The 111,285-nt window shown below is 63.3% G+C and carries 112 protein-coding genes and 1 tRNA gene (2 of these 113 running past the window's edge); 52 read left to right on the forward strand and 61 right to left on the reverse strand.

From position 1 onward, the window contains the following. Positions 1-219, reverse strand: the start of a protein-coding gene (locus tag U9970_RS12835) for an anthranilate phosphoribosyltransferase family protein (protein WP_197152542.1). 900 nt of this gene lie to the left of the window's left edge; the window shows 219 of its 1,119 coding nt (coding positions 1-219); its start codon is at positions 217-219; its stop codon lies off the left edge, out of view. A 247-nt stretch (positions 220-466) separates the two neighbouring features. Between U9970_RS12835 and U9970_RS12840 the strand changes: the two genes are divergently transcribed. From U9970_RS12840 to U9970_RS12865, 6 genes are all read left to right on the forward strand, one after another. Next, the gene (locus U9970_RS12840; RefSeq protein WP_197152541.1) at positions 467-616 is read left to right on the forward strand and encodes a hypothetical protein; all 150 of its coding nucleotides are present in this window, start codon (positions 467-469) and stop codon (positions 614-616) included. Between the two features lie 50 nt (positions 617-666). After that, positions 667-873: a hypothetical protein gene (locus U9970_RS12845; protein WP_197152540.1), complete on the forward strand. Its 207-nt coding sequence runs from the start codon at positions 667-669 to the stop codon at positions 871-873. A 280-nt stretch (positions 874-1,153) separates the two neighbouring features. Continuing rightward, complete coding sequence (locus U9970_RS12850; protein WP_197152539.1) at positions 1,154-2,710, forward strand: ferredoxin--nitrite reductase; 1,557 nt, start codon at positions 1,154-1,156, stop codon at positions 2,708-2,710. A gap of 115 nt (positions 2,711-2,825) precedes the next feature. Then, a complete protein-coding gene (locus U9970_RS12855; protein WP_322764515.1) occupies positions 2,826-4,109 on the forward strand; it encodes a CbiX/SirB N-terminal domain-containing protein in 1,284 nt (427 codons plus the stop codon). After that, positions 4,106-4,894: a uroporphyrinogen-III C-methyltransferase gene (gene cobA / locus U9970_RS12860; protein ID WP_322764516.1), complete on the forward strand. Its 789-nt coding sequence runs from the start codon at positions 4,106-4,108 to the stop codon at positions 4,892-4,894. The genes U9970_RS12855 and cobA overlap by 4 nt, the downstream gene beginning before the upstream one ends. Positions 4,895-5,022: 128 nt before the next feature. Continuing rightward, positions 5,023-5,499, forward strand: a complete 477-nt coding sequence (locus tag U9970_RS12865; protein WP_254935613.1) for a redox protein — start codon at positions 5,023-5,025, stop codon at positions 5,497-5,499. A gap of 1 nt (position 5,500) precedes the next feature. Here U9970_RS12865 and U9970_RS12870 read toward each other — a convergent pair whose 3' ends face one another. From U9970_RS12870 to U9970_RS12880, 3 genes are read right to left on the reverse strand one after another with little or no spacing between them, the layout of a single operon-like run. Next, positions 5,501-6,382, reverse strand: a complete 882-nt coding sequence (locus tag U9970_RS12870; RefSeq protein WP_322764517.1) for a transglutaminase family protein — start codon at positions 6,380-6,382, stop codon at positions 5,501-5,503. Further along, positions 6,367-7,326 carry an alpha-E domain-containing protein gene (locus U9970_RS12875; protein WP_322764518.1) on the reverse strand — a complete coding sequence of 320 codons (960 nt, stop codon included), beginning with the start codon at positions 7,324-7,326 and terminating at the stop codon, positions 6,367-6,369. The genes U9970_RS12870 and U9970_RS12875 overlap by 16 nt, the downstream gene beginning before the upstream one ends. Beyond that, positions 7,320-8,759 carry a circularly permuted type 2 ATP-grasp protein gene (locus U9970_RS12880; protein ID WP_322764519.1) on the reverse strand — a complete coding sequence of 480 codons (1,440 nt, stop codon included), beginning with the start codon at positions 8,757-8,759 and terminating at the stop codon, positions 7,320-7,322. The genes U9970_RS12875 and U9970_RS12880 overlap by 7 nt, the downstream gene beginning before the upstream one ends. A 145-nt stretch (positions 8,760-8,904) precedes the next feature. On the opposite strand from U9970_RS12880, the gene U9970_RS12885 reads away from it, so the two are divergent. Further along, on the forward strand, positions 8,905-9,420 hold the full coding sequence (locus U9970_RS12885) for a PilZ domain-containing protein (RefSeq protein WP_322764520.1): 516 nt from the start codon (positions 8,905-8,907) through the stop codon (positions 9,418-9,420). On the opposite strand, the gene ureC is transcribed toward U9970_RS12885, so the two are convergent. From ureC to U9970_RS12905, 4 genes are read right to left on the reverse strand one after another with little or no spacing between them, the layout of a single operon-like run. Then, on the reverse strand, positions 9,417-11,141 hold the full coding sequence (gene ureC, locus U9970_RS12890; RefSeq protein WP_254997805.1) for an urease subunit alpha: 1,725 nt from the start codon (positions 11,139-11,141) through the stop codon (positions 9,417-9,419). The genes U9970_RS12885 and ureC overlap by 4 nt on opposite strands. An 11-nt stretch (positions 11,142-11,152) precedes the next feature. Then, positions 11,153-11,470 carry an urease subunit beta gene (locus U9970_RS12895; protein ID WP_254997803.1) on the reverse strand — a complete coding sequence of 106 codons (318 nt, stop codon included), beginning with the start codon at positions 11,468-11,470 and terminating at the stop codon, positions 11,153-11,155. A 12-nt stretch (positions 11,471-11,482) separates the two neighbouring features. Continuing rightward, the gene (locus U9970_RS12900; RefSeq protein ID WP_106502635.1) at positions 11,483-11,785 is read right to left on the reverse strand and encodes an urease subunit gamma; all 303 of its coding nucleotides are present in this window, start codon (positions 11,783-11,785) and stop codon (positions 11,483-11,485) included. A 37-nt stretch (positions 11,786-11,822) separates the two neighbouring features. Then, positions 11,823-12,749, reverse strand: a complete 927-nt coding sequence (locus U9970_RS12905; protein ID WP_407653046.1) for an urease accessory protein UreD — start codon at positions 12,747-12,749, stop codon at positions 11,823-11,825. Positions 12,750-12,785: 36 nt separating this feature from the next. On the opposite strand from U9970_RS12905, the gene ureE reads away from it, so the two are divergent. The 8 genes from ureE to urtE all read left to right on the forward strand — a co-directional run bounded on the left by ureE (position 12,786) and on the right by urtE (position 19,711). Continuing rightward, positions 12,786-13,277: an urease accessory protein UreE gene (gene ureE / locus U9970_RS12910; protein ID WP_322764521.1), complete on the forward strand. Its 492-nt coding sequence runs from the start codon at positions 12,786-12,788 to the stop codon at positions 13,275-13,277. Next, complete coding sequence (locus U9970_RS12915; protein ID WP_322764522.1) at positions 13,267-13,908, forward strand: urease accessory protein UreF; 642 nt, start codon at positions 13,267-13,269, stop codon at positions 13,906-13,908. Before ureE ends, U9970_RS12915 begins: the two co-directional genes overlap by 11 nt. A 9-nt stretch (positions 13,909-13,917) precedes the next feature. Continuing rightward, positions 13,918-14,517: an urease accessory protein UreG gene (ureG, locus tag U9970_RS12920; protein ID WP_322764523.1), complete on the forward strand. Its 600-nt coding sequence runs from the start codon at positions 13,918-13,920 to the stop codon at positions 14,515-14,517. A gap of 73 nt (positions 14,518-14,590) precedes the next feature. Beyond that, complete coding sequence (urtA, locus tag U9970_RS12925) at positions 14,591-15,877, forward strand: urea ABC transporter substrate-binding protein (RefSeq protein WP_322764524.1); 1,287 nt, start codon at positions 14,591-14,593, stop codon at positions 15,875-15,877. An 86-nt stretch (positions 15,878-15,963) separates the two neighbouring features. Then, positions 15,964-17,118: an ABC transporter permease subunit gene (locus tag U9970_RS12930; protein WP_322766141.1), complete on the forward strand. Its 1,155-nt coding sequence runs from the start codon at positions 15,964-15,966 to the stop codon at positions 17,116-17,118. Between the two features lie 6 nt (positions 17,119-17,124). Beyond that, positions 17,125-18,252, forward strand: coding sequence for an urea ABC transporter permease subunit UrtC (gene urtC / locus U9970_RS12935; RefSeq protein WP_407653120.1), 1,128 nt, complete (start codon positions 17,125-17,127; stop codon positions 18,250-18,252). Then, positions 18,249-19,001, forward strand: a complete 753-nt coding sequence (gene urtD / locus U9970_RS12940) for an urea ABC transporter ATP-binding protein UrtD (RefSeq protein ID WP_322764526.1) — start codon at positions 18,249-18,251, stop codon at positions 18,999-19,001. Before urtC ends, urtD begins: the two co-directional genes overlap by 4 nt. Beyond that, positions 19,001-19,711 carry an urea ABC transporter ATP-binding subunit UrtE gene (gene urtE, locus U9970_RS12945; RefSeq protein WP_322764527.1) on the forward strand — a complete coding sequence of 237 codons (711 nt, stop codon included), beginning with the start codon at positions 19,001-19,003 and terminating at the stop codon, positions 19,709-19,711. Before urtD ends, urtE begins: the two co-directional genes overlap by 1 nt. Here the strand turns inward: urtE and U9970_RS12950 are convergent. The 3 genes from U9970_RS12950 to queC are packed head-to-tail and all read right to left on the reverse strand — an operon-like array spanning position 19,674 to position 22,548. After that, positions 19,674-20,561: an aminotransferase class IV gene (locus U9970_RS12950; protein WP_322764528.1), complete on the reverse strand. Its 888-nt coding sequence runs from the start codon at positions 20,559-20,561 to the stop codon at positions 19,674-19,676. The genes urtE and U9970_RS12950 overlap by 38 nt on opposite strands. Then, positions 20,558-21,895 (reverse strand): anthranilate synthase component I family protein, encoded by a 1,338-nt coding sequence (locus U9970_RS12955; RefSeq protein WP_322764529.1) that lies wholly within the window; start codon positions 21,893-21,895, stop codon positions 20,558-20,560. The genes U9970_RS12950 and U9970_RS12955 overlap by 4 nt, the downstream gene beginning before the upstream one ends. Next, positions 21,892-22,548, reverse strand: a complete 657-nt coding sequence (gene queC, locus U9970_RS12960) for a 7-cyano-7-deazaguanine synthase QueC (protein WP_322766142.1) — start codon at positions 22,546-22,548, stop codon at positions 21,892-21,894. The genes U9970_RS12955 and queC overlap by 4 nt, the downstream gene beginning before the upstream one ends. Positions 22,549-22,645: 97 nt before the next feature. Here queC and U9970_RS12965 point away from each other — a divergent pair, with 97 nt between their 5' ends. Beyond that, on the forward strand, positions 22,646-23,194 hold the full coding sequence (locus U9970_RS12965) for an ecotin family protein (protein ID WP_322764530.1): 549 nt from the start codon (positions 22,646-22,648) through the stop codon (positions 23,192-23,194). Here the strand turns inward: U9970_RS12965 and U9970_RS12970 are convergent, their stop codons facing one another. Beyond that, entirely contained in the window at positions 23,195-23,842 is a 648-nt protein-coding gene (locus U9970_RS12970; protein ID WP_322764531.1) for a 7-carboxy-7-deazaguanine synthase QueE, read from the reverse strand. A gap of 299 nt (positions 23,843-24,141) precedes the next feature. Here U9970_RS12970 and U9970_RS12975 point away from each other — a divergent pair, with 299 nt between their 5' ends. The 3 genes from U9970_RS12975 to U9970_RS12985 are packed head-to-tail and all read left to right on the forward strand — an operon-like array spanning position 24,142 to position 28,951. Then, complete coding sequence (locus tag U9970_RS12975) at positions 24,142-24,873, forward strand: peptidylprolyl isomerase (protein ID WP_322764532.1); 732 nt, start codon at positions 24,142-24,144, stop codon at positions 24,871-24,873. Then, positions 24,873-27,809: a peptidase domain-containing ABC transporter gene (locus U9970_RS12980; protein WP_322764533.1), complete on the forward strand. Its 2,937-nt coding sequence runs from the start codon at positions 24,873-24,875 to the stop codon at positions 27,807-27,809. The genes U9970_RS12975 and U9970_RS12980 overlap by 1 nt, the downstream gene beginning before the upstream one ends. Further along, positions 27,809-28,951: an HlyD family secretion protein gene (locus tag U9970_RS12985; RefSeq protein WP_322764534.1), complete on the forward strand. Its 1,143-nt coding sequence runs from the start codon at positions 27,809-27,811 to the stop codon at positions 28,949-28,951. Before U9970_RS12980 ends, U9970_RS12985 begins: the two co-directional genes overlap by 1 nt. Here the strand turns inward: U9970_RS12985 and U9970_RS12990 are convergent, their stop codons facing one another. From U9970_RS12990 to gcvT, 5 genes are all read right to left on the reverse strand, one after another. Then, complete coding sequence (locus U9970_RS12990; protein ID WP_322764535.1) at positions 28,952-30,562, reverse strand: CTP synthase; 1,611 nt, start codon at positions 30,560-30,562, stop codon at positions 28,952-28,954. It lies immediately after the preceding gene. A 221-nt stretch (positions 30,563-30,783) separates the two neighbouring features. Beyond that, on the reverse strand, positions 30,784-31,260 hold the full coding sequence (locus U9970_RS12995) for a Dps family protein (RefSeq protein WP_322764536.1): 477 nt from the start codon (positions 31,258-31,260) through the stop codon (positions 30,784-30,786). Positions 31,261-31,305: 45 nt separating this feature from the next. Beyond that, positions 31,306-32,253: an RNA polymerase sigma factor, RpoD/SigA family gene (locus tag U9970_RS13000; RefSeq protein WP_322764537.1), complete on the reverse strand. Its 948-nt coding sequence runs from the start codon at positions 32,251-32,253 to the stop codon at positions 31,306-31,308. A 96-nt stretch (positions 32,254-32,349) separates the two neighbouring features. Beyond that, positions 32,350-34,176, reverse strand: a complete 1,827-nt coding sequence (gene aspS / locus U9970_RS13005) for an aspartate--tRNA ligase (protein WP_322764538.1) — start codon at positions 34,174-34,176, stop codon at positions 32,350-32,352. A gap of 46 nt (positions 34,177-34,222) precedes the next feature. After that, positions 34,223-35,335 (reverse strand): glycine cleavage system aminomethyltransferase GcvT, encoded by a 1,113-nt coding sequence (gene gcvT, locus U9970_RS13010; protein WP_322764539.1) that lies wholly within the window; start codon positions 35,333-35,335, stop codon positions 34,223-34,225. 113 nt (positions 35,336-35,448) lie between these two features. Here gcvT and U9970_RS13015 point away from each other — a divergent pair, with 113 nt between their 5' ends. Both U9970_RS13015 and U9970_RS13020 read left to right on the forward strand, forming a co-directional pair. Continuing rightward, complete coding sequence (locus U9970_RS13015; protein WP_322764540.1) at positions 35,449-35,691, forward strand: hypothetical protein; 243 nt, start codon at positions 35,449-35,451, stop codon at positions 35,689-35,691. A 121-nt stretch (positions 35,692-35,812) separates the two neighbouring features. After that, positions 35,813-36,211: a Crp/Fnr family transcriptional regulator gene (locus U9970_RS13020; protein ID WP_322764541.1), complete on the forward strand. Its 399-nt coding sequence runs from the start codon at positions 35,813-35,815 to the stop codon at positions 36,209-36,211. A gap of 13 nt (positions 36,212-36,224) precedes the next feature. Here U9970_RS13020 and speB read toward each other — a convergent pair whose 3' ends face one another. The 3 genes from speB to U9970_RS13035 all read right to left on the reverse strand — a co-directional run bounded on the left by speB (position 36,225) and on the right by U9970_RS13035 (position 38,752). After that, on the reverse strand, positions 36,225-37,109 hold the full coding sequence (gene speB / locus U9970_RS13025; protein ID WP_322764542.1) for an agmatinase: 885 nt from the start codon (positions 37,107-37,109) through the stop codon (positions 36,225-36,227). Beyond that, positions 37,106-37,963 carry a polyamine aminopropyltransferase gene (speE, locus tag U9970_RS13030; RefSeq protein WP_322764543.1) on the reverse strand — a complete coding sequence of 286 codons (858 nt, stop codon included), beginning with the start codon at positions 37,961-37,963 and terminating at the stop codon, positions 37,106-37,108. The genes speB and speE overlap by 4 nt, the downstream gene beginning before the upstream one ends. Before the next feature lie 66 nt (positions 37,964-38,029). Continuing rightward, positions 38,030-38,752 (reverse strand): Tll0287-like domain-containing protein, encoded by a 723-nt coding sequence (locus tag U9970_RS13035; protein WP_322764544.1) that lies wholly within the window; start codon positions 38,750-38,752, stop codon positions 38,030-38,032. Between the two features lie 196 nt (positions 38,753-38,948). On the opposite strand from U9970_RS13035, the gene U9970_RS13040 reads away from it, so the two are divergent. Both U9970_RS13040 and arfB read left to right on the forward strand, forming a co-directional pair. Next, the gene (locus U9970_RS13040) at positions 38,949-40,124 is read left to right on the forward strand and encodes a ligand-gated ion channel (protein ID WP_322764545.1); all 1,176 of its coding nucleotides are present in this window, start codon (positions 38,949-38,951) and stop codon (positions 40,122-40,124) included. Positions 40,125-40,242: 118 nt separating this feature from the next. Further along, on the forward strand, positions 40,243-40,647 hold the full coding sequence (gene arfB, locus U9970_RS13045; protein ID WP_322764546.1) for an alternative ribosome rescue aminoacyl-tRNA hydrolase ArfB: 405 nt from the start codon (positions 40,243-40,245) through the stop codon (positions 40,645-40,647). 68 nt (positions 40,648-40,715) lie between these two features. Here the strand turns inward: arfB and mazG are convergent, their stop codons facing one another. Genes mazG through U9970_RS13060 form a run of 3 tightly spaced genes read right to left on the reverse strand, consistent with a single transcriptional unit; the run spans position 40,716 to position 42,952 of the window. After that, positions 40,716-41,528, reverse strand: a complete 813-nt coding sequence (mazG, locus tag U9970_RS13050; RefSeq protein ID WP_322764547.1) for a nucleoside triphosphate pyrophosphohydrolase — start codon at positions 41,526-41,528, stop codon at positions 40,716-40,718. After that, the gene (locus U9970_RS13055) at positions 41,525-42,022 is read right to left on the reverse strand and encodes a DUF2227 family putative metal-binding protein (protein WP_322764548.1); all 498 of its coding nucleotides are present in this window, start codon (positions 42,020-42,022) and stop codon (positions 41,525-41,527) included. Before U9970_RS13055 ends, mazG begins: the two co-directional genes overlap by 4 nt. A 3-nt stretch (positions 42,023-42,025) precedes the next feature. Next, a complete protein-coding gene (locus U9970_RS13060; RefSeq protein ID WP_322764549.1) occupies positions 42,026-42,952 on the reverse strand; it encodes a lysophospholipid acyltransferase family protein in 927 nt (308 codons plus the stop codon). A gap of 21 nt (positions 42,953-42,973) precedes the next feature. Here U9970_RS13060 and U9970_RS13065 point away from each other — a divergent pair. Next, positions 42,974-43,045 (forward strand) — tRNA-Val (locus U9970_RS13065). A gap of 25 nt (positions 43,046-43,070) precedes the next feature. Here the strand turns inward: U9970_RS13065 and U9970_RS13070 are convergent. Beyond that, complete coding sequence (locus U9970_RS13070; protein ID WP_322766143.1) at positions 43,071-43,328, reverse strand: hypothetical protein; 258 nt, start codon at positions 43,326-43,328, stop codon at positions 43,071-43,073. A gap of 47 nt (positions 43,329-43,375) precedes the next feature. Here U9970_RS13070 and U9970_RS13075 point away from each other — a divergent pair, with 47 nt between their 5' ends. Then, entirely contained in the window at positions 43,376-43,825 is a 450-nt protein-coding gene (locus U9970_RS13075) for a protein phosphatase (protein WP_322764550.1), read from the forward strand. Further along, positions 43,825-44,451, forward strand: coding sequence for a 2OG-Fe(II) oxygenase (locus U9970_RS13080; RefSeq protein WP_322764551.1), 627 nt, complete (start codon positions 43,825-43,827; stop codon positions 44,449-44,451). Before U9970_RS13075 ends, U9970_RS13080 begins: the two co-directional genes overlap by 1 nt. Here U9970_RS13080 and U9970_RS13085 read toward each other — a convergent pair. Continuing rightward, a complete protein-coding gene (locus U9970_RS13085; protein WP_322764552.1) occupies positions 44,442-44,705 on the reverse strand; it encodes a Nif11 family protein in 264 nt (87 codons plus the stop codon). The two genes, U9970_RS13080 and U9970_RS13085, sit on opposite strands and share 10 nt — an antisense overlap. A 120-nt stretch (positions 44,706-44,825) precedes the next feature. Between U9970_RS13085 and U9970_RS13090 the strand changes: the two genes are divergently transcribed. Both U9970_RS13090 and U9970_RS13095 read left to right on the forward strand, forming a co-directional pair. Beyond that, the gene (locus U9970_RS13090; RefSeq protein WP_322764553.1) at positions 44,826-45,650 is read left to right on the forward strand and encodes a hypothetical protein; all 825 of its coding nucleotides are present in this window, start codon (positions 44,826-44,828) and stop codon (positions 45,648-45,650) included. A 117-nt stretch (positions 45,651-45,767) separates the two neighbouring features. Continuing rightward, a complete protein-coding gene (locus tag U9970_RS13095) occupies positions 45,768-48,554 on the forward strand; it encodes a valine--tRNA ligase (RefSeq protein WP_322764554.1) in 2,787 nt (928 codons plus the stop codon). Between the two features lie 7 nt (positions 48,555-48,561). On the opposite strand, the gene U9970_RS13100 is transcribed toward U9970_RS13095, so the two are convergent. The 3 genes from U9970_RS13100 to U9970_RS13110 are packed head-to-tail and all read right to left on the reverse strand — an operon-like array spanning position 48,562 to position 51,526. After that, positions 48,562-49,296 carry an ATP-binding cassette domain-containing protein gene (locus U9970_RS13100; RefSeq protein WP_322764555.1) on the reverse strand — a complete coding sequence of 245 codons (735 nt, stop codon included), beginning with the start codon at positions 49,294-49,296 and terminating at the stop codon, positions 48,562-48,564. After that, entirely contained in the window at positions 49,296-50,465 is a 1,170-nt protein-coding gene (gene devC / locus U9970_RS13105) for an ABC transporter permease DevC (protein WP_322764556.1), read from the reverse strand. The genes U9970_RS13100 and devC overlap by 1 nt, the downstream gene beginning before the upstream one ends. Continuing rightward, positions 50,462-51,526: an efflux RND transporter periplasmic adaptor subunit gene (locus U9970_RS13110; protein ID WP_322764557.1), complete on the reverse strand. Its 1,065-nt coding sequence runs from the start codon at positions 51,524-51,526 to the stop codon at positions 50,462-50,464. Before U9970_RS13110 ends, devC begins: the two co-directional genes overlap by 4 nt. 78 nt (positions 51,527-51,604) lie before the next feature. Between U9970_RS13110 and U9970_RS13115 the strand changes: the two genes are divergently transcribed. Next, the gene (locus U9970_RS13115; RefSeq protein ID WP_322764558.1) at positions 51,605-52,213 is read left to right on the forward strand and encodes a TVP38/TMEM64 family protein; all 609 of its coding nucleotides are present in this window, start codon (positions 51,605-51,607) and stop codon (positions 52,211-52,213) included. Between the two features lie 151 nt (positions 52,214-52,364). Further along, positions 52,365-55,691, forward strand: coding sequence for a choice-of-anchor I family protein (locus U9970_RS13120; RefSeq protein WP_322764559.1), 3,327 nt, complete (start codon positions 52,365-52,367; stop codon positions 55,689-55,691). Between the two features lie 58 nt (positions 55,692-55,749). Here U9970_RS13120 and U9970_RS13125 read toward each other — a convergent pair whose 3' ends face one another. Next, complete coding sequence (locus tag U9970_RS13125; RefSeq protein WP_322764560.1) at positions 55,750-55,905, reverse strand: hypothetical protein; 156 nt, start codon at positions 55,903-55,905, stop codon at positions 55,750-55,752. A 79-nt stretch (positions 55,906-55,984) separates the two neighbouring features. Between U9970_RS13125 and U9970_RS13130 the strand changes: the two genes are divergently transcribed. Further along, positions 55,985-56,362: a hypothetical protein gene (locus tag U9970_RS13130; RefSeq protein WP_322764561.1), complete on the forward strand. Its 378-nt coding sequence runs from the start codon at positions 55,985-55,987 to the stop codon at positions 56,360-56,362. 44 nt (positions 56,363-56,406) lie between these two features. Next, positions 56,407-57,150 (forward strand): tellurite resistance TerB family protein, encoded by a 744-nt coding sequence (locus tag U9970_RS13135; protein ID WP_322764562.1) that lies wholly within the window; start codon positions 56,407-56,409, stop codon positions 57,148-57,150. Here U9970_RS13135 and ligA read toward each other — a convergent pair. After that, a complete protein-coding gene (gene ligA / locus U9970_RS13140; protein WP_322764563.1) occupies positions 57,116-59,179 on the reverse strand; it encodes an NAD-dependent DNA ligase LigA in 2,064 nt (687 codons plus the stop codon). The two genes, U9970_RS13135 and ligA, sit on opposite strands and share 35 nt — an antisense overlap. A 10-nt stretch (positions 59,180-59,189) precedes the next feature. After that, a complete protein-coding gene (locus U9970_RS13145; protein ID WP_254935426.1) occupies positions 59,190-59,612 on the reverse strand; it encodes a hypothetical protein in 423 nt (140 codons plus the stop codon). A gap of 111 nt (positions 59,613-59,723) precedes the next feature. Between U9970_RS13145 and U9970_RS13150 the strand changes: the two genes are divergently transcribed. From U9970_RS13150 to U9970_RS13160, 3 genes are all read left to right on the forward strand, one after another. Then, positions 59,724-60,269 carry a SprT family zinc-dependent metalloprotease gene (locus U9970_RS13150; RefSeq protein WP_322766144.1) on the forward strand — a complete coding sequence of 182 codons (546 nt, stop codon included), beginning with the start codon at positions 59,724-59,726 and terminating at the stop codon, positions 60,267-60,269. A gap of 140 nt (positions 60,270-60,409) precedes the next feature. Further along, a complete protein-coding gene (locus U9970_RS13155; protein ID WP_322764564.1) occupies positions 60,410-60,892 on the forward strand; it encodes a hypothetical protein in 483 nt (160 codons plus the stop codon). Positions 60,893-60,941: 49 nt separating this feature from the next. Next, positions 60,942-61,463: a DUF1269 domain-containing protein gene (locus U9970_RS13160; protein WP_322764565.1), complete on the forward strand. Its 522-nt coding sequence runs from the start codon at positions 60,942-60,944 to the stop codon at positions 61,461-61,463. Here U9970_RS13160 and U9970_RS13165 read toward each other — a convergent pair. From U9970_RS13165 to U9970_RS13215, 11 genes are all read right to left on the reverse strand, one after another. Continuing rightward, on the reverse strand, positions 61,403-61,861 hold the full coding sequence (locus tag U9970_RS13165) for a hypothetical protein (RefSeq protein ID WP_322764566.1): 459 nt from the start codon (positions 61,859-61,861) through the stop codon (positions 61,403-61,405). The genes U9970_RS13160 and U9970_RS13165 overlap by 61 nt on opposite strands. A gap of 84 nt (positions 61,862-61,945) precedes the next feature. Further along, positions 61,946-62,551 carry a chorismate lyase gene (locus tag U9970_RS13170; protein ID WP_322764567.1) on the reverse strand — a complete coding sequence of 202 codons (606 nt, stop codon included), beginning with the start codon at positions 62,549-62,551 and terminating at the stop codon, positions 61,946-61,948. Positions 62,552-62,624: 73 nt separating this feature from the next. Then, positions 62,625-63,518, reverse strand: coding sequence for a sulfotransferase family protein (locus U9970_RS13175; protein ID WP_322764568.1), 894 nt, complete (start codon positions 63,516-63,518; stop codon positions 62,625-62,627). Beyond that, positions 63,481-64,290 carry a hypothetical protein gene (locus tag U9970_RS13180; protein ID WP_322764569.1) on the reverse strand — a complete coding sequence of 270 codons (810 nt, stop codon included), beginning with the start codon at positions 64,288-64,290 and terminating at the stop codon, positions 63,481-63,483. The genes U9970_RS13175 and U9970_RS13180 overlap by 38 nt, the downstream gene beginning before the upstream one ends. A 64-nt stretch (positions 64,291-64,354) precedes the next feature. After that, positions 64,355-65,062: a sulfotransferase family 2 domain-containing protein gene (locus U9970_RS13185; protein WP_322764570.1), complete on the reverse strand. Its 708-nt coding sequence runs from the start codon at positions 65,060-65,062 to the stop codon at positions 64,355-64,357. A gap of 30 nt (positions 65,063-65,092) precedes the next feature. Next, positions 65,093-66,034: a hypothetical protein gene (locus U9970_RS13190; RefSeq protein ID WP_322764571.1), complete on the reverse strand. Its 942-nt coding sequence runs from the start codon at positions 66,032-66,034 to the stop codon at positions 65,093-65,095. A 13-nt stretch (positions 66,035-66,047) separates the two neighbouring features. After that, the gene (gene mnmG, locus U9970_RS13195) at positions 66,048-67,994 is read right to left on the reverse strand and encodes a tRNA uridine-5-carboxymethylaminomethyl(34) synthesis enzyme MnmG (RefSeq protein ID WP_322764572.1); all 1,947 of its coding nucleotides are present in this window, start codon (positions 67,992-67,994) and stop codon (positions 66,048-66,050) included. 9 nt (positions 67,995-68,003) lie between these two features. Next, positions 68,004-69,503: an ArnT family glycosyltransferase gene (locus U9970_RS13200; protein WP_322764573.1), complete on the reverse strand. Its 1,500-nt coding sequence runs from the start codon at positions 69,501-69,503 to the stop codon at positions 68,004-68,006. Between the two features lie 60 nt (positions 69,504-69,563). Next, positions 69,564-70,958, reverse strand: a complete 1,395-nt coding sequence (gene dnaB / locus U9970_RS13205) for a replicative DNA helicase (protein WP_322764574.1) — start codon at positions 70,956-70,958, stop codon at positions 69,564-69,566. A 134-nt stretch (positions 70,959-71,092) separates the two neighbouring features. Further along, positions 71,093-71,551, reverse strand: a complete 459-nt coding sequence (gene rplI, locus U9970_RS13210; protein WP_322764575.1) for a 50S ribosomal protein L9 — start codon at positions 71,549-71,551, stop codon at positions 71,093-71,095. Positions 71,552-71,615: 64 nt separating this feature from the next. Further along, positions 71,616-72,587 carry an acyl-CoA desaturase gene (locus tag U9970_RS13215; RefSeq protein WP_322764576.1) on the reverse strand — a complete coding sequence of 324 codons (972 nt, stop codon included), beginning with the start codon at positions 72,585-72,587 and terminating at the stop codon, positions 71,616-71,618. Positions 72,588-72,642: 55 nt separating this feature from the next. Between U9970_RS13215 and U9970_RS13220 the strand changes: the two genes are divergently transcribed. Beyond that, positions 72,643-73,452 (forward strand): hypothetical protein, encoded by an 810-nt coding sequence (locus tag U9970_RS13220; RefSeq protein ID WP_254960706.1) that lies wholly within the window; start codon positions 72,643-72,645, stop codon positions 73,450-73,452. On the opposite strand, the gene U9970_RS13225 is transcribed toward U9970_RS13220, so the two are convergent. Together U9970_RS13225 and U9970_RS13230 are read right to left on the reverse strand one after the other, a co-directional pair. Beyond that, positions 73,437-74,408, reverse strand: a complete 972-nt coding sequence (locus tag U9970_RS13225; protein WP_322764577.1) for an acyl-CoA desaturase — start codon at positions 74,406-74,408, stop codon at positions 73,437-73,439. The genes U9970_RS13220 and U9970_RS13225 overlap by 16 nt on opposite strands. A 90-nt stretch (positions 74,409-74,498) precedes the next feature. Beyond that, positions 74,499-76,097 (reverse strand): bluetail domain-containing putative surface protein, encoded by a 1,599-nt coding sequence (locus U9970_RS13230; protein ID WP_322764578.1) that lies wholly within the window; start codon positions 76,095-76,097, stop codon positions 74,499-74,501. 174 nt (positions 76,098-76,271) lie between these two features. On the opposite strand from U9970_RS13230, the gene U9970_RS13235 reads away from it, so the two are divergent. The 4 genes from U9970_RS13235 to U9970_RS13250 all read left to right on the forward strand — a co-directional run bounded on the left by U9970_RS13235 (position 76,272) and on the right by U9970_RS13250 (position 81,196). Continuing rightward, positions 76,272-77,525, forward strand: coding sequence for a methionine gamma-lyase family protein (locus tag U9970_RS13235; RefSeq protein ID WP_322764579.1), 1,254 nt, complete (start codon positions 76,272-76,274; stop codon positions 77,523-77,525). A 66-nt stretch (positions 77,526-77,591) separates the two neighbouring features. Continuing rightward, positions 77,592-77,981: a glycine cleavage system protein GcvH gene (gene gcvH / locus U9970_RS13240; protein WP_322764580.1), complete on the forward strand. Its 390-nt coding sequence runs from the start codon at positions 77,592-77,594 to the stop codon at positions 77,979-77,981. Continuing rightward, positions 77,981-80,920 carry an aminomethyl-transferring glycine dehydrogenase gene (gene gcvP / locus U9970_RS13245; protein ID WP_322764581.1) on the forward strand — a complete coding sequence of 980 codons (2,940 nt, stop codon included), beginning with the start codon at positions 77,981-77,983 and terminating at the stop codon, positions 80,918-80,920. The genes gcvH and gcvP overlap by 1 nt, the downstream gene beginning before the upstream one ends. 81 nt (positions 80,921-81,001) lie before the next feature. Next, the gene (locus tag U9970_RS13250) at positions 81,002-81,196 is read left to right on the forward strand and encodes a hypothetical protein (protein WP_322764582.1); all 195 of its coding nucleotides are present in this window, start codon (positions 81,002-81,004) and stop codon (positions 81,194-81,196) included. Between the two features lie 26 nt (positions 81,197-81,222). On the opposite strand, the gene U9970_RS13255 is transcribed toward U9970_RS13250, so the two are convergent. The 3 genes from U9970_RS13255 to U9970_RS13265 all read right to left on the reverse strand — a co-directional run bounded on the left by U9970_RS13255 (position 81,223) and on the right by U9970_RS13265 (position 84,279). Further along, entirely contained in the window at positions 81,223-81,438 is a 216-nt protein-coding gene (locus U9970_RS13255; RefSeq protein WP_322764583.1) for a hypothetical protein, read from the reverse strand. Positions 81,439-81,663: 225 nt separating this feature from the next. After that, positions 81,664-82,377 (reverse strand): rubrerythrin family protein, encoded by a 714-nt coding sequence (locus tag U9970_RS13260; RefSeq protein ID WP_322764584.1) that lies wholly within the window; start codon positions 82,375-82,377, stop codon positions 81,664-81,666. A gap of 105 nt (positions 82,378-82,482) precedes the next feature. Continuing rightward, positions 82,483-84,279 carry a diflavin flavoprotein gene (locus U9970_RS13265; RefSeq protein WP_322764585.1) on the reverse strand — a complete coding sequence of 599 codons (1,797 nt, stop codon included), beginning with the start codon at positions 84,277-84,279 and terminating at the stop codon, positions 82,483-82,485. Between the two features lie 49 nt (positions 84,280-84,328). Here U9970_RS13265 and U9970_RS13270 point away from each other — a divergent pair, with 49 nt between their 5' ends. Further along, complete coding sequence (locus U9970_RS13270; protein ID WP_322764586.1) at positions 84,329-85,522, forward strand: branched-chain amino acid ABC transporter substrate-binding protein; 1,194 nt, start codon at positions 84,329-84,331, stop codon at positions 85,520-85,522. A 3-nt stretch (positions 85,523-85,525) separates the two neighbouring features. On the opposite strand, the gene U9970_RS13275 is transcribed toward U9970_RS13270, so the two are convergent. Beyond that, on the reverse strand, positions 85,526-87,301 hold the full coding sequence (locus U9970_RS13275; protein ID WP_322764587.1) for a diflavin flavoprotein: 1,776 nt from the start codon (positions 87,299-87,301) through the stop codon (positions 85,526-85,528). A gap of 284 nt (positions 87,302-87,585) precedes the next feature. Between U9970_RS13275 and U9970_RS13280 the strand changes: the two genes are divergently transcribed. The 4 genes from U9970_RS13280 (at position 87,586) to U9970_RS13295 (ending at position 93,151) form a co-directional block, all read left to right on the forward strand. After that, positions 87,586-88,512 carry a hypothetical protein gene (locus U9970_RS13280; protein ID WP_322764588.1) on the forward strand — a complete coding sequence of 309 codons (927 nt, stop codon included), beginning with the start codon at positions 87,586-87,588 and terminating at the stop codon, positions 88,510-88,512. A gap of 111 nt (positions 88,513-88,623) precedes the next feature. Next, on the forward strand, positions 88,624-90,126 hold the full coding sequence (locus U9970_RS13285; RefSeq protein ID WP_322764589.1) for a sensor histidine kinase: 1,503 nt from the start codon (positions 88,624-88,626) through the stop codon (positions 90,124-90,126). A 638-nt stretch (positions 90,127-90,764) separates the two neighbouring features. Next, positions 90,765-91,745, forward strand: coding sequence for an IS5 family transposase (locus tag U9970_RS13290; RefSeq protein WP_322764590.1), 981 nt, complete (start codon positions 90,765-90,767; stop codon positions 91,743-91,745). Positions 91,746-91,924: 179 nt separating this feature from the next. Continuing rightward, a complete protein-coding gene (locus tag U9970_RS13295) occupies positions 91,925-93,151 on the forward strand; it encodes an IS256 family transposase (RefSeq protein ID WP_322764591.1) in 1,227 nt (408 codons plus the stop codon). A 505-nt stretch (positions 93,152-93,656) separates the two neighbouring features. Here U9970_RS13295 and U9970_RS13300 read toward each other — a convergent pair. The 8 genes from U9970_RS13300 to U9970_RS13335 all read right to left on the reverse strand — a co-directional run bounded on the left by U9970_RS13300 (position 93,657) and on the right by U9970_RS13335 (position 100,380). Beyond that, a complete protein-coding gene (locus U9970_RS13300; protein ID WP_322766145.1) occupies positions 93,657-94,070 on the reverse strand; it encodes an Hsp20/alpha crystallin family protein in 414 nt (137 codons plus the stop codon). An 82-nt stretch (positions 94,071-94,152) separates the two neighbouring features. Further along, positions 94,153-94,626, reverse strand: coding sequence for a hypothetical protein (locus tag U9970_RS13305; protein ID WP_322764592.1), 474 nt, complete (start codon positions 94,624-94,626; stop codon positions 94,153-94,155). Then, complete coding sequence (locus tag U9970_RS13310; RefSeq protein WP_322764593.1) at positions 94,614-95,120, reverse strand: MEKHLA domain-containing protein; 507 nt, start codon at positions 95,118-95,120, stop codon at positions 94,614-94,616. The genes U9970_RS13305 and U9970_RS13310 overlap by 13 nt, the downstream gene beginning before the upstream one ends. After that, positions 95,110-96,015, reverse strand: a complete 906-nt coding sequence (locus U9970_RS13315) for an SWIM zinc finger family protein (protein WP_322764594.1) — start codon at positions 96,013-96,015, stop codon at positions 95,110-95,112. Before U9970_RS13315 ends, U9970_RS13310 begins: the two co-directional genes overlap by 11 nt. Continuing rightward, on the reverse strand, positions 96,012-96,338 hold the full coding sequence (locus U9970_RS13320; RefSeq protein ID WP_322764595.1) for a nucleotidyltransferase family protein: 327 nt from the start codon (positions 96,336-96,338) through the stop codon (positions 96,012-96,014). Before U9970_RS13320 ends, U9970_RS13315 begins: the two co-directional genes overlap by 4 nt. After that, entirely contained in the window at positions 96,335-96,772 is a 438-nt protein-coding gene (locus tag U9970_RS13325; RefSeq protein WP_322764596.1) for a nucleotidyltransferase substrate binding protein, read from the reverse strand. Before U9970_RS13325 ends, U9970_RS13320 begins: the two co-directional genes overlap by 4 nt. Before the next feature lie 3 nt (positions 96,773-96,775). Next, positions 96,776-99,895 (reverse strand): DEAD/DEAH box helicase, encoded by a 3,120-nt coding sequence (locus tag U9970_RS13330; RefSeq protein ID WP_322764597.1) that lies wholly within the window; start codon positions 99,893-99,895, stop codon positions 96,776-96,778. Between the two features lie 38 nt (positions 99,896-99,933). Then, positions 99,934-100,380, reverse strand: a complete 447-nt coding sequence (locus U9970_RS13335) for a hypothetical protein (protein ID WP_322764598.1) — start codon at positions 100,378-100,380, stop codon at positions 99,934-99,936. Positions 100,381-100,448: 68 nt separating this feature from the next. On the opposite strand from U9970_RS13335, the gene U9970_RS13340 reads away from it, so the two are divergent. From U9970_RS13340 to U9970_RS13360, 5 genes are all read left to right on the forward strand, one after another. Next, a complete protein-coding gene (locus tag U9970_RS13340; protein WP_322764599.1) occupies positions 100,449-101,510 on the forward strand; it encodes a hypothetical protein in 1,062 nt (353 codons plus the stop codon). A gap of 36 nt (positions 101,511-101,546) precedes the next feature. Next, entirely contained in the window at positions 101,547-104,198 is a 2,652-nt protein-coding gene (gene alaS / locus U9970_RS13345; RefSeq protein ID WP_322764600.1) for an alanine--tRNA ligase, read from the forward strand. Positions 104,199-104,240: 42 nt separating this feature from the next. Continuing rightward, positions 104,241-104,939, forward strand: a complete 699-nt coding sequence (locus U9970_RS13350) for an SIMPL domain-containing protein (RefSeq protein ID WP_322764601.1) — start codon at positions 104,241-104,243, stop codon at positions 104,937-104,939. Between the two features lie 46 nt (positions 104,940-104,985). Continuing rightward, on the forward strand, positions 104,986-105,378 hold the full coding sequence (locus U9970_RS13355) for a DUF3307 domain-containing protein (RefSeq protein WP_322764602.1): 393 nt from the start codon (positions 104,986-104,988) through the stop codon (positions 105,376-105,378). A 207-nt stretch (positions 105,379-105,585) separates the two neighbouring features. Then, positions 105,586-105,846: a GAF domain-containing protein gene (locus tag U9970_RS13360; protein ID WP_322764603.1), complete on the forward strand. Its 261-nt coding sequence runs from the start codon at positions 105,586-105,588 to the stop codon at positions 105,844-105,846. Here the strand turns inward: U9970_RS13360 and U9970_RS13365 are convergent. Next, complete coding sequence (locus tag U9970_RS13365) at positions 105,744-106,484, reverse strand: hypothetical protein (RefSeq protein WP_322764604.1); 741 nt, start codon at positions 106,482-106,484, stop codon at positions 105,744-105,746. The two genes, U9970_RS13360 and U9970_RS13365, sit on opposite strands and share 103 nt — an antisense overlap. A 107-nt stretch (positions 106,485-106,591) precedes the next feature. On the opposite strand from U9970_RS13365, the gene U9970_RS13370 reads away from it, so the two are divergent. After that, entirely contained in the window at positions 106,592-107,140 is a 549-nt protein-coding gene (locus U9970_RS13370) for an HD-GYP domain-containing protein (RefSeq protein ID WP_322764605.1), read from the forward strand. Positions 107,141-107,153: 13 nt separating this feature from the next. Here the strand turns inward: U9970_RS13370 and speA are convergent, their stop codons facing one another. Then, a complete protein-coding gene (gene speA, locus U9970_RS13375; RefSeq protein ID WP_322766146.1) occupies positions 107,154-109,103 on the reverse strand; it encodes a biosynthetic arginine decarboxylase in 1,950 nt (649 codons plus the stop codon). 95 nt (positions 109,104-109,198) lie between these two features. Between speA and ndk the strand changes: the two genes are divergently transcribed. Next, complete coding sequence (gene ndk / locus U9970_RS13380; protein ID WP_106502738.1) at positions 109,199-109,657, forward strand: nucleoside-diphosphate kinase; 459 nt, start codon at positions 109,199-109,201, stop codon at positions 109,655-109,657. Here the strand turns inward: ndk and thiO are convergent, their stop codons facing one another. The 3 genes in view from thiO to U9970_RS13395 are tightly spaced (each overlapping or abutting the next) and all read right to left on the reverse strand, a layout consistent with a single transcriptional unit that may run on beyond the window. Further along, positions 109,658-110,770: a glycine oxidase ThiO gene (thiO, locus tag U9970_RS13385; RefSeq protein ID WP_322764606.1), complete on the reverse strand. Its 1,113-nt coding sequence runs from the start codon at positions 110,768-110,770 to the stop codon at positions 109,658-109,660. Continuing rightward, positions 110,767-111,180 (reverse strand): type II toxin-antitoxin system VapC family toxin, encoded by a 414-nt coding sequence (locus U9970_RS13390; protein WP_322764607.1) that lies wholly within the window; start codon positions 111,178-111,180, stop codon positions 110,767-110,769. The genes thiO and U9970_RS13390 overlap by 4 nt, the downstream gene beginning before the upstream one ends. Further along, positions 111,177-111,285: the final stretch of a type II toxin-antitoxin system Phd/YefM family antitoxin gene (locus tag U9970_RS13395; protein WP_322764608.1), read on the reverse strand. The gene runs 146 nt beyond the window's last position; 109 of the gene's 255 nt are visible here — the last part of the coding sequence; the start codon falls outside the window, past its right edge; the stop codon is at positions 111,177-111,179. Before U9970_RS13395 ends, U9970_RS13390 begins: the two co-directional genes overlap by 4 nt.

The raw sequence follows: 111,285 nt of genomic DNA on the forward strand, positions 1-111,285 counted from the left end.
GCCGATCTGGGCCGGCGTGGCCTCTTCGTTCAGCATCAGTTCCATCGCATGGCCGGCCTCCTCCCGGCTCAGCCCCCGGCTGGTGTGCTCGCCACTGCCCACCTTCTGCAGATAGTGCTTGAAACGCTCCCGGCCAGACAGAAGCTCGGCAGCAGGGGCATGGCCGTTCAGTCCGGTCTCAGGCGAGGCGTTGGGCAGGGTGCCGGTAGGGAGCGCCATCTAGGGCTGAGGGGAGGGGGCAGCGTGGGCCGCACGAACTGCATGGTCGAGAACTCCATGCTGTCACCAGTGATCGTCCAGCGTGCGCCCCACCGAACAAAGGCCAGAACGGAAAAGAAGTATCAACCGACACGGAAGACATCCTGAAGATTGGCGCCGGAACCAGGCGGCTTCGGTTCGGTACCAACCGCTGCATCCCGATGGCCCCCTGGCTGGAGACAGTCGATCCTGAGACCTGGGTGCGCCGATGCGATTTGCTGCCTGCTGCGGGCTTCTGCTCGGATGCCTGCATGGTCTGGTGAGCCTTGAGCTGCGGCCCAACAGCGTCGTTGAGGCGCCTGGATCAGCTCTGGTGGGGGCCTGGAGCCCTGCCCCCCCAGCCGGCGCCCGCTTCTGAATCCCCTCATCCAGCTTCGATACTGGAGTTTGTTCTTCGGCAGCTCCGCCATGGCCACTCCGCTGCAGACCACCCGTAGCGCCAGCTCCCCCCTCGGCGTCGCCCTCGCCTTCGTCGGCATGTTTGTGGTGGGGTCCCTGGGAGTTCAACTGCTGGCCGGTCTGCTACGCGACGCGGCGCCTGCCGCTTCCGCCGGGCGAGCCGCCTCGGTGGTGGCCCATCCCGCCACCCTCTGGAGTGCCCTGGGGGAGCGCTGAAGCCAGCCAGGTCAGGGATAACAGATCCGTAACGACCACGACACCCGGTCCTGCCCCGCGCCTGCAAGATCAGTGAAGGTCTGTGATTGCAGATCCCAGCTCATCTCGAAGGGGAGCCGCAGCGCCATGGCGCTGCCCTCCCATTCCGGACAACGCATCCCTCATTGGCGTTCACCGGCTCCATCCCCTCCCGATCCCGGGGCTGAGCTTGGTGGTGCCATGGGGTCACGTTCACGGCCGCGTTGTCTGGGCGTGTACTAGCGCGCCGTGTACCTTTTCCATGAGCTCTTCCAGCACCCCCGCTGCGCCTGCCCCCAGCTCCGGCCTCACCAAGGTGGAGCAGGCCAAGGCCGATCTCTGCGGCCTCGATCTGCAACCCCAGCTGGCTGAGCTGGCCGCCGCGGGCTGGGACAGCCTCGACGAGGCCACCCTCACCATCCGGCTGAAGTGGATGGGCATCTTCTTTCGGCCCGTCGCCCCCGGCCGTTTCATGCTGCGGCTGCGACTCCCGAACGGCGTGGTCAGCGCTGAGCAACTGGTGCTGCTCGCCGAGGCGGTGGATCGTTGCGGCGAGCACGGCAGCGCCGACATCACCACCCGCCAGAACCTGCAGCTGCGGGGCCTGCTGTTCGAGGACATGGCGCCGCTGTTGGAGGCCATGGAGCGGGTGGGCCTAACCAGTCGCCAGTCGGGACACGACAACCCGCGCAACATCACCGGCAACCCCCTGGCCGGCATCGATCCCGAGGAGATCGTCGACACGCGTCCCCTCGTGCAGGCGATTCAGGCGCGGCTGTTCCAGCCGGATGGCCCCCGCAACCTGCCGCGCAAGTTCAACGTGGCCGTCGGCGGTGCTCCCGACAGCTTCCTGCTCCACAACGACCTCGCCTTCCTGCCCGCCCATCACGCCGGCGAGCTCGGCTTCACCGTGATGGTGGGCGGCTTCTTCTCAGCCCAGCGCAACGAACTCGCCATCCCGCTCGGCCTGTGGCTGCGGGCTGATCAGCTGCCTGATTTTGCCCTCACGGTGCTGTTGCACTTCGAGCAGAACGGCAATCGCAAGCTGCGCAACAAGAGCCGGCTGATGTATCTGATCGATGATCTGGGGCTTGAGACCTACAGGGACACGATCAAGGCGGCCTATGGGGCGTTGGCCGGCGGCGAGGCGATGGCCTCGCTCCAGCCCCACGACGGCACGCACCTGGTGACACGGGCCCCCCGGGATGGCCTCGGCTGGAATGCCCAGGCCCAGGAGGGGCTCGGCTGGATGGGCCTGCACGTGCCGATGGGCCGTCTCGATGCCGAAGGGATGCTGGCCCTGGCCGGTCTGGCCCGGCAGTACGGCAGCGGTGAACTGCGGCTCACCGAGGCCCAGAACGCCCTGATCGTCAACGTGCCGGAAGCCAGCCAGGAGGCGCTGTTGGCCGAGCCGCTGCTGCAGCGCTTCCGCCCCGATCCCGGCCACCTGCAGGCCGAGGCTGTGAGCTGCACCGGCAACGCCTACTGCAGTTTTGCCCTGATCCCCACCAAGAGCACGGCCCAGGAGCTGGTGGAGGAGCTGGAGCGGCGGGTGGAGCTGCCCCATGGGGTGCGCACCCACTGGACCGGTTGTCCCAACGCCTGCGGCCAGCCCTACATGGGTCAGATCGGCCTGATGGGAGCCAAGACCCGCAAGGACGGCGAGATGGTGGAAGCCGTGAAGATCTTCCTCGGCGGCTCCATGGACGCCGACCCGAGGCTGGCTGAGCTGCATGACAAGGGTGTGCCTCTCAGCGACCTACCGGACGTGATGGAGCAGCTGCTGGTGGACCGCTTCGGAGCTCGCCGCCGCGAATAGGCAGCCAGCTGATCAGGGTGGTGGTGGTAAGAACACCAGCGGGCTGGAATCCAGTGGTTACCTACCCAGCACACCTCGCGAGCTGATTGCCCTGGCCCCTGTTGAGCCCCAACTAATGCCGGCGGATCTGCCACCGATGGGCTGCGCGGATCGCTGGTCCTGGCTGCAAAGGTTGCGCCACCAGCCTGAGCTGGTTGCCGAAGACTGGCTGGCGGCGCTGGAGGCTGGAGTTCTGGGGGCAGACCAGGATCTTTTGGCCGTCCTGGCGGAGCGCCTGGATCCTCCGGCCCAGTTGCGAATGCTGCGCTGGTGGCGCCAGCAGGCCAAGCCCGATCCCGCCTTACCCGCCCAGGTGCTGCGCCACCTGGATGGGGCCAGTGCTGCCTGGTTGCTGGAGCAGCTGGCCGCTGGCCCGGCTGCCCTTGCTGCGGAGTTGCCCCCCGCTGTGGCGGCGGCCCTGCTTCCCTTGCTGGGTCACCAGCGCCAGCGTCAGGCCTGGCCGGTGCTGCAGGCCTGGTTGCAGGCGCCGATTGCCAGGCACCTGCGGCGCTCAGCGCTGGAGGGGGTGGCCCGGGGCCTGTCGGTGTGGCCCCGGGCCCAGCTGCGGGTTGTGCTCAGCGCCCTCGCCGCCGGCGACCTCGATCCCCAGCTGGCCGCCCCGGCGGTGGATCTGCTGGCCCGCCTGCCCGGAGCCCGCCGCGCCCTGGTGCCCCTGCGGCATTGTGAGCTCGATCCCCAGGTGGCCGAGCGCCTTGGTCGCCGCCTCGTGGCCACCCCCGTCCAACCCCTGCTACTGGTGGTGCATGGCCGCGCCGGCGGCCAGCTGCCTGCCGAGTTGGTGGCCCTGGCCGCCGAGCTGGAGTGCCGCCGTGGTGCGCCCGTGCGGCTGCAGGCCCTTTCGGCTGCGGCGCCGCCGGCGGCGAGCGAACTGCTGCAGCCGGGTCAGGTCCTCGGCTTGGTGCCGCTGCTGCTGCTGCCCGGCGGCCATGTGCGCCACGATTTGCCTGCGATTGTGCGCCATTGGTCGGCTTTTGCCCGCGTGCAGCACTGGCCCTTCCTGGGGGCCTGGCCCCGCTGGCAGGCCGCCCTCGCTAAAGAGCTGGCCGGATTGGCTACGCAGGATGCCCGGCCCTTACTGCTGCATCACCCCTTGGAGGGCCCCCTGGCAGCGCGGTATCTCACCAGCCTGGAGCGGCGCACCGGCGCCCACTGCGTCGCCACTCCATACAGTGCAGACCATCTCGCGCAGCTGAAGCTGACCCTTGCCGCTCCAGCTCTGGCCCTAGCCCTGGCCGCCAACCGGCTCACCGACCAGCTGGCCGAGCAGGTGGGTCCGCCGTTGCTGCAGCGGCCTGGGCTACGCCAGCTGTTGCTGGCTGAACTCGAGGGCCTGCCATGAGTGCCCCGGCCCAGCTCGGCACGGTTTATCTGGTGGGGGCGGGCCCCGGTGATCCGGAGCTGCTCACCCTCAAGGCCCACCGGCTGCTGCGCCAGTGCGACGCCCTCGTTTACGACTCCTTGGTGCCCCAGGCCCTGCTGAATCTGGTGCCCCAGGGTTGCGAGCTTCACTTTGTCGGTAAGCGCCGCGGTCACCATTCGGTGCCGCAGCCAAGCACCAACGCGGTGCTGGTGGAACTGGCCAGCCGCCATCGCCTGATCGTGCGTCTTAAGGGTGGTGATCCCTTTTTGTTTGGCCGCGGCGGCGAGGAGGCCGCCCACCTAGCCGCCAAGGGCGTGCCGGTGCAGGTGGTGCCTGGGGTAACCGCTGGCATCGCGGCTCCGGCCTATGCGGGTATTCCTGTAACCCACCGCCGAGCCGGCTCCAGCGTCACCTTCGTGACGGGCCACGAGGAAATCGATAAGGGCCGCCCAGGGGTGAACTGGCGCGGCCTGGCCCAGACCAGTGATGGCCTGGTGATCTACATGGGCTTGCACAACCTGCGCCGCATCGCTGAGGAGCTGATGGCGGGGGGCCTGGCGGCCGACACGCCGGCGGCGGTGATCCAGCAGGGCACGGTGCGCGGTCAGCGCCAGCTGGTGACCGTGCTCGGTGAGCTGGCCGACCGGGCTGAGGAGCAGAATTTCGCATCGCCCTCAATCGTGGTGCTGGGCGAAGTGGTGGCCCAGCGGGTGCCGGTCTGTGCCCCCGAGCCCGCTGATGTGGAGATGCCGATCCCCTTTTAAGTCAAATCAGCTACGCCAATGGGTAGTGGTTGCGACGGCTGGCCCCCCGGTGGTGAGTTTCATTGGGGCGTGATCTGGCAGCACCCGCTGCTCTTGCCCGAATGGCTGCCCTTCCCCGGCTAGCGCCGATGTTTGAGCTGATTCCCTACGAGAAGTTCCGCGATACCCCCGCCGTTCGTTTCTTTGATATCACCGTTGCCAGCTCCAATGCCCGCGATCTGGTGATCCATGCCGGCCCGGCGGTAAGCCCTCCGGATGAGGAGAAGACTGGTGCCTGGCAGTTTTATCTGCACCCCCACCAGGAAGATAATTTGTTGGCCCTGCACGGCGGCCGAACTTTTTACTTGGTTAATTTGGGCTGGAATTATCCATATCACATTGTTCGCCTAGAAACAGGTGGCGACATCCTGCGCATTCCTCCGGGAACTTTTCACCGCTCCGTTTCTGATCACGATGGTTCGGTGGTGCTTAATCAGGCTGTGCGCGAAGAGGGCGCCAGCGTGGTGCGGGAGTTTCGGGTTTACAACAGCCGCCTTATTCCCCGCTTATTTGCTACAACCTTTAAGACCGCTCCCCTGCCTAAGTTGCACGGGGTTAGTTGGTAGCCTAAACGGACTGCATAGTTGTGGCCGGCTCTTGGATGTCTGCCTCAATGCTCCATTCCATCAAGCTTTCAACGCCATTCGGCCCTGAAAAGCTGCCGGTGATGGCGGCGGTCAGCTCCGGCTTGGATGAGGTGGCCAGGGTGATGTAGCGATCGTCGATCACGCCTATGCCGCTCGGATCAAAGCCCCGCCAGCCAGCACCGGGTAGATACACCTCGGCCCAGGCGTGCAGGTCGTAGCTCTCCGGCTTTGGTTCGAGTAGGTGGTAGCCGCTCACGAAGCGGGCCGGTAAACCCACGCAGCGGCAGGCCTCCACCATCAGCATGGCCAGGTCTCGGCAGGACCCCACCCTTTCCTTGAGGGTGCGGCCGGCGGGCCAGGCCGGACCCACGTGTCGCTGGGTGTACTTGACCCGGTCTTGAATGATCTCCACCAGCTGTTGCAGAAACATCAGCGCCCGTTGGTCGCTGCCCATCAGGGCTTCCTGGGCCATGTCCACCGCGGCTGGATCGTGCTGGCCATTGGGCAGCCAGCCCTCCAGGCTGCCGGCCAGGTCCCCATTCAGGTGGCCCACCGGGTAGGGCAGCATCGGCTCGCTGCCCTCGAGGCAAACCTGCAGCAGTGGTGCCGGTTCCGTTTCCACCAGGCTGCTGGCCCGCACGATGAACGTATCCGCGGGCCCATTGAAGCGGGCCCGGATGATTTCATCGCCGCTGGCGGCCACCAGGGGGTATTGGCGTCCGGGCTGGGGGCTGATCGTCAGCTGGAAATCCAGCAGGCGCTGGAACCCCTGCCCCCTGGGTTTGAGGCAGAAGCGATGGGGGCCAAGCAGCACGGGTGCGCTGTAGCTGTAGGTGAAGGTGTGGTTTACGCGGGCACGCATGCGGAGTCGGCGATGAAGTAGCGCTGCTCGACCAAATCATGGAGCCGGTTGAGATCGCTTTGCAGATAGTCGATCGACTCGTGCAATCCCCCGGCGATCAGCTCGTCGATGCTGGTGTAGCTCCAGCGGGCCAGGGTGAGCCCGCTGAGGCATTCGAGCTCATCGGGGGCACCAGGCACGGCCTGGCCCCGCACGATGCGCAGGGTTTCGTCGATGCGCCCTAGGCAATAGCGCACCGACCGGGGAAAGATCGGATCCAGTAGGAGAAAGGCGGCCACGGCTTTCGGTTCGATCGCCTGCTGCTGGGACTGGCGGAACATCTGATAGGCCCCGGCGCTGCGCAGCAGCGAGATCCACTGCAGTTCATCCAGCACACCGCCCACCTCATCCGGGGAGGGCAACAGCAGAAAGTATTTGACATCGAGGATGCGGGTGGTCTTTTCAGCCCGCTCCAGCACCCGCCCCAGGCGACTGAATTGCCAGGAGAGGTCGCGGCTCAAGGTGGCGTCCGTGATGCCATAGAAAAGTTGGCAGGAGCGGCGGATGTCGCGAAGTTGCTCTTGGGGCGGCTGATCCCAAAAGCCCTTGTTGTCGAACAGCGTCCAATAGATGTCGTTGAGCTGCTCCCACATCTCTGTGGTGATTACATCGCGGATTTGGCGTGCGTTTTCGCGGGCGATGGCGATGCAGTTCACCACGCTGTTGGGATTGGCTTCGGCGCGCACCAGAAACTCCACCACCTGCTCCGGGCGTCCTTCCGGATAAAGACGGTCGAACAGCTCCCGATCGCCACTGGCATCAACCAGGGGCAGCCAGGGTTCGGCGCTGCCGGGCGGGCAGTCGAGGGCCATGGCTTCGCTCACCTCCACAAACCGGGAGATGTTTTCGGCCCGCTCCACATAGCGGTTGATCCAATAAAGGGAGTCGGCGACGCGGCTCAGCATGGTTGTTCACTCACGATCCAGGTGTCCTTGCAGCCGCCACCTTGGGAAGAGTTGACCACCAGGGAGCCGCGGCGCAGGGCCACCCGGGTGAGGCCGCCCGGGCTTACCCAGGCCCCCTTGCCGCGCAGCACATAGGGCCGTAGATCCACGTGGCAGGGGAACAGTTCGCCCTCGCTCAGCGAGGGCACGGTGGAGAGCTCGAGGGTGGGCTGGGCTACGTAGTTGCGGGGATCGGCTTGGATCTTGACGGCAAACTCGGCGATCTCCTCGCTACTGGCGTGGGGGCCGATGAGCATGCCGTAGCCACCGGCCTCGGCCACCGCTTTCACCACCAGCTCACTGAGGTGGGCCAGCACGTAGGCCCGGTCGTCCTCCCTGGCGCAGAGGTAGGTGGGCACGTTTTCGATGATCGGATCTTCGCCGAGGTAGTAGCGGATCATCTCCGGCAGGTAGGCGTAGATCAGCTTGTCGTCGGCTACGCCGGTGCCTGGGGCGTTGGCGATTGCCACCCGGCCGGCCCGGTAAGCGGCCATCAGGCCCCGCACCCCCAGCATCGAATCGCTGCGGAATACGGCCGGGTCGAGGAAGTCGTCGTCGATGCGCCGGTAGATCACATCCACCGGTTCGGGTCCGGCCGTGCTGCGCATCCACACCCGGTCGTCTTGGCAGATCAGGTCGCGGCCCTCCACCAGCTGGATGCCCATCTGCTGGGCCAGGTAGCTGTGCTCGAAGTAGGCGCTGTTGAACACCCCGGGGGTGAGCAGGACCACCTTGGGGGTGTCGGTCCAGGGGGCCAGCTCCCGCAGGGTTTGCAGCAGGTGGGAGGGGTAATCGTCGATCGGTTGCACGGTGCGGCCGGCAAACAGGCTCGGGAACATCCGCTTCATCACCCGGCGGTTTTCCAGGAAGTAGGCCACGCCGGAGGGACAGCGCAGGTTGTCTTCCAGCACCCGCCAGGTGCCCTGGCCGTCGCGCACTAGATCCAGGCCGGAGATGTGGCACCAGCGGCCCAGGGGCGGCTGGAAGCCCTGCAGTTGGGGCCGCCAGCCCTGGGAGCTCTCCACGTCTTCCCGGGGGATCATCCCGTCGTTCAGGATTTTTTGGGCCCCATAGACATCGGCCAGAAACAGGTCGATCGCCTCTAGCCGCTGGAACAGGCCGGCCTCGAGGCGTTGCCAGTCCGCGCTACCGATCAGCCGCGGCAGGGGGTCGAAGGGCAGGATGCGCTCACCCCCCTGGCTGCCCGTGCCATTGAGGCGAAAGGTGGCCCCAAGCCGCCGCAGCAACACCCCAGCGGCCGCGTGATTGCGGTTCAGTTCATCGAGGCCCAGCTGGCCCAGGGAGGAGAGCAGGGGCTGCAGGGTGCTGCGGGGCTGATCCGGCGCACTGAAGTATTCGTCGTAGCCCCGATTTGGTCTGTATTTCGTAAACATGCCGCGCCACCTGCCATGGCTGGATCATGTCCACCTGCTGGGGTTGGCGCCGGTGTGGGTTGATACGGAAGGCCAGCTCCGTCCATGGCTGCTTTCTTTCTTGGGCATTAGGGTGAAGGGACGGCAGCTCTCTGGGGCTTTTGTTATGCCCAGCCATCTCCCAAATCCTGCTGGCGATGCCTCCAGAGGGCCTGGTGTCTCCTGGGCAGAACCCTTCGGTAAAGGTCCAGGGGGCAATGAGGCACAAACAATCCTTACTGGGGATGAATACCCAGAAATTCTGGGTCCCGACGACGGTCAGCGCTGCTTTGAAAGGTTCCTGGCGCTTCCCTGTCCTCCTTTGCTGATTCAGCTGCCCAGCCCAGGCTGTGAAGCTCGCACCCAGTGGTTTTATGCCGACATCCTCGACATCAGTCTCGGTGGCTTGTGCCTGTTTATCACCGGAAACCATGATTTACAGGTAGGTCAAGCATTGCTGGTTGATTTCCATGTGCATCGGACCGCCGACTTGCATCAGGTGGCGGGTTTTCTGCGTTGGTTTGTTCGCTCCAGCACCTTTACCACCATGGGGATGGGCTTCAGCGAACCCCTGGCCCAGCTTCCCCAGCTGCTGCCGGAGCAGCGCAATAGCCCGCGTGACCCCAAAACGGTGGCTGATTAGAGCAAGAAGTAGCGCTGGGCCATTGGCAGCACATCGGCTGGTTCGCAGCTGAGCAGCACCCCATCGGCGAACACCTCATAGGTCTGGGGGTCAACCTCAACATTGGGCAGGGCCGTGTTGTTTTTCATTGAGGCCTTGCCGATGTCGCCGCGGGTGTTGGTCACGGGCACGCAGGGGCGTTTCAGGCCCAGCTGGCGGGGTAGGTCGGCATCGAGGGCTGCCTGGCTCATGAAAGTGAGGCAGCTGGGGGCCAGGGCGGCCCCAAAAGCGGCAAACATCGGCCGGCCGTGCACCGGTCCGGGGGTGGGAATCGAGGCGTTGGCATCGCCCATCTGGGCCCACACGATTGAGCCGCCCTTGATCACCAATTCCGGTTTCACCCCGAAAAAGCCCGGCTTCCAAAGCACCAGATCGGCAAGCTTGCCTACCTCCACCGAACCGATCTGGGAATCGAGCCCGTGGGCGATGGCCGGGTTGATCGTGGTTTTGGCGATGTAACGCTTTAAGCGGGTGTTGTCGTTGCGGCCTCCACTTGAAGCGGCATCTTCGGGCAAGGCGCCGCGCTGCACCTTCATCTTGTGGGCGGTCTGGAAGGTTCGGGTGATCACCTCCCCCACCCGGCCCATGGCCTGGGAGTCGCTGGCGATGATTGAGAAGGCGCCCAGGTCGTGGAGGATGTCTTCGGCGGCGATAGTTTCGCGGCGGATGCGCGATTCGGCGAAGGCCACATCCTCCGGGATGCGTGGATCCAGGTGGTGGCACACCATCAACATGTCGAGGTGCTCCTCGAGCGTGTTGCGGGTGTAAGGGCGGGTGGGATTGGTGCTGCTGGGAAGCACGTTGGTTTCGCCGCAGATTTTGATGATGTCGGGGGCGTGACCGCCGCCGGCCCCTTCGGTGTGAAAGGTGTGGATGGTGCGGCCGCCGATGGCGCGGATCGTGTCTTCCACAAAGCCGGCTTCGTTGAGGGTGTCGGAGTGGATGCACACCTGCACGTCGAAGCGGTCGGCCACCGTCAGGCAGCAGTCGATCGCGGCTGGGGTGGTGCCCCAGTCTTCGTGCAGCTTGAGGCCGCAGGCGCCGGCGCGCACCTGCTCCTCGATCGCTTCGGGGGTGGAGGCGTTGCCCTTGCCGTAGAAGCCCAGATTCACCGGCAGGCCCTCGGCGGCCTGCAACATGCGGGCTAGGTGAAAGGCGCCCGGGGTGCAGGTGGTGGCGTTGGTGCCGGTGGCCGGGCCGGTGCCGCCCCCCAGCAGGGTGGTTACACCGCTGGCCAGGGCCGTTTCAATCTGCTGCGGGCAGATGAAGTGGATGTGGGTGTCGATCGAGCCGGCCGTAAGGATGTGCCCCTCGCCGGCGATCGCTTCGGTGCCCGGGCCCACCACGATCGTCACGCCCGCTTGGGTGTCGGGGTTGCCCGCTTTGCCGATGGCGCAGATGCGGCCGTCGCGCAGGCCGATGTCGGCCTTGACGATCCCCCACCAATCCAGGATCAGGGCGTTGGTTATGACTGTGTCTACGGCGCCTTCAGCGCGGGGAGTCTGGCTCTGGCCCATGCCGTCGCGGATCACCTTGCCGCCGCCAAATTTCACCTCATCGCCGTAGACGGTGAAATCCTTTTCCACCTCCAGAAATAGCTCGGTGTCGGCTAGCCGCAGCCGATCGCCGGTGGTGGGGCCGTAGGTCTCGGCGTAGGCGCGGCGGGAGATGCGGTATGGCATGTGGAAAAGGGTTAATCGAGCGGTCCGTTGACCAGGCCGTTGAAGCCGAAAACGCGGCGCTCGCCGGCGAAGGGCACCAGCTGCACTTCGCGGCTGTCGCCGGGCTCAAAGCGGACAGCCGTGCCGGCGGGGATGTCGAGCCGCAGGCCGCGGGCGGCGTCGCGGTCAAATTTGAGCGCGCTGTTGGCCTCGTGGAAATGGAAGTGGGAGCCCACCTGCACGGGCCGGTCGCCGCTGTTGGCCACCAGCAGCGTTGTCACGGGCCGGCCGGCGTTCAGCACGATCTCGCCGGGTTCGGGCAGTAGTTCACCAGGGATCAGGGGGGGCATGGTTTTCGGTGATCAGCGGATCGGGTCGTGCAGGGTCACGAGCTTGGTGCCGTCGGGAAACATCGCTTCGATCTGCACTTCGCTTACCAGCTCAGGAATCCCCTCCATCACCTGTTCACGGCTCAGCCAGGTGCTGCCCTCGGCCATCAGGGCGGCAACGGTCTTGCCGTCCCGGGCGCCCTCGATCACCTGGAAGCTGAGCCAGGCAACGGCCTCGGGGTGATTCAGCTTGAGGCCGCGGTTGAGCCGCCGCTCCGCCAGCAGGGCGGCGGTGACGATCAGCAGCTTGTCCTTTTCCTGGGGGGTTAGGTGCATGGCCCAACTTTGGCAGCCTTAGGGCGCCTTGACCCGTTCAGCCTGAACCCAAGGGATGTTCCTGGAAGGGCCATACCCGCGGCAGTTCTGGGGCGCTGAGGCCGCGTGCGGCCCGGATCCGGGCCCATACCCTGGTGAACCAAAACCGGGCCGCCTGACTGGAAGGGCCGCGGTAGCGGGCGATCAGGCCCTGGTCTAGGGCTCCGCAGGCCAGGTCGCCCTCCAGACCCTGGCGGTCGCTGCGGCAGTCGGCCAGCAGCTGGGCTAGGGCAGCGGCCCCCAGGGGCTGCGGCGCTGCCCACACCAGCGATCCCAGTACCGGTTGGCCCGCCATGCCGTGCTCAGTTGCGAGGCTGGCGCCGCTGATTTCCAGGGGATCCACCAGCTCCCAGCGGCGACCTTCGGGGCCGCGGCGACAAACCTGCAGCCGTGAGCGCCAGCAGCCCTGGCCCAGGGTTTCGCCGGCGGCGCTGCGGCCTAGCCGTACGACGTCCATGCCCAGCCAGCTGGCTCCTGGTGCCAGCTCCACCGTGAGGTTCTGCTCCAGCAGCCCGCCGGCAAACAGCACCAGCTCCTGGGGCAGCCATTCCAGGTCGCTGCCTGCTTCAAGGCTGAAGTGCAGACTCTGGCGGGCCCACTGGCCCTGCGGCACCAAGCGGGAGCGCCCCACCGTGCCATACACCTTCTGGGCCGCCACGCTGGTCAGTAGGGCCTGGCTGGCAGGGGCAAGGTGGGCCCGCACCGTGAGTTGGTCGCCTCCCACCAGGCCGCCGGCGGTGTGCAGGAGGGGCAATTCGCAGCGGCCACCAGCCTGGGGGTAGGCCCGTTGCAATTTCAGAGGGGATGTAGCCCAGCCCTGATGCACAGTTGCAGGCGGCTCCCCCGGACTGCCCTGCCGGGCCGTGAACTCCAGCTCAGCGGCGCCGTGCCAGCGGCCTGCCGCAATGGTGTTGGGATGATTCACCAGGCATGCTGTTTAGAGACCATGGTGCACCCGGCGATGGCCAGCTCCGAGCCTGCTGACCGGCCTTTGGTGCTGCGTGAGCGCGGGCTGGCCGCCAGCCCGGGGGGTGTTCCTGCCTTGGTGCTTGCCCTTTCGGCGGCGGAGCGCACCCAGCTGCGGGGGTTGCGTTGCACTGTCTGTGGCAGGCAGGTGCTGCTGCAGCTGCCCCGGGGCTCAGCCCTGGAACCCGGTGAGTGGCTGGCCGCCACGGTTGCCGAACCGCTGGTGCAGGTGCGGGCGGCGGCGGAGGAGCTGTTGCAGGTGCGCAGCGCCGATCCCCTGGCCCTGCTCCAGGCCGCCTATCACCTTGGCAATCGCCACGTGGCCATGGAGATCAGGGCTGGTGAATTGCGCCTGCTCGCCGATTCCGTGCTGGCCCACCTGCTGGAGCATCGCGGTCTGCAGGTGGATCAGCTGCAGGCTCCCTTTCAGCCCGAGTCCGGTGCCTACGGCCCCATCCACGGCCACAGCCACAGCCATGACCACTAGCCGGTTGCGCTTGTTTCAGCTGATTAGCCCAGCGCTGCCGGTGGGGGCCTTCAGTTATTCGGAGGGCTTGGAGGTGCTGGTGCAGCGCGGGCTTTTGCTGGACGGGGCTGGGGTCAGGGCCTGGCTTGAGGCTGAGTTGCAGCGCGGCACCTTGGTGCTGGAGGCTGCCAGTTTGCCGGGCTTGCTGCTGGCTGAGGTGGCCGAATTGCGCGAGCGCGACAGCTGGTTGCTGGCCCTGCGGGAGGCGGCCGAGGTGCGCGCCCAGCAGCGCCAGATGGGCGCTTCGCTGCTGGGGCTGCTGGCCGATCTGGGCTTCAATCCGCCCGCCTTGAACCTGGCCTGGCCGGCAGCCTTTGCCCTGGCGGGCCGCGCCCTGGGGGTTGCCGCCACCGAGCTGGTGGAGGCCTACCTGTATGGCTGGGTGGCAAACCAGCTCAGTGCGGCCTTGCGGCTGGTGCCCCTTGGACCCACCGAGGCCCAGCGCCTACAGCTGGGCCTGGCGCCTTTGATTGCCGAGAGGGCCCTGGAACTGGCGGCTGCCGATCCAGATCAGCTCTGGAGCGGTGGTGTGGGAGCGGGTCTGGCCCAGTTGCGCCACGCCGAGCTGTACTCCAGGCTGTTTCGCAGCTGAGCGGATCGGATGAGCAAGCTGCGGGTGGGCGTAGCTGGGCCGGTGGGCTCGGGCAAAACGGCTTTAGTGGAAGCCCTGTGCCGGCGGCTGCGCGATCGCCTGCAGCTGGCGGTTGTGACCAACGACATCTACACCCAGGAGGACGCCCAGTTCCTCACGCGAGTTGGGGCCCTAGAGCCCGAACGCATCCGCGGCGTCGAAACCGGCGGCTGCCCCCACACCGCCATCCGCGAGGACTGCTCGATCAACCGGGCGGCGGTGGCAGAGCTGGAGGCGGCCTTCCCTGATCTGGATCTGGTGCTGGTGGAGAGCGGCGGCGACAACCTGGCTGCCAGCTTCAGCCCGGAATTGGTGGATCTCTGCATCTACGTGATCGATGTCGCCGCTGGCGACAAGATCCCCCGCAAGGGCGGCCCGGGGATCACCCGCTCCGACCTGCTGGTGATTAACAAGATCGATCTGGCCCCGATGGTGGGAGCAAGCCTTGAGGTGATGGCAGCGGATACCGAGCGCATGCGTCAGGGGCGCCCATGGTGTTTCACCAACATCCGAAATGGCCAAGGAGTTGATGTTGTTGAAGCATTTTTGTTGCAACAGCTACCAAGCTGAGTATTTTGTAGTTTTGGTTACAGGCAGGCTGCATTCAGCTCTTTACGTTGAATCAGCTTAAAAAATCTTTTCTATGCTCCCGATTCAAATTCGCCGCGTTGCCAGTGGCACAGCTTTTTCTCTTGTTGCTTTTTCATTAGCCTCCTGCGGCTCTGGTGATCAAGCCGTCAAGTATGACGACACTGTGAAGGTAGGGATCTTGCATTCCCTAACTGGCACCATGGCAATTTCGGAATCCACACTAGTGGATACTGAGAAAATGGCCATTGATGAGATCAATGCAGCCGGGGGCGTTACGGTTGATGGTAAGAAGTACAAGATCGAGTACATCGTTGAAGACGGAGCTTCCGATTGGCCAACATTTGCTGAGAAATCTAAAAAATTAATCGATCAGGATAAGGTTCCTGTTGTTTTTGGTGGTTGGACTTCTGCTAGCCGTAAGGCAATGCTGCCTGTTTACGAGTCCAAGGATGCTTTCCTTTATTACCCTATTCAGTATGAGGGTCAGGAATGTTCAAACAATATCTTCTATACAGGAGCCACTCCCAATCAGCAGTCTGAGCCTGCAACAGAGTTCATGTTCAAGAAGTCGCCTGCCGCTGGCAAGCCCTTCTTCTTAGTGGGATCTGACTATGTGTTCCCCCGGACTTCAAACACGATCACAAAGTCCCAGGTTGCTCAGCTTGGTGGCAAGGTTGTAGGCGAAGACTACCTGCCTTTGGGTAATACTGAAGTTGCCCCTATTATTGCCAAAATAAAGAAAGCTCTTCCCGATGGCGGAGTCATTATCAATACGTTGAACGGCGACCAAAACGTCGCTTTCTTCAAGCAAATTCAGGATGCTGGTATCACACCAGCCAAGGGCTATTATGTGATGAACTATTCAATTGCTGAAGAAGAAATCAGCACTATTGGATCTGAGTTCTTAGAGGGCCATTACGGCGCTTGGAACTATATGATGTCCATTGATACACCAGCTTCTAAGAAGTTTGCGTCAGATTTCCAGGCCAAATATGGAGCTGATCGCAAGGTCGCTGACCCTCAAGAGTCGGCGTACAACATGGTTTATCTCTGGAAGGCTGCAGTTGAAAAGGCTAATAGCTTTGACAACGACAAGGTTCGTAAAGCCTTGGTAGGCATAGAATTTGCTGGGCCCCAGGGACCTGTAAAGGTAATGCCTAACCATCACTTGTCACAAACTGTCCGTATTGGTCAGATAACTGCAGACGGCCAGTTCAAGATCCTGGAGGAAAGTGATGGTCCCGTTGCTCCTCAGGCCTGGAACCAGATTCACCCAGACTCCAAGGGTTACTCCTGCGACTGGACTGATCCTAATAAAGGCGGTAAGTACAAGCTCTGATTTCTAGTTACTCTGTTTTTAGTAGCTAGCAAGGGGTGGCGCTGCAAAGTGCCACCCTTTTATTTTTGGTTTCCTTTCTTATTCTCGTGGAACTTCTTTTTGAAAGTTTATTCAATGGAGTGGCTATCGGCTCAGTGCTGATGGTTGCCGCGCTTGGCTTGGCTATCGTATTTGGCCTTATGGGTGTAATAAACCTAGCCCATGGCGAACTAATCATGCTTGGTGCTTACACCACTTATGTGGTACAGCTAATCTTTAAGCTACCAGCACTGCAATCAATTTACTGGGCATATATTTTAGTAGCCATACCTTTGGCGTTTGTTGTTAGTGGTGTTGTGGGTATTCTTCTCGAGCGCACGGTGATCCGGCGCCTTTACGGCAATCCTTTGGAGACTCTCCTGGCGACTTGGGGCGTAAGTTTGATTTTACAACAGTTCGTACGAAGTGTGCCATTAGCTTATGCTGCTGGCTTTATCTTTGCATTACTTGTAGGGTTTAGTTTCCCATTTTTGCTTCCCAAGAAACTATTAGAGGGCCCGTCTGCTAAGTTACTTAAGGCTACGGGTTGGTTTGTGTCTGCAATCGCGGGCATTCTGCTAGCGGGAGGCTTGGCCACTCAAATTAATACTATTTCCCGCGCCAATTCACGCAATGTTGATGTAACTGCTCCAAGATGGATGCGCGGCGGGATTGAGTGGATGAATCTTACTTTCCCAGTTCCTAGATTGGTCATTATTGCCATGACAATCTTAGCTGTGTTAGCCGTATTTTGGTTTTTAAATCGCAGTGTATGGGGCATGCGTATTAGGGCTGTGACTCAAAATAGGTCCATGAGTGATTGTCTTGGAATTCCAACTGATACAGTTGATGTTCTTACATTTGGTATCGGATCTGGTTTGGCTGGAGTCGCTGGAGTGGCTGTGTCCTTGCTGGGCTCAGTTGGGCCAAATGTTGGTAGTTCTTATATAGTTGGCTGTTTTATGGTAGTTGTTCTGGGCGGGGTAGGTAATTTATTTGGAACTATATTAGCCTCCTTTTCAATTGGATTGCTAACAGATCTAATTGGCGCCGGCCGACTCCTGTCTTTATGGCCCAATATGCCAAGTCCTTTAGCAGTTACTGTGGATTTCTTTGCTACAACTAGCATGGCTCAGGTAATGATATTTGCATTGATCGTTATCTTTCTGCAATTTCGTCCTGGTGGGCTATTCCCACTTAAGGGTCGCACTGTGGAGGCTTAAGCAATGATCTTCAAAGCATCTACGCTTCCCCGTTGGGCGCTCTTGCTGATATGGGTTCTGATATTTGCAGCCATCTTTGCGGCACCGTCGGTCCTTCCTGTATTTCGCTTAAATTTACTTGGTAGATTTTTATCTCTGGCTATTGTTGCCTTAGGGATTGATCTGATATGGGGCTTTACTGGCTTGCTGAGTTTGGGACAGGGAATCTTCTTTGCCATAGGTGGTTATGCTGCTGCCATGTATTTGCAACTTACAAGTTCGGCAAAAGAAATAAATGGAATTCCTGAATTTTTTGGCTTGTATGGAGTGCAAGAGCTTCCTGCCTTCTGGCAACCATTTTATTCTCCTATATTTACACTAGTTGCTATATGGTTGCTTCCGGCCTTATTGGCGGGCTTTCTTGGAAATCTTGTTTTTCGAAATCGAATAAAAGGTGTTTATTTTTCCATTCTTACCCAGGCTTCTCTTCTTGTATTCTTTAACTTTTTTAATGGCCAACAAAAACTTATAAATGGTACCAATGGTCTTAAGACTGATGTAAGTGAGCTATTCGGTCAAATGGTTGGCTCTGCAAATATGCAGAAATCATTTTTTTGGTTAACTTGTTTTCTTGTGATTCTTACCTGGTTTTTATTGCGCTGGGTGGTGAGAGGGAGATTTGGAGACGTTTTAATAGCAATAAGGGACGATGAACCACGACTACGCTTTACGGGATTTAATCCCACCCTATTTAAAACGATAGTGTTTGCAATGGCGGGAGGCTTGGCTGGTATTGGGGGAGCTTTATATACCGTTCAATCCGGTATCGTGTCTCCCCAGTATATGACTATACCTTTCTCCATTGAAATGGTTATTTGGGTTGCTGTCGGGGGTAGGGGTACTTTGCTTGGAGCGATTCTTGGCGCTGTATTTATTAACTATGCAAAAAGCTTGGTAAGTGAAGCTTTCCCTGAAACATGGCTATTTATTCAGGGAGGCTTGTTTATTGTTGTGGTTTGTGCATTGCCTGAAGGCGTTATAGGCTGGCTTCAGAATGGTGGAGTCCGCAATCTGTTTACTCGCTTTGGCTGGTCTACTCCCATAGCAACTTATCCAAAACTCCAAAACTCGGGGATCGATGAGGTTCAGCCATGAGTGATTACTTGCTTGAGCTGCGTCACGTGAATGTTTCTTTTGATGGCTTTCTTGCTCTAAATGATCTCAATCTTTCACTAGTGACTGGTGAGCTTAGGGCTGTAATTGGGCCCAATGGTGCAGGTAAAACCACCTTCCTTGATGTTATTACCGGTAAGGTTAGACCTACTACTGGTGATGTTCTTTTCAAGAGCCGCTCTATAGCGCGCGTATCTGAGTATTCAATTGCTCGCTTGGGTATAGGGCGTAAGTTTCAGAGTCCAAGAGTTTTTGAAAAGCTTACTGTTCAGGAAAATCTTGAATTAGCTGTAAGCCAGCCTAAGCAGCCCTTTCCTCTTTTATTTGGAAGCCTTACCGCTACCCAGCGTGATCAAGTTCAGCATTTAATGTCTATTGTGAGCCTGCAGCCAAAAGCAAGATGGCCGGCAGGCTCTCTTTCTCATGGGCAAAAGCAGTGGCTAGAGATTGCTATGCTTGTGGGTCAAGATCCCGATTTGCTGTTAGTAGACGAGCCGGTGGCTGGTCTTACTGATGAGGAGACTGAGCTTACAGCAGATTTGCTGAAGTCATTGGCTGGCGACCACACCGTACTCGTGATTGACCATGACATGGAATTTATTCGAAGGCTTGATACTTCTGTGACAGTGTTGCATCAGGGGCATGTTCTTTGTGATGGAAGCATGGATGAAGTGCAGTCCGACCCTCGAGTAATTGAGGTTTATCTTGGCAGCAGTGAGGTTGACTACTAATGACTACACTTTTAGAGATTTCGGGCCTCAATACTTACTATGGTGAGAGCCATATTCTCCGCGACGTAGACCTCACTGTTAATTCAGGGGAAATGGTCTGCTTGGTGGGGCGTAATGGTGTGGGAAAAACAACCCTCCTTAAGTCATTGATCGGGCTCCTGCAGGCTCGCAGGGGGGACATTTTATTTGAAGGTATGCTTGTAAACAGACAAGCCCCTCATGTAAGAGCAAGAGCGGGTATTGGCTATGTGCCTCAGGGAAGGGAAATCATTGCGCAGTTAACTGTGGAGGAAAACCTCAAGCTGGGGATGGAGGCACTACCCTCTGGCTTGAAGCAGAACAGCAAGATCGACCCTTTCATATATGAGCTCTTCCCGATACTGCAGGAGTTCCTGCCGCGCAAGGGAGGTGATCTTAGTGGCGGGCAGCAGCAGCAATTGGCTATTGCAAGGGCACTTCTTGGAAGGCCAAAGTTGCTATTGCTAGATGAGCCAACTGAGGGGATTCAGCCAAATATTGTCCAGGATATCGAAAATGCCGTACGCAGAATAATTGCAGAGACAGGTATCGGCGTGCTGCTAGTTGAGCAGCATCGTCATTTCGTGCGCCAGGCAGATCGTTATTACGCTATGCAGCGTGGCGGGATTGTGGCCAGTGGTGCTACAGCGGATCTCAGCCCGGAGATGATTCAGCGCTTTTTAAGTGTTTGAACCCGCCCGCCGTTAATAATCGCCGCCAAGCTGTCTCTGGATCTTCCCAATGGCTATTTTTTAGCTTGGCGTCATGGAAATGACTTATGGGCCGGCAGTTAAGGCTATTAATTAGCCATGCTGCATCGCATGTCAGGAGCTCAGGCTTTTGTACATCACATTCAGTGATTAGTCCAGTTTCCAGACCCCGCTGCCGCATCACCCCCGGCAGGCAGCCGCTGCTTAGGGGCGGGGTGATCCAGGAGCCCCCGCGGCACACCAGCAGGTTGGCGCTGGTGCTGCAGCAGAGGCCGCCGGCGGAACTATTCAGCAGGGCGTCGTCGGCGCCCGCCTCCAGGGCCTGGCGGCGGGCCTGGATCGAGGCCCCGTAGGCAAGGCTCTTGCAGCGGCTCAGCAGGCTGGAGGCGCTGCGGGTTTCGGTGGGACTAACGATCACTCGCACCGGCTCAAAACACGGTTTGCTGGCACTGAGCTGCAGCCAGAAGCTGGGGCTGCTGATGCGGGGTGGGTCGATGCCCCGTGCACCGCTGCCGCGGCTCCAGTTGAGCCGCAGGGCGCCGCTGCCGCCCTGGGCCGTGCCGATGCCGCTGCGCTCGATCGCTGCGGCGATCAGGGGCTTCACGGTCGCCGCTACTGGCGGTGGCGGCAGCCCCAGCAGCATCGCCGAGCTCTGCCAGCGGGCCAGGTGTTCGTCCAGCAGCCAGGCCTGACCTGCCTCCACCAGCAGGGTTTCAAACAGGCCATCGGCCAGCAGCAGGCCTCGGTCGCTGATCGGCAGGGTCAGGGTCTGCGGTGTGCCCCAGCGCCCCTGCCCCGTGCCGTCGCCCAGCCAGGCGATCGGGTCGCTCATGCCAGGGCCTCCAGCAGGGGTTGCAGTTTCCAGCCCAGCTCCTCGGCTTCGGCGGCGGGGTCGGAGTCGGCCACGATGCCGCAGCCGGCGTGGGCCCGCAGGCGCTGGCCGCGCAGCAGCAGCGAGCGGATCAGGATGTTGCTGTCGAACTGGCCGTCGACCCCAAGCCTGAATAGGGAGCCGCAGTAGGGCCCCCGCGGCACCGGCTCGAGGCCATGCAGGCGCTGGCAGGCGCGGATCTTGGGCGCACCGGTGATCGAACCGCCCGGCCAGCAGGCCCGCAGCAGGTCAATCGTGTCGAACCCCGGCTGCAGCTGGCCCCGCACCACCGAGGTGAGGTGGTGCACCTGGCGGTAGCTCTCCAGCCCCACCAGCTGGGGCACCTGAATCGAGCCTGGCTTGCACACCCGGCCCAGGTCGTTGCGCAGTAGGTCGACGATCATCACGTTCTCGGCCCGGTCCTTGGGGCTGGTGACCAGGTCGGCGGCGGCGTCGGCATCGGCGTCGGCATCGCCATGGCGCGGCCGGGTGCCCTTGATCGGCCTGGTTTCCACCTCCCCACCAGCCCCCACCCGCAGGAACCGCTCCGGCGAGGCCGACAGCACCGCCTCCCCCGACGCCGCGCCGCCGGCGATCGCCAGGCCAGCAAAGGGGGCGGCGCATAGCTCGCGCAGGCGGCCGTAAAGGCCGAGGGGATCGGCGGGGCTTGTTAAGGAGTGCTCGCAGCAGGCGGTGAGATTGGCTTGGAAAAGATCGCCGGCGGCGATCCAGGCCAACACTTGCTCCACCTGGGCGGCAAAGCGCTCCGGTGGGGTGTGCCAGTGCCAGGAGGCTGGCGCGATCGCGGCCGGGGATTGGCTCGCTGGCGTGGTGCCTAGATCAAGCCGCTCCAACAGGGCAGCGAAGCTGCTTAGCCGCGCTGGATCTTGACCCTCGAGCCACTGCTGCTGGCTGCCATGGTCAAACACCAGCACCGGGTCGTGGCGGGCGGCCCAGAGCAGGGCCATGTCGGGCGACTGCCAATGGGGTGCCGGCTCCACCCAGGCCCCGGCTTCGTAGCTGAGCCAGCCCATCCAGTGGCCGCCGCCAGCGGCTAGATCGGCCAGCAGCGCAAAGGGATCACTGGCGCCGCTCTCCCCCGGCAGGCCGCGGCAGATGCGCTGCTCCAGGGGCGCCAGGCCAAGGCGGCTGCAGGGGCCCTGGGCGCTGCCATCGCTATCGAGCCACACCAGACCTTCCCTACCCAGCTCGGCCGCCAGGGCTTGCACTAGGGGCCAGGGATCCCGCCAGGGCAGGGCGTGATATTGGGGCTCGCGGTGGCGGGGCGGGCTCATGCCTCAGCTGCCAGCAGGGCGGCATCGCGGATGCGGCAGCTGTCGCACACGCCACAGGGCCGCTCGCCGCCCTCGTAGCAGCTCCAGGTGCGCTCGATCGGCACGCCCAGCCGCCGGGCCTCTTGCACGATCCGGGTTTTGCTCCAGGTCACCAGGGGTGCCCAGAGCTGGGCGGCGTGGCCTTCGCGGCCGGCCTTGCTGGCCAGCTCCGCCAGGCTCTGGAAGGCTTCGAGGTAGTCGGGACGGCAGTCGGGGTAGCCGGAATAGTCGACAGCATTTACGCCCAGCACCAGCTTCTGGGCGCCGCGGGCCTCAGCCAGGCTCAGCGCCAAGGCGATGAACACGGTGTTGCGTCCTGGCACATAGGTGCACGGGATCACGCCCGCCTCAACCCCTGCGCTGGGCACGGCGATGGCGGTGTCGGTGAGGGCGGAGCCACCCCAAGCGGCCAGATTGACGGCGATGGTGTGGTGTTCAGCCAGTCCCAGGAGCGGTGCCAGTTCGGCGGCGGCTTGCAGTTCGCGGCGATGGCGTTGGCCGTAATCCAGCGACAGCCCGATCACCCGGTAACCGGCTTCGATCGCCAGGGCCGCGGCGGTAGCCGAATCCAGGCCGCCGGAGAGCAGGGCGATGGCCAGGGGTGGGCCAGGCATGGGTGCGGCAGACACGGCTACTGGGCTGGCGATGGCGTTGAGGAGCTTGTACAGAAGTACATCTTCCCCAATGCCAGCGTCGCTTGCGGCCGCCACGATGGCCATAACCGTTGATATGGAGATGGATACGGATTTGGCCAGGGGCATCAAGAACGCGGCGCTTGTTTTGCTGCTCGCTGCGGCGCCCGTCTCGGCGGTGCCCCGGCTCGATCTCTCTAGTTACCCCAAAGTCGCTGCCGGCGACCGGCGCTGGGTGATTCAGCTGCCGGGGGTGCTGCCCCCCAACTCCGATGCCGCCCTGTCGTCAAACCCCGCCGACTGGCGGGTGCAGTTGCTGGTGGGACAAATGGTGCAACTGGATTGCAATCGCCAGATGTTCGGCGGCAAGCTCCGCGCCGTGAAACCCGCCCAGAAGGGTGGACCGGTGATCTATCGGGTCACGGATGTGGGGCAGTTGGCCTCCACCCGCATGGCCTGCCCGGCGGACCAGCCGCGCCGGCTCGGCTTTGTGCCGATGGCCGGTAAGGCGTTTGTGGTGCCTTACAACGCCAGTCGCCCGATCGTGGTCGATGCCCCCCGGCCGCTGGAGCTGCGCTGGCGGCTGTGGAAGGCCGAGGTCCAGGAGCGCCCGGCCCGCCTGCAGTGATCAGCGCAATCCCAGCAACTTGTGGCTCTGCAGGCTGAGCCGCCAGCGGCGGTGGCGGCGCACGTAGTCGATCGCCAGGGCCTGGCCAGCTGGGGAGTCCCAGCCCGGTTGCAGCAGCAGCGCCGGCTGGTTGCCAGCGGCGGCGGCCGCTGCCGCCATGGCAGCGGCGAAGGCCAGATCGGCGGCCTCGTGCACCACCACCTTGAGCTCCTGGCAGGTCGCCAGCAGCTCCGCGGTGGGAGGGCGGTGGCGCTTGGGCGAAAGGGTGATCCAGGCGAAGCGACCACTGAGCGGATCCACGCCGCTGGTTTCCAGGTGCAGCGGCAGGCCCGAGGGCTCTAGGGCCTGGCAAAGGGGCCCCAGATCGTGGTGCAGCGGTTCACCGCCGGTGAGCACCACGAAGGCGGCACCGGTTGCCGCGGCGGCCTCGGCTTCGGCAGCCAGCGCGGCCAGGGCTTGCTGGGGGTGCGCCTCGGCCGGCCAGGAGTGCTTGGTGTCGCACCAGCTGCAGCCCACGCTGCAGCCCCCCAGGCGGATGAACAAGGCGCTGCGGCCGGCGTGCAGGCCTTCACCCTGGAGGGAGTGGAAGGTTTCCACTACCGGCAAGGCAGCAGACAGTGGCAGGGCAGCGGCCAGTGACTGGGGCACCGGGCTTCGGAGATTGGGATGTCTAGATTGGTCTAGCGCTTGGCGCTCCCTCTGGGGTGGAGTGCTTGCATGCAGACCAGTCCAGGCCAATGGCACTTTATTTGCATATGTTTGTATTAAGGACTTGTCAGCATGGGGAAATCTTCAAAACTTTATTAACAGAATAGTTGATATGGATTAGTGGGTTTTGCGCAATCGCGTAAATTCATGCAATTGTTTTATTCTTTGCAAATCGCTCAAAGACAGGCTTATTTATGTCGGATGAGTCTCAAAAGAGTCCAATAGCTTCTCTCGAGGAGTTGGCTCGCCTCGGCTTGCTTGAGCCCTACGTGCGAGCCAATTTGCTGGCCTTGGCGGCTAGCGATGTTGCCCTAAGCGATGAGCAAATAAATGCGGCCAGGCAGGCTTTTTGTCGTCAGTACCAAATCCGCGACGCTGAGGCTCTCAAGGCCTGGGCGATAGCCCGCATGCTTAGCCCTGCCGCCCTCGAGGCGCAGATGCGACAGCCCCTGCAGCTGCAGCTTCTCTGCCAGCGCGATTTCTCCGCCAAAGCGGAAGCGCGCTTTCTGCAGCGCAAGAACCAACTCGATCGCGTCGTTTACAGCCTGCTGCGCCTCCGCGATGGTGGTCTGGCCCGCGAGCTCTATTTGCGCATTGATGATGGCGATGCCAACTTCGCCGATTTAGCAGCCCGCTACGCCGAAGGCCCCGAGCAGGCGACCCGCGGCATTGTTGGCCCGGTGCCCCTCACCCAAGCCCACCCTGCCTTGGTTGATCGACTGCGCACCGCTCCCCCTGGCGTAGTGCTCGAGCCCTTCCAGATCGAAGCCTGGTGGCTGGTGGTGCGGCTCGAAAGCCTCACCTCCGCCACCTTCGATGAAGCCACCGCAGCCCAAATGGCCGAAGAGCTGTTCGAGCAGTGGATCTCAGAGCAGGTTGAACGACGTCTTGCTGACCTGCGGCCCCTGCTTGAGCTGGCCGTGTCCGGCGATGCTGCCCAGCCGTTAGCTCCTGCTTCACAATCGGTGTGATGGACGATTCAATCCCTGCGCAGCTGCCCGCCCATCCCGCCTTTGCCGGGTTGTCGCACGCCAGCGCCGAGCGTTTGCAGCGGCAGCTCAGTGTGCGCCGGTTTGCTGTTGGTGATCCCCTTTGCCTTGGGGGCTTGATTCCCTCTGAGATTCTGCTGATCCAATCCGGCACAGCTCGCTTGCTGGTGCGGGACCAGGGCCGCCTGCGCACAGCGGAAAAGCTGGGACCGGGCAGCTTTGTGGGCCTGGCCTCCCTGTTGCGAGCTGCTCCCTGTGAGGAGGTGAGCGCGGGCTCCGAAGTGGAGGCCCTGGTGCTGGCCGACTCCCTGATCCTGGAGCTGCTGACGGGCGAAACCTCCTTCGCCCAGTGGTGTGGCTCCCACCTATTCACCGCTGAATTGGCAGCCCTACTGGCCCTGCTGCTTGAGCAGCACCCCCAGGCCCGCACTTCGATCCAGGAGTTGCTGGATCAGGCCCGCCCCCAGGCCCGACTGGTTCCGCCTGAGCCTGCGGCCCTAGCTGCCCTGCCGATTGAATTCAGCTTGCTGGCCGCCAGTCACAACCTGCTCGATCACCCCTTGGGCGCAGCGCTCAATCCCCGCCAGGGTGTGCCGGTCGCCACCCCACCGCTGCCGCCACGCCTGATTGCCCTGCCTGCGGAGCTGCTCGCGCCGGTAGCTCCAGTGCTGGAAGCCGAGCTGATGCCGGAGGGTTCCGGCAGCGGTGCCGGCGAGCCTGGTGGCTCCAATCCGCCTTTGGCTTCAGGCCTTGATCTGGGCCAGCGGGATCGCACGGCCCTGCAGCTACTGCGCGGCAATGGCCCCCTAGAGGAAACCCTCGCCTGTTTCCAGATGTTGGCGGCGGAGCTCAAGCTGCCCTTCCGCCGCGATGCGATCGAGAAGATCCTGCGCGATGTGTTGCGCCGCGGCCAGACGCCGGACCTGCAGCTCTGCGGCAATCTCGCCGCGATGATGGGTTTGCACGTAAGCGGCGTGCGAGTGCCTGCCAACCAGGGCACGCGCCTGCAGACCCCGGCCCTGATCCCCTGGCAGGGCGGGTTTGCCGTGGTGCGGGGCGCCAATGCGCGCGGTTTGCTGCTGGCCTCCCCTCGGCAGGGCTGGGTGGAGATCTCCCCCGACCAGCTTGCCGAGGCCTTCCCCGATGGCATCGAGGTGCTGATGCTGGAGCGCAGCTCTGCCACTCCCGAGCAGCGCTTTGGCTTTGCCTGGTTCTGGCCAGCTCTGCAGCGCTACCGCGGCATCCTCACCCAGGTGCTGATCGCCTCCTTTGTGGTGCAGCTGTTCAGCCTGGCCAACCCCCTGCTGATTCAGGTGATCATCGACAAGGTGATCAACCAGCGCAGTCTCGACACCCTGCAGGTGCTGGGCTTTGCCCTGGTGGTGGTGACCTTGATGGAGGGTTTGATCGGCGCCCTGCGCACCTTCCTATTCAGCGAAACCACCAATCGCATCGACCTGCGCCTAGGCGCTGAGGTGATCGACCACCTGCTGCGGCTGCCGCTCAATTACTTCGATCGCCGTCCCGTGGGCGAACTCGGTACCCGTATCGCTGAGCTGGAGAAGATCCGTAATTTCCTCACCGGCCAAGCGCTCACCACCCTGCTCGACACTGCCTTCTCGGTGATCTATATCGCCGTGATGCTGATCTACAGCTGGCTGCTTACCTTGATCGCCCTGTGCGTGCTGCCGATTCAGATTGCTCTCACCGTGCTTGGCGCGCCCCTGTTCCGCCGTCAATACCGCGATGCGGCCCAGGAGAACGCCCGCACCCAGAGCCACCTAGTTGAGGTGCTCACCGGCATCCAGACGGTGAAGGCCCAGAACGTCGAGATGATCAGCCGCTGGAAGTGGCAAGACCTCTACGGCAAATACATCTCCCGCACGTTTGAAAAAACCATCACCGGTACGGCCCTTACCGAAACCTCCCAGGTGCTGCAGAAGCTCTCCCAGCTGCTGGTGCTCTGGGTAGGCGCCTCTTTGGTGCTCTCCGGTGACATGACCCTGGGCCAGTTGATCGCCTTCCGGATCATTTCTGGTTACGTCACCCAGCCTTTGCTGCGGCTCTCTTCGATCTGGCAGAGCATCCAGGAGCTCAAGGTTTCCTTTGAGCGCCTTGCTGATGTGGTCGACACCCCGGAGGAATCAGACGAGGCTGATAAGCAGAAGATTCCTCTGCCGCCCATCGCCGGCGAGGTGCGTTTCGACGACCTCTGCTTCTCCTTCACCCCAGGTGGCGCCCAGGTGTTGCGTCACATCGACTTCACCATCGCTGCCGGCACCTTTGTGGGGGTGGTGGGGCAGAGCGGTAGCGGTAAGAGCACCCTCACCAAAATGCTGGCGCGCCTCTATTCACCAGGCAGCGGCCGCATCCTGATCGACAACTACGACATCGACAAAGTTGAGCTCTATTCGCTGCGGCGCCAAATCGGCATCGTGCCCCAGGAGCCCCTGCTGTTCACCGGCACGGTGGCAGAAAATATTGCCCTCACCGATCCCGATGCCAGCAGCGATGCGATCGTGCAGGCGGCACGTCTGGCCTGCGCCCACGATTTCATCATGGAGCTACCTGCTGGCTACAGCAGCAATGTGGGTGAGCGTGGTGCCGGCCTTTCCGGCGGTCAGCGGCAGCGGCTGGCCCTGGCCCGCACCCTGCTCTCCCAGCCGCGGCTGCTGGTGCTCGATGAAGCAACTAGCGCCCTCGACTACGACACCGAGCGCCGAGTGTGCGACAACTTGCTCGACAACCTCAAACACTGCACCGTCTTCTTCATCACCCACCGGCTCTCCACCATCCGCCGGGCCGATCTAATCGTGATGCTGCACGAGGGAGCCGTCGTGGAAACGGGTACCCACGATGAGTTGATGGAGCGCCGAGGTCGCTATTACGCCCTATACCGCCAGCAGGAGGTCAACTGATGTCGATTGTGCGCCGCGCCCAAAACGCTATTGAGCGCCGGGTTCAGACCAGCCATGAGGAGATGGCGTTGCAACAGTCCCGCTTTTTAGCGCGGGCTATCACCTGGGCCTTGGTGGGCACCACAGCTGCTGGCCTGGCCTGGCTGGCCTTCGCCAAAACCGACGAAGTGGTGGTGGCCCCTGGCAAGCTTCAGCCGATCGGCGATGTCAAAACCATCCAGATGCCGGTGGGTGGCGTGCTCGAAACCATGCTCGTCAAGGACGGGCAGCGGGTGACGAAGGGGCAGGTGCTGCTGCGCCTCGACAACGAGGCCACCCTCGACCGCCAGGGGAGTCTGCGCACCACCATCACCGCTAAGCAGGCCCAGTTGCGTCTCAAGGAGGTGGAGCTGGCGCGCTATCTCAATCTCAACGACACCGAGCAGACGGTGACACGGCAGAACCTCGTGCTTGAGATCGAAATCCTGCAGCGGCTTGAGGTCCTCAAGGCCGTTGGGGCATCTGCCGAGTTGCAGTATCTGCAACAGCGCAACAAGGTGCGCGAAGTGGAGGGTGAGATCTCCAAGCTCAAGGTCGATCGTCTGCGTCAAGTTGCGATCATTGAGCAGGCGCTGGAGCAGATCAAAGGAGAGCTGGCCGATCTCGGCAGCAAGCTCACTGAGCTCCAGGTCAACATCCGCTACCAGGATGTGCGCTCTCCGGTGGATGGGGTGGTGTTTGATCTCAAGCCCACCGGTCCTGGTTTTGTGGCCCAGGGCAGTGAGCCAGTGATGAAGATTGTTCCCTTTTCTGCGCTCCAAGCCAAGGTGGAGATTGAGAGCAGCGATATTGGCTTTGTGCGAGTTGGTCGCCCTGCCGATATCAGCATCGATTCCTTCCCCGCTACTGATTTCGGAGTGCTGCTTGGCACCGTTAAGGGCATTGGCTCCGATGCCTTGCCCCCGGATGAGCGCAACCAGACCTATCGCTTCCCTGCCACGATTGCTCTCGACACCCAGCAGCTCATGCTGAAATCTGGCAAGAGCCTGCCATTGCAGGTGGGCATGTCACTCACGGCCAATATCAAGCTGCGCAAGGTAACTTACTTGCAACTTCTACTTGGAGAATTTAAAGATAAAACAGACTCCCTCAAGCAGATCTGATCAGCCTTGCTGGGGCAGGCGCTGCTGGGCGGCCTCGATCAACCCCCGGAATAGGGGGTGAGGCTTGCCGGGGCGGGAGAGAAATTCGGGGTGATATTGGCAAGCGGTAAAAAATGGATGGCTCGGTAGTTCGATTAATTCAACTAAGCGACCGTCTGGCGAAGTGCCGCTGATTGTGTAGCCCGATTCGGTGAAGAGACTGCGGTAAGCGTTGTTGAATTCGTAGCGATGGCGGTGGCGTTCGTACACAACCTCGTCGCCATAAAGGCGATGGGCCATTGTGTCTGCAGCCAGGCGGCAGGGGTAAACGCCCAGGCGCATCGTGCCGCCCAAATCCACCACGTCCTGTTGTTCAGGCAGGAGGTGAATCACTGGATGGGGCGTGTCGGCATTAAGTTCGGCGCTGGTGGCACCGGTGAGGCCAGCCTGGTTGCGGGCCCACTCGATCACGGCGCACTGCATGCCCAGGCACAGGCCCAGGAAGGGAACCTGCTGTTCCCGCGCCCAGCGGATTGCCGCCACCTTGCCGTCCACACCGCGGTTGCCGAAGCCGCCGGGCACCACCACCGCATCCATGCCGGCCAGCAGAGCTTCCGCGCCTTGGCTTTCGAGCTGCTCGGCGCAGACCCAGTGCAGATCAAGCGAAGCATCCCGATCCAGGCAGGCGTGGCGCAGGGCCTCCACCACCGACAGGTAGGCGTCGTTGAGCTGCACGTACTTGCCCACTAGCGCCACCTTCACCGCCGGGCCGGGGTGGCGCAGCTTGGTCACCAGCTCCTGCCAGCGGGCCATGTCACTTTCAGCGTTGCTGAGCTGCAGCACATCGAGCACCTCCCGGCAGAGCCCCTCCTGCTCCATTGCCAGCGGCACCGCATAGATGCTGTCGGCGTCCAGGGCCTGGATCACGGCCCGCTGCGGCACTCCGCAGAAGCCACCGATCTTGCGGCGCAGTTCGTCGCTCACGGGCCGGTCGCTGCGGCACACCAGCACATCGGGCTGGATGCCGATCGAGCGCAACTCCTTCACCGAGTGCTGGGTGGGCTTGGTCTTGAGCTCCCCAGAAACGCCGATGAAGGGCAGCAGGGTGACGTGCACGTAGGCCAGGTCCTGGCGGCCCACATCGCCCCGGAATTCGCGTATCGCCTCAAGAAACGGCAGCGATTCGATGTCACCCACCGTGCCACCGATCTCGCCGATCACCACGTCGGCATTGCTGTTGGCGGCTACCCGATGGATTCGCTCGCGGATTTCGCGGGTGATGTGGGGGATCACCTGCACGGTGCCGCCGTTGTAGTCGCCGCGGCGCTCCTTGTTGATTACCGACTGGTAAATCGAGCCGGTTGTCACGCTGTTGAGGCGCGACATGGCGGTGTCGGTAAAGCGTTCGTAGTGGCCCAGATCCAGGTCGGTCTCGGCGCCGTCCTCGGTGACGAACACCTCACCGTGTTGGTACGGGCTCATCGTGCCCGGGTCGACGTTCAAATAAGGGTCGAGCTTGAGGATCGAAACGCTGTAGCCCCGGCTCTTGAGCAGGCGCCCCAGGCTGGCGGCCACGATGCCCTTGCCGATGCTCGACACCACGCCGCCGGTGACAAAGACGAACTTGCTCATATCCCGGTGGCTGACTCTTCAATGTAACGGGCGCTGCCTGCGGGGCCTAGCTGGGTTCGGCGGTCACGCCCGCTGCGCGGGCAACACCGCGCTCACCGCAGCCAACCTCGCAGGAGACGCTCTCCCTGCTGAGGCTGTTTGGTCCGCTGGGGTGCTTGGTTAGAGGCCGGTATGGCCCGCGTAGCGGGCGCCGACCGGCCGATCCCAGCGGCACCAGCGGATTACGCCTCGAGCAAGCTGCGCAGCATCCATGCGGTCTTCTCGTGGATCTGCAGCCGCTGGGTAAGCAGGTCGGCGGTGGGTTGGTCGTTGGCTGCTTCGGCGGTGACCATGACGCCGCGGATGGTGCGGGCTACCGCCTCGTGGCCCAGCACCAGCTCGCGCACCATCTCCAAGGCTGCAGGGATGCCCTGGGTTTCGGCGATTGAGGAGAGCTGGCCGTAGGTGGTGCCGCCAAAGGGGGCCGGGCAGCCAAGGGCGCGGATGCGCTCGGCGATGGCGTCTAGGGCGTTCCAGAGCTCGGTGTACTGCCCCATAAACATCAGGTGCAGGGTGTTGAACATCGGCCCGGTGACGTTCCAGTGGAAGCCGTGGGTTTTGGCGTAGAGCACGGTGCTGTCGGCCAGCACGCGGCCCAGACCTGCGGCGATCTCCAATCGCTCGGCTTCCGGGATGCCGATGTCAATGTCGGTTGCCATGGCAACTTATCCGTAGTGACTTCGTTTTAGCCCGGATGGGCTGGTTTAGTCGAGGCTGCCCAGATAATCCTTTACGCGGCAGCGGTTCTGGGGTTGGCGCAGTTTCAGCAGGGCCCGGGATTCGATCTGCCGCACCCGCTCTTGGGAGAGGTGCATGGCAGCGCCGATCTCAGTCAGGCTTCGGGGAGTGTCGTCTACTAGCCCGAAGCGTTGACGGATCACCTCGGCTTCGCGGCTGCTCAGGTCTTCAAGCAGGGCCTCGAGGTCGTTGTGCAGCTGCTCGCGGGCGAGTTCCTGCTCAGGCGTGCCGTGGCCGTCTTTCAGTAGGTCGCCGAGCTGCATGTCCTGTTCCTTGCCCACCCGGGCCTCCAGGGAGACGGGTTTGGGCAGCTGCAACAGGGTTTCGCGGATCAGCGCTTCGCTGAGATTCAGCTCCTGGGCGATTTCAACCACGCAGGGCAGGCGGCCTAGCCGGGCGCTGAGTTCACGCTGGGCCCGTTTAATGCGGTTGAGCTTCTCGCTGATGTGCACCGGCAGCCGGATCGTGCGGCTCTGGCTGGCAAGGGCCCGGGTGATGCCCTGGCGAATCCACCAGTAGGCGTAGGTGCCGAAGCGAAACCCCCTGGTGGGGTCAAAGCGCTCCACGGCCCGCTCCAGGCCCAGGGTGCCCTCCTGCACCAGATCCAGCAGGTCCATGCCCCGGCGCTGATACTTCTTGGCCACCGACACCACCAGCCGCAGATTGGCCTGGATCATCCGCTCCTTGGCCCTTTTGCCGCGGTGCAGTGCAAGCCGTCGCTCCTTGGCGGCCACTTCGTCCAGTTCACCTTCACCCGGTTCGTTTTTGCCCGGTTCGCCTTCGCGCAGTAGCTGTTCTCGCCGCTGCACCAGCCGGGCCAGGGTGAGCTCCTGCTCCTGGGTAAGCAGGTCCACCCGGCCGATGTCTTGCAGGTAAAGCCGCACCGGATCGGTGCTGGTGGGGGTGTGGGGCACGCCCAATGGATTAGTGGTGCTTCACCGTTGCTGCGCTGGACAGCTACGGCGCCAAATGCCCCGTTTTGTTTTGGCTTTCGGTTTTGGCTTTGGGCTTCAGCTTTCGTCTTCGTCTACCCAGGTGCTGACCACGTTCAGCTCATCAAGTTGTTTGGTGGCCACACCGCCCGGCGCGCCGGTCATCAGGCAGCGGGCCTGCTGGGTCTTGGGGAAGGCGATCGTGTCGCGGATCGATTCCTCGCCCGCCAGCAGCATCACAATCCGATCCACGCCGTAGGCCAGGCCGCCGTGGGGTGGGGCACCCATGTCGAGGGCGTCCATCAGGAAGCCGAATTGCTGGTTGGCCTCCTCCAGGGGTAGACCAATGGTTTGCAGTACCTGGCGCTGCAGGGCCGAATCGTGGATGCGCAGGGAGCCGCCGCCCAGCTCCAGGCCGTTGAGCACCAGGTCGTAGGCCTGGGCGCGGGCCGTGGGCAGGGTGTGGGCCCAGGCGGTGGGATCTGCCCCAAGGTCGTCTGCGTTGGGGGCGCAGAAGGGGTGGTGCAGGGCCTCGAGGCGGTTTTCGCCGGCGTTGAACTCAAACATCGGGAAATCCACCACCCAGAGGAAATTCCACTGGTCGTTGTCACGGTCGGCCGGCACCAGGCCGAGCTCGCGGGCCAGAAACTGGCGCACCCGATCGAGGGCCTTATTAACCGTGGCGGTGTCGCCGGCGCCGAACAGCAGCAGGGTGCCAGGGGTGGCACCGGTGCGCTCCAGCAGTTCCGCCTTCGTGGCCTCGGAGAGGTTGTCCTTGATGGCGCCGATCGTGTCGATCTCGCCGCCCTCGCGCACGCGGATGAAGGCCAGGCCGCCGGCCCCAGCCTTCTGAGCTTCGCTGAACACATCACCGCCGGGCTTGATGCGCACGTTGCTGATGGCGTCGTTGCCGCCGGGCACGGCGATGCACTTCACCGAGCCGCCGGCGGCCACTGCGCCGCTGAACACCTTGAAGCCCATGCCGGCCACCAGGTCGCTCACGTCGGTGAGCTCCAGGCCGTAGCGGGTGTCGGGGCGATCTGTGCCGTAGCGGGCCATGGCCCCATGCCAGGTAAGGCGCGGGAACGGCCGAGGCAGCTCCACCCCTTTCACGGCCTTCCAGATCGAGGCGATCAGGGCCTCGTTGAGCTCCAGGATTTGCTCCTGGCCCATGAAGCTCATCTCGATGTCCAGCTGGGTGAATTCCGGCTGGCGATCGGCGCGCAGATCTTCGTCGCGGAAGCAGCGAGCCACCTGGTAATAGCGCTCGAGGCCGCCCACCATCAGCAGCTGCTTAAACAACTGGGGCGACTGGGGTAGGGCAAACCACTCACCACCGCAGACCCGGCTGGGCACCAGGTAGTCGCGGGCGCCCTCGGGGGTGGAGCGGGTGAGCACCGGGGTTTCCACCTCGATAAAGCCCTGGTCTTCCAGGAAGCGGCGCATCGCCTGCACGGTGCGGTGGCGCAGGCGCAGGTTGCTGTTCATGCGCTCGCGGCGCAGGTCGAGGTAGCGGTGGCGCAGCCGCAGCTCTTCGCGGGTGTTCTCCTCGTCGTGCACCGACACGGGGAAGGGCAGGTTGCCCTTGACGGCGTTGAGCACGGTGATGGCGCTGGCCAGCACTTCGATGCGGCCGGTGGCCAGTCGGTCGTTGATGGCATCGGCGGGTCGCTCCCGCACCTTGCCTGCCACCTGAATCACCGTTTCGTTGCGCAGGTGCTCGGCTACGGCGAACATTTCGGCGCCATTGTCGGGATCGACGGTGATCTGGACGCTGCCGCTGCTGTCGCGCAGGTCGACAAAAATCACGCCGCCGTGGTCACGGCAACGGTCTACCCAGCCGCAGAGCTGCACTGCCTGGCCGCTGGCGTCGTGACATAGGTCGCCGCATCCGTGGCTGCGCATGCTGAGGGGGTGGAGAGAGCAATGGGCGATTGTCCCACCCGGGGCGTCAGCGCCTGTAGAAGGGGCGTTTGACCACCAGCGCTGGCTCGGCCTTGCCTCGGATCTCCACCGCCAGCTCGGTGCCCAGCTTGGCGGCGCTCGCTGGCACGTAGGCCAGGGCGATCGCCTCTTCGAGTGTGGGTGACCAACTGCCGCTTGTGATGTGCCCCAGCGGCTCACTAGCCACTGGAGCCCCGGCAGCTAGCACCGGATAGCCATGGCGGGCGATGGCGCGGCCCTGCAGCTTCAATCCCACCAGGCGCCGTTGGACTCCCGCGGCGCTCTGGCGCTCCAGCACCTCGCGACCAATGAAGGCTTTGGGCATTTCCAGGTGCACCAGCCAGCCCAGGCCGGCCTCCAGGGGTGTGGTGTGCTCATCCAGCTCGTGGCTGTAGAGGTGCATCGCCGCTTCCAGGCGCAGGGTGTCGCGAGCGCCGAGGCCGCAGGGGCTGACGCCGCTGGCCAGCAATTTGTCCCACAGGAGCAGGCCGTCTGGCCGGTTCAGCAGCAGTTCGAAGCCGTCTTCGCCGGTGTAACCAGTGCGGCCCACAAAGGCGCTGGCGCCAGCCAGTTTCAGCTCCCGGTGGCCGAAGCGGGGCAGGCCGCTCAGGTCGCTATCCGCCAACTCCTCCAGGCGGGCGGCCGCCTCCGGGCCCTGGAGGGCCAGCAGCACGCCATCGCTTTTGCGATCTTCAACACGGATGCCGAGGGGCTCTAGCTGGCTGCAAATCCAGGCGGTGTCGGCTGCGGCGCAGGCGGCATTGATCACCAGCAGCAGTTCGTGGCACTGGCCATCTGGCTGCCAACCCCGGTCGTAAACGATCAGGTCGTCGCGGATGCCGCCCCGCTCGTTGAGCAGCACCGTGTAGCAGGCCTCGCCGGGGCCTATCCGAAACAGATCGGTGGGCACCAGAGCCTGCAGGGCGTCTTTGGCGCCTGCGCCCCGCAGGGTCAGCACCCCCATGTGGGAGATGTCGAAGATGCCGCAGCGGCGCCGCACGGCCTGGTGCTCTGCCACCAAGCCCTCAAATTGCACGGCCATCTCCCAACCGGCAAAGGGCACCATCCGGCCACCCGCTGCTTGGGTGGCTGCAAACAGGGGGGTGCGTATCAAGCCCATGGCCGGATCCTATGCAGGCCTGCGGAAATCAATAAGGAACTTGGAAGATTCGCTGTATCTGCTACCACTTTGGTCAATCGTCCATACCTTGAGAGACCAGATCACTCCCTTGGATGGGTCAGCGCCCTTGCTGCCGCAGCTGCCGCCACTGCGCCCCACCCAGTGGCGCTGAACTCGGCTGGTGTCAGCTGCGCCAGTTGTCGATCCATCCCGAATTGGCCCTGGAGCTGTGGTGCCACCACTGGACGGCCCGGCCGCCGCGACTACCTGCGTTCAGCGCGGAGGCAGTAGCTGGGGGGACATCAGCCCAGCCGAACCAGCAGCTCAGCCTCGAAGCAGCTTTTGGTAAAAGCTGAAGAAAATCTGTAATTTTGTCTCGTTTTAGGGCTTATTTGGCTTTTGTGCTCGCCATAGCTAGGCGCCATGGGCGGCAGAGCTGTATTAAGGGACTCTGGGTTCGATTAGGGGGTATAGGGCATGGTGGCTTCGGCGACGATCACGACCCCGCTGGAGCTGATGGCGGCTCAAGTGGATTGCGAGGTTCTCACCCTGCCCACCGGCTCCAAGGTGTTTTCCAGGGGCTCCCGGGCCGATTCGATTTATGGGGTGCGCCGGGGCATCATCGAGGTGATCAGCGAGAGCGGCGAGAAGCTTTGCTACCGCCCCGGAGAGCTGTTCAGCTATCAAGACATCCTTTGGCGCGACGGCATTTATCGCAACGAAGCCTTTGCCCGTACCCCTGTTGAGATCCTGCGGCTTGATCGCTTGCGCTTCCTCAACCTGCTGCATAACCACCCGACTCTGGCGGTGCTGCTGATCAGCCAGCAGCACGAGCGCCTGCGCGAACAGCGCACCAGCGGCACCTGCTGCTACTGATCGACTTTCGGCATTAACGGTCGAGCAGAAACAGCAGGCTGCGCACCACCTTGGCGGCCAGCACGCTGCTCACGCCGCTGGCATCCAGCATGGGAGCCAGCTCCACCACATCGGCGGCCACCAGGTTGTGGTGGCGTAGCTCCTCCACGAGTGCGGCGAAATCACCCCAAAGGAAGCCGCCGGGCTCCGGTGTGCCGGTGCCGGCCATCACCGCCGGATCAAACCAATCGAGGTCCACCGTGAGATAGATCGGCTTGCCCCGCAGGGGCTTGAGCGCCTCGGCCATCCGCTCGATCGCCACCAGCCGGCCGCTGTTCCGCAACTCGCTGAATTCCTCGCGGCTGCCGCTGCGGATGGCGATCTGCAGCAGCTGCTGGCTGGGCAGCACCTCCAGGCAGCGGCGCATGGCGCAGGCGTGGCTGTGCTGCGCGCCCAGCCACTCGTGGCGCAGGTCGGCGTGGGCATCGAGCTGCACCAGCACCAGCTCGGGGTGCTGGGCCGCCACGGCTGCCACGGCACCGGAGCTGATCGAGTGTTCGCCGCCCAGCATCAGCGGCTTAAGCCCCAGCGCCAGCACCGCTTCCGTGGCCGCCTTCACGGCCGCCACCACCGGCTCAGGGGCGCCGAAGGGGATATCAACGGCGCCGAGGTCGGCGAAGGCCAGGTCTTCTAGGTCGCGATCGAGCTGGGGGCAGTAGCTCTCCAGGCCGCTGCTCACCTCGCGGATGGCGGCGGGGCCGAAGCGGGTGCCGGGGCGGAAGGAGGTGGTGCCGTCGTAAGGCACGCCGAACAGGCCGACGCGGCAGCCGGCCGGATCGCGCTGGCTGGCCATGTAGATGGCGCCGTCTTGGTCAAAGAGATCTGTGTCAAACAAATCCGTGTCAAAGAGGTTGGTCATGTGTTGAGGGCGCGCTCGATGGCGGCGGGGATGGCGTCGAAGGCGCCGCGTTGCCAGCGGGGACTCCAGATCTCCGAGCCACAGGCGACGGCCGCGGCGCGGGCGGGATCCGGCTGCAGATAGCGACGGCCGTCTGTAGCGGCGAACGTCCAGCTCCACCAGCCGCTCGGATACATGGGCACCCAGCCATACATCGGGTCGGCGTAGCCGAACACCTCGCGGATCAGCTTCACCGTGTCGATGTGCACTTGGCGGAAGGCCTCCGGTGATTCGCTCTGGGTGGCAAACACGCCGCTGGGCCGCAGGATGCGGCGACAGTGCTCAAAAAACGCTCGGTTGAACAGGCCTTCGGCGGGGCCGGCCGGGTCGGAGCCATCGACGATCACCACGTCGTAGCTGGCATCGGGCGCATGGGCGGCCCAGGCGATGCCGTCGCCCACCGTCAGCTGGAAGCGGGGGTCGCTCCAGCAACCGCCGCCGATGGAGGGCAGGTATTGCTGGCTCCACTCCACCACCAGGCCGTCGATCTCCACCAGGTCGAGCTGCTGGACGCCGGCGTGGCGCAGGCACTCGCGGGCGGTGCCGCCATCGCCGCCGCCGATCACCAGCACCCGCTCGATGCTCGCTGCGCCGCAGAGGGCCGGATGCACGATCGGCTCGTGGTAATGCCGCTCCTGGCGCTCGGCCGTCATCCAGCAGCCATCGAGCAGCAGGCCCTTGCCGTAGCGCTGGCTGTCGATGATGGTCACCCGCTGGAAGGGTGACTGGGTTTCGGCGAGCACCGTGCCCTCGAGGCCGTAGCGCACGCCGTCGAAGACCTCGTCGATCCAGGTGGGGGCGGGTGGGGTGCTCACAGGCCTGGGGGTTGCTGCTTTCCAGTCAAGCCTCTGGAGTGTCCTGGATCGCCAGTGCGGGGGTATTCAACGCATCCGTATCACGGAAGAAAGCGAAACAATGAGTAGGCTAAGAACGGCAAGTGCAAAGAAAAAGATCAACATGATTGAAAGGAAATTGGTGCTTTTTGCCGCATTCACTTCCTCCACCGGAATGCTCACGATCTGGGCTCCGACGATCTCACCAAGATTCCACCCAAAGCCACTGACTGTGCCGTAGGTGGCCAGCTGGCTGGGGGGAGCTTTCTCAGGGGTGGAGTGGCAGGCAAGGCAGCTTGCTTTACTTATCACGATCGGCCGAGCGACGTAGTGCAGCTTGCCGGATGCTGTGGTGTAGGAGCCTTCCTGTTCTTTGCTGGAGGGATTGGCCCTGAAGATCTCAATGATCCGAGCTTCAAAAGTGTCGGCACGGTCTTTGAGATTTGTGGGGTTCAGGGTGGCTTCTCTGTAGAGATATTGTCGGTAATCTTTCTTGCCGCTTAGATAGGTGTAAACCTTTGTTGCCGCATAGCTAGGAACGGCTTCGGGTAGAAATTGTGGAGAGCTGAAGTTGAGCGGGGCGATGATTGGGTTGACATCATTGCTAGTATATTCTCGAACTGCGAGCATCGTATCCATAAAGAAATGGGCCCGATTGTCAATCTCCTGCTTGGCTTGCTGAAACAGCGCTGTATCCAGCAAGTATCCGAAGGAGATAAGGGTTAACAGGAGCGTTGCTGTCAGTGCGAGCAGTCGCTTCCGTGTTGCCATGCGAATGAACAGTCCTGGCATTGCTCAAATGATTATCCAGCCAAGTTAACATGTATTGGTGGGCAGGCCTCTCAGTATCCAGCATTACACTTTGTTGGTTGCCTCCATCCCATTGCGGCACGCTTCAAGAGCAGGTTCTAGGCATTAATCCATGCTGAGTGGAAAAAATCGGATCACCAACCTGGTTACCCTTGGATTGGCGCTGCTAGCGCTGGTCGTGGTGATTGCGCTAGTGCGTCGGCTTGAAATCCCCGCCTCCCGAATCGGTGCCCAGCTAGAGCAAACTGCATCGCCGCGGGTCTCCCAGCGGGGGGCTTCCGTCCTAGGCCTCGACGAGGGCTTTCAGCGTGGCCGGGATCCCGGGTTGACTGCTTTGGAAAAGGATCAGCTAGCCCTGAGCAATGCCAAAAATAAGATTCAGATCGGCGTATTTGCCATGAATAACTATGATCTCGATCTTTCGGCGCCAGGTTTTTCAAGTTCGGGGCTGATTTGGGTTATCTGGGAGGAGCCCTTGGAGGCCTTCATGCGCGCGCAAAATCTTCGAATACAGGATATTATTCAGCCTGTCAATCTGCTTGAAAGTGGGGCTAGTGAATCCTTTGCAAAGGCGACCGGTGAACCTCAGCGTATTGGTGATAGCAGATTTAAGCAAGTATTTAACTATCATGGCCGCTTCAAGATTGATCAGTTGCATCTACGTAGATTTCCCTTCAACAGTCTAACTCTCCCGCTGATTTTTGAGGCCCGGGATCCAACTGGTGGGCTGGACTACACGAATGCCAGACTTCTGCCAGATACTGGCGGGAGCGGCCTAGGTCAGCTTAAGGATATCAACGGTTGGATCAATGAGGGTTGGTCAGTTGCGGAATTCAGGCAGAGCTATGATTCAACTTTTGGAAATATGGAGATAGCGCCGCCGCGGCAATTCAGCCAGGTTGTATTCGAAGCTATATATCGAACCTCAACCTGGGGCTCTTTCTGGCGTTTAATTCAGCCTCTTGCAGTGGTTTTGCTCATGCTCACTCTTGTGGCCAAGGTTGATCGAAAGGAATGGGAAACAAGGGTTGGGGCGCCGACCACAGTAGTGCTCACCCTGATATTTCTGCAGCAGGAATATCGTGGATCGGTTCCCATTATGCCGTCGCTGACTTTCCTGGACAAGCTCTATATCTTTGCCTATCTGGTCTCTCTGGCGACATTTGTCTTGTCAATCTGGAGCTGTCGTCGTGATTATCTGGCTGTTAACACTATCGCGGATCCTGTATTGCGGTCGGCCGAATTGCGCCGGCTTGATCGGATCGATGCTCTTTTCGCCCCAATTACCATTCTCTCCGCATTGATCTTCACCCTGCTTGCCTGGAGCTTCTGAGCACTAGTCCTTCTAGCTTGCCCTGGAGCGGCCCTCGGCTGAGAATCGCCGCTGCTAGAAAATTGTTCAACCTTGCTTTAACCCGATCTCTCCTGCTGATCTTCCCCTGGGCGCTGGCTTGACCATCCCCGCCGTCGAGCTTGCCTGGCGTTTCTCGCGCTCCTCTGGCCCCGGCGGCCAAAACGTGAACACCACCGATTCACGGGTGGAGCTGGTGTTTGATCTGGCGGCCTCTCAGGCGCTGCCACCGGCGCTCCAGGCCCGGGCCTTGCGGCGCCTGGAGGGAAAGCTGGTGGATAGCTGTGTGGTGATTGCGGCCAGTGAGCATCGCTCCCAATGGCAAAACCGGGTGGCCGCCCAGCGGCGCTTGGTGGAGCTGCTGCAGGAGGCGATCAAGCCGCCGCCGCCGCCGCGCCGGGCGACTCGGCCCACCCGCGGTTCAGTGCAGCGGCGACTGGCGGCCAAGAAGCAGCGCGGTGTGATCAAGGGGCAGCGGGGCTCGCGACCTCTGCCGGAGGATTGAGCTGTTGGCGGGGTGTCCCTAAATCTGTACAGGTTGTACGGAAGTTGTGAGGCTGTTGCGCTCAAGGCTCAGCAGCCTGGCGTGGGCGTGTTTTCAGCGCGGATCTGGGCCTTGGCCTGCTGCCAGAGGCCTTCGAGTTCGCCGATGCTGCGGCCCTTGAGGTCGCCATCTAGGGCTGTCTCCACCCGGGAGAAGCGATCGAGGAAGCGGCGGTTGGTGCCCGCCAGGCCGGCTTCCGGTTCGATGCCGCACCAGCGGGCCACGTTCACCAGGGTGAACAGCACGTCGCCCAGCTCCTCCTGGGCATGGCGGCGATCCCCGGAGGCCACAGCCTCCTTGAGCTCGTCGAGCTCCTCGTGCACCTTCGCCCACACCCCTGCCATGTCATCCCACTCGAAGCCGGCCGCGGCCGCCTGCTTGGAGATGGTCATGGCGCCGGCCAGGGCTGGTTGGCCGCGCACCTTGCCGGCCAGCCGATCGCTGAGGGGGCTGGTGGAGGGGGCCTGCCGGCGCTCGGCGGCCTTGATCTCCTCCCAGCTGGCCGGCTCGCCACCGCCAAACACATGGGGATGGCGGCGCACCAGCTTGGCGCTAATGCCTGCAGCGATCTGGGCCAGATCAAAGCTGCCTGCCTCGCTGGCTATCTGGGCGTGGAGCACCACCTGCAGCAGCAGGTCGCCCAGTTCCTCCGCCAGGTGCTGGTCGTCGCCCGAGCGGATCGCATCGGCCACCTCGTGGGCCTCCTCCAACACGTAGGGCACCAGGGAGGCGTGGGTTTGCGCCAGATCCCAGGGGCAGCCGCCCTCGGGGTCGCGCAGGCGAGCCACCACGGCGATTAGTTCAGCTAGGACCTCAAGGTGCGGCGGAATTTGGGGGCTCATCGGCGGTGGCGACGCAGCAGGCGGGGCAGGCGCGGCATCGGGTCGCCATCTTGGATCAGGTGCAGCCAGCTGCTGGCCTCCAGGCCCACCAGGGCTGCCAGCAGCAGCGGACGCTGGCCCTGCCAGAGCGCCTGGGCGGTGGACAGGAGCTGCTGGGGTGGCGGCCCCCCGAGGGGTTGCAGCAGCAAGCAGCTCAGCAGCAGCAGCGCCGCCAGGTAGGCCAGGCGCCCGCTGGTGCCCAGCAGGGGACTGTGGGAGAGCAGGGAGCGATGGCGCAGCAGGTTGCGGTAGGGCCACCAGAGCAGCCGCAACGGTCCCCAGCGGCGGGTGGGGTTGGAGCGGGTGTCAAGGTCGGGGGAGAGCAGCAGGCCGCCCAGCAGAAAGCTCAGGCCGGCCACGCTCACCCCCGCCAACCCCAGCCAGGGCCACCACAGCAGCCCAAAGGGCAGGCTTAGGAGCCAGGTGGCTCGGTCGTGGCTGCGGCCGCTGGCCATCGATCAGCGCCCGGGTGGGCCGATGGGCCGCAGCCGCTCACCGCTGCCATCGCCCGTTCGCCAGCGCCGGTTGATCCAGTAGTACTGCTCCGGATAGGCCTGGATCAGGGGTTCGTGCCAGCGGGCTACGGCGGCAAGCTGGTCGCTTAGGGCGGCGGCACCCTGGCCGGGCCACAGCGGTGCGCCAAAGATCAGCCGAAAGCGGCCGTTGTCTTCCCGCACCTGGGCCACGGGAAATAGGGGGCAACCCGATTTCTGCGCAAGGGCCGCTGGCCCTTTGACGAAGTTGGTGCTCAGGCCGAGGAAGTCGACCTGCACTTCGCTGCTGCGGCTGTAGAGGTCGGTCATCACAACGAGGCTGCCGCCGCGATGCAGGCAGCGCAACATCGATCTGGCATCGGTCTGGGGTATCCAGTGGCAGAAGCTGTTGGCCTGACGGGCCCGGTTGAGCAGCACGTCGCTGTAGGGGTTACGGGCGGGGCGATACACGACAGACGGGGTGTCCAGCTGTTCGCTCAGCCAGCGCAGCCCCAGATCCCAGCAACCCAGGTGCAGCGATCCCACGATCACCCCCTGGCCCTGGCGATGCAGCCGCAACAGTTCCTCGAGCCCCTCCCCCTCGGCGCTGATCAAGGAGGCGTCAACCGGTTGGATGATCGATTCGAGGCAGGAGAGAAAAAAGCTGTTGATCGACTGCTCGGCGATGGCCTCACGCTGGCCCTGGCTGAGCTGCTCGCCATAGACCCTCCTTAGGTTGGCGATCGCCGTGGTGTGGCGGCGCCCCAGCCAGGGCCTAGCTAGCCGGTGGGCTTGGCCAATGCCGCGGCCCATGGTGCGGTGGGAGCGCCCCCGCAGCGCCAGCAGCAGCAGCCGCACCCCGAGGGCCTCCAGTTGCCAGCGCAGCTTGCGTCGAATTGGGACCTGGGCCATAGGGTGTATTTTGCCTATGGCGCGCGATTAGCTCAGCGGTAGAGCGCCTGCCTTACAAGCAGGATGTCGCTGGTTCGAACCCGGCATCGCGCATTTCTGGGGGCGCTCCTGGAGGGCGTCAGCCCTCTGGGAACAGCAGGCTGGCGAGCTCGTCGGCATCTACGTCGTAGACACGGGCGAGGCTGGTTTCGATGGCGCTGGTCACTTCGCCGGGCAGAAAGCGCATGGCGTTGAGGGCGTCGTCAGCGATCTCGTCGGTGAGCAGGGTTTCTTCGCCGTCGAGCTTTTCGTCGTTGATCACTGCCATTACCCAGCTCTGGTAGGCGTACACGAGATCGCTGAACTCCAAATCGGGGTCGTTGAAGTCGAGGGCCATGGGTGCGGCAGTCACATGCCTGTGCAGTCTGCCGGCAGCTGGGCAGGATGACAGGCATGAATGCCATCAACCTGCAGGCAACCCTGTTTGATTTCGCCATTGGCGAGCTGGTGCGGCAGCACCGTGAGAGCTTTCAGCCGCTCTGGAGCGCTGAAAGCTGGGCCAAGCTGCTGATCTGGTTGGCGCTCAATTGCGGCTGCAGCGGCGAGCGTGAGTCGCTGGAGGCCTATGCCGAGGCGCTGGGGCCCGGGCTCACCGGGCGCATGCGGCGAATTTTCTTTGAGCGCGAGCTGGAGGATTTGGAGCTGCGGGTGCTGGCCGATCCCGCCGAGCCCCAGGTGTTGGTGCTGCCCCTAGGGCCCGCGGCCCCCCTGGATCATGGTCGGGTGGCGGCGGCTCTGGAGCGGCTGGGTTTGCTGGGGCGGGTCGCGGCGGAGCCTCAGCGCTGGCAGCAGTTGGAGGCGGCCTTGGCCCTTCCCTGGCAGGAGTGTTCCTGATGAAGCTGCTTGCTACCTATCGCAATGCCGGCTATGAGGCCCTCGCCGATGGGGTGATGGCCTTTTATGAGCGGCGCGTTGACCTGCGACGGCCCGGGGTGGCCTTTGGCCCTGGCGGCAAAACTGAGTCCGCCAAAATTTCCACCGATATCAGCTTGGTGGCCATCGACCGCTCCGATCCTGAGGCCTTTGCCCTGGCGGAGGTGATCCTGCGCGGCGTAACGGCTGGGCTGGAGCGCTACCTGCAGGAGCGGGCCCTCTTTCGCCAGTGCTGCCCGGAGCAGGAATTGTTTGTAAATCCGATCTTCAACCTGCAGCGCTACTCCCCTGGTGAGGGTTTCAAGCGCTGGCATTGCGACTGGACAATCAGCGACGAGGCCACCGAGCCGGTACATCGCGTGCTGGCCTGGATTCTCTATTGCAACGACGTGCCCAAGGGGGGCACGGAGTTTCATTGGCAGGATCACCACGAGCCGGCTGAGAGGGGCAAGCTAGTGATTTTTCCGGCTGGCCCCTCCCACATCCACCGGGGCAGGGTGAGCGAGGAGCACAGCAAAACTATCGCTACCGGCTGGATCAATGCCGGCAGCTATCAGAACTACCTGGGCCGGCTCGCTCAGGCATGATCGGCAAGCTCCCAGGTTTTGACGGCCCAGGCCAACTCACCCACATCCCAGCCGAGGTTGTCGAAGTTGCGCAGGGCCAAGGCGTCGTCGCTGGCTAGCAGCAGCTGGGCAAAGCCTTTTACCAGGGCAGCGGCTTCGATGTTGAGGCCAGCCTGGGCGGCAACTTCGGCCAGGCCGGCGGCCGTTGTGACACCGCGCAGCTGGCGTTGCAGGTCTTCGTTGCTAAGAACTGCTTCTAGGAAGGTTTCAACCATGGTGTTGTGAGGCATTTTAAAGAATTTAAGGGCCAAGGTGCTGGACGAGCTCAGGCTTGTGTTCTGCAATGCCTCTGGAGGGATGGGAGGGCTGTAATTATCATGTAAATGGAATAAACCTTGAAGCCTGAACTGCGCCAAACTAAAAGGTTGCCCATGATTAGGTTTTCAGCTGCCAGACTCAGGCGTCTGCGAAAGTTGCGTGGCGTCTTTGTGCAGGTCCTAGTGCTTTGTTGCGTCAAAGTTGGGGTTCATTTTTTCGGCCTTGAGCGCTTAAGTGTTAATCAGCTGTTTTCGGCTATGGTCGCCTCGACCATATTTTTATTGGGCTTCCTGCTGAATGGTGTGCTCACCGATTTTAAGGAAAGCGAGAAAATACCTGCCGAGCTGGCAACCTCTCTTCAGACGCTGAATCTCGAGATCCAGGCGATTCAGATCTATCACCCTGAGGCCCAGGTTGCTAATGCCCTCACCGCGGTAACTGGTCTTGGCCAGTCCTTGCTGGATTGGTTGAAGGAGCGGATCAGTACTGAGCAAATGCTGGCACGCCACACTCAAGCCCATGCAGAGGTGGTGGGTGCTGCGGTGCAGTTCAAGGGTGATGCATCTACGTTGAGGGGAAGGCTTATGCAGGATTTAGCGGTAATACTTGCCAAGATTAATCGGGTGCAGACCATACGCGACACCACGTTTGTGCCGCTTGTTTACTGGATGGCGGACATAGCCGCAGTGCTCCTTTTCGCGGGCTTGGTGATGGCGAGGGCCGAGAATCTCCCCGAGTCTGTATTTTTTCTTGCAGTAATTTCCTTTATTGTAATTTTATTGTTGCGATTGATTGACGATATTGATAATCCTTTTGGCCTGTCTGACATAAATTCGGCAGAGGACGTTTCGATCGAATTGTTGGAAAAGGCAGTTGATCGCCTTAGGGCTGCTGATAAGTGAATGTATTGCTTTGATGGCGCTCGGGTGGCCCCGAGGGTGCCATGGATGGCACGTGCTGCCCCATCATCCCGCTGCGGTGGCTCTTTGCGAGCATGGCCCCCCAGCCCCAGCTACGCCGTGACCGAAGCCCTGACCAAGACCTACGACCCGGCGGGCACGGAAAGCCGCTGGCAGCACGCCTGGGAGAGCAGCGGCGCCTTCCATCCGGATCCCGCTGCGCCCGGCGAGCCCTTCAGCGTGGTGATTCCGCCGCCGAACGTGACCGGCAGCCTGCACATGGGCCACGCCTTCAACACGGCCCTGATCGACACGATCGTGCGCTTCCAGCGACTGCGCGGCAAAAACGTGCTCTGCCTGCCCGGCACCGACCACGCCTCGATCGCTGTGCAGACGATCCTTGAAAAGCAGCTCAAAGCCCAAGGCAAACGCAAAGAAGACCTTGGCCGCGAAGCCTTTCTGGAGCAGGCCTGGGACTGGAAAGCCGAGAGCGGCGGCACGATCGTGGGCCAGCTGCGCCGGCTCGGTTACTCGGTGGATTGGCGGCGGGAGCGCTTCACCCTCGACGCCGGCTGCAGCGCCGCCGTGATCGAAGCCTTCAACCGCCTGCACGAGCAGGGGCTGATCTACCGGGGCGAATACCTTGTGAATTGGTGCCCCGCCTCGGGTTCGGCGGTGAGCGATCTGGAGGTGGAGATGAAGGAGGTGGACGGCCACCTCTGGCATTTCCGCTATCCCTTAAGTGCCGGCAACGGCTTCCTGGAAGTGGCCACCACCCGCCCCGAAACCCTGCTGGGTGACACGGCCGTGGCCGTGAACCCGAAGGATCCGCGCTACGCGGCGCTGGTGGGCCAGACCCTGACCCTGCCACTGGTGGGCCGCCAGATTCCGATCGTCGCCGACGACCACGTGGACGCCGAGTTCGGCACCGGCTGCGTCAAGGTGACCCCGGCCCACGACCCCAACGACTTCGCCATCGGCCAGCGCCACAACCTGCCGCTGATCACGGTGATGGCCAAGGACGGCAGCATGAACGAAGCGGCCGGCCGCTTCGCCGGCCTGGATCGCTTCGAGGCTCGTCAGGCCGTGGTGGCCGCCATGGAGGCGGAGGGTTTCCTCGTGAAGGTGGAGGACTACCGCCACAGCGTTCCCTTCTCAGATCGCGGCAAGGTGCCGGTGGAGCCCCTGCTCTCCACCCAGTGGTTTGTGAAAACCGAGCCGCTGGCGGCCAGCTGCCGGGAGGCCCTTGAGAACGCCGATCCCCGTTTCGTGCCGGAGCGCTGGAGCAAGGTTTACCGCGACTGGCTCACCGACATCCGCGACTGGTGCATCTCCCGTCAGTTGTGGTGGGGCCATCGCATTCCCGCCTGGTTTGTGGTGAGTGAAACGGGCGGTGTGATCACCGACAACACGCCCTATGTGGTGGCCCGCGATGAGTTGGAAGCCATGGCGAAGGCGGAAGCCCAATTTGGCGGCGGCACCCACGCCCATCCCGTGGTGCTGGAGCAGGACCCCGACGCCCTCGACACCTGGTTTTCCAGCGGCCTATGGCCCTTCTCAACCCTGGGCTGGCCGGATGCCGATGCTGCCGATCTGGAGCGCTGGTATCCCACCAGCGTGCTGGTGACGGGCTTCGACATCATCTTCTTCTGGGTGGCCCGGATGACGATGATGGCCGGCGCCCTCATGAGTGGGGGGGAAGGTTCTGGAATCCCGTGGATTCCCTTCAGAGATGTGTATATCCACGGTCTGGTGCGGGATGAACAGAACCGCAAGATGAGCAAGTCCTCTGGCAACGGCATCGATCCGCTGCTGCTGATTGAGCGCTATGGCGCCGATGCCCTGCGCTTCGCCCTGGTGCGTGAGGTGGCGGGGGCCGGCCAGGACATTCGCCTCGACTACGACCGCAAATCCGACACCTCCGCCACGGTGGAGGCCTCGCGCAACTTCGCCAACAAGCTCTGGAATGTCACCCGTTTCGCCTTGATGAACCTGGACGGCGAAACGCCGGCCGCTCTGGGCGAACCCGATGCTGCGGCCCTGCAGCTGGCCGATCGCTGGATCCTTTCGCGGCTGGCGCGGGTGAACCGCGAAACGGCGGAGCGCTACGGCAACTACGGCCTGGGCGAGGCGGCCAAGGGGCTTTATGAGTTCGCCTGGAACGAGGTGTGCGATTGGTATGTGGAGCTGATCAAGCGTCGGCTAAACCCGGGTGAAAACCCGAGCCCAGCAGCTTTGGCCGACCAGCGCACCGCCCGCGCTGTTTTGGCCAAGGTTCTTGGCGAGTTGCTGGTGATGCTGCATCCGCTGATGCCGCACCTGAGTGAGGAGCTTTGGCACGGCCTCACTGGCCAGCCAGAGAGCAGCTTTCTGGCCCTGCAGAGCTGGCCGGCGCTTGATCAGGTCGCTCTAAACGACCAGCTTGAGGCCCAGTTTGCCGAGCTGATCGAGGCGATTCGGGTGGTGCGCAACCTGCGGGCAGTGGCGGGGCTCAAGCCCAGCCAGAGCGCGCCGGTGTCGTTTGTGACTGGCCGCGCTGAGCTGGCAGCCCTGCTGCAGGAGGCCAGCCCCGACATCACCGCCCTCACCCGAGCCGAGAGCGTGGTGGTGCTTAGCCCCGAGCAGGCCGAAGCTGCTCCGGCCGCCAAGGCCCTGGCCGGCGTGAGTGGTGAGCTGCAGGTGCTGCTGCCCATCGAGGGCTTGGTGGATCTCGACGCCTTGCGCGGCCGCCTGGAGAAGGACATCGCCAAGGCCGATAGGGAGATCAAGGGCCTGGCAGGTCGCCTCGCCAATCCAAATTTTGCAGATAAGGCCCCACCTGAGGTGGTGCTGGAGTGCAAGGCAAACCTGGCCGAAGCCGAAGCCCAGGCGGCCCTGGCCCGCAGGCGCCTGGGGGATTTGGGCTGATCTGGCCTCAGGCGCTCGCCACCAGTCGGCCGTCCTCCAGGTTCACCACTCGGTCCGCGATATCGAGGATCTTGTTGTCGTGGGTCACCATCACGATCGCGGCGCCGTGGCTGTCGGCCAGCTGGCGGAACAGGTCGACCACATCGCGACCGGAGGTCTTGTCGAGGGCTGCGGTGGGTTCATCGGCCAGCAGCAATCGGGGGCTAGGGGCCAGGGCGCGGGCGATCGCCACCCGCTGCTTCTGGCCGCCGGAGAGTTTCTCGGGGTAGTAATGCACCCGTTCCCCCAGTCCCACGTGGCCCAGCATGGCGGCGGCGCAGTCATCCATCGCCAGCCGGCCTTGCCCCAGCCAGACGGGGCTGACCTCCAGGCCGAAGCGCACGTTCTCCAGGGCCGTTAGGTAGGGCAGCAGATTGTGGGCCTGGAAGATGAAGCCGGCCTGGCGCCGCAGCCGGGTCAGGGTTGTGTTGTCGGCCTCCAGCAGCTCTTCACCCAGCACCCGCAGGCTGCCGCTCTGGGCGGCCCGCAGGCCGCCGAGCATGGTCAGCAGGGTGGTCTTGCCCGAGCCGGAGGGGCCGGTGAGGATCACGATCTCGCCGGCATGAACGGTCAGGTTGATGTCGTAGAGCACCTGCTTGGCGGTTTCCCCCTCGCCGAACCAGTGGTTCAGATGCTGCACCTCGATCCGCAGCTCGCGCCCGGTGTGATCGGGTGAGCCGGCTGCAGCGTCCAGCGGCCCCATCAGAAGATGTCGGCGGGATCGAGCCGCCGCAACTTGCCGGTGGCCAGCCAGCCCGATCCGGCCGCCATCGTCAGGGTCAGGGCGAACACCGCAACGGCTCGCTGGGCGGTCATGGCGATCAGCAGCGAGGTGGAGTTGGCCAGTACGGCATAGAGCCCGATCGCCAGCACCAGGCTGGGCACGAAGGCCAGGGCAGCCAGCAGCACCGATTCCTGCACGATGATGCCGACGACGAAGCGATCGCTGTAGCCCATCGCCTTCATCGTGGCGTATTCCGGCAGGTGATCACTGACGTCGGAATAGAGAATCTGGTAGACGATGATTGCGCCGACGATCAGGCCCACCAGCACCCCCAGGTTGAAGATCAGACCAAAGGAGGTGTTGTTGCGCCAGTGGTCCACCTCCACCGCCTCCAGCTGCTGGAGGGTCAGCACCCTGACCGATGGATCGAGAAAGCTCGCCAGGGTGGCCTGCACCTGTTCTCGGCTGACGCCCGGATGCAGCTGGATCACGCCGAGCTGGATGTCGTCATTGCTCTGATCGGGGAACCAGGTCTTGAAGTTGCTAGCCGACGTCAGCAGGTTGATGTCGGCGGCGAAGGTGAGGCCCATGGTGAACAGGCCGTTGACCACGGCCCGCTTGCCGCGCAGCTCGGTGTCGTAGTAGCCGTCTTTGGCCACCACCTGGGCCACTGGACCGGCCGCCTTCTTGGAGAGGGTGTCGAAGAAGAGCCCATCGGGGCGCAGCAACTTGCCGCGATCGGCCTCTAGTTCGGGGATGCGTAGGGCTGGATTCTCCGGCGCCAGACCAAAAATCAGGGCCTGCTTTTTCTCGCGACTGTCGCGGTTCAGCCAGTCGGTCTTGCCGATGTACAGCGGTGTCACCGCTTCCACCCCCTGCACCCCCAGGGCCTGCATCAGGCGGCTGCGCGGCAGGTTGAGCGGTTCGCCCAGGTTGGTGTAGCGGCGGCTCACCATCACCAGCTCGCCATTGAGGCGCTGCAGCGGCCGCTTCTGGCTGGCGTACAACCCGCTGGCCAGCCCCAGCTGGAAGAACACCAGCACGTTGGCGAAGCTGACACCGGCGATCGCGGCCAGCAGCCGCATCGGTCGATGGCTGGTCTGCCGCCAGGCCAGGGGCGTGCGGCGCAGCGCGGCGAACGGGTTCATGGCGCGCCACTCAGGACGCGATCCCGGGCCGCCTTCTGGTCAGCCTGCTGGGCCGCGGTCAGCGGGGAGAACAGCACATTGACCTGCAGGTAGTTCAGATGGCTGGCGAGGGCCGACTCCTGCGGGGTAAGGCCGATCTTCACTTCCAGCACTCGCCGGTCCAGGTTCTCGCCGGCCTGGCCACTGAACACGGTCTGACGGCTGACCTCCCGGGCAATCTCCACCACCTGGCCCTCCACCTTGCGGCCCTTGAAACCATCCGCACTGAGGCTGGCCTTCTGACCCAGGGCGATCATCGGCCGATCGCTCTGATAAACCTCGGCGATCACGCCCATGCGGCTGCTGTCGCCCATTTCCAGCAGGCCATCCTCACCAACCTTGTCGCCGGGGCGGGCATGCACCTTGAAGACGGTGCCGGAGAACGGCGCCAGCACCGTGGCCTTGGCCCGTTCGGTCTTGTCCTTGTCCAGGGAGGCCCGGCTGGAACGCAGATCCTCCACCAGGGTTGCCTTGGTGGCGATCGCTTCGGCCACCTGGGCCTTGGCGCTGCTTTCGTCAGCCTGCAGCTTTTCGACCCGGTTGGCGCTGGTCGCCCCTGCGGCGAACAGTTGCTCGGCTCGGCGTGCCTCGGCACTGGCCTGGCCCAGGTCGGCCTTGTATCGGGCGATGACGCTGTCCTGGGCGGCCAGCTTGCTCTCGGCCACGCGGATCTCCGCCTCGGATTTGCGCACACTGCTCTCCAGGGTGTCGATGCTTTCGAGCACCGCCAGAGGTTGGCCTTTACGCACCTCCTGGCCTTCCTTCACCAGGATCTCCCGCACCCGGTCATTGCTCAGGGAACTGGGCACCGACACCTGGCTGATGCCGCCCAGGGGCTCGATCCGACCCAGGGCGGACACCTGGCGGGGCAGCAGCGGTACGGCCTTCCGCGCTTCGACCTGCTTCTGCTGGCGTTGCTGCCACAGGCGAGTGCCGAGGCCGGCAAGCAGCACCAGGGCGAGCAGGGCCGCCACCAGCTGCCAGGGTCCGCGCCCCCCCTTGCGACCCGTGGGACTGGGCATGGTCATCGTTGGATGTGTCCTCGCCTGGGCCGGTTATAGGGGCGCCGGGCTGGCTCTGCCCACCGCTAGGGTTCGTTCATGGATGGATCGGCGCTGCTCGACCAGCTGCTGCCCGCCCTGCGCTCTCCTGCAGGTGCCCTGGCCTTTGTGCCCCTTTACGCCCTCTGGGTAACCCTGCTGCTGCCAGGGGTATGGGCTTCGATGCTGGCTGGCGCCCTGTATGGCACCTGGTGGGGCAGCCTGATTGTGTTTGTAGGGGCCTGCCTGGGGGCCGAGGCCGCTTTCCTGCTCGGCCGCACCTGGCTGCGCAATTGGGCGCGCCGGCGGCTGGCGGCGGTGCCGAAGCTGCTGGCGATCGAGCAGGCGGTGAGCCGGGAGGGCCTGAAGCTGGTGCTGCTCACCCGACTCTCGCCGGCCTTTCCCTTCTCCCTGCTCAACTTTGCCTATGGCCTCAGTGAGGTGAGCCTGCGCGACTACTCCATTGGCTTAATCGGCATCCTGCCCGGCACGATCCTGTTTTGCGGCCTGGGCGCCTTGGCCGGTGATGTGGCCCGCTTCGGCGATGTGCTCTCCGGCGAGGCCGATGCCGGCACCTGGGCCCTGCGCATAGGCGGCCTGCTGGCCACCGTCGCCAGCGTTTGGTTGGTGGGAAGGGCGGCGCAGCGGGCGCTTCAGGTTAAGGATTGATTGTGATTAGAGGGGCTTTGTGATGAGCTTTGCGGTGGACTTGTTGTCTGTACGACATCACTGCCAATTTTGCCTAAATCCCTAACCAAGCCATAAACAGCGGGGGCTGGTGCTCAGGCCACGGTGATGTCAGACCGCATTTGTCTGACCCATGGCTCCCGCCCCCAAGGCCAAATCCAGCGTCAATTTCGAAGTCCCGGCTGCTGCCCGCAAATCGGAGAGTGCCGTTCAAATAGCAGCACCTGCAGTCGCACCAGCACCTGCAGCCGCACCAGCATCAGCACCTGCGGCCCCGGCTCTGGCCAACCGCAGCTACGACCGTAAGGACGACCGCAAGGACGACCGCAAGGACGATCGCGATGACGACCGCGATGACGACCGGCGCGGCCGCGGCAAGCCCCCGGCTCCTGCTAATCCCCTGCTGGGTAGCCTCGACCTGACGCCCACCGGTACCTCGGGCGAGCAGTTCCAGACAGAGATCTCTGCCACCGTGACTACCGGCGGCAAGTTGTTTGTGCTCTCAAGTGGCGGCGGCAGCACCTTGCAGGTGACTGATGCCACCACCGCGTCGGCCCCGGTCTTGCTGGACCGAGTGACCTATGGCGGCGGCTACGTCTCCACATCCGTAGCCAGCTACGGCAACCTTCTGGCTGTGGCCCTGTCGCCGGCCGACTACGACACCAGCGGCGGCAAGGGCCTGGTGCGCTTCTATCGCGTTGGCGTCAACGCCACTCTCACCCAGATTGCCGATGTTTTGGTTGGCTATCTGCCCGATGGGATCGCCTTCAATCAAACCGGCACCAAGCTGGTGATTGCCAATGAAGGACAGCCTGCGGCTGGATACACCCTGGATCGCCCGGGCAGCATCGGCATCATCGATATCAAAGGTCGCACCGGCCGAGAGCGCTTCAGCTACAACGACCTCGGCTTTGCCGGCATCACCCTGCCTGAGGGAGTCCGTATCTCCGGTCCCGCTGGCACCACCCAGGCCAACGACATCGAGCCCGAATACGTCTCGATCCTGGGCAAGTACGCCTACGTGACCCTGCAAGAGAACAACGCCGTTGCGAAGGTCAACCTGGCTACCAACAAGATCGAGAAGATCTTCTCCCTGGGAACGGTTGACTACAGCACCCAGCTGGTGGATCTGAGCGACAAGGATGGTGGTTTTAAGCCACTGTTGGGCCAGGCCTATGAGGGCCTCAGGATGCCCGACGGCATCGCCGCCTACAGAGTCAAAGGCAAGGACTACTTCATCACCGCCAATGAGGGTGATGGCCGTGAGTATTTCGCCATCGGTGCTGATCCTGATGAGGATGATCCCGTCTACACCGATGAAGAGCGCGGTTCGGGCAATGCCGACCGAGTGAAGCGCCTGACAGATGACGCCACCGTTGGCAGTGAAGATCGCATCACCACCTTCGGCAGCCGCAGCATCACCATTTTCGATGGTGACACCGGCACCGTGCTTTGGGACAGCGGCAACACCCTGCAGACGATCGCTTTTGCCGCCGGTGTGTATAGCGACGCTCGCAGCGATGACAAGGGCGTGGAGCCCGAGGGCGTGGTGGTCGCCAAGGTGGACGGCCGCACCTACGCCATCGTCTCGCTGGAGCGGGGCGTCAGCTCGATGCTGGCCGTTTTCGACGTGAGCGATCCCACCGCCGGTCAGTTTGTGACCAGCACGGTGATCGCCGGCAGCATCTCCCCTGAAGGCCTGAAGGTGGTGGACGCCAAGCAGAGCCCCACGGGCCGCGCCCAGCTGATCGTGTCCAATGAGGTGTCCAACACCCTCAATGTGTTTGATCTCGAGGCCCTGATCGCCGCGCCTCCGGTGGCCGGCGCAGGCACCTTTGCCAGCACGATGATCAAGGACGTGGAGGGTGGGCCCACCCTGGAGATCAGCAACCTGCTCACTAATGGTGAATTCACCAACGGCCTCAATCCTGGCGATAGCGTTTACACTGCTCCCGGCATCTTTGACGGTCTCGGTGCTTACGACAATGGCGATGGCACCTACACCGTGCTCGCCAACAGTGAGCTTGGTAACACCGTTGGCTATAGCTACTTGGTGGATGGCGTGGCTCTGACTGGTGCCCGTATCAGCAAGTTCATCATCGACAAGGATGTAGATGATGACGCCTCCAATGGCTATCAGTCGGCCATGATCTCCGGCGGCATTGCCTATAGCGAGATCTATGACGTCAACGGAGTGGAGGTGACCGATGCAACCCAGATCAATAAGGGCTTCAGCCGCTTCTGCTCCTCCAGCTTCGAGCAGGCCGATCGCTTCGGCGCTGGCCGTGGCTTCGTGGATAACATTTATCTCACGGGTGAGGAGAGCGACGAAGGTCTGTTCTGGGCCCTAGACACCGAGAGTGATGCCATCTGGGCGCTGCCCGGCCTGGGCCGCGGCGGTTGGGAAACCGCCGTTCAGGTTGACACCGGCAGCGTCAACACGGTGGGAGTCCTGTTGATGGATGACAACACCGCCCCGATCTACCTGTGGGTGGGCGAGAAGGCGACTGCTGAAGGAGTTGGCTTCCTAGAGCGCAATGGTCTGGCTGCCAGCAGCGGAAATCTCTACACCTGGGTTCCCACCGATGGCAGCATCGGTACGGACGCTGGCACATCTGGGGTTCCCGATTCCGCCGACCTCAATGCCCTGGCCCTTGGGGCCACTGCCGCCGGCAGCTGGGAGCTGGTGGGCACGGGCGCCCAGGTGGCCGAATGGGATGAAGCCACCTTGCGTACCAATGCCAATGACCTTGGGGCGCTGCAACTCAGCCGCCTGGAGGATGCCTCGATCAATCCCAATGATGGTCAACAGGTGGTCTTCGCCACCACGGGCAATGGCGACTTCGGTGCTGCCGATACCTTTGGCAACCTGATCACTCTTGATCTCAGTGGCGCCTTTGACGGCAACGGCCTGATTGCCGGTGACAACAGCACCGGTCTGGAAGTGATCTACGACGGCGACCGTCAGATCGCCGATTGGGATGCTGCTAATGGTGTCACCAAGAACGGCATCATTGATGCTGATGAGCAGGGCGCCTTTGGTGCCACCATCATCCGCAACCCGGACAACCTCACCTGGTCGCCCGATGGCTCGATCTACGTGCAAGAAGACAAGTCTATCCCCTCAGCCTATTTCGCACAGGAGGAATCCTCGATCTGGAAGGTGAGTCCTACGGACACGGATCCAGTTACCGGTCAGGCTGATGCTGAGCGTTGGCTGCAGATCGATCGCAGCGCCGTGCCCACGGACTACGGCCAGACCGACACGAAGACAACTGATTTCGGCAACTGGGAATCGTCGGGCATCATCGATGTCTCCGACATCTACGGCGAAGCCGCCGGCAGCATGTTCCTCTCCGATGTCCAGGCACACAGCCTCACCAATGGCAACATTGCGGGCAATGGCTACCTCGCGCAGGGCGGTCAGCTCAACCTGATTCAGAACCCAGATTTGATCTGAGTCCAGCCGGCTTCATTCGCCTGCTCCGTATCCATGGGCCCCTTAACGGGGCCCTTTTTTATGGCAGCCGCCAATCCCGGATCGCTGCGATCAGCACAAACCAAGCCAGCCTCAGCTTTGCCAGCAGCCCCTGCTGGGTGGCCAGTTGGTCGTATTTGGCGCGACCGCACTCCGTTTTGATCCAGCGGTAGGCCTGCGGCAGGGGATCGTCCATGAAGCCATCTTGCCGCGCAGGCCCCTGGGGGAGCGGCGGTTCGCTTTTGGGCCTTAAGTGGCTAGAGCACTCACAGCTGATGGAACCCCCGCAACCCAGTGCCTGGGATTGGCTGGCTATCGATCGAGCCCCCCAGCCCCCGGATCTAAGTCAGATCGGCTCGCCCGAGGCCCTCACTGCCTACCTAGTAGGCGTTGAGGAGCGTATGCAGCGGCTTGCCCTCATCGTTGAGGCGGTGAGGCAAAGCTTGGCGGCTGGAGGGCTGCTCAGTGAAGCCCAGCTGCTGGAGAAGGTGGCCGAGCTTGATTTGAGCGATGGGGTCGCTGATGGGCGCAACGTGGCACCTGTGCTGCAGGTATGCGGCAAGTGCGGTTACAGCCAAACGGGCCAGCACCGCTTTTGTGTGCGCTGTGGCAGTGATGCCCTGCGGCCCGCCGCAGGGCTTTCTGAACCCTAATCTTTGCCCATAACTTTTTCCTGCTTGGGGTTGGGACTATCGACTTGCTTTTGTGGCTACTGGGTGCTCGGCGTTCACGCCGCCGGCCCCGAGGCGGGCAACCTCTAGCCGAGCAACCCCCAGCTGAGAAAAGCTTTGCTGCGCCAACCTCCTTCGATTTAGGCCTATGGCAGCCCGATCGTCCGATCAACCTGCTGCTGGAGGTTGATCACCTGCAGGTGGACGGCACAACCTTGAGGGGCGAGATCCGCGTCAAGCGCTATCGCCTTAGCCAGCAGGGGGATCAGGCAATTCTGGGAGCCCACTGTCAGCTACTTAAGCGGTTCCTGGATTTTAATAGTCAGTCGCTGCAGCGCTGTTTAGATTTGCAGAGTGGTGAATGGATCGATGATCTGCCCGCCTTTCTTGAGGCCAGCCATGCGGCCAGTCAGCAGGGACAGCTTGATCGCCTATATCAAAGCCATCAAGATGAATTAACTGTTCTTTTATATGTGGGGCGTGCCGATGGGGTTTTGCAGCGGCGCGAAAAAGAATTAATTGCCCACTACCTGGCGGGCCGATTTACAGGTGGAAGCCTGCAAGTTGAAGAGATCGCCCGCGATCTGGCCTGGAAGCCTGTGCCAAATCGCGATGATTTCAGGCTTGCCATACAACGGCTTGCGCTGCTTGATGCTTCGCAAAAAGATCAGATCGTGCAGCTTTGCAGGCAGCTCATTGAGGTGAAGGAAACCCTCGATGGCGATGAGGAGGCATCTATGGCTGAACTGATCTCCCTGCTCCAGCCTTGAGTAGCTCCAGCAGCCCCGCTTCATCCAGCACCGCCACCCCCAGGCTCTCGGCCTTGCTGAGCTTGCTGCCGGCTTCCTCGCCGGCCACTACGTAGCTGGTTTTCTTGCTCACCGAGCCGCTCACCTTGCCGCCGGCCGCCTCGATCAGGGCCTGGGCGGCGCTGCGGCTCAAAGACGGCAGGCTGCCTGTGAGCACAAAAGTCTGCCCGGTTAGGGGCGTCTCGGAACCAGCTCCAGGCTCCTCGGGCCCGGCTGCCAGCGAGAAGCCAAGCCGTTCCAGATCCTGCAGCAGCAGCTGGTTGGCGGGGGTGGCAAACCACTGCTGCAGCGATTGGGCGATTTCAGCGCCAATGCCGAACACGGCGGTGATCGACTCGGGTCTCTCCGTGGTGGCGGCGGCCAGCTCACCAGCACTAGGGAAGGCCTTGGCTAGGGCTTTGGCGTTGACCTCGCCGACGTGGTGGATGCCCAGGCCGTAGAGCTGGCGGTGCCACGGTTGCTGTTTGGATGCGGCTAGGGCGACCACCAGGTTGTGGGCGCTCTTGGTTCCCATGCGCTCCAGGCTGGCCAGCAGGGCCCCATCGAGGCCGTAGAGGTCGGCGATCGAGCCCACCAGGCCCCTATCCACCAGCTGCTCGATCAGCTTGGCTCCCAGGCCATCCACATCCAGGCCCCCCTTGCTCACCCAGTGGCGCAGGGCGCCGCGCAGGATCGCCGGGCAGCTGGAGTTAACGCAGCGAGTGGCCGCTTCGCCCTGCTCGCGCACGAGCTGAGAGCCGCACTCGGGGCATACCTGGGGCAGCTCCAGCCGCACGGCCCCCGCTGGGCGCAGTTCGCTCAGCACCCGCACCACCTCGGGGATGATCTCGCCGGCCTTGCGCACCACGATCGTGTCGCCGGCGTGCAAATCCAGCTCAGCTAGGCGATCGGCGTTGTGCAGGGTGGCCCGGCTTACGCTGGTGCCGGCCAGGGGCACCGGCTCAAATTCGGCCACGGGAGTTACCACCCCGGTGCGACCCACCTGGCAGGCCAGCCGCAGCAAGGTGCTCGGCGCCTCCTCGGCGGCGTATTTCAGGGCGATCGCCCAGCGGGGCGCCTTCTGGGTGAAGCCGGCGGCGTCCTGGAGACGCAGGTCGTTGAGCTTCACCACTACGCCGTCGGTGGCGTAAGGCAGGGTGCGGCGGCCCGTGTCCCAGGCGCTGAAGAAGGCCTGCACCGCCGCCAGATTCGGCAGCAGCTCGGCATTGGGGTTCACCTTGAAGCCTGCGGCCTGCAGCCATTGCAGGCTTTGCCATTGGCTGCTGGGCCCCTGGGGCGTGTCTTGCGGCAGGTGCAGGGTGTAGGCGAAGAAATCCAGCCGCCGCGCCGCCACCACTTTTGGATCCAGCTGGCGCAGGGTGCCGGCGCAGGCGTTGCGGGGGTTGGCAAACAGGGCCTCGCCGCGGGCCGCCCGCTCGGCGTTGATGGCAGCAAAGGTGTCATCGGGGATCAGGGCTTCGCCGCGCACCTCCACCCAGGCAGGAGGGTTCTCGAGCTGCAGCCGTAGGGGCACCGAGGCGATGGTGCGCACGTTGGCGGTGATCTGTTCGCCCCGCTCGCCGTCGCCCCGGGTGGCGGCCTGCACCAACAGCCCCTGCTCGTAGCTGAGGGCCAGGGCGTTGCCGTCGATCTTCAGCTCCCCGACCATCTCTAGGGGGGTGGCCGGCTCGCGATCGAGCACCTTGAGCAGCCGGCCATACCAGGCTTCCAAGTCGCCCGGGTTGAAGGCGTTGTCGAGGCTGAGCAGGCCGATGCGGTGCTCCACGCTGCTGAACCCCTCAGCCGGAATGGCCCCCACCCGCTGGCTAGGGCTGTCTGGGGTGATCAGCTCCGGGTGGGCTGCTTCCAGCTCCAGCAGCTCTTTGTAGAGCCGGTCGTAGACCGAATCCTCCATTTCTGGAGCATCCAGCACGTAGTAGGCGTGGGCGGCCCTTTGCAGTAGCCGCCGCAATTCGCCGGCGCGGGCCTGTTTGGTGGGAGCGGCGCTCACGGCAACTGAATCAGGCCGCTGCGAGCTTGGTGATCCGGTCTACCCGCCACTGCTCTTCGATTTTGACGAAGGTGAAGTCGAGGGGCAGCTCGTCTTTGCCGTCGCTTTTGAGCTTCACCGTGAGGATCAGCTGGCCTTCATCAAGCCGGGGCCGGCCGGATTTGAGGTTGCGGTATTTGTTGAGCTGCAGTCCCGCCAGGAAGCGGATGAACTGCTGCCGGTTGACGTGGGAGCGGTAGTTCTTGGTGGTGAGCATGTAGGCCCCATCCACCTGGCCGCTGGCCACCTGGGTGAAGAACTGCTTGATCAGTGGGTTGATGCCGCGGGCGCTGAGCACCAGCTTCACGGCGTTCACGGTCCAGAAGAGCAGCAGGGAGCCTGCGCCGGCCGCTAGGGCCTTGGTGCCGATCTCGCGGGCGATACCCCAATCCATCTCGATTCCAGCTGCGCTTGAGAGGTGCAGAGTCTGACCGACGGCCTTGCATTTTGAGACCTGGCGCCTGGGCTCGGCACAATGCGCCCAGCCCCTGCGTTCCCCGGCGGCATGCCCCTTGAGCCTCTGCTGCCGCTATTTCACCGGCTCGACCGGGAATGGTTTGACGGCAGCCTGGCGCCCGCTGGTCAGCGCTTAGTGGATCTGCGCTGGAGTGACGGCCGCATGCGCCGAACCGCCGGGCTCTACCGGCGCGGACGCCATGCCGATGGCCGCCCCCTGTGCGAAATCGTGCTGTCGCGGCCTCTGCTTGATCCCCTGCCACAGGAAGCCACCCTCAGCACCCTCTGCCACGAAATGATCCACGCCTGGGTGGATCGGGTGGTGGGTGTCGAGGAGGCCCATGGCCCCCACTTCCGCGCCCGCATGGCCGCTATCAACGGCTCCCAGGCTGGCTTCAAGGTGAGCATCCGCCACCGCTATCCCGTGCCCGTCAGCACCAGGGCGCCCCGCTGGCTGGCCTGTTGCCCCAATTGCGGCGTCAGCGCCCCCTACCGCCGCCGGGTGCAGGGTTTGGCCTGCCGCCTCTGCTGCGACCGGCTGCACGGCGGCCGCTGGCACGCCAGTTGTCTGTTGCGATTTGAGCAGGCGGCCTAAGGTCCCGGCAGCACGGCACTGCCATGGGCGTTTTCCTCTGGACCCTGGAATTCGGAGGAATCACCATTGCCTTGGTGGGGATGGGCCGGGAGCGCTGGCTGGCGGGTCGTCGTCGCTAGCTGGATCCTTAGCCTGGGCCCATGGCCGAATCCTGGAAAGATCTAGATCGCCTGGTGAGTGCGGGTCGCCAGCTGGTTGATGGCGTGTCGGGCGCCCGCCCAGGCTCCCGCAGCGGCAACCGGGGCGAAGGCCGCCGGCTCGCTGGCCTGGGTCGTTGGGTGGAAAACAAGCTCGATTGGATCCTTGAAGACGAGGACGACTGGCGAGAGCCCTGGCAGGAGACTCGCCCTGAACTGGGCTCCCAGGACCGGCCGCGCCGCCGCCTGGATGCCATCTCTCGCCGTAGCGCCGCGCCGCCCCAGGCCCAGCCAAGCCAAGAAAGGGAGCCGCAAGCAAGGGAGCCAGAAGAATGGCCCGAAGATGACGCTTTCGCCCTGCCCCGTTGGCAGCGGCAGCCGCCCAGGGCACCCCAAACCCAAACCCAGCCCCCATCCCAATCCCAGCAATCCCAGCTCCCGGGCCGTGCCATGCCCCGCTCCAGCAGACGCCGAGCTGGGGGCTGAGGGCCCGCTCCGGCGAGCTGGTTAAGTTGGCTGCAATTGCATTTAAAAGATGGGCAGTCTGGTGGTGGTGGGCTTTCCGAAGGCGGAAGAAGCCGAGCAGGTGCGGCGCGAGCTGGTGGATATCCAGCGGGAGCGGCTGATCGCCCTCGAGGATGCGGTGGTGGTGGAGCACGACAGCGAGGGCCAGGTGCACCTGCGTCAGGCCATCAACCTCACCGCTACTGGCGCCCTAGGCGGGGGTTTCTGGGGCACCTTGGTGGGCCTGCTGTTTCTCAATCCCCTGTTGGGTGCTGCCGTGGGAGCCGGCGTGGGCGCAGCCTCGGGCTCCCTTTCCGACATCGGCATCAACGATGGCTTCATGCGCGAGCTGGGCGAGACCCTGCCCCGCGGCAGCGCGGCCCTGTGCCTGCTGGTGCGGGAAGCCACCCCAGATCGGGTGATTGAGCGCCTGCGCGCCCATGCTCCCCACGCCAAGTTGCTACGCAGCAACCTCAGCCATACGGACGAGGATCAGTTGCGGGAGCTGCTGGAGCGGGCGCGCCTGCAGGCAGAAGCCTTGCGTCTTACCTGAAACCTGCAGCCCCGCTGGCGCAGCTCCTGATTCACCTGGCTCACCAGGTTTGCAGGTAGGTCGCTGGCCATTTCCTCGGCGGAGGTGTTGATCGAGGGGGAGCCCTGCTCCAGGGCGCTGAGCAGGTCTGCCCATTGGTCGATCAGGTTGCGCTCGGCCATGGGCCGCAGACCCTGCTCCTGCAGCAGGGTTGCGCAGCCTTCCCCGTTCCAAACGGCGCTGGGGCAGCTGGCATGGGGATGGTGTTGATAGGCCAGGCCCTGTTGCAGGGCCTTACTGCTGGGGGCACCGTTCTGCTGGCGCAGGCCGGCATCGCTGAGCAGCCGGCCGCAATGCACGGCGGATATGCCGTAGATGCGGCCGAGGTCGGTGAGGCTCAACCAGAGGCTTGTTGTCATGGCCAGGCTCCCCGGCGCAAGTGGCCCCATGCTGGGCACAGCACTAGGCGCGTCAATCCGTCAACCTCGAATTGCTGTAAGCCGTTACTGAGTTTGTAAATCGTGACAAAGCTTGGCCGGGCCCAGCCAGTGCTCAAGGGCCGGTGAGAACACCTCCCTAATCACGGTGAGCTCCTTGCCCCCGCGGAAGAAGCGGTAGTGGCGACTCCAAAAGGGTCCCGCCAGGCCAAAGCGCTGCTCCAGCCAGGGAGCAGCAACAAGGGCCAGGCCATCCACCTCGCGGAACAGTTCAGCCCGGTTGGCCGTCAGGCTGCGCCAGATCGGCAGCTCCCGCTGCTGCAGGTAGGCGTCGGCCTGGCTTTGATTCCACCAGCTCTCTGCCCAGGCCAGGGTCTTGTCGCCGCAGCGCAGCCACACCTGGCGCCGCAGCAGGGGACCATCGAGCTCGACGACTTCCGGGGGCGGGGGCGCGCCGGCACCGGGGGCGGCTGGCTCAGGCGCCATGGCGATCAGCTCGATCTCCACCGGCTTGCCCGTGAGCAGTTGAAAGTGGCGGGTCGGACTTCCGTCACCTAGAAGCATCAAGCGCCAGGCTCCAGAGAGCACTCCGCCGGCTTTACCCTCGAGCACATTGACTTTGGAGGCCTGCCATATCAGCTCCGGGGAAGGCAACAACTGGTTGACCGACATGGGGGGCAGGACTTCAAAGGGCTTCAGGCTAAGAAGCTGAGGGGGGAGGAGGTCCGAGAGTATGCAGTCGAGTTCAGGAGGAAAATGCGTCTATGTCGTCGTAGCACATGGCGAGGGCTAATGATCTGCAGGCTTGAGAGATTCGGTCAATCTCTGCGTCAGTCAGATATTTGCGATGGTTGCCAATATTGTTAAATAGAGGTTGATTGATCTGGTAATTTCTATAGGTATTGTGATGCACTTCGCTGCCGTACTGAGACTCGTCAATAGCTTCGGGCATCGCTAGGACCCCGTTAAGTTGCAAGTCGGTGTTGACTAAGCTTCCCTGGTCTTCAAGCCTTGTTCCATCGCCATCCAAAGGAGAATTTTGTGTGGATTTGTACCAGGTTACTTGTTGCGAATGGAAATTAAGTTGCTCTGACTCGAAAGTTTTGCCAAGGAATTGCATCACTTGGGCTAGAGTTGATTCAGTTCTTGTTATTAAGTTCTCGTATTGTATCGCGATGCATTGCGGATGTGTTGACCAATACATCACTCTTTTGTTATCAAACTTCCAGCGACGAATTGATTTGCTAAGCGAGCCATAGCGTCGATTGAGTGACGCTATGGTGTCTTTAGGATTGCGGATGATGAGTATAATTTTGGTGTCTGGTGCACAGTCTAAGATGAAGCGGAGATTACGCACATGCTTTGGCGTTTTCTCGACCCAACAACTTGCGTTGTGATGGACGGCTTCTTGCTCAAAAAGTTCAACGTTGCTTCGGTAGATCGAATATCTTTCCTTCTTCGCTATGCCTGTCTCCCCTGGCAGCGCGTAGATTTCCGAGTGGGCTCCAATTAGACGAGTCAGGATTGATGTTCCGGAATGACCGCAGCCGCAGACGTGAATTCCTCCTCTGATCTCAGGCCTCCATAACTTCCACATCGCTTTACTTGTCGCAGTTTGTATTTTGGCAAGCTTGGTCAATCCAAAGAGTCTTGATCCATGGCGTCGGCATGATGAATTTGCGTAAAAGCGATAGTTGTCTTTCTTTCCATACGCGGAGTAGGTGGCTGCGCCGACCTTGATAAGGAGGTGAGGTTGGGGACCATTTGCCAACCATGGCTTCGCTAGGATTCGGGCCTCCAGGAAATGTGATTATTCGAGATCCTTTCGGAATGACCGCTGGCCTAAATAGTCGCCATGGCATTGGGCCAAGGCAGTGAAGGCGAAAATGTCTTGTCCAGCCTCTTGGCCAAAATTTTAGAAATTTTTTAGTGCTATGCGTGATGTAATGCTGTTCAAACTGAAAACGATCCGCAATAGCTTGTGGGTCTTTTTGAAAGATTGCTAAGATGTCAGGATGGGCTCCAATTGGAAATCGAAAGACCGATGTTTGACCTAGCCCGCTTAGCGGACGAGCCCAATTCCTTTCTAGAATAATATCCTCGGGATCGCCAAAGTTGAAATAACAATCAATATTGTCAAGGATGATGCTGTCAAGGTCGAGAAATAAGACAGTTCCATTTAGATACTGCTCAATTTCTTTGCCCCAAAGGGCAACCTTTTTCCATTTTCCACGGGTCTTGGTGGGGGGGGTGCAGCCAAGTTCAGGAATGGGATAGCTGAGGATCGCGGGATCGAGTCCGCTTCTGTCATCTGTTAAGCAGGCGAAGCTGAAATCGCCCGTGACGTATGTTTTGGCGGCAGCATATAGTCGATTAACATATTCAGGGCCATACTTGTCGCCCCACTTCATGCAAACGAGAATCTTTGGTCTATTCATCAATTCCTGAAAGTTTACGAATGGAGCTGGTCGGGATTTAGTAATTAAATTTAGAAATTTCTCGGTGGCAAATTGAACGGATTCGCTGAATGCTTTTGTCATCGAGCACGTCTTGCCACGGCCTTTTGTCTTGGCGAAACTGGCCTTTAGTTTGCTTAGGAGGAAGCCGAATAGGAGTTTGAAAATTAAGTGTTTTCGTTAGCGCATTGAGATCATTTTGAAGCTGCTCATAGTGCAGCATGATGTCGACAATCACGTCGTTATTAATTGTATAAATATTCCAGTTTGTAAGATGTTCTGGATTGCATATTTTAATGTATTCGTTCACGCATGGTCTTGTTTTTTGCTTGCGCGTTCGCCAATAGTAAGTGCTTATCGCGCGATCGAAGGGATTTCGCTCAACACTAATTTTTGTATATTCATTCCAGGTTTGATCAGTAATTTTGCGCTTGATTTCTTGCGCTGGCATATGGTTGTAGAAGTTCTTTTTTAGTTTTCCTTTAGAGATAAGATTCCAGACGTCTTCTGGGTGATAAGCGTGAAAGGGAGCTAGGCAATTTGAGGGTCCAGGCAGCCCTAGCTCGCGTCTGGTTGATTCATCCTCTGAGGGCCAGGGCCATTTTCGGGAAAGCGGTGTGATGACGTCTTGTTTTGAAAGAAATGCGGACAAGGCAATTTCAAGTGAAGTGCCTGCCGTTTTCTGTGTTTTTAAGAAGATAAATTTGTGCCGATGAGATATGAGCATTTTCTTATGCAGTCTGATCGTGGGGGTGGTTTAAAAGCCGCTGCTGATGCTTATGCGGCGCTGCTCGCCGCCCTTCTCAATGACAGCCGTATCGCCACTGGCTGAGCGCAAGCGCCAGCCGCTACTGCCGATGCTCTCGCCCACGGCGGCGCTGGTAGAGCTACCGCCCAGTTGAAAGATTGCTGAGCCGCTTTGCCCTTGCACCTGCACCACTCCCACTAGCTGGGGAGCGTTTCCACCACCGCTGCTGGCTGAGCCGGTGGCAGCGGGTGCCGGACTGGTGATGCGGCTGGTGACGGGCACTTTGAGTACATCGGCAGCTGGGGCGCTGCTGGCAGGCAGGGTTGCCAGCTCTTCCATCCAGGGTTCGCCCGGAGGGGGTGGGGGCAGCTCTCCGTCTTCTGCTGACCCAACGGCAGCGGCTGCCTGGGCGGGCTCGTTTGCTTGGGCTGGGGTTGTGCCGGGCCCCATGGTGCGCAGCCGCTCGATCAGCAGCATGTTGCGCTCCTGGCGAATGGCCTGCTGGCTCTGGTTCCAGAGGCCGAGCACGGCCAGGGCCATTCCTGCAACCACCATCACCGTCACACTGGCTCCTGCCAGTAGCAGGCTGGGCTGGCGGCCAACCTGATCTGCAAGCCGCTGCAAGGGTTTGGCCGCCGTAGCTGGGCGGCGCTTTGCTGAGGCCGGCTTTGGTTTGGAAGTTGGTTGTTTGGCAGGGGCTGGTCTGGTGGCAGCCGGCTTAAACGCAGCAGGTTTAGACGTAGCAGGATCAGACGAGGCAGCATTAGAGACTGCTGCTGGCGGCAGGTCATGCAGCTCTACGGGGATGCTGCCGGCATCGGAAAATGCCGCTGGCGTGTCGCAGACCTCCACCTCAATTGGCTTTTCGGGCTCGAACACCCGATTGAGCACCTGCTCTGCCTTGAGCTCCCAGTAGGCCCGGGAGGTGGGTATGCCTCGTACCGGACTCACCTGCTGCGCCCTCTTATCTAGTGGGATCAAGAGTACCGGCCCTTTGCTGACTTGACGAGTTTTGGCGTTTGCGTAGCTCCAGCCAGAGCAGCAGGGCCGTGACGTCCGCCGGACTTACCCCTGGAATCCGGCCGGCTTGGCCCAGGCTGAGGGGCTGGATTGAGTTGAGTTTTTCGCGGGCTTCCTTTGAAAGGGTGGCAATGGTGGCGTAATCCACGTCTGCTGGTAGGGCCCGGTGCTCCTGCTTTTTGACCTGGTCGATCTGCTGCTGCTGGCGGGCCAGGTAGCCGCTGTATTTGATGTCGATCTCAGCGCCCTCACGCACGTCGCTTGGCAAATCCGCCGGCGCCAGGCCCAGGCGCACCAGATCGCCGCTGTGGAAGCCGGAGCGGCGCAGCAGGTCGGCCAGGGTGATCGAGCCCTTGATGGGGGCTTGGGTTTGGGCCTCCACGGCGGCGGCGGCCGGGTCGCTGCCCTTGAGGCGCACCGATTCCAGGCGCTGTTTTTCGCCGCTGATGGCCTGTTGTTTGGCGGTGTAGATGGCCCAGCGCCGCTCGTCGATCAGGCCCAGCTCCCGCCCTAGGGGGGTGAGGCGCCGGTCGGCGTTGTCGCCCCGCAACACCAGCCGGTATTCGCTGCGGCTGGTGAGCACCCGGTAGGGCTCGCGCAGATCCTTGTTGATCAGGTCATCGATCATGGTGCCGATGTAGCTGCCCTCCCTGGGGAAGTGCACCGGCTCTTGGTCGCCCACCAGGCGGGCGGCGTTAAGGCCAGCCACCAGGCCCTGGGCCGCGGCTTCCTCGTAGCCGGTGGTGCCGTTGAGCTGGCCGGCGCAAAACAGCCCGGCTACCCGCTTGGTTTCGAGCGAAGGCTTGAGCTGGGTGGCGGGCAGGTAGTCGTAGTCGACGGCGTAGGCGGGCCGCAGCATCACGCATTGCTCCAGGCCCGGCAGGGTGCGCAGCAGCTCGAGCTGTAGCCGCTCTGGCAGACCGGTGGAGAAGCCCTGCACGTAAATCTCAGGGGTGTCGCGGCCTTCGGGTTCGAGAAAGATCTGGTGACTTTCCTTGTCGGCGAAGCGCACGATTTTGTCTTCGATTGAGGGGCAGTAACGGGGGCCCTTGCTGTCGATGAAGCCGCCGTAGATGGGGGTGAGGTGCAGGTTGTCGCGGATCAGCTGGTGGGTGGCGGCCGTGGTGCGGGTCATGTGGCAGCTCATCTGCTCGCCGCTCACCCAGGAGGCCGGATCAAAGGAGAAGAAGCGGCCCTCGGCATCGCTGGGCTGCTCTTCGAGTTGGTCGAGGGCGATGCTGCGCCGGTCTACCCGGGCTGGGGTGCCAGTTTTGAGCCGGCCCATCTGGAAGCCCAGCGCCTCGAGGGCTTCGCTGAGGCCAACGGCGGCCTGCTCTCCAGCCCGGCCGGCGCTCATCGACTGGTTGCCCACCCAGATCTGGCCGCCCAGGAAGGTGCCGGTGGTGAGGATTACGGCGGCGGCGCCGTAGCTGCTGCCGAAGTAGGTACGGATGCCGCTGATGCGGGCGTCCTCGCCGGGGGTGCCCTCCACCAGCAGCCCGGTCACCATCGCTTCGCGCAGGGCCAGGTTTGGCGTGTGCTGCAGCAGCTGCAGCATCTGGCGGGCGTACTGGCGCTTGTCGGTCTGGGCGCGTAGGGCCCACACAGCGGGGCCGCGGCTGGCGTTGAGCACCCGCTTCTGCAGGGCTGTGGCATCGGCGAGTCGGCCGATTACGCCGCCGAGGGCATCCACCTCGTGCACCAGCTGGCTCTTGGCCGGACCGCCCACCGCCGGGTTGCAGGGCTGCCAGGCGATGCGATCGAGGTTGAGTGAAAACAGGGCGGTGCTGAGCCCTAGACGCGCAGCGGTGAGCGCCGCTTCGCAGCCCGCGTGGCCGCCGCCCACCACGATCAGGTCGAAGTGCTCGGTGCAGGCAGCGGGCGCATTCATGGGCGAATCCTAGGAATCGTTGCTGGAGGGCTTGTGCTGTGGATCTGGGATCTTGATCCAGGCGTATCGAATGGCATAGAGCTCATTTGGTTGCCAGAGGGATGGCGAGGTTAATTGCTGCCAATTGACCTGTGGCTTCTTCAGCTTTGGGCTTATCGCAGGCGTGGTGTCAACAATGCGGGTCAGCAAGGGGGCGATTGACTCAGCAGTGTCCCGGCGGTCGAGCAAGACCAGCAGGTGGCTGCCGGCTGCGGGCGGTTCGATCCTTAGAGCGGCCCCGGGATTTAGGGCCTGAGGGGTGAGCACCCGTATTTCCGGCAGTAGCTGGCGGGCGTTGCCACCGATGAGTCCGTTGCTGGCTAGCACCAAATCGGGCACACCGTGCCGCTGCTTGATCGCTTTCACGAGCTGGGGTAATGGGTAGTTGGGCCGGCTGGTTTTACCGGTGAACGCCGCCATGGCGGTGCGGCCGGGGAGCAGCAGGGCGGCGCTGCCAGCAGCCGTGACCCCCACCCGAATCGCCCAGCGCAGTCGGCTCGCAGGCAATGGAGGGACCAGGCTGGCGGCGCTCACCGGCGCCATAAACAAGAGGGTTTGATACCAGCGGTCCTTGATGCGGGTAGCACCGGTGGCGAGCACCGTCACCAGCAGCACCGCCACCACGACTAGGGGCAACCGTTGCAGCACTGCTTGGGCCGGCGCTCGGCCCGGATCTGCCCAGCGCAGGCGATGCCTTTCTGGCCAGAGCATGGCCAGTGCTGCAATCCAGAAGGGGGTCAAAAAGGCGATGCCAGACCTAAGGGCGCTGAATAGGCCGCTCACTGGAAGGGGATCAGGGCGGCGGGTTTTGACCATGCCGCTCAGGGCTAGATCGCTGTGGTTGAGCACCCAGCCGAGGTGGGGGGCCATTACTAGCCCAGCAGTTGCGAAGGCCAGCAGCAACTGGGGGCGGACCAGGGCCTGGCGGCAGCGCGGAACGCTAAGGGCGGTGACCAGCAAGGCCGCATCGAAGATCGCCACGTTGTACTTACTGAGCAGACCAGCGCCCACCGCTAGGCCCAGCAGGGCGTGGTTGTCCCAAGTCGGCCGATTGATCAGGCGCAGCAGCTGAAGCAGGGTGCATGCCGCTAAGGCGGTGGCTAGCACGGAGTGGGTGAGGTCGCGCTGGGCTTCCCAGACGATTTGGGGGATTAGCGCCAGGCCACAAACCACGAGTAGCTGCTGATCGCGGCGGAATTTGAGTAGGTGGCCGATCTGCAGCAGCGCCCCAACCAGCACGCTTAGCAGCACTACCTTGAGGCCGCGGAGGGGCCACAGGGCTGGCCCCGTGACTAGAAACACCAGCTTCACTAAATAGGTATAAAGCGGTGGCTGCGCTCCGTAGCCCAGGCTCCAGCTCTGGGAGAGCAGTAGTTGCTCGGCCTGGTCCAGGTCGGCTGTTGTCGACATCAGGCCCTGGCTTACCGCGTTCAACAGGAAATAAAGGCTGATACCCAGCAACAGCTGCACGGTGAAGCGTTTGCTTGCACTTTCATGCGGTGTGTTGACCGGTTGTTCAGATTGCACCGCTCAAGCCGCCAGGTTGCGGAAGCGGGTGAACTGGGGCTCAAACAACAGCTTGACCGTGCCCACCGGGCCGTTGCGGTGCTTGGTCACGATCACTTCGGTGATGCCCCGGTCGGGGGTTTCCGGGTTGTAGTACTCGTCGCGGTAGATCATCAGCACCAGGTCGGCGTCCTGCTCGATTGAGCCCGATTCGCGTAGGTCACTGAGCATCGGCCGCTTGTTGGTGCGCGATTCGACGCCGCGGCTCAGCTGGGATAGGGCGATCACCGGCACGTTGAGCTCGCGGGCCATGCCCTTGAGGCCCCTGGTGATGCGGGACAGCTCCTGCACCCGGTTGTCGGGGGTGGAGCCCTCCATCAGCTGCAGGTAGTCGATCACGATCAGGCCCAGCTCCTTGCCGGTTTCGGCCATCAGCCGGCGGCAGAGGGAGCGCATCTCCAGCACGCCGGTATTGGGCTTGTCGTCGAGGAACAGGGGCAGCTGGCCGAGACTGTTGATGCCCTGGCCCAGCAGGGGCCACTCCTCCTGCTGCAACCGGCCAGTGCGCAGCCGGCCGCTTTCGATGCCCACCTCCATCGACAGCAGGCGGTAGGTGAGCTGCTCCTTGCTCATCTCCAGGGAGAACACACAGACCGGCAGGGCGTGGAGCTGGGCGACGTTTTTGGCGATGTTGAGCACGATTGAGGTTTTGCCCATCGCCGGCCGGCCGGCCACAATAATGAGGTCGCTGCGCTGCAGGCCCTGGGTGATGGCATCGAGGTCGTAGAAGTTGCAGGGGATGCCGGCCACGGAAGTGCCCAGCGAGCGGCTCTCGATCTCGTTGAAGGTGCTGGTGAGGATCTCGGCGGTGGGGGTGAGGCCGGTGCTGGGCTTCTCCTGGCTGATGGCGAAGATCTTTTGCTCAGCCTCATCGAGCACCTGCTCCATCGGCTTGCTCTGATCAAAGCCCAGGGCGATCACCTCATTGCCGGAGCGGATCAACTGGCGCCGCAAAAACTTGTCCATCACCAGGCGAGCCACCTGGTCGATCGAGGCCGTCGAGGTGATGCGCTCCACCAGCTCCACCAGCCGGCCCTGACCGCCCACCTTCTCCAGGGCGCCGGTGTCCGCCAGCCAGGCACACATCGCCGTGAGGTCGGTGGGTTTGCCCTGGCTGTGCAACATCACCGCCGTGCGGTAGATCTCGCGGTGGGCGCCGAGATAAAAGGCCTCGGCCTGCAGCACGTCGGCGATGCGGCCGATGGCGTCTGGGTCCAGCAGGATGCCGCCCAGCACGGCCTCTTCAGCCTCCAGGTTCTGGGGCGGCACCGAATCGGGCAGGGCCTCAAAACGGGCTTCCGAGCGCCCGTCTGAACGGGATTCGCGGCTGCTGGATTGGTTGAGGGGAACGCTCACCATGATCTTGGGGGGCGCTTAGCCGGGAGGGCAATCTTGAGTGCGGCGGCGCCATTTGACCACCCCACTGGCCCTACCGGTGGGGGTTCAACACACAAGCTGCCCCATCCCTGGGTTTTCAACTGCTGGCTCTGGCCTCAGAAGCTGGCAACTTCCAGGTTGAGCTCGGCGGTGACTTCGGGGTGGAGCTTCACCTGCACCTTGTAGGAGCCGGTGCGGTGGATTTCGGGCACCGTGATGTCGCGGCGATCCACTTCTTTCTTGGTGGCAGCTTCGATCGCTTCAGCTACGTCACCGTTGGTCACGGTGCCAAACAGCACGTCGTCGCCGCCGGTCTGCTTCTTGACGGTGAAGCGGCCGATCGTGTCGAGGGCGGTGCGGAAGGCCACCGCTTCGGCCTTGAGGGCGGCCTGACGCTCCGCCTCCTTAGCGCGGCGCGCTTCCACCTGGCGCAGCACAGCTGCAGTCACGGGCTGGGCCTTGCCGGTGGGAACAAGGAAGTTGCGGGCGTAGCCGGGGGCTACCTCCACCAGATCACCGTTCTTGCCCAGGCTGAGAACGTCTGCGTTGAGGACGACTTGAACGCGCTTAGCCATGGCAAATAAGTAGGAGATTGATCAAGACCCGATCCAACACCCTAAATCAGGGGGTGATCAGGCCTCAGGTCCGCTGAGGCTCAGCAGCTGCGGGCAGGCGTATGTGCTTTGCCAGGCCCAGGAAGCGCATCAGGCGGATGTGCTGCCAGGTGAGATCGATTTGGTGGCCAAAGCCGTGGCGAGCTGAGTGGGGGAAGGCGTGGTGGTTGTTGTGCCAGCCCTCGCCGAAGGTGAGCGCCGCGACCCACCAGTTGTTCTTGGAGCCATCACCGCTGTCGTGGGCAACGCTGCCCCAAAGGTGGGTGGCCGAATTCACCAGCCAGGTGCAGTGGTACACAACGACCAGGCGCAGGGGGATGCCCCAGAGCACCAGGGCCCAGCCACCAGCGCCCGTGGCGGTGCCGATCCAAAACAGCAGGGCGGCTAGGGGCGCCTGCAGCAACAGGAAATTGGTGTTCAACCAGCGGTAGTAGGGATCTTTGGCGATATCGCCGGTGAGCCGGGGCACGGCAGCCATGGCGGGGATGGCCTGGAGCATCCAGGCCATGTGGCTCCACCAGAAGCCCTTCAGGCTGGTGTGGTGATCCACTTCCGTATCGGAAAACTTGTGGTGGTGGCGGTGCAGGCCCACCCAATCGATTGGGCCGTGCTGGCAGCTGAGGGCGCCGCAGGTGGCGAAGAAACGCTCCAGCCACTGGGGCACCCGGAAGGCGCGGTGGCTGAGCATGCGGTGGTAGCCGATCGTCACGCCCAGGCAGGCGGTGACCCAATAGAGCACTAGGAAGCTGGCCAGGGCGGGCACGCTCCAGAACTGGGGCAGCAGGGCAACCAGCGCCAGCACATGGATGACGGCCATGAAGCCGATGGTGACCCAGGGGGTGGTTTTCGACCCCTTGGCGCTAGCGGCCTTGCCATGGCGCGGCCGGTGCAGGGCCTCGGCGCGGCGCTCGCCGCTGACGCCTTGGTTGATGAAGGCGGGCTTGCGGGTGGCAAGGCGCTGGGTGGCTGGTGCGCTGGGACTAACTGGTGCGGCCATAACGGACCGGCTCCGTACTGATCGGTAGAATGGTAGCAATACGGATCCATATCGCGTGGGGTACCGGGAAGATCTCCTATCGGGCCGGGTCGCTTTTGCCCATCTGATCAAGGTGTGGCATGAGCGCAACGGCTGGTCGCATCGGGTGTTGCCGGCCCTGGCTGAGGCCCTCGATCTGGGCCGGGTCCACAACTCCCAGCTCTCGATGCTGCGCAACGGCAAGCTGGCCTCCCCCGGCCCGGAGGTGTTCCTGGCCCTTGGTCGTATAAATCAGCTGCTGGCCCGCGAGGTGCGTGGCGGCAGTCTGGGCGACGGCCTGCGCCAGCGATTGGCCGACAGCCCCGAGCTGGTAGCGGCCCTGGAAACCTCTGCCCTGCCCGTGCAGGACGAGGGCGCTCCGGTGCTGGGGCCCGGCGAACTGCTCGAGGTGTTTGTGGGCCTGCGCCAGCCGCCGGTGGCCTTTGATCTGCGTATAGATGCGGCCGAAGCGGTGCCCTTGAGTGCGGCTTTGGCCCAGCTGTTCACGGCGGGGCGGCCCTGGCGTTTGTGCCGCGAGCCGGTGCTGGCTGCCTATCCGGTCGAGAAGCGGCAGCGGCGGGAGCGGTTTGCCGAGGTGATGGCGGGTCAGCGCGATTTTTCGGCAGCTGAGCTCGACAGCGAACTCCCTGATCTGCGCCGCACCCTGGCTCGGCTGGGGGCGACGGGCGAGGCGGAGCTGGAGCCGGATCAGTTTCTTGAGCTGCTGCGCCAGCAGGCCAAAGCCATGGGCTTAACGGCCACCGGCGCCATGGCAAAACTGGATCTAGCAGCTGCAATTAGGCAGCAGCTCCAGGCCCCGCCAGCCAGCCCTCAAGAGGGGTTGTAGTTCGCTTCCCGCACTCGCTTGGCCCAGCCCAGCTTGCGCAGCAGCTTGATGTGCTGCCAGGTGATGTCGAACTCAAACCAGCGCAGGCCGTGACGCGCTGAGTGGGGGAAGGCGTGGTGGTTGTTGTGCCAGCCCTCGCCGAAGCTCAAGATTGCCACCCACCAGCAATTGCGCGAAAGGTCGGGGGAATTGAAGTTGCGGTAGCCGCAGAAGTGGGTGGCCGAATTCACCAGCCAGGTGACGTGATACACGATCACCAGACGCAGCGGGATCGCCCAGAGCACCAGGCCTAAGCCGCCGCCATGGACGCCGGCCAGCTCGCCATACCAATAGAGAGCGGCGCCGAGCGGCAGTTGCAGAAGCAGAAACCAGCGATCCAGCCAGCGGTAGAAGGGGTCGCGCTGCAGGTCGCCGGTGAGCCGGCCCACGTGTTGCAGGGCTGGAATCTCGTGCAGCATCCAGTCGCTGTGGGCCCACCACAGGCCCCGGGCCGCGTCGTGGTGGTCGTTGGGTTGGTCGGAATACTTGTGGTGGTGGCGGTGCAGTCCCACCCATTCGATCGGGCCGCTCTGGCAGGCCAGGGCACCCATCAGAACCAAGATGTGCTCCAGCCACAGGGGGGCGCTGAAGCTGCGGTGGGTCAGCATCCGGTGCAAACCCAGGGTCACCCCCAGCACGGTGGTCCAATAGAGGACCGCCAACACCACCACGGCCTGCCAGCTCCAGAAGCGCGGCAGCAGGGCAAACACCGCACCCACGTGCATCGCCAGCATGAAGCTGGTGGTGCCCCCCTTGAACTTGCGCTGGCGGCCCGGCAGGGGTTGGCGCCTTTCGGATACAGCAGCGCGGATTCGCTGATCCTCAAGCGCGCTGGGTGTGGCCGCACCCAAAACTTGGGCCGAATCGGTGCTTACTACCAAGGAACTCTCCGGGTGGTGCGTGCCCGGTGACGCCATGGCAACGGCGACTTGGGACAACTCAACAAATCTACCTGCGCAGGGCTCGGCAAAATTGGCTGTTAACCCCTTGCCCCTGGTGAGGCCAGCTCAAATCACGGCCAGATTCGCCAGGTTGCCGGTATACCCGGTGATTTCCATGAGCCCGTCCGTAGCGCCCTGGAAACCAGCGCGACCATCATTGAGGGCTAGAAATGTGCGAGTACTTGCGCCACTGCCCAAGCTGAAGGTTGCAGCACGATGTGCTCCAAACGTGGCCCTGGTGAGCACAGTGCTGAGGCCGAATTGGTTGAGGGCGCTGACACGGCCCAGCTGGCGAACATTGGCTCGACTGACGGCACGCGGGGCATCAATGCGATCGATTCCGATCGCCAGGTCGGTGATGCGGTCGTAGGCGCCAAAACGCGACTCGACTAGACGACCGTAACGGAACATGTCTATGCCACGGCCGCCAGTGAGGCGATCTGCTCCAGCGCCGCCAATGATGAGGTCGTTGAGATCACCACCGTTAATTGCATTGCTGGAACTATTGCCAATCAGCGTGTCATTAAAACTGCCGCCAACAACATTATTAAAGTTTTTAAGGACATCGCTTCCGATGCCAGCGGCGTCGCCGCCGGCTCTGGCTCGCGCGAAGCCGCGCGTGCGATGCAGGTTTACTGTGATGCCGGCCTTGGCAGAGAGATAGCGGATGGTGTTGGTGCCACCCCCGCCGTCGTAATAATCGTCTCCAGCACCAGTGCAACCAATAACAGATAGATTGCCATTCCCGCCAAGAACAACGTCATTGCCATCACCCGGCTTCACCGTCTGTGCAATGCTGCTGCGGGAAAGATTGTAATAGTCGTTGTCGACTGAACCTGAGAAGCTGGTTTCTTTTTCTTCGCCTGAAAGCAGGTAGACGTTGTCCCGGTTGAATGTGCCGTCACTGAATTCAATTGTTTCGACATCGACGGCGTCGAAGCGAAAACCGTTTGGCCCTGTGATGCTGAATCGTGTTCCAATATCGGCAACTTCCGTGTTGCCAAAGCCTCTTTCCTCCTCCATGTACTCAATCGTGAAGCCTAGGTAGGGCACGTCGAGTTTCAAGGTGTCGTTGCCTGCTCCACCGGCAAAGGCATGGGGAGAGCCGCTGGAGCGGCCGTTGTAGGTGCCATCCAGGGAGCTGAGATCACCGGTGAGGGTCATGGTGTCGTCCCCGTCGAGCCCTACAAAGAAGATGCTTCTGAGCTTTGCGTCGGCTTCTTTGACATTGGCCGTGAAGGTGTCAGACGCTTCGCTTCCTTCCCAATAGAGACCCTCGATGTTTTGGCTGAGTGTCTGGTCTAAGGCTTTGATATCTGGGATAATCGGGTGATCGGGCAGCCCGCTCAGCAGGGCTCTGTTGCTGTAGATAGCTAGGTTGATGTTGTCGCCTGTGTGTCCAACTGGGCGCTGAAAACTATTGTAAGTTGGGCCTGAGCCATCGCTTCTGATAAACAATAATTCTGGCAGGTTGCTGGCAATATTGAGTCGACCCTCGATGCCGAGTGCGAAATTCGTCTTGCCATCTGGCGAGAAAAGATAGTAAAAGGTCTTGTCGTACGGGTTTCGCTTATCATCGTCAAACCAGCCGCTCTTTAGGGGGTATAATTTGCTGCCGTTAGCTCCATCAGGACCTTCAATCTCCCAGCCGTCAAGAGTTGTCATAATTGCATAACCTTTATCTATAAATCCTATCACATATTTAATATTTGTGGGCGAAGGAGGGTTGGCGAGGCCTCGGCTCGCCGTTGCAGCCTGGATTGGGGTGATGGACGGCCACCCTGCGCCAGTGGCCAGCCGAAGGGGCGCTATGTATTTCACTGACCATTCCGCTGCCCCATGACCGCCCCTGCTCTCGCCGCCGAACGGGTGGCCGCCGCAGTGGCCGCCACCGCTGCCGCCGCCGCCCACCACACCAGCCAGGTGCAGCCGCGGCTGGCCCGGGTGCTCGAGGCTTTCGCCGCTGAGCGGCTCGGCAGCCAGCACTTCGCTTCGGTGAGCGGCTATGGCCACGGCGATCAGGGCCGGGAGGTGCTCGATCGGGTGTTTGCCCGGGTGCTGCAAGCCGAGGCGGCGGCCGTGCGACTGCAATTTGTCAGTGGTACCCACGCCATCGCGGCGGCGTTGTTTGGTGTGCTGCGCCCCGGCGACCGCCTGCTGGCCCTCACCGGCCGCCCCTACGACACCCTCGAAGAGGTGATTGGCATCCGCGGCAGCGGCCAGGGCTCCCTGGCGGAATTCGGCATCGCCTACGCCGAGCTGGCCCTCACCGCCGCCGGCCGGGTCGATTTCGACGGTCTGGAGGACGCCCTGGCGCTGCCCACCCGCATGGTGCTGATCCAGCGCAGTTGCGGCTACAGCTGGCGGCCCTCCCTGTCGGTGGCCCAGATCGGCCTGCTCTGCGAGCGGGTGAAAGCGCTCCAGCCCGGCTGCGTTGTGTTCGTAGACAACTGCTACGGCGAGCTGGTGGAGGCCCAGGAGCCAACGGCGGTGGGGGCGGATCTGATTGCCGGCTCCTTGATTAAAAACCTCGGCGGCACCATCGCCCCCACCGGCGGTTACGTGGCTGGCCGGGCTGAGTTGGTGGAGCAGGCCTGCTGCCGGCTCACGGCGCCTGGCATTGGCGGGGAGGGGGGCACCAGCTTCGACCTCAACCGCCTGCTGGCCCAGGGGCTTTTCCTGGCTCCCCAGATGGTGGCTGAGGCCCTGATCTGCAGCGAGCTGGTGGCGGCCGTGTTCTCGGATCTGGGCTACGCGGTGCAGCCCCTGCCCGGGGCCCCCCGCAGCGACGTAATCCAGGCGGTGCGGCTCGGTGATCCCGAGCGGCTCAAAACCGTTTGCCGCGCCTTCCAGGCCGCATCACCGGTGGGCGCCTATCTCGATCCGGTGCCGGCGCCCATGCCCGGCTACGCCAGTGCTCTGGTGATGGCGGGCGGTACCTTCATCGACGGCAGCACCAGCGAGTTTTCCGCCGATGCGCCGCTGCGGGAGCCCTACGTGCTGTTTGCCCAGGGCGGCACCCACCGCGCCCATGCCCAGATCGCCCTGGAGCGAGCCCTGGTGGCCCTGGCGCAGGCAGGTCAGAAGGTCTGATTACGCGGATCTCGCTGCTGTTATCAACCCGATGCCGACAGACTGGCGCCACCTTGCTGCTCCGAGATGGCGCTCCCCATCCCCGGTGATTGCCGCTACGCCGACAGCCACGAATACGTGCGCCCAGAGGGCGAGAGGCTGCGGCTGGGCATCAGTGCCTTCGCTGTCGACCAGCTGGGCGACATTGTGTTTGTCGAGCTGCCGGCGGTGGGTGCCAGCCTTGTGCAGGGCGCCAGTTTTGGCAGCGTGGAATCGGTGAAGGCGGTGGAAGATCTGCTGGCGCCGGTGAGCGGTGTGGTGCTGGCCCGCAATGAGGCGGTGCTGGCTAGCCCGGAGGAGCTGCAGAACGATCCCTATGGCGAGGGTTGGCTGCTGGTGCTGCAGCCAGCTGATCCGGCCCAGCTCGCTGGCCTGCTGGATGCGGCCACCTACGCCGCCAAGGTGCAAGGAGCCTGATGGCAGCTGCGCACCCACCAGACCTCTCTTTTATTCGGCGCCATATCGGTCCAAGCGCCGCTGAGCAGCAGCGGATGTTGGCGGAACTCGGAGCCTCCAGCCTCGAGGCCCTGGCCGCCCAGGTGGTGCCCGCCGATTTGCTTCTAGATCCGGCGGCCTCGGCTGCGGGTTTGCCCGAGCCCTGCAGTGAGGCCCAGGCCCTGGCCGAACTTGCCGAGATCGCTGCGGCCAACCAGCTGCAGCGCAGCTTGATCGGCCAGGGCTACTACGGCACTGCCACGCCGGCCCTGATCCAGCGCCAGGTGTTTGAAAACCCCGACTGGTATACCGCCTACACCCCCTATCAGGCCGAAATCGCCCAGGGCCGGCTTGAGGCCCTGCTGAATTTTCAGACCCTGATCAGCGAGCTCACCGGCCTGCCGATCGCCAATGCCTCTTTATTGGATGAGGCCACCGCCGCCGCTGAAGCCATGGCCATGGCCAGCGCTGTCTGCAAGCGCCCCGGTGCGACGCGCTTTCTGGTGGATCGGGCCCTGTTCCCCCAGACCCTGGCGGTGCTGCAAACCCGGGCCGAGCCCCTGGGCATCCAGCTCGAGCTGGTGGCGGCCGAGTCGCTGGCGGCAGCCCCCCTGCCAGCGGATGCTTTTGGTTTGCTGATCCAGCTGCCTGGCCGCCAGGGCCGGCTCTGGGATCCCAGCGAACTGCTGGCTAGCGCCCGCCAGGCCGGGGTGATCACGGCTGTGGCGATCGATCCCCTGGCCCAGGTGCTGCTGGAGCCGGTGGGCCAGCTCGGCGCTGATATCGCCGTCGGCAGCGCCCAGCGCCTGGGGGTGCCGCTGGGTTTTGGTGGTCCCCATGCCGCTTTTTTCGCCACGGGCGAGCAGTTCAAGCGCCAGATCCCTGGCCGCCTGGTGGGGCGCTCGCTGGATGCGGCAGGCCAGCCGGCCCTGCGCCTGGCCCTGCAGACCCGCGAACAACACATCCGCCGCGACAAGGCCACCAGCAACATCTGCACCGCCCAGGTGCTGCTCGCGGTGATGGCCGGTTTCTATGCCGTGCACCATGGCCCGGACGGCCTGGAGGCGATCGCCCGGCGCTTGCTCAGCCTGCGGGCGGCCCTTGTGGCTGGCCTGGAGGCCCTCGCCCTGCCGGTGTTGCCGGGCCAGGGTTTTGACACGGTGTGGCTGCCCCTGCCGCCGGATCAGGCCGAGGTGCTGGTGGCTGCTGCCCTGGCGGCCGGCTTCAACCTGCACCAGGCAGCAGATGGCGTTGGCATCAGCCTCGATGAGCTGAGCAGCGCCGAGGAGCTGGAGCGGCTGCTGCGGGCGCTGGCTGGCTGCGCTGAGCCCTGGCGGGAGCTGGGCACCAGCCCGCCTGCTGGCCCGGCCATGCCCCTGCGCCAGCAGCCCTGGTTGCAGCAGAGCGTCTTCCACCGCTACCGCAGTGAAACCGAGCTGTTGCGCTACATCCAGCGCCTTTCAGCCAAGGATCTATCCCTGGTGCACGGGATGATCCCCCTGGGCAGCTGCACCATGAAGCTCAACGCCGCCGCCGAGCTGGCGCCGGTGAGCTGGCCGGCCTTCAGCCAGCTGCACCCCTTCGCCCCGGCTGAGCAGGCCGCCGGATACCAGCTGTTGGCGGCGGATCTGGAGCGCTGGCTGGCCGTGATCACCGGGTTTGCCGGCGTGTCGCTGCAGCCCAATGCCGGCTCCCAGGGGGAATATGCCGGCCTGCTGGCGATCCGGGCCTGGCACCGCAGCCGGGGGGAAGCCCATCGCACCGTTTGTTTGATTCCCACCAGCGCCCACGGCACAAACCCAGCCAGCGCCGTGATGGCCGGCCTGCAGGTGGTGGCGGTGGCCTGCGACGAGGCCGGCAACATCGATCTCGCCGACCTAGAGGCCAAGGCCGCTGCCCACGCCGAGCAGCTGGCGGCGGTGATGGTCACCTATCCCTCCACCCACGGTGTGTTTGAGCCGGCTATTCGCCGCATCTGCGAGCTGGTGCACGCCCGCGGCGGCCAGGTGTATCTCGATGGCGCCAACCTCAACGCCCAGGTGGGCCTGTGCAAGCCGGGTCTCTACGGCGCCGATGTCTGCCACCTCAACCTGCACAAGACCTTCTGCATTCCCCACGGCGGCGGGGGCCCCGGCGTGGGCCCGATTGCGGTGGCCTCCCATCTGCTGCCCTTCTTGCCGGGTGCCGTAGGGGTTGAGTGCGGAGGGGTGGGGCCCGTGGCGGCGGCACCCCTGGGCAGTGCTTCGATCCTGGCGATCAGCTGGATGTACATCCGCATGATGGGCGGCGCGGGCCTGCGCCAGGCCAGCCAGGTGGCCCTGCTGGCCGCCAACCTGCTGGCCGAGCGCCTGGAGCCCCACTTCCCCGTGCTTTACCGGGGCATGGGCGGGCGCGTGGCCCATGAATGCATCCTCGATCTGCGGCCGCTGAAGCGCAGCTGCGGACTGGAGGTCGATGATCTGGCCAAGCGTCTGATGGACTACGGCTTCCATGCCCCCACGGTGAGCTGGCCCGTGGCGGGCACGGTGATGGTGGAGCCCACCGAAAGCGAGTCGCTCGCTGAGCTCGACCGCTTCTGTGCGGCCATGGTGGCGATCCGCCAGGAGGCCGCGGCGCTGGAGGCCGGCAGCGCCGATCCCCTCAACAACCCCCTCAAGCGAGCCCCCCACACCCTGGCCGCCGTGACTGCCGACCAGTGGGACAGGCCCTACAGCCGCCAGCAGGCGGCATTTCCGGCTGGTGAGGAGCAGCGCCTATCGAAGTTTTGGCCGGCGGTGGCCCGGATCGACAACGCCTACGGCGATCGCAACCTTGTGTGCACCTGCCCGAGCATGGAGGAGCTGGCAGCGCAGGAGCTGGCAGCGCAGGAGCTGGCAGCGCAGGAACTGGCCCAAGTGGTGCCAGTTGCCACTGTTCTTTAGTGCCGTCATGACGCACACTGTGCGGGCCTGACGCCTCTTAACAGGCACAATCAGCGCTTAAAGCCATTCATTTTCGGGACCATGAAGGGCAGCAACGACGGAACTGGTACAGGAGCGGGCCAGGTGCTGCGGGTGGAGGGCACCAACGTGGTTCGTGTTCCTTTTGGTGTGCGTCGCTCCCGCCGCCCCCGTCCCCAGCGCCCCGATCACTGGGCCACCCTGGTGCTGCCTTTTCATATCCACCACGATCCAACGCCACCTCCCCAGGCAGCTTGAGTCTGGAGTTGGCTAAATCAAGTCGCCTAAATTGGTGCGGTCAAGCGCCAATCAACTAGGGCTTTGATGTCAGCCAGGGAGCTGGCGGGTGCCCGAAATGGCAGCAGATGCATGGGACTGCGCTCGGGGCGCACCAGCCAGGTGAAATCGGCCTGGGGGATCAGCACGAACCCCCGATAACGCACCGTTGCCCGCACCCCGAGGGGAGGGTTGCCGGTTGAGGAGATAGCGGTGCTGGCCATTCCTGGTGTCAGAACTGGGGCCATTGCAGCGGACTGGCGGCAAATTCGCGGCCGTTTACTGAATTGCTTTGGGATTGCCTTTACACCCTGCAAAATGCCTGGATGGGTCTAGGTCTAGACCCCTGAAACCCGTTTGGGGTACTGGGTTTTTGCCCTGGAGTCTTCGGCGTAGCAATTGGCTGAGATGGTGTGCTGGGCTACAAAAATTGCAGCCCAGTTGGGGTATTAAACACCCAGAAGTTGGGGCTCCCGGTAGGGCACGAAGCTGGTCTTGCGGGCGCCGCAGATCGGGCAGCGCCAGTCGTCGGGGATCGCTTCAAACGGGGTGCCCGGAGCGATGCCGGAATCGGGGTCGCCGGCGGTGGGGTCGTAAATCATCGAGCACAGTTTGCAGATCCACTTGCCCGCCACGGGCTGATCGGCCTCTCCGGCCACTCCCTTGCCCTGCAGGGCTTCGAGGGCGATGCCATAGCGCTCGGCGTGGTGCTGCTCAATGGGGGTGAGCAAGCCGAAGTTTTTGGCGGCGGTGCGAAAGATGCCGGCGTGCTGCTGTGATTCTTCGGTCTGCTCCTGAAATTCAGCAGCGGCTTCGCCATCGCGATCGGTGCGGGCTTGGTCGGCAAACTCGGGATACATGGTGGTGTATTCGTAGGTTTCGCCTTCGATCGCCAGCTCCAGGCAGCGGCTGAGCAGGGCCTGCTTCTGCGTGTCGGAGAGGTTGGCGGGATCGTCGATGACGAGTTCGGGATGGAGCAGCCGGAAGTGGGCGAAGGCGTGCTCGGTTTCCTGGGCGGCGGTGTCGCGAAACAGCTTGGCCAGCTCGGGGTTGCCGACCTGCTTGGCCACCTCCGCGAAAAATAGGTATTTGCGATTGGCCATGCTCTCGCCGCCAAAAGCGGCTTCAAGATTGGCTTTGGTGTTGGGCTTGGCGATATCCATGGCTGGGCAGGTGTTGCGGCTGAGGAAGAGCCTAGCTTAACCGAAGTCGGAACGACTATGAGTTAGTGGCGTTGGCGTGGCTTGATGGCCCCGGCCTTGGGGCGCTCAGTAGTTGGCGCCGCTGCGGCGCTGGTGCACGGCCGTGGTGGCGCTGGCGTCGAGCACGCCGCCCTGGCTCACCTGGGCATACAGCAGCCAGTGGTCGCCGCATTCCATGCGCTGCTGCACCGTGGCGTCCAGCCAGGCCAGGGCCTCCGGTAGCAGGGGTTGGTCGGCGGGGCTGTGCTCCAGCTCCAGGCCGGCGAAGCGGTCAGCGCCTGGGGCAAACGGCTGCAAAAACTGCTTCATTGGACCGGTTTCACGCCCCGCGGCCAGCACGTTGAGGGCAAAGCGATCGCCGACGTGCAGCAGGGCCTCCACGGCCCGGTCTTTGGCTACGGCCACGGTGAAGCCAGGCGGCGAGAAGCTGGCCTGGCTCACCCAGCTGGCCACCATGGCGCTGCTGAGGCGGCTGCCGCCCTCCCCTTTGCTGGTGGTGAGCACGCACAGGGAGCCCACCACCCGGCCCAGGGCCTGCACTGCTGGATTGCTGCGGCTCTCGCTGAGTCCGCCACTGGCGGATCTGCGCTGCGCCTTGCGCTGTTCGCTCTGCAGCTGGCGGCCCAGGGCGGTGCCGGTTTCCTCGATGGCTTTGAGGCTGGCCGCATCGGGGCTGAACTTCACCTTGATCGGTTCAAAGGCGAACTGGAAGCCGCCATCGCGCAGCTTGCTCTCCAGCAGATCCAGGGCTTCACCGCTCCAGCCAAAGCTGCCAAACACCCCCACCGGCTTGCTGCGGTCGCCCTCAGCTAGCACCGTGCCAAGGGCCGAAACGATCGGCGTGGGGGCATGGCCGCCGAGGGTGGGGGAGCCGATCAAGATCGCATCGCAGCTACGGATCGCCGCCAGCAGCTGCTCAGGTGGCGTGAATTCGCAGTTGATGCTCTCCACCCGCACGCCGGTGCGGGCGACCCCCTGGGCGAGGGCATCGGCGATGGCGGCCGTGTTGCCGTAGGCGCTGGCAAACAGCAGCGCCACCGATAGGCGCGCCCGCTCCTGGGTTGCGCCCCAGCGGTGGTAGTCGTTGAGCAGGCTGCGCCAGCTCTCGCTGATCGCTGGGCCGTGGCCGGGGGCAATGGTGCGGATGTCGAGGGCTTCGAGCCGCTCCACCACCGACTCCACCTGGCGCGCCATCGGTGCCATCAGGCAGTCGTAGAAGTAACGGCGGTCTTCCTCACTACTGCTGCGGTTGGCCTCGGCGAAACTCTCGCTGCAGAGGTGGGCCGCGAAAAATTTGCCGCTCATCAGCAGGCCGCTGGTCTCCTCGAAGGCCAGCAGCGCCCCGGGCCAGCGGGGGGTGGGGGTGGGAATTAGGCGTAGCACGTGGCCATCGACGAGGTTGCGGCTGGCCTCCTGCTTCACCACATCGATCCGAGGCAGCGCTGGGATCGGCTCTGGGGTTGTCTCGCTGCCGGGGGCGACCGGTTTCAGCAGGTTCCAAAGCTCTTCGAGCAGCTTGGCGCCGGCATTGGAGCTCACCAGCAGCAGGTTGGGCCAGCGGGTCGCCAGCTGGCGCAGCAGAGCAACCCGATTGGGGTTCACATCACCCACCACCACCTTTAATGGAGCCTCTGCCGGGACCAGCTTCGCCAGCTCCGCCAGGAAGGGCTCGGCAAAGGAGGCCCCGGGGGGATGGACCAGCAGGGGCACCGCCTGGAAGAGGAAGCTGTTGGCGGTGGTGCCGCGCTCCAGGCCGTATTCCACCTCGAAGCGCAGCCGGGTGGGGCTGAGCCCCTTGAGGCAGATCAGCCCCGGCTCGATGGGGAGCTGGATCACCCGACGCTCCAGGTTTTTTGCGCCCATGGTTCGCCCTGTGGGGAGGAGAGGACTCTAGAAAGACAGTCCGACTGATTTGTTTACTTGCCCCATCGATGGAGAGTCCTTAACCTTTCGGAAGCAGGCTGGACTTTCCATCGAAGAACCATTTTTCTTTGGCGATAGTTTTCTCCATACAGGGGACGCAAGTCGTTCCAATGGCGGCTTCCCCGAACGGCAAGCTTGGTCGCGTCCTGATCCCCTGCTGATCGGACTGGAAGCGCCCCTGAGTGGGGAACAACGTGCCAATGGTCGCGACATGTGGCGTGGCGCCAAGCTCGCCGCAGAGCAGATCAACCTTGAGGGCGGCATCCTCGGCCGGCGCGTCAAGCTGCTGCGTGCTGACGACCAAGCCGATCCTGAGCGTGCCCTACCTGTGGCGCGCAGCCTGCGGCGACGTGGCGCCGATGCCGTGATCGGTCCCTACAACTCAGCTGTGGGCGTGATCAACCTGCCCTGGTATGTAGATCAAAAGATCCTGCCGGTACATCTCACCTCCACTAACCAGACAGATGGCCTGGGGGTGACTGTGCAGCCTAAGAATGATCAGATTGCACCTGTTGATATTGCCTACATCACCTCCCGCGAGGTGAAGCGTGTGTCGATGCTGGTGGATCCCTCTGACTTCACCAGCGACCTAGCCGATCAGGTGGAGAAGGGGCTCAAGGCCGATGGGGTCGAGGTGAAGCGCTTCAGCATCACGCCCGGTAGTGCTGATTACCAGGCTGAGATCGCCCAGGCCCTCGACAGCAATCCCCAGCTGGTTTATTCGAGCAGCTACTACCCGGAGGGCAGCAAGATCGCCCGCGCGCTGGTGGCCAGCGGCACTGCTGCTGAGCCCTTCATGTGCCTCAGCAATGTGGATGCGGCCTTTGTGACTGAAGCGGGCCTGAAGGTGGCTCGCCGCTGCACCTTCAGCGGTACGCCTGAGTCGGCCCAGCTCCCCGACGCCCAGAACTATGTGAACGCGTACAGGGGACGTTTCGACCGCGAACCCAACGTTTGGGGTGCCTTCACTTACGACTCACTCAAGCTTCTGGATACCACGATGGAGGAGGTCGGCAGCACCCGCTACAAGACGGTTCTGGACCAGTTGCGGCAGACCACGGGATACGAGGGGCAGACCGGACGAATCAGCATCGATGCGATTACGGGCAACCGCGTGAAGGTGCCGGTGTTCGCCTTGAGGGTCAACGGGCAGGGTGACTTCGTCGTTAAGGACGATGCCTGAGCCTCAGTAGTGGTTGCCGACTTTGCGGTGGTGCACGGCGGTGCTGGCTTCGGTGTCGGCCACGTTGCCCTGCTCTACCTCGGCGTAGATGATCCAGTGGTCGGGGCCTTCGAGGCGTTGCACCACGCGGCAGCCCAGGTAGGCCAGGGCATCACCGAGCACCGGGCCGCCCGTGGCGGCGCCCTCGAGGGTGCTTACTCCGGCGAAGCGGTCGGCGCCGGGCGGGAATCGCTTGAGGAAATGGCGCAGCAGCTCCTGGTGGTTGTCCTCCCGCAGGATGTTGAGCACGAAGCGATCGTCTACCTGCAGCAGCGCCTCGATGGCCCGGTCTTTGGCTACCGCCACCGTGAGGCCGGGGGGCTCGAAACTTGCCTGGCTCACCCAGCTGGCCACCATCGCTGAGCTGCGCGTGCCCTCCGGTGTCTCCTGCCGCGCCGTCACCACATACAACCCCCCGGATAGGCGACCCAGAGCCTTGTCGAGATCGGCATCGAGAGACTTCATCGCGGCGATTGTCTTCTCCTTGGTGAGCAGCTGGCCCAGGTCGGTGCCGGCTTCCTCGCAGCGCTGATAGTCGTTGCCGCCAGGCACCTGGCGCACCCGCAGCGGTTCAAAGGCGGTCTTCTGGCCGAGGCTGCGCAGCTGGCTGGCCACGGTGTCGATCGGCTCGTCGTCGCCGCCGAAGGCGTCGTAGCTGCCCACCCACTGCTTCGGCTTGAGGGCCGCTAACAATGTGCCGATCGAAGCTTGCAGTTCGGCATCGAGCCGGGCTGGCCAGGTGGGTACCACCACGGCGCTGGCTTCACCGATCAGGGCACTGAGCTCCTGGGGGTCGGTGGCGCGCAGATCCACCAGCTGCACAGCGGCGCCGGCCTTGCCGATGCCGCGGGCAATCGCCTGGCTGAGCCGGTCACAGAAGCCGTATTGGCTCAGATAGCAAACGGCTGCATAGTTTTCGCCCGTGCTGCGATCACTGCTCCAGGTTCGGTAGTCATCCAGCCACAGGCCGAGATGGTGGCGCAGCAGGGGCCCATGGCCCACAGCCACTGTGCTGATCTCGGGCAGCCCATCCATGCGCTTCAACGCCTGCAGCACGCTGCGGGCGTTGGGGCCCATCAGGCAGTCGTAATAGAAGCGAAAATCGGGGGCTATGGCGCCGGGATCGGTGTCGAACAGCTCCTTGGAGCAGTAGTGCAGGCCGAAGGCATCGCAGGTGTAGAGGATGCCGGTGCCGTGGTCGAAGGAAAAGATCGTGTCGGGCCAGTGCAGGTTTGGAGCGCTGAGGAACTCGAAGCGGTGGGCCACGCCACTGGTGGGGTTGGTGCCCAGATCAAGCTCTTCGCCGCTTTTCACCGCCCGGCTTTTGAAGGGCCGGTGCACTTGATTCTCAAGAAACTGGATCGCCACCTTGGAGCCCACGATCTCGATCTCGGGGTTGAGGTCGAGCAGGTGGCCGATCAGGCCCGAGTGGTCGGGCTCGGTGTGGGAAACGATCAGGTGATCGATTGCTTTGGGGTCGATCAGCTCCTGCAGCAGCGCCAGCCAGCTGCCTTCAAACTTGAGGTGGCTGGTGTCGATCAGGGCTGTGCGCTCGCCCCGCACCAAGAAGCTGTTGTAGGTGGTGCCGTTGCGCAGGCCAAACTCAATATCGAAGCGGCTGCGGTCCCAGTCGAGCGAGCGGATCGTGGTGGTGTCCGGTCCGATCGTTGCGGATTGGAGCGAGAGGCGTGGGGCGGCACTCGCGGCTGGGGAAGTGGCGGTTGCTGGGGTGGCGACCATCGGCAGCTGGGGCGGCTGGTGGAACTGTAGTGAGGGCCGCTTGGGCTCGGGCCAGAGGGCTGGTATCAAGACTGTGAGCTAGGCGAATCAGGAGACTGCTGGTGTTTTCAGTCCTGATGTCGCTCTCCAGGCCGGAATCGGAGTCCTGTTGTCGCGTCCTGGCCCAGTCGGTGTTCCGCAGTGGTGGCGAGTTAGCCACCAACGTGATACAAGGGGGGGGATAAGACGATCTTCTCCACGATTAGGGCTGCGTCAGTTCCATTCCAACCGTTCGGATTCTGTTGATGGCATTCTCAGAGCCCACCAGCTTTTCGATGAGACAGCGGCTTCAGCTGTGTTCGTTTGGCGTTTTGGCTGTGGGCTTGGCGGGCGGCTGGTTTGCTGAAGTTGGCGTAGTGCGCCTTCAGGGGCATTTTGCCAATCCTTGGAGCGTTCTCTCTCCGGCTGTGGAGTCTGTCCTGCAGGCCTCCTCTGGGCCAATCTCTGAATTCTCACAAGCTAGTAACAGCGAGTCCGAAGAGGGTCGCCTTCTCCAAGAGATTGTCGATCAGTCGTCGTCTCCCGGCCAGATGATTGTTGTGTCATCCCCCAAGCGAAGTCTGATCATCCCGTCTGCAGAGGCCTTGCTGCGCTTTGATCCCGAGCTCCAGGCTCAGCAACTCAGGAGCTTGCCTTGGTTGCAAGTGCAAAAACTTGAGAGTACCACTCTCTTTAAGTCGTATCTGCACCAATCGATTGCGATCAATTCATCTGGCCTCTCTGTTCATCTTATAACCAAGGTGCCGACTTCGCCGCGGTACGACTCTCTGCTCCTGTGGGCAGCACTTGCGTCAGGTATTGTCGCTTTGATGGCTGTAATTGAGGCGAGTGTGAGGCCATTGGATCGCCTCGCTGATGCAATCAGCCGCATAAATACAGACTCTATTGCAGCCAGCAATCCCGCTTTTTTGGATTCAAATGGGTTTCCGATAGAATTCCAAAGCATGGTGACATCTGTGAATCGAATCCTTGAAAAGTTTGTAATGTTGCATGAGATGGTGCCTGGCAGGCTCAAGCCGGTGGCGCTGCAAGCGCCAAATGGATTAAATAATAAGCATGCTGAGGCGTTGGCCTTTAGTGAATCCCGTTCTTCTTCAGGCCGTTCTTCTTCAGGCCGCTCTTCTTCTGGACGACTAGAGAGGGGTGGCGATGAGATTCCCCGCGCGGCCTGACCTCCGCCCGACGGGATGAGAATATTACTTTAATATGCGGTTTCAAGCTCCTGGCCCATTGATGTCCAAGAATTAATCACTGAATTTCAAGCTGTTGGTGCTATGCGATTAGTGTCGATCAAGCGCCGTTTGGGCTTGTCGCTCACCGCTCTGTTATCGGTCGTATATGCGGTCACTTTGTTTGATGCAGAATTCGTAGTTCGCCGCGATCGATTCCAGCGCCATGAGCGGCTGGGCATGGGCATTGCAGAAGCGATTCAGGTCGAACTCGCTGATCACGGCACCACTGCACTGTTAAAAACCAGCAGCTCTTTGGCAGATGCTCATGTCAAGGCTTTGTTGAGTGACTTCTCTGGTACACGAGTGCTGGTCTGGTTAAGCACGCCGGGAGGCCAACTGCTGTTGCCTTCGCCAACTACATCGGTTCTAACCCAGCCTGCTGCTTATCGTACTTTTTTCCAAGATCCAAAGCTATTGCCGCTGGCAGGTATGCATGCCAAAACTATGCAGAAGCCTCGCGTCTTTACTCACGCTGGGGGAACTTATTTTACTTGTTCGATCCCTTTAAAGGGTAATGCAGGTGTGCTTCGCATTCTGGAAGACGTGAGCGTTAGCCCGGCAAGCCAGAGGCTGAATTGGCTCATCCTTTTGGGTGTTTGGCTTGTCTTGGTTGTTATAACAGCGGCCGTGGCGAGGATTTTGCTTTATTTTGTGTTGGTGCCGATTCGGCGTTTAGAGAAAGCTTTGGATACCGTCAGTCTGTCTCCAACGGGATCAGTTGATGGCCTGAGGATACCTGCAGCTGAACTTCCGGAGGAATTGCAAGGAATTGCCTATGCTTATATGCGCTTGTCGAAGCGCTTAGAAGAAGCATGGTCTCGGCAGAGCTTGTTTATTAAAGCCATTAGCCATGAATTGTTAACCCCGGTCACATTGATTACCGTGTCATCTCGGCGATTGCTTCGTAAATCGTCAGGATTAAATGCTAGCGATCATGAATTGTTGGCAACTGTTTATGATGAGTCCTCGAGGATTTCACATTTAGTCCGCAACCTTCTTGATCTTGCTCGTGGAGATGCTGGAAGTCTGGTTATTGAGAATACCCCCTTTGACGCTGTTCAGGTAATTAGAGAACTTGTTGATGACGCAGCTCTTTTGGAGTGGGGACATCGTGTGAACTTCCAATCCGATCCAATACTAAAGCTGCCTGGCGAACTCATGGCAATTGGCGACCCGGAGCGTGTTCGCCAATGTGTACTGAACCTGATGGAGAATGCTGTGAAGTATTCGGATGCTTCGACGCCAGTAATTGTGTCCCTTCAAGCTACTCAGCATGAAATTCTGATTTCGGTGAAGGATTATGGGCCGGGCATCCCTAAGCAAGATTGGGATAATATTTTCCTAGCGTTCTATCGATCGACAAGCAATCTTTCTGGCAAATCCGGCAAGCCTGTGGCCTCCGGATCAGGGATTGGCCTGGCTATTGTCCAAATGATGGTAGAGCAGATGGGTGGTTCCGTGTCTGTTGTAGAATCAGATACAACTGGTGCAAGTATTCAGATACGACTTAAAAGGCAGCTCTCGGCGGTAAAGCAGTTTTCTTCTGCGTCATAATACTGATTTACATGCTTTTATTGACGCAGGTTGTCCACCCCCAGAGTCAAACTAGGCTTTAAGATGAGCTCTGCGGCTAAAGTACTTTTGCAGGAGGGTCAGCTGGGCTAGTCGTGATAAGCTATTGCCCATTTTGCCAAGCATATATAAGTTAGGTACTTGGCTTGGAAGTTGTATTCTGATTAAAGCATTTTGAGGGCTTAGGGATTGTGATATGGCTGCCTATGCTTCAAGGCGCGGGCCATTGTGGATTGATGAGCGTAAGGGGCCAGCACTCCGTATTTAATAAGGGACACAGACTGGTCGTCTTGCACTACGTCAAAGGCCTTGAGCAGGCTTAGTTAGCCATCGCGAGTCCTTGATTTGCCTCCGCTCATACTGACAATTGACCACTGATTCTGGCAACCTCTCGCGGATCTATATACGCCATCATGGAGGGGATTAACGGTGCCCGAATATTTGAAGGCCCCCATTGCAACTAAGAATGGGTGACCCCTTGGGTAGGGGCCCCCAAAAGCCTAAGATTTGATAAAATGCTAAGTTATGCTGTAATATTTAAGGGTGTGTTAAGGAGACTCTGGAAAACCAGCACCATTCGCGGGACAATGGTTCTGTAATCGCAGACCAGGACTGGGGTGATGGGTGGCAAGCAGCTCGGCTTCTCTGATTACGAGCTCACCACCGCCAAGAAGCAGACCAAACGGGAGAAGTTCCTTTCTGAGATGGAGGTGGTGGTGCCTTGGCAGGCCCTTCTCGATCTGATTGAGCCCCACTACCCCAAGACCAGCAAGAAGGGCGGCAGGCCTCCCTATCCGCTGGCCACCATGCTGCGCATCCACCTGTTGCAGCAGTGGTATTCGCTCAGTGACCCGGCCATGGAGGAGTCCCTGATCGAGGTGCCCACCATGCGCCGCTTTGCCGGCATCGAGCTGATCAGTGATCGGATCCCGGATGAGACCACGATCCTGGCCTTCCGCCACCTGCTGGAGAAGCACGAGCTGGGCGAGCAGATCTTTGAGATCGTCAAAGCCCACCTCAGCTCACGGGGGATGACGATGCGCCAGGGCACCATCGTTGATGCCACCTTGATCGCGGCACCCAGCTCCACCAAGAACAAAGAGGGGAAGCGCGATCCGGAGATGCACCAGACCAAGAAGGGCAACCAGTGGTATTTCGGGATGAAAGTCCATATCGGCGTCGACAAGGACTCTGGTCTGATCCACTCGGTTGTGACCACGGCCGCCAACGTGCATGACCTCACCCCGGCGGCTGAGCTGCTGCATGGCGATGAAGAGCTGGTGTACGGCGATGCCGGCTACCAAGGCATTGCCAAGAGACCCGAGATGGCAGGCACGGCAGCGGAGTTTCGGGTGGCGATGCGACCGGGCAAACGCCGAGTCCTCCCTGATACCCCCGATGGCAGGATGCAAGATCTGATCGAAACGGCCAAGGCGCATGTCCGCGCCAAGGTCGAGCATCCGTTCCGCGTGATCAAACACCAATTCGGTTTCCAGAAAACCCGGCTGCGTGGCCTGGCCAAGAACCACTGCAAAATCAATGTGCTGGCAGCGCTGACGAATCTGTTCCTGGCCAGGCGACAGTTACTCGCTACAGGCTGAGGATGGGCATGGTGTGTCTGAAGCTGGCGTCCCCCGGAGTGGTGTAAATCCCCCGGCACCCCCACCCCGGCGTAGCCGGGGTGGGGCGCGCATCTCAGGCGATCGGCTCAGCAGCTGATGTTGCAAGGGGTGGGCAGGCCCGTTTCCCTGGTTCGAGTCCTACCTCAACCAGACGAACCATGCCCAAGCCCCATCGTGCCGCAGTTGACCTGGCGCCGCTACTGGATGGCAGCAAAGCCGGGGAGTTGATCCCCGAGCTGGCGCGCCACGGCCTGCAGCAACTGATCGAGGTGGAAGTCGCTGCCTTTCTGGGTGCCGACCGCCATGAGCGCAGCGAGGAACGGCTCGGCTACCGCAACGGCTACCGGCCCCGCAGCCTGACCACCCAGGTGGGTGACATCGACCTGCTGATCCCCAAACTCCGCCAAGGGGGCTTCCTGCCCTCGATCCTGGAGCCCCGTCGCCGGGTGGACCAGGCCCTCTACGCCGTGATCATGGAGGCCTACATCAGCGGGGTCTCGACCCGAAAGGTCGATGCTCTGGTGGCCGCCCTGGGCTCCCAGAGCGGCATCTCCAAGTCTCAGGTGAGCCGCATCTGCCAGGACATCGACGAGCAGGTGCAGGCCTTCCTGAACCGGCCCCTGCAGGAGTCCGGCTACGCCTACGTCTATCTCGACGCGACGTACCTGCATGGGCGGCTGGGCAAGGCCCTGCAGGTCTGCTCGCGGGCCGTGGTCGTCGCCATGGGCGTCAATACCGACGGACGCCGGGAGCTGCTGGGCCTCAAGGTGGGCGACAGCGAAAGCGAGGGCTTCTGGAGCGAGTTCCTCGGCTCGCTCAAGGAACGCGGCCTGACTGGCGTGAAGCTGGTGGTGAGCGATGCCCACGCGGGACTCACCAAGGCGATCCGCAGGCAGTTGCAGGGCTGTGTGTGGCAACGCTGCCGTGTCCATTTCGCCCGCAACCTGCTGCAGTGCGTTCCAAAGGCCCATCAGGGCATGGTCACCGCCGCGTTGCGCAGCGTGTTCGCCCAGGAGAACGCAACCGAGATCCTCAGCCGCTGGGATGACCTGGCCGCCTCGCTCGCTGAGCGTTTCCCCAAGGCCGCTGAGCTGATGAACCAGGCCCGGGAGGACGTGCTGGCGTTCCGCCACTTCCCTGCGCCCCACTGGCGCAAGATCTGGAGCACCAACCTGCTCGAGCGGGTCAATGAGGAGATCAAGCGCCGCACCAGGGTGGTCGGCATCTTCCCCAACGACGCCGCGATCACCCGTCTGGTAGGAGCGGTGCTGCTGGAGCAGCACGAGCACTGGCAGCTGGAGGGCCGCCGCATGTTCTCGGCCGAGAGCATGGCCGCCATCCCGGAACTGGAGGATCTGCCCACACTGCTCAGCGTCCCCGCCTGAGAGGTGCAACACCCAGTCCCCAGGCGATCAAGGCCTGTGCGCCCCCACAGGGCGCAGCGGCCTCGATCGCCGCCAGGGGGGCGGTGCTGCAACCACTGGGCTGCACAGACCCGCACCTCTCACAACACAGCTGCAATCAGATGAGAGACTTGACAAGTCAATCGTCTCGTTTCATCGTGGATGAACGAGGTGCATCTGCACCTCAGGAATGACAGTCCGTCATTTCACCCTGTTCACCCTCTGATCAGGGCATTCGGGCCTCGGGATTTACACCACGCAAAGGGACGCGGCCGGGTTTCAGGCCAGCGGTTGAACCAAGTGATCAATCCAGCTACCCGTCGATGGCAAGAAATTTCAGTCCATCTTGATTTGTTTTTTGGGATTGGCAATCAGCCGAGGGTCTGCTGGGCCCAACAGTCGTCGCAGGCGACGGCCACAAAAAAGGCCCGGCGGGTGGGCCGGGCCTGGAAGGGTTCTCTTCTCTCTCGTGTCCGCTCGGCCCTGATCAGCCCTCCACCTGCACCTGCACGGTTGTGAGGTTCTGGGCCTTGGGTGCCGTCACGGTGAGCAGGCCATCGCGGTAGTGGGCTTGCAGGCTTTCGCGGTTGATGCCGCCGGGGAAGCGGAAGCTGCGGCTCCAGGTGCCGTAGCGGAATTCGTTGATCAAGGAGGCCTGTTTGGCGATCGGGTGAGAGCCATCGGGGCTTGGCTGGCGGCGCTCGGCGTTGATCACCAGGCTGCGGTCGGTGGCCTTGACGTCGATCGAGGTCTTATCGACACCGGGAAGCTCCAGGGCGATTACATAGGCGTCGTCGGTTTCGTGCACCTCGGCGGCCGGCACGCGCTCGGCGGCGGGACGCTCGGCAGCGCGCAGTTGTTGCTCGAGTAACTCGAAGGGGTGTTGGTGCAGGGTGAGCATCGGATGTTCTCCGGGACACAGCCAATGTGCTGCGGCCAGCCGGGCGGCGGCAGGGGGCAGACCGCCCGTTTTGGTTCGGCCCTTACGGCCCCGTTCGGTTGGCACCACTAGAAGGTGAGGGCAACCGGCAGCGCTGCTTTAAGGCGGCGATCACCCGGCCGATGGCGTCGGGATGGCCCTGCACGCTGAAGGCTTCCCGCTCCAGTTGCCGGTTGCCGTGGTGGTAGCGGGTGGTGAGGATGCCACTGATCTCCTGCTCCACCACCGGGTTGAGCCTCACGCTCCAGCCCAAGGGCTGCAGCACGCCGCTGGGACAGCTCTGGGCTGCGTGAATGGCCTCATGCAGGAACACCTGCCGGCCGATGCCCAGCTCGAAGGCCACCGGCGCGATCCAGAGAGTGCGCGTTTTGGCTTGGAACAGGCCGTAGCTGCCGCGCAGCGGCGGTGGCGCTAGCCGCACCTGAAAACCCCGTTGCTGAAGGGTTGTGAGCAGGGGTCGCAGCTCGGCGGGTAGTTGGGGCGGCGGCGCTGGGATGGCGGCGATCACAACAGCCACCAGCTGCTGAAGCGGGCGGCTTGGCCGCAGGGTTGGCCTGAGCTATCGCGCAGGGTCCAGAGGCGGGCGGCTTCGATGGCGAAGCGGCGGCCGCGGCTGTCGATGCGGATGCCGCTATAACCCGCGATCGCTTCTTTGGCTTGGGCTGCCAGCAACGCCTGGTGGCGGCTGGCCCGCTCGGCCGGCTCGGCGGTGAGCCGCGACGGCATGCCCACCAGCTCGGCCCAGGGGCGCTGCCACAGGCGCAGGGCCGCCCGGTTGGCATAGATCAGCCGGGGCCCTGGATCGCTGCTGGGATCGGCGCCGTCATGGGCCAGCAGCACCAGCTCGGCGGCAAACAGCTCCTGGGTCACCAGCAGGGGCGACGCGTCGGCGGCTAGGCCGGCGATCAGGGGGGTGCCGAAGGCGCGCTGGTAATTGCTGAGCAGGCACAGGGCCAGGCTTTGGGCCGCCGGCGTCAGCCAGGGGGGCGGGCTGTGGAGCTCAGCTGTCATCACCGTTGGCCGGGCCCATGGCCTTGGCCATAGCTAGGGCAGCCAGCTGCTGGCCGTGGGCCTTGAGGTGCTCCAGGAAGTGGAGATTGGCCTCGGGGAAGCGGGGTTCTTCCGCCAGGGGCAGGGGACCGGCGGCATCGAGGCCGGTGTCGCCCTCCATGGCTGGAGTGATCACAACCAGATCCGAATCGAGGGCCGCGCCGTAGCGCCACCAGCGGTTTGGGTCCTTGATGGCTGGATGCACCGGTTGAAGGGCCACCGCGGCGAGCGGCTGGGAGCCCTGTTTGGCTGCAGCCTGTCTGGCCTGTTTTGCCAGCGCCTTGCGCCGCCGCTTGGCCAGGTCGGCCAGCAGCTGGGCCCTGGTACGGCCGCGCATCTGGAACAGCACGAAGGGGTCTTCGCTGAAGCGATCGCCCATCAGGTAGTAGACGGCGCTGACGTGTTTGCAGGGGTTGGCCTTATCGGGGCAGCTGCACTCGCTGCGCACCTCCTGCAACTTGAACGGAAACAGGCGCTTGCCGCTGGCCGCGAAGGCGCGCTCGATGTCCTGGGGCATGACGCCGGCTAGCAGCTGGGCCGACCAGCGCGCCTTCTGGGTGAGGGCGTCGAGCACGTAGTTCCAGTCGTCGTCGTGGAGTACGTCGAGCCAGAGCTTCACCTTGTAGGGCTCCTCGTCGGTGCCCTGCACCCGGGCATGCACCCGCCGCCCCTCAAAGCGGATTGAGGTGACATTGCCGCTGCGGGCATATTCCCAGGCGCGCTCCAGGCGCTTTTTGAAGCGGTAGGAGTTGATCAGCTCCATCCACTGCTCCACCCACCAGGGCTGCTGGGCCAGGCCCTGGTCGCCGAGCTGGGTGTTAATGGCGCTGGCGTAGGTGGTGGGGGTGAGGGTCATGGGAAGGGGATGCCGACGCGTTCGATGTGCTCGCGCAGGGGGGCGTGGCGGAGCGATTCCCAGTGCGTCACATCAAAGAGATAGGGGGTGGGCAGTTGGTCGAGGGCCTCACGCAGAGCGGCGCTGCAATCAGCGTCGGCGCTGTAGGCCAGATCGATGTCGGAACCGGCCCAATGTTTGCCCATGGCCCGTGAGCCGTAGAGCTTCAGCCAGTGGATCTGGGGGAAGCGCTCCTGCAGACAGGAGCGGATCTCGGTCACCGTGCGCTCGGGGATGCCGTGGCTGCTGGCGGCAGGGGCAGAGCTGGTGGTTGGTGCACTCATGGGGCCTCCTGCCGTTTGGTTGCCAGTAGGTCGTGCAGTTGCTGCAGACCACTGAAATAGCGCTCCTGGATCTGATCTACGGCTTTGCGGGCTCTGGTGTCGTCGTAGGTGTGGGCCATCAGGTTGCGCTCCTCCAGCATGTCGATCCAGAGCTGGCCATCACTGACTAGACCCGTCGTAAAGGCCTGTTTCAGCACTTCGCGGGGCAGCTTGGCGTCAATGCCGTTGTAGGCGAGGAAATCCTTGAGGGTTTTCCAGCTCAGTTCAAAGGTGAATTCGTAGGCCTTGATCACGGCCATGCGGATTAGCTCGTCGCTTGGATCCTGCTGGTGGATTTCCATTGCCCAGCGCAGGCGCTGGTAGGCACGCTGGAGGTTGTCGAAGCGCTGTTTCCAGCGGATGTCCGATTGCTCCGGCGGTGGTGGCACTGCCATCCCTTAATCCTCCTCGCTCAGGGCCACTAGGTCTTTGAGCTGGCCCACATCGAAGCCGCCGAGCCAGTCTTCACCGGAGCCGACGATCTCCGCGGCCAGCTTTGATTTCTCCTTGATCATGCGGTCGATCTTTTCTTCCACTGAGCCGCTGGTGATGAACTTGTGCACCAGCACCCGGTTTTGTTGGCCGATCCGATAGGCCCGGTCGGTGGCCTGGTTTTCCACGGCCGGGTTCCACCAGCGGTCGATGTGGAAGACGTGGCTGGCGCGGGTGAGGTTGAGGCCCACACCGCCGGCCTTGAGCGACAGCAAAAACAGCTGGGGGCCGCGGGGGTCGTCCTGGAAGCGATCGACCATGGCCTGGCGTTCGGTTTTGCTGGTGCTGCCGTAGAGGAACGGCACCTCCTGGCGCCATTTGCGCTCCAGGTGGGCCTTGAGCAGTAGCCCCCACTCGGCGAACTGGGTGAACAGCAACGCCCGGTCGCCCGCCTCGATCACCTCCTCGAGGATCTCTTCGAGCCGCTGCAACTTGCCGCTGCGGCTGCTGAAGCTGCCGTTGCCGCTGGCCAGCGCGGCCTCGGCGTTTTCCTTCAGGGCCAGCGCCGGGTGGTTGCAGATCTGCTTGAGCTTGGTGAGCAGGGCCAGCACCTGGCCGTGCTTCTGGCCCAGAGGTGCTCGGGCGATGGCATCGAGGCTCTCGTCGACTGTTTTGTTGTAGAGCTTCTTCTGCTCTGGAGCCAGGCCCACCCATTCGTTGAGTTCCACCTTCTCCGGCAGGTCGGAAATGATCGACTTGTCGGTTTTGAGGCGCCGCAGGATGAACGGCCCCACCCGGCTTTTGAGATCCCGCAGCGACGACATGTCGCCGTAGCGCTCGATCGGCAGCCGGTAGCGCTGGCGGAAGAAGGGCTCATCGCCGAGCACCTTGGGGTTGAGGAAATCCATCAGCGCCCACAGCTCGCTGACCCGGTTTTCCACCGGCGTGCCCGTTAGGGCAATCCGGAAGCGGCTGCCCCCTTTGCCGCCGCGGCTGGGGCGGGCCAGGTCCCGGGCTGCTTGGCTCTGCTTGGCGGTGTGGTTTTTGATCGCCTGGGCTTCGTCGATCACCACCCCCTGCCAGTCGATGCTCTCGAGCAGCTCGCTATCGCGCTGCAGCAGGCCGTAGCTGGTGAGCACCAGATCCACGCCCTTAAGGGCTTTTTTGAGGGCCTCGGGGCTGGATGGCCGGCGCGGGCCGTAGTGCTCCCACACGCCCAGCTCGGGGGTGAAGCCGTGGGCTTCCCGCTTCCAGTTGGTGAGCACCGAGGTGGGTGCCACCAGCAGCACCGGCCGTTTGAGTTCGTCTTCGGCCTTGAGGTGCTGCAGGAAGGCCAGCAGCTGGATCGTTTTGCCCAGGCCCATGTCGTCGGCCAGGCAGGCGCCTTGGTCGAAGCGGTGCAGGAAGGCCAGCCAGCCCAGGCCCCGCTCCTGATAGGGCCGCAGCTGGCCCGAGAAACCTGGGGGTGCCGGCAGGGGGTCGGGGGCCTTCTGCTGGTGGTATTGCTCCAGCACGGCCTGCAGCCGCGGGCCGGCGTCGAAGCGGTGCACCGGCAGCCGGTGGAAGGTGTCGCCGTCGCTGGCGGTGAGCCGCAGGGCATCGTCGAGGCTGAGGCCCGGATCGGCAACGCTGAAACGCTCGGCGTTGCGCAGGTCGGCGGGGCGCAGCTCGATCCAGGCGCCCTTGTGCTGCACAAGCGGGCTGCGCTTGGCCTGCAGGCGCTCCAGGTCCCGCAGGGTCAGGGTGACCCCGCCGATCATGAATTCCCATTCCCAGGTGAGCGTTTCGCCCAAGGTGAAGCCGCGCGATTTCTCCGGCAGCTCGGCCTTGATCGACAGGCCCAAGCGGCTGGCCAGGCCCCCTGCCAGGCTGGCCGGCAGCACCACGCCCACGCCCACATCGCGCAGCTGGTGGGCGCCGGTGCGCACCAGCACAAACGCCTCGGCTGGCGTGAGCTGCATCGTTTCCGGGGTGGCTGAATCCAGCCCCCGCACGATCGGTTCAAACACCGTCAGGGCCCGGCCCATGCCCTCGAGCAGCAGTTCGCTGGGTTGGGGCACGGCCACTTCGCCCATATGCAGGCCCCGATCGCCGGCGGCCCAGACGGCGGCGGCGGGCACCCGAAGGCTCGGGTCGGCTTCCGCTTGCAGCCCGAAGCGCAGCTCCCACAGCTCCTCGCCCTCAGCGGGGGTGAACAGCTCCAGGCAGGTGCGGGCTGGCTCCACCTTGCCCGCCACCCCTTCACGCCAGTGGTGGGTGGCGATGCTGAGCCGCTCCAGCTCCTCCTCGCCCAGGGCAAGGCTGCCATCGCCCTTACCCAGGGCCTTCTGCCAGGCCGCCAGCAGCGGATCGAGCTCGCCTGCGCTGGGGCTGAAGCCCACCCGCAGCTGGCCATCGAGCAGGGCTTCCAGCAGGCTTGCCACCCGCAGGCGGCCGCTGCCGGGGCGGCGGCAGGCCAGGGAGGGGTCGCCGCTGGGGCCGGCGGCCAGGGCGCAGGTCGCCACCTGGGGTAGGCCGCTAGCCAGGTCTTCGAGGCGGCGGCGGTCGTCTTCGCGGTTGAGCAGGGGCAGCCAGCGGGCCTTGCCCTCGGCGATCTGGGGCAGCCAGCGGCCGCGGGCGATCAGGCTCAGGGCCCAGCGCTGCAGGTGACTCCACCAGCGCAGCTCATCGGCCATCTCCGGGTGCTCCCCCGCCAGGGGCACCTGGCTGAGCCATTCGCCCGCATTGGCCGCATCGAGGGCCCAGCCCTCCACCTGCCAGGGCCACCACTCCAGTTGTTTGGGAATCGGTTCGCCGGCCTGCAGGGGCAGGCCGCTCCAGCTGCTGGCGCTGGTGCGGCGGCCCTTGGCCGCCTGGTTGCGGCTGGGCAGGCTCAGGGTGGCCCGGGCTGGGCGCAGGGCCTCCGACCACAGCCCGTTGTCGTCGAGCCAGGTGGCCAGGTCGTCTTCGTTGAGGGCCAGGGGGTGCTCAGGGGCCTCCAGCTTTGGCACGGCAGGGGCCGCCACCCGCCAGGTGTCGGCCCAAAGGAATAGGCGGCCGCCCGAACCCTCGGGGGGAAACAGCCAGGTGGCGTGCAGCAGGCTCATCCCAGAATATTCAGGGCCGGCGGGTCAGCACCGGTGGATCAGGGCATGGGCGTCTGCCCGGGGGCAGACAGAACGCGTTGCGTTAGCAGGCGTGATACGTGCCGCAACAGATGCAGCAGCAGAGCGGCGCCGACCAGCGGCAACCAGGCACGAACCATCCCCATCATCACAGTTGGCGCAACCTTGACCATCGCCGCTGTCAGAGATAGCTGAGATGGCCAGCTGGCGAAAGACGGCAAGCCCAGGCTGTGGATGCCGCAGACGGCTCCTACCAGGCCCGCCTGGAGGTGGCTGTCATCGGGGTCTACCCGCTGTAGATGGAACGCCAGCAGGCCATAGAAAAAGCCGCAGCCGCCAGCCCGGAGGCTTGATTCGATGCCCAAGGGCAACCCCAGGGCAAGGGCTGCCAGTCCGGCGCCAAGGGCCCAGGCAATTGAGCGCAGGCGCAGCTGGTGGCGAGATGGCGAGGAGGCGACCTGACTCACGCTGGAGCCCCTATGGGGTCGGGTCTTGGCTGGGCGATCATGCCTTGCTAAGGCCTGTTTGAGTGTCGATGAGTCAGGGACCGTTGCGGCAGCCCCAACGCACTCTCCACCTCCACGCTGGTCCTCACAAGACCGCCAGCACCTATTTGCAGGCGAGGTTGCAGCTGAATCGGCGCGGTTTGGGAGGACTGGGTCTGCGATATCCCACGCCATGGGGAGAGGATTCCCATCGCCATCTCGCGCGGGAGCTGCAAACGGGTCGATTTGAAGCCCTGGAGCAGCTCTTGGGCCGTCAACGCGCCTGGAGTGGCGATTTGCTGCTCAGCGCCGAACACTTTGTGCCCCTACTGGCTGATGCCGGCAGCCTGGCCCATTTGCAGCAGGTCAGCTCTAGACACGGTTTCGGCCTGCATGTGATCAGTTTTGTGCGGCCCCAGGCAGAACTGCTGAATTCCTTTTATGCCCATGTTTTGGGGCGGCTCTACGGCACTCCAGGTTTCGGGGCCTATGTGAAGGCCCAGCTCGGTGGTCGCCGCCTGCGTGGCCCTGCCCGGCGTCGCTGGATTCGCATTGCCCCGCTGGCCCTTGACCTGGAGCAACGCTTCGCATCCCTGCTCATGGCACCGGGTTTACGCACCAGCTTTTTGCCTTTTGCACCCCGGCGGCAGGACCCGTTTGAGCAGCTTCTCGATTCTGTAGGTATGCCACAGGCAGCCTGGCGTCCGGCACATGCAGCTCAAGCCAATGAACAGTTGGGTCGGCGCGGCTTGGGCCTGGCCTACCTGCTGAACGCCGAGCTTGATGCCCTGCCAATCCGCCGCAACCGGCTGATTGCGGAGCACGGATTAAATCGTTTGACGGCCAGGATTCGCACCCTTTCGCGTCAACGCGGCTGGGTTGATGAACGCTTTAACGGTTGGCAGGGTCGCTTGCCTGTCTTGCTTCAGCAAAGCCTTGGGGCCAGCAATGGGCGTTTTGCCCAGCGGGTTTGGGCTCAGCCGTGGGAAAGCGTCTTTTCCCAATCTCCAATGCTTGCTACCAGGGGCTTGGTGCTGGATCAGGAGCTGCAGGAGGAGGCTAAATGTTTGTTCAGCAGCTATCGACGTCGACTGCCCGAGGCGCTGCGCTGAGCGATCATGCCCTGCTCAGGGTTGTATTGCTCCGCCATGGCCGTCACAGCACATACCGGCCGTCCTCGCACCGGTGCTGAGATCCGCGCCGCTTTTCTCGACTTTTACGAGCAGCGGGGCCACAAGGCGATGGCGAGCGCTTCGCTGATTCCGGACGATCCCACGGTGCTGCTCACGATCGCCGGCATGCTGCCCTTTAAGCCGGTGTTTCTGGGCCAGGCGCCGGCGCCGGCGCCGCGGGCCACCAGCTCCCAGAAGTGCATCCGCACCAACGACATCGAAAACGTGGGCCGCACGGCGCGGCATCACACGTTTTTTGAGATGCTCGGCAACTTCTCCTTCGGCGACTACTTCAAGGAGCAGGCGATCCAGTGGGCCTGGGAGCTGAGCACCGGGGTGTTCGGCCTATCGCCCAACAACCTGGTGGTGAGTGTCTTCCGCGAAGACGACGAAGCGGAAGCCATCTGGCGCGACGGGGTGGGGGTGAACCCCAAGCGGATCATCCGCATGGATGAGGCCGACAACTTCTGGGCCTCAGGCCCCACCGGCCCCTGCGGCCCCTGCTCGGAGATCTACTACGACTTCAAGCCCGAGCTCGGCGACGACGGCATCGACCTGGAGGACGACTCGCGCTTCATCGAGTTCTACAACCTGGTGTTTATGCAGTACAACCGCGACGCGGAGGGCACCCTCACGCCGCTGGCCAACCGCAACATCGATACGGGCTTGGGCCTCGAGCGCATGGCCCAGATCCTGCAGGCGGTGCCGAACAACTACGAAACCGACCTGATCTACCCGCTGATTGAAACGGCGGCGGGTTTGGCGGGGGTCGACTACCGCGGCCAGGGCGACAAGGGCAAAACCTCTCTCAAGGTGATCGGTGACCACAGCCGCGCCATCACCCAGCTGATCTGCGATGGCGTGACCGCCAGCAATTTGGGCCGCGGCTACATCCTCAGGCGCCTGCTGCGCCGCGTCGTGCGCCACGGCCGGCTCCTCGGCATCGACAAGCCATTTCTGGCGGCGATGGGTGAGGCGTCGATCACGCTGATGGCCGCCGCCTACCCCCAGCTGCTGGAGCGCCGTGAGGTGATCCTGGCTGAGCTGGAGCGCGAGGAGGCCCGCTTCCTGGAAACCCTCGAGCGGGGCGAGAAGCTGCTGGCGGAGGTGCTCGCCGCCAAGCCCAAGCAGATCAGCGGCGGGCAGGCCTTCGAGCTCTACGACACCTACGGCTTCCCGCTGGAGCTCACCGAGGAGATCGCCGAGGAGCACGGCCTCACGGTGGATCTGGCCGGCTTTGAGGCGGCGATGGAGGCCCAGCGCCAGCGGGCCAAGGCCGCGGCAGTGAGCATCGACCTCACCCTGCAGGGGGCGATTGAGCAGATGACGGCCGCCGTTGAGGCAACGGCCTTCAAGGGCTACGAGGCCCTGGAGCATCCCAGCTGCGTGCTGGCCCTGGTGGTGAACGGTGAGCCGGCGGAGCGGGCCGTGGCGGGCGACGCGGTGCAACTGGTGCTCGATTCCACCCCCTTCTATGGCGAAGGCGGCGGCCAGGTGGGCGATCGGGGCGTGCTTTCGGGCGACGGCGTGATCGTGGCGATCGAGGCGGTGTCGCGGAATCGCAGCGTGTTTGTGCACAGCGGCCGCATCGAGCGCGGCAGCCTGGCCATCGGCGAGCTGGTGAACGCCCAGGTGGATCGGGCCTGCCGCCGCCGCGCCCAGGCAAACCACACGGCCACCCACCTGCTGCAGGCGGCGCTTAAGCAGGTGGTGGATCCGGGCATCGGCCAGGCCGGCTCGCTGGTGACCTTTGATCGGCTGCGCTTCGATTTCCACTGCCCTCGGGCCGTGACCCCGGCCGAGCTAGAGCAGATCGAGGCCCTGATCAACGGCTGGATCAGCGATGCCCACACCCTCCAAGTGCAGGAGATGGCGATCGAGCAGGCCAAGGCCGCCGGCGCCGTTGCGATGTTTGGCGAGAAGTACGCCGAGGTGGTGCGGGTGGTGGATGTGCCCGGCGTGTCGATGGAGCTCTGCGGCGGCACCCACGTGGCCAACACTGCCGAGATCGGCCTGTTCAAGATCGTGAGCGAGGGCGGCGTGGCTGCCGGCATCCGCCGCATCGAGGCGGTAGCCGGGCCGGCGGTGTTGGCCTATCTCAACGAGCGCGACGCGGTGGTGAAGCAGTTGGGCGAGCGCTTCAAGGCCCAGCCCGGCGAGATCGTGGAGCGGGTGGCGGCCCTGGCTGATGAGCTCAAGGCCAGCGGCAAGGCCCTGGCGGCGGCCCGCGGCGAGTTGGCGCTGGCCAAGGCTTCAGCGCTGGCGGGCCAGGCCCAGGCTTTTGGCGAGTTCCAGCTGCTGGTGGCCCGCCTTGATGGCGTCGAGGGGGCCGGCCTGCAGAGCGCGGCCCAGGGCCTGGCCGATCAGCTCGGCGCTGGTGCTGCCGTGGTGCTGGGTGGTCTGCCGGATCCGGCCGATCTGGCCAAGGTGATTCTGGTGGCGGCCTTTGGCCAGGCGGTGATCGCGGCCGGGCCCAAGGCTGGTGCCTTCATCGGCGCGGTGGCCAAGGCCTGTGGCGGCGGCGGCGGCGGCCGGCCCAACTTGGCCCAAGCGGGTGGGCGTGATGGCGCCGCCCTCGATGGGGCCCTGGAGCAGGCCAAGGCCCAGCTCGTGGCGGAGCTGGGTTGAGCCTGACTCAGCCAAGCTGTTGCCAGAAAGAACCGAGGCCCGATGACTTGGAATCTGCTGCGGTTGCTGCCGCTGCTGTTGCCCTTGCTTCCCGCCGCTGGGTTGGCCCAGTCCCAGGTGCAGCTCGCTTGCACCGGCACCCTGGTTGAGGCTCGCGGTAGCGCCGAGCTGAAGCGACCCACCCAGCGCTTGCGCTTTTCTCTGACCCTGGAAGCGGAGGAGCCCAGCACCGATGCGGCGCTGGCCAGCCTGCAGCGACGCCTGGCCAAGGTGCGCACCAGGCTCAAAAGCCTGCAGGTGGTTGATCTGGAGGTCACCTCCCCCTCCACCTGGCAGCGGCCCGCTAGCCGTGACAAAGCTGGGGCGGTGCAGGCCAGCCTGCAGGTGTCTGGTCAGCTAGCGCCTGCCCAGCTGCAGCCACTGGTGCGTCAGGTGGGCGGGCTGCCGGGGGTTCGCCTGTCGCCTGTGGCCACCGAGGCGGATGCGGCGGGTGATCGGGCCGCCAGGCGGCAGTTGTTGAGAGCCGCCTACCAGGACTCCTTGCAGCAGGCCCAGGACGTGGCTGCTGCGATCGGCCTGCGGGGACTGCAGCCCCTGGAGGTGCAGCTTGAAGGTGGGGGCAGGCCGGTGGCCATGCGGGCGCAGGCCATGGCTGATGCGGCAGTTCCACCCTTTGACCCCGCTGAGCTGCCCGGTCCGATGGAGCGCCTCAGCCTGCAGGTGCGCTTCTGCGCCCGTTGAGGTGCACTAACGATTCAATTGTGGTCAAATCCAGATATTGGCTCCAATGTTGAGCCGGCAGGCCTCCTATCTCCCCTACATCGTGGCGCCATTTGAAGCGTTCAACCTGTTTTTGATGCTGGCGATGGGCCACTTTGTGGCTGATTTCGCCCTGCAGGGTGATCGCATGGCCGTTGAAAAGTGCCCTGGCCAGGGGGTGGTGTTGGGCTGGGGCTGGTGGTTGGTTGCCCATGCCGGCATCCATGGTTTTTTTGTGGCCTGGATTACGGGGGTGCCCCTGGTTGGCCTGGCGGAGTGGTTGCTCCATGGCCTGATTGATTTGGGCAAATGCCGCCGCTCTTACGGCATGGGCATGGATCAAGGTCTGCACCTGCTTTGCAAGTTGGTTTGGACCTTGGTGGCTGTGAGTTGTTTCCCCGCCTCTGGGCTGACGCTCTAGCCCGGTTTCCATAGGCTTGGCTCACGACCGCGATCTGAGCACCCTGCTGCACCTGATCCTTAGCAAGTCCCGCCAGCTCACCAACAGCGATCACGGCACCATCTTCCTGGTGGAGCTGCCCGATCCGCGCCAGCAGCCCGAGGCCAGTGATCAGCTGTGGTTTGCGGTGTCCCAGAACGCCACCATCGAGGCCCGCAGCGGTGGGCCATGGATGCCCAGGTGCTCGACATTCGCTTCCCGTTGTCGCCGGAGCGGCTGGTGGGCTGGAGTGCCCTGTCGGGGGAGGTGCTCAATATTCCGGATGCTTATCAGCTCGATCCTGGGCTGCCCTACCGCTTCGACCGCGGCATCGACCAGAAGCTCGACTACCGGGCCGTGTCGATGTTGACGGTGCCGATGCGCTCCACCAACGGCGAGATCGTTGGGGTGTTGCAGCTGATCATCGCAAGCACGATGCGGCCACCTTGATCACCCCAGAGACAGCCCATGCCCAAACCCGACCCTTTGACGCTTTCGACCAGACCCTGATCTAGGCCCTGGCCAGCCAGGCGGCCGTTTGTCTGGAGCGCACCCGGCTGCTGCAGGGCCAGGAGCAGCTGATCGATGCAATCATCGCCCTGCTGGCCGGCGCGATTGACGCCAAGAGCCCTTACACCGGTGGCCGGTGTAAGCGTGTGCCGGAGCCGGCGATGCTGCTGGCCGAAGCGGCCAATGGGGCGCAGCAGGGGCCTTTGGCCGACTTCCACCTGGAAGGTGAGGAGGCCTGGCGGGAATTTCGCATCGGCGCCTGGCTGCACGACTGCGGCAAGGTCACGACCCCGGAATATGTGGTTGATAAGGCCACCAAGCTCGAAACCAACTACAACCGCATCCACGAGGTGCGCACCAGCTTTGAGGTGCTGTTGCGCGACGCCCGCATCGCCCAGTTGGAGGGTCAGTTGGCCGGCGGGGATGCCACCGCACTGCAGCAGAGCTACGACGCCACTGCCGCCGCGCTGCAGGAGGAGTTTCGCTTCGTGGCCGAGAGCAACGAGGGGGGCGAATTTTTTGGGCCGGAGCAGGTGGAGCGCCTGCAGCAGATAGCCCAGCGCAGCTGGCAGCGCCATTTCGACGACAGCCTCGGCCTCTCCTGGGAGGAGCGGGCCCGGCGCTGTCCCGCTGGCACCGAGCCCGAGGTGCTGCCGGTGAGTGAGCCGCTGCTGGCAGATAAGGCGTGGCACGTGATTCCCCGCTCGCCCCAGCTACTCACGATCCCCGCTATGGCTTCCAGATGGAGGTGCCGGAGCATCTCTACAACCTGGGCGAGCTCCACAACCTGGCGATCTCACGGGGCACTCTCACCGCCGAGGAGCGCTACAAGATCAACGATCACATCGTGCAGACGATTGAGATGCTGGAAAACCTGCCCTTCCCCCGCAATCTTTCGCGGGTGGCGGAATACGCCGGCACCCATCACGAAACCCTCGATGGCAAGGGTTATCCGCGCCGGCTCATGGCGGCCGAGCTCTCTGTGCCCTCGCGGATCATGGCCATCGCCGACATCTTTGAAGCCCTTACCGCCGCCGATCGGCCCTACAAGAAGGGCAAAACCCTCTCGGTGTGCATCGACATTCTGGCTGGCTTCCGCGACCGCAACCACATCGATTCCGACTTGTTTGAGCTATTGCTGCGCTCCGGCTTCTACCGCACCTATGCCGAGCGCTACCTGCGGCCCGAGCAGATCAACGAGGTTGATATAGAGAAATATCTGCAGAAAATTTAGTTCTGCAGAAAAATTAGCCCTGCAGATAGGTGGTCTGACGCAGGCTCGCTTCCAGGTGGGCCATCAACCGGCGGGCGTCGCTGATGCCCAGCGAGCCTTTGCCGATAGCTGCCTCGCTGGCCACCCGCAGCCGCTCCAGCAGCAGCTCCGGGTTGTGCTCCATCACCTCCAGCACCTCGGCATTGGTGTCGCCGCGCACCACGTGATCGAGTTGGTAGCCGCCGCTGGCCTTGAGGCGGATGTGCACGGCGTTGGTGCTGCCGAACAGGTTGTGCAGGTTGCCCATCACCTCCTGGTAGGCGCCACCGAGGAACATGCCGATCCAGTAGGGCTCCCCTGGACGCAGCTTGTGCAGCTCCAGCAGGGGTTTCACCTGGTCCCGCCCCGTGTGCCCGGCCGGATCGATGAAGCGGGCGATTTTGCCGTCGGAATCGCAGGTGAGGTCGGCAAAGCTGCCCAGGGCTTCTGGTTTTTCGTCGAGGCGGTGGATCGGCAGCACCGGAAACAGCTGGTCGATCGCCCAGGTGTCGGGGGCCGAGCGAAACACCGAGAGGTTGGCGTAGTAGGTGGAGGCCAGGGCTGCTGGCAGGGCCCGTAGCTCCTCGGGGATCACCGTGGCCGCTGGCAGCCCTTTGAGCCGTTCGGCGATGGCCTGGCAGCATGCCCAGGTGAGCTGCTCGGCTAGGCCCCGCTCCGGCAGGCTCAGGTAGCCGAGGCGGAAGGCGGCCAAGGCGTCGTGCTTGAACTTGAGGGCGTCGTTCCAGGCCTCCTGCAGGGCTTCCACGCTGGCCTCAGGCGCTGTGATGGCGGCGTAGGTGTCGCGCAGGTTGCGCAGGATTAGGGCTTCGCCCTCTTGGGGTGTGGGCTCGGCACCGGGCAGGCTGCCGGCGCCGAGCACGTCGAACACCAGCACTGAGAAGTGGCTCGCCAAGGCCCGGCCGCTTTCGCTCACCAGGGTGGGCACGGGGATGCCGTGGGGTTCGCAGCACTCCTTCACCGTGGCCACCACGTCGTTGGCGTAGTTCTGCAGCGAGTAGTTGGTGGAGGCGGCGCTGGCGGTGCGGCTGCCGTCGTAGTCGATGCCCAGGCCGCCGCCCACATCCAGGTAGCCCATCGGCGCCCCCAACTTGGTGAGCGCGGCGTAGATCTGGCCGGCCTCCTGCAGGGCGTCCTTGAGCACGGCGATGTCGTTGATCTGGCTGCCCACGTGGAAGTGCAGCAGGCGCAGCTCGCCCAGCAGATCGGCCGCCCGCAGAGCCTCCACCGTGGCCAGCAGGTCGGGGATGCCCAAGCCAAATTTGGCCCGCTCCCCCACTGAGCTGCCCCAGCGGCCGGTGCTGCGGGCCGAGAGCTTGGCGCGGATGCCGATCAGGGGCGCCGCACCCAGCTCGCGGCTGGCAGTGATGATCCGCTCCACCTCATCGGCCTGCTCGATCACCACCACCGGTTGGCGCCCCAGGCGCCTGGCCAGGATTGCGGTCTCCATGTAGCGCTGATCCTTGTAGCCGTTGCAGATCAGCAGCGCTTCGGGGTCGTCGATCAGCGACAGGGCAATAAGTAGCTCCGCCTTGCTGCCGGCTTCCAATCCGAAATGCCAGCGCCGGCCGCTGCTCACCAGTTCCTCCACCACGTGGCGCTGCTGGTTGCATTTCACCGGAAACACCCCCTGGTAGCGGCCGGCGTAGCCGTACTGGGCGATCGCCCGCTCGAAGGCGCCGTGCAGGCGCTCCAGCCGGTCTTCGAGGATGTCGTCGAAGCGGATCAGCAGCGGCAGGCTCAGATCGCGGCCCTGCAGCTCCTGCACCAGCTCCACCAGGTCGAGGGAGCCGCCCCGGTCGCCCCGGGGCTGCACCATCACGTGGCCGCGATCGCTCACGGAAAAATAGGGGTCGCCCCAGCGATCCAGCCCGTAGAGGGCGGCGCCGGCGGCGGCTGACCAGGTGTCGCTGTTCGACGCGCTCACGGCAGGGGGCTGGTGGGGGGCGGTGATCACGGCACCACTGTGCTTGCCAATGGGCAGGGCCGCCGCGGACGATGGGCCGGATTGACTTCTTCTCCATGGCCGCCGAACGCTCTTTCATTGCCATCAAGCCCGACGGCGTTCAGCGCGGTCTGGTGGGTGAAATCCTCGGCCGCTTCGAGCGCAAGGGCTTCAAGTTGGTCGGCCTCAAGCAGCTCACCCCCAGCCGCGAGCTGGCTGAAAGTCACTACGGCGTGCACCGCGAGCGCCCCTTCTTCGCCGGCCTGGTGGACTTCATCACCTCTGGTCCAGTGGTGGCGATGGTGTGGGAAGGCGATGGCGTCATCGCCAGCGCCCGCAAGCTCATTGGCGCCACCAAGCCCCTCGAGGCTGAGCCCGGCACAATCCGCGGCGATCTGGCTATCAACATCGGCCGCAACGTGATCCACGGATCCGACGCCCCCGAAACCGCTGAATTCGAAATCGGCCTGTGGTTCCAGCCCTCCGAGCTGAGCGATTGGAGCCCCGCCGACCAGGTGTGGCGCGTCGAGGGCTGATCAGCTCCGCTCAAATCGCCGCCAGCTGAACTTATTCAGCTGGTTCTGTTCTGCCGTACCTAGGTCGCCAAGGATTGCTCCCGCCACCAATTCAGCGGTGATCGCGGCCAGCAGTACGCCGTTGCGGTGGTGACCCGCCGCCAGCCACAGGCCGGGGATGGGGCTGGTTCCCAGCAGGGGAGCTTCGTCTGGGGTGTGGGGCCGAAAGCCCCACCAGCGCTCCATCGGCGGCCAGGCGCTCGCTTCCGGCAGCAGGCTGGCCAACCCCTCCTGCAGCTGGCGTTGGCCGGCGGGGGTGAGGCCCTCGCTGAAGCCGGCCTCGGCTTCGCTGGTGGCCCCCACCACCAGTAGGCCGTCTTGCCGCGGCACCAGGTAGGTGCCGGGCCCAAAAATCACCCGCCGCAAGGCCTGCCGCGGCCCCTGCAGCGACAGCATCTGGCCCTTCACCGGAGTGATCGGCAGCTGGGGCAGTAGCTGGGCGCTCCAGGCACCGCAGGCCAGCACCGCCCGCTCGGCAGCGAGATGGTGCTCCTCCCCTTCGGCGCTGCGTAAACGCACGCCGCTGAGGGCGCCGCTCGGGCCGCAGACCAGCTCCAGCACCTGGCTGCCCTCCTCAAAGGTCACCCCCAGTTCCACGCAGGCCCGCTCCAGGGCGCGCATCAGCCGGCGGCGGTTGTCGATCTGGCCGTCCTGTTCAAACAGCAGGCCGGCCTGCCAACGCTCGCCGATGCCGGGAATCTCTTGTTCCAGGCCGCGGCGATCGAGCCGCTGGCCGAAGGCGGCGGTGGCATAGGCATCCCGCTCCGCCGAGGTGGCAAAGGGCACCACGATGCCGCAGGGCCGCAGACCGCAGCTCAGGCCGCTGTCGGCTTCGATCTGGGCCACCCAGGAGGGGATGAGCTGCAGGCTGGCCTGCCCCAGGGCGAGTAGGTCGCCGCTGAGCCCCTCGGCGTGGGGCGCCAACATGCCGGCCGCTACGAAGCCGGCGGCTTCGCTGCGGCGCCGGCTCAGCACCCGCACTGCCTCGCCGCGGCGGGCGAGCTGGTGGGCCAGGGCCAGGCCCATCAGGCCGCCCCCCAGCACCGTGATGGCTGGCCCCTTGGCTGCAGTCATGGCTGGGCAGGCGCCGCTGGCTCCAGCCCCAGCACTGTGGCCCCGCAGGAGCGCAGGGCAGCGTCAGCGGTGAGTAATAACAGTGGTTCCTGGCGGCTTTGCACGAGCAGCAGCTGGTCGAAAAGGTCGCTGGGGGCGGCGCTGCTATCGAGCTCGGCCAGGGCCAGCAGGTGCTCATTGCTCAGGGGCAGCCAGTGGAAGTGCTGACGGGTCACCTCCTGCTCCAGGCGAGCCAGGTCGAGCTGCACCCGGCCTTGGCGTTGCTTAAGGGCCAGTTCCCAGAGGCTCACCTGGCTCACGAACACCTCGGCCCCGGGCGCCTGCACGGCGGCGATGGCCCAGGCTGGCAGGCGCGGGTCGTCGGCCAGCCACCAGAGCAGCACCTGGGTATCGAGCAGCAGGCGTTTCATTGCAGCGGTGCGTCGAAGTTGGCGGCGATGGCAATGGCGTGGCGCATGGCACCCGGCGCGTGGGCGGCGCTGGGGCTGGGCACCCAGGCGCTGAGGCGGGCTACC

This window comes from Cyanobium usitatum str. Tous, from assembly GCF_963920485.1.
Taxonomy (GTDB): domain Bacteria; phylum Cyanobacteriota; class Cyanobacteriia; order PCC-6307; family Cyanobiaceae; genus Cyanobium_A; species Cyanobium_A usitatum_A.

Bases quoted from the DNA above. Each gene is read 5' to 3' on its own strand.
- U9970_RS12840 (WP_197152541.1), top strand. From the start codon at position 467: ATGCGATTTGCTGCCTGCTGCGGGCTTCTGCTCGGATGCCTGCATGGT.
- U9970_RS12845 (WP_197152540.1), top strand. From the start codon at position 667: ATGGCCACTCCGCTGCAGACCACCCGTAGCGCCAGCTCCCCCCTCGGC.
- U9970_RS12850 (WP_197152539.1), top strand. From the start codon at position 1,154: ATGAGCTCTTCCAGCACCCCCGCTGCGCCTGCCCCCAGCTCCGGCCTC.
- U9970_RS12855 (WP_322764515.1), top strand. From the start codon at position 2,826: ATGCCGGCGGATCTGCCACCGATGGGCTGCGCGGATCGCTGGTCCTGG.
- cobA (WP_322764516.1), top strand. From the start codon at position 4,106: ATGAGTGCCCCGGCCCAGCTCGGCACGGTTTATCTGGTGGGGGCGGGC.
- U9970_RS12865 (WP_254935613.1), top strand. From the start codon at position 5,023: ATGTTTGAGCTGATTCCCTACGAGAAGTTCCGCGATACCCCCGCCGTT.
- U9970_RS12870 (WP_322764517.1), bottom strand. From the start codon at position 6,382: ATGCGTGCCCGCGTAAACCACACCTTCACCTACAGCTACAGCGCACCC.
- U9970_RS12875 (WP_322764518.1), bottom strand. From the start codon at position 7,326: ATGCTGAGCCGCGTCGCCGACTCCCTTTATTGGATCAACCGCTATGTG.
- U9970_RS12880 (WP_322764519.1), bottom strand. From the start codon at position 8,759: ATGTTTACGAAATACAGACCAAATCGGGGCTACGACGAATACTTCAGT.
- U9970_RS12885 (WP_322764520.1), top strand. From the start codon at position 8,905: ATGCCCAGCCATCTCCCAAATCCTGCTGGCGATGCCTCCAGAGGGCCT.
- ureC (WP_254997805.1), bottom strand. From the start codon at position 11,141: ATGCCATACCGCATCTCCCGCCGCGCCTACGCCGAGACCTACGGCCCC.
- U9970_RS12895 (WP_254997803.1), bottom strand. From the start codon at position 11,470: ATGCCCCCCCTGATCCCTGGTGAACTACTGCCCGAACCCGGCGAGATC.
- U9970_RS12900 (WP_106502635.1), bottom strand. From the start codon at position 11,785: ATGCACCTAACCCCCCAGGAAAAGGACAAGCTGCTGATCGTCACCGCC.
- ureE (WP_322764521.1), top strand. From the start codon at position 12,786: ATGGCCAGCTCCGAGCCTGCTGACCGGCCTTTGGTGCTGCGTGAGCGC.
- U9970_RS12915 (WP_322764522.1), top strand. From the start codon at position 13,267: ATGACCACTAGCCGGTTGCGCTTGTTTCAGCTGATTAGCCCAGCGCTG.
- ureG (WP_322764523.1), top strand. From the start codon at position 13,918: ATGAGCAAGCTGCGGGTGGGCGTAGCTGGGCCGGTGGGCTCGGGCAAA.
- urtA (WP_322764524.1), top strand. From the start codon at position 14,591: ATGCTCCCGATTCAAATTCGCCGCGTTGCCAGTGGCACAGCTTTTTCT.
- urtD (WP_322764526.1), top strand. From the start codon at position 18,249: ATGAGTGATTACTTGCTTGAGCTGCGTCACGTGAATGTTTCTTTTGAT.
- urtE (WP_322764527.1), top strand. From the start codon at position 19,001: ATGACTACACTTTTAGAGATTTCGGGCCTCAATACTTACTATGGTGAG.
- U9970_RS12950 (WP_322764528.1), bottom strand. From the start codon at position 20,561: ATGAGCGACCCGATCGCCTGGCTGGGCGACGGCACGGGGCAGGGGCGC.
- U9970_RS12955 (WP_322764529.1), bottom strand. From the start codon at position 21,895: ATGAGCCCGCCCCGCCACCGCGAGCCCCAATATCACGCCCTGCCCTGG.
- queC (WP_322766142.1), bottom strand. From the start codon at position 22,548: ATGCCTGGCCCACCCCTGGCCATCGCCCTGCTCTCCGGCGGCCTGGAT.
- U9970_RS12965 (WP_322764530.1), top strand. From the start codon at position 22,646: ATGGCCATAACCGTTGATATGGAGATGGATACGGATTTGGCCAGGGGC.
- U9970_RS12980 (WP_322764533.1), top strand. From the start codon at position 24,873: ATGGACGATTCAATCCCTGCGCAGCTGCCCGCCCATCCCGCCTTTGCC.
- U9970_RS12985 (WP_322764534.1), top strand. From the start codon at position 27,809: ATGTCGATTGTGCGCCGCGCCCAAAACGCTATTGAGCGCCGGGTTCAG.
- U9970_RS12990 (WP_322764535.1), bottom strand. From the start codon at position 30,562: ATGAGCAAGTTCGTCTTTGTCACCGGCGGCGTGGTGTCGAGCATCGGC.
- U9970_RS12995 (WP_322764536.1), bottom strand. From the start codon at position 31,260: ATGGCAACCGACATTGACATCGGCATCCCGGAAGCCGAGCGATTGGAG.
- aspS (WP_322764538.1), bottom strand. From the start codon at position 34,176: ATGCGCAGCCACGGATGCGGCGACCTATGTCACGACGCCAGCGGCCAG.
- gcvT (WP_322764539.1), bottom strand. From the start codon at position 35,335: ATGGGCTTGATACGCACCCCCCTGTTTGCAGCCACCCAAGCAGCGGGT.
- U9970_RS13015 (WP_322764540.1), top strand. From the start codon at position 35,449: ATGGGTCAGCGCCCTTGCTGCCGCAGCTGCCGCCACTGCGCCCCACCC.
- U9970_RS13020 (WP_322764541.1), top strand. From the start codon at position 35,813: ATGGTGGCTTCGGCGACGATCACGACCCCGCTGGAGCTGATGGCGGCT.
- speB (WP_322764542.1), bottom strand. From the start codon at position 37,109: ATGACCAACCTCTTTGACACGGATTTGTTTGACACAGATCTCTTTGAC.
- U9970_RS13035 (WP_322764544.1), bottom strand. From the start codon at position 38,752: ATGGCAACACGGAAGCGACTGCTCGCACTGACAGCAACGCTCCTGTTA.
- mazG (WP_322764547.1), bottom strand. From the start codon at position 41,528: ATGAGCCCCCAAATTCCGCCGCACCTTGAGGTCCTAGCTGAACTAATC.
- U9970_RS13055 (WP_322764548.1), bottom strand. From the start codon at position 42,022: ATGGCCAGCGGCCGCAGCCACGACCGAGCCACCTGGCTCCTAAGCCTG.
- U9970_RS13060 (WP_322764549.1), bottom strand. From the start codon at position 42,952: ATGGCCCAGGTCCCAATTCGACGCAAGCTGCGCTGGCAACTGGAGGCC.
- U9970_RS13070 (WP_322766143.1), bottom strand. From the start codon at position 43,328: ATGGCCCTCGACTTCAACGACCCCGATTTGGAGTTCAGCGATCTCGTG.
- U9970_RS13075 (WP_322764550.1), top strand. From the start codon at position 43,376: ATGACAGGCATGAATGCCATCAACCTGCAGGCAACCCTGTTTGATTTC.
- U9970_RS13080 (WP_322764551.1), top strand. From the start codon at position 43,825: ATGAAGCTGCTTGCTACCTATCGCAATGCCGGCTATGAGGCCCTCGCC.
- U9970_RS13085 (WP_322764552.1), bottom strand. From the start codon at position 44,705: ATGGTTGAAACCTTCCTAGAAGCAGTTCTTAGCAACGAAGACCTGCAA.
- U9970_RS13100 (WP_322764555.1), bottom strand. From the start codon at position 49,296: ATGGGGCCGCTGGACGCTGCAGCCGGCTCACCCGATCACACCGGGCGC.
- devC (WP_322764556.1), bottom strand. From the start codon at position 50,465: ATGAACCCGTTCGCCGCGCTGCGCCGCACGCCCCTGGCCTGGCGGCAG.
- U9970_RS13110 (WP_322764557.1), bottom strand. From the start codon at position 51,526: ATGCCCAGTCCCACGGGTCGCAAGGGGGGGCGCGGACCCTGGCAGCTG.
- U9970_RS13115 (WP_322764558.1), top strand. From the start codon at position 51,605: ATGGATGGATCGGCGCTGCTCGACCAGCTGCTGCCCGCCCTGCGCTCT.
- U9970_RS13120 (WP_322764559.1), top strand. From the start codon at position 52,365: ATGGCTCCCGCCCCCAAGGCCAAATCCAGCGTCAATTTCGAAGTCCCG.
- U9970_RS13125 (WP_322764560.1), bottom strand. From the start codon at position 55,905: ATGGACGATCCCCTGCCGCAGGCCTACCGCTGGATCAAAACGGAGTGC.
- U9970_RS13130 (WP_322764561.1), top strand. From the start codon at position 55,985: ATGGAACCCCCGCAACCCAGTGCCTGGGATTGGCTGGCTATCGATCGA.
- U9970_RS13145 (WP_254935426.1), bottom strand. From the start codon at position 59,612: ATGGATTGGGGTATCGCCCGCGAGATCGGCACCAAGGCCCTAGCGGCC.
- U9970_RS13150 (WP_322766144.1), top strand. From the start codon at position 59,724: ATGCCCCTTGAGCCTCTGCTGCCGCTATTTCACCGGCTCGACCGGGAA.
- U9970_RS13155 (WP_322764564.1), top strand. From the start codon at position 60,410: ATGGCCGAATCCTGGAAAGATCTAGATCGCCTGGTGAGTGCGGGTCGC.
- U9970_RS13160 (WP_322764565.1), top strand. From the start codon at position 60,942: ATGGGCAGTCTGGTGGTGGTGGGCTTTCCGAAGGCGGAAGAAGCCGAG.
- U9970_RS13165 (WP_322764566.1), bottom strand. From the start codon at position 61,861: ATGACAACAAGCCTCTGGTTGAGCCTCACCGACCTCGGCCGCATCTAC.
- U9970_RS13170 (WP_322764567.1), bottom strand. From the start codon at position 62,551: ATGTCGGTCAACCAGTTGTTGCCTTCCCCGGAGCTGATATGGCAGGCC.
- U9970_RS13180 (WP_322764569.1), bottom strand. From the start codon at position 64,290: ATGAAGTGGGGCGACAAGTATGGCCCTGAATATGTTAATCGACTATAT.
- U9970_RS13185 (WP_322764570.1), bottom strand. From the start codon at position 65,062: ATGCTCATATCTCATCGGCACAAATTTATCTTCTTAAAAACACAGAAA.
- mnmG (WP_322764572.1), bottom strand. From the start codon at position 67,994: ATGAATGCGCCCGCTGCCTGCACCGAGCACTTCGACCTGATCGTGGTG.
- dnaB (WP_322764574.1), bottom strand. From the start codon at position 70,958: ATGGTGAGCGTTCCCCTCAACCAATCCAGCAGCCGCGAATCCCGTTCA.
- rplI (WP_322764575.1), bottom strand. From the start codon at position 71,551: ATGGCTAAGCGCGTTCAAGTCGTCCTCAACGCAGACGTTCTCAGCCTG.
- U9970_RS13215 (WP_322764576.1), bottom strand. From the start codon at position 72,587: ATGGCCGCACCAGTTAGTCCCAGCGCACCAGCCACCCAGCGCCTTGCC.
- U9970_RS13225 (WP_322764577.1), bottom strand. From the start codon at position 74,408: ATGGCGTCACCGGGCACGCACCACCCGGAGAGTTCCTTGGTAGTAAGC.
- U9970_RS13230 (WP_322764578.1), bottom strand. From the start codon at position 76,097: ATGACAACTCTTGACGGCTGGGAGATTGAAGGTCCTGATGGAGCTAAC.
- U9970_RS13235 (WP_322764579.1), top strand. From the start codon at position 76,272: ATGACCGCCCCTGCTCTCGCCGCCGAACGGGTGGCCGCCGCAGTGGCC.
- gcvH (WP_322764580.1), top strand. From the start codon at position 77,592: ATGGCGCTCCCCATCCCCGGTGATTGCCGCTACGCCGACAGCCACGAA.
- gcvP (WP_322764581.1), top strand. From the start codon at position 77,981: ATGGCAGCTGCGCACCCACCAGACCTCTCTTTTATTCGGCGCCATATC.
- U9970_RS13250 (WP_322764582.1), top strand. From the start codon at position 81,002: ATGAAGGGCAGCAACGACGGAACTGGTACAGGAGCGGGCCAGGTGCTG.
- U9970_RS13255 (WP_322764583.1), bottom strand. From the start codon at position 81,438: ATGGCCAGCACCGCTATCTCCTCAACCGGCAACCCTCCCCTCGGGGTG.
- U9970_RS13260 (WP_322764584.1), bottom strand. From the start codon at position 82,377: ATGGATATCGCCAAGCCCAACACCAAAGCCAATCTTGAAGCCGCTTTT.
- U9970_RS13265 (WP_322764585.1), bottom strand. From the start codon at position 84,279: ATGGGCGCAAAAAACCTGGAGCGTCGGGTGATCCAGCTCCCCATCGAG.
- U9970_RS13275 (WP_322764587.1), bottom strand. From the start codon at position 87,301: ATGGTCGCCACCCCAGCAACCGCCACTTCCCCAGCCGCGAGTGCCGCC.
- U9970_RS13280 (WP_322764588.1), top strand. From the start codon at position 87,586: ATGGCATTCTCAGAGCCCACCAGCTTTTCGATGAGACAGCGGCTTCAG.
- U9970_RS13290 (WP_322764590.1), top strand. From the start codon at position 90,765: ATGGGTGGCAAGCAGCTCGGCTTCTCTGATTACGAGCTCACCACCGCC.
- U9970_RS13295 (WP_322764591.1), top strand. From the start codon at position 91,925: ATGCCCAAGCCCCATCGTGCCGCAGTTGACCTGGCGCCGCTACTGGAT.
- U9970_RS13300 (WP_322766145.1), bottom strand. From the start codon at position 94,070: ATGCTCACCCTGCACCAACACCCCTTCGAGTTACTCGAGCAACAACTG.
- U9970_RS13310 (WP_322764593.1), bottom strand. From the start codon at position 95,120: ATGACAGCTGAGCTCCACAGCCCGCCCCCCTGGCTGACGCCGGCGGCC.
- U9970_RS13315 (WP_322764594.1), bottom strand. From the start codon at position 96,015: ATGACCCTCACCCCCACCACCTACGCCAGCGCCATTAACACCCAGCTC.
- U9970_RS13320 (WP_322764595.1), bottom strand. From the start codon at position 96,338: ATGAGTGCACCAACCACCAGCTCTGCCCCTGCCGCCAGCAGCCACGGC.
- U9970_RS13325 (WP_322764596.1), bottom strand. From the start codon at position 96,772: ATGGCAGTGCCACCACCGCCGGAGCAATCGGACATCCGCTGGAAACAG.
- U9970_RS13330 (WP_322764597.1), bottom strand. From the start codon at position 99,895: ATGAGCCTGCTGCACGCCACCTGGCTGTTTCCCCCCGAGGGTTCGGGC.
- U9970_RS13340 (WP_322764599.1), top strand. From the start codon at position 100,449: ATGAGTCAGGGACCGTTGCGGCAGCCCCAACGCACTCTCCACCTCCAC.
- alaS (WP_322764600.1), top strand. From the start codon at position 101,547: ATGGCCGTCACAGCACATACCGGCCGTCCTCGCACCGGTGCTGAGATC.
- U9970_RS13350 (WP_322764601.1), top strand. From the start codon at position 104,241: ATGACTTGGAATCTGCTGCGGTTGCTGCCGCTGCTGTTGCCCTTGCTT.
- U9970_RS13355 (WP_322764602.1), top strand. From the start codon at position 104,986: ATGTTGAGCCGGCAGGCCTCCTATCTCCCCTACATCGTGGCGCCATTT.
- U9970_RS13360 (WP_322764603.1), top strand. From the start codon at position 105,586: ATGGATGCCCAGGTGCTCGACATTCGCTTCCCGTTGTCGCCGGAGCGG.
- U9970_RS13365 (WP_322764604.1), bottom strand. From the start codon at position 106,484: ATGGCGCTGCCAGCTGCGCTGGGCTATCTGCTGCAGGCGCTCCACCTG.
- ndk (WP_106502738.1), top strand. From the start codon at position 109,199: ATGGCCGCCGAACGCTCTTTCATTGCCATCAAGCCCGACGGCGTTCAG.
- thiO (WP_322764606.1), bottom strand. From the start codon at position 110,770: ATGACTGCAGCCAAGGGGCCAGCCATCACGGTGCTGGGGGGCGGCCTG.
- U9970_RS13390 (WP_322764607.1), bottom strand. From the start codon at position 111,180: ATGAAACGCCTGCTGCTCGATACCCAGGTGCTGCTCTGGTGGCTGGCC.